We start from the raw sequence: 111,340 nt of genomic DNA, 5'->3' as shown, positions 1-111,340 counted from the left end.
TCGGGCTCGAAGCGTACGGTCACGCTACCGGTGTCACAAAGGCTCCAGCACCGCCCACTGCTCGTCCGTGAGATCTCCCCGCCCCATGAACTGTGATCATTCGCGACCCAAGATCCACTTTCGATACACGGCCTAGGTGCCTGCGGGTGGCAGCTGCGCGGGGCGCAGGTCGTCGCGTACGCGCAGGAAGCGGACGGGATGCCGGTAGCGGCCCTCGTCCACCGCGGTGTCCCCGGCGAACTCGACCACCACGTCGGGCACGACCGGCCGGTGGTCGATCACCTCGCGGGTGCCCCACCCGGCCAAGAAGCCGCGGTGCTGCCAGGGATGATCCGCGCCGCCCGGATACAGCAGGCCGCCGACCTCCCGCCGGGCCGTCGCCGACAAGGGCGCCGTTCGCGCGATGAACCGCAGACGGCCCGACTCGTCGTAGCGGCCCAGCAGGAGCGTCGACGGGGCGGCCACCCGGCCCGTCACCGAGGCGACGACCGCTTCCGCGCTGGCCCGGGCACGTACCTTGATCCAGCCCCGGCGGCCCGGCTGGTACTTCTGGGCCAGGCCTTTCACGACGACGCCCTCGATGCCGGCCGCACCCCATGCCGGGTCGAGCCAGTCCTCGGCGGTCGCCCGGTCGGTGGTGGCCGGGCACAGCACGAACGGCGCGGCCAGCACCTCCTCGGCGAACAGCTCCTCCAGCAGCACGCGCCGCGCTCGGTAGGGCTCGTTAAGGAGCGGGCCGTCGGCCGTGTCGAGGACGTCGAACACGATCAGGTGCTCCGGCGCGGTCCGGGCGGCCTGACGGGCAGCGGCGCCGCGACGACGGGCCCGGGCCTGAAGGCGGCCGAAGTCGAGACGGCCCTCCGTGGCGACGACCAGCTCGCCATCGAGGACCAAGGGTGCGTGCAGGGCCCGGCCGGCAGCCGTGATCTCAGGGAAAGCACTGCTGAGGTCGGCGCCGTTCCTGGACTGCAGGTACGCGCGACCGGGCCCCGCGAAGAGCACCGCGCGGTAGCCGTCGGGTTTCTGCTCGAAGGCCAGCCCGCCCGGCAGCGCCCGCTCGGGCGGGAGCCCGGGGCGGGCCTCGGCGAGCATCGGCTGGACGGGAGGAGACAGCACACTCCCGGTGTATGCCGGACGGGCGCCGGTCGCACCCCAGGGCTGTTGTCAGTGGGTGACGTACCCCACGCGCCGGTGCCGGAACCGGGCGGCGGTCACGTCACGGCCCGGCAGGTCCGCAGCCCGCCGCTTCCTCCGGCCTGATCACCGTCCGCGGAGGGCGGCGCCCCGGGAGACCAGACCCCGTGCCCGCTGCGGGAGACTGGCGGCCTCCAGGGCGCTGTATCTGCCGCTCGCCATGAGTTGGAACTTGACACCCTCTCGGCCTTCGGGGTGGTCGTAGCCGTCGGGGAGGTAGCGCCGGTAGTGCTCGCTGGCGCGTTCGAAGAACCGCGGGCGCTCGGAGCGGGAGAGACATCCCTCGAGGTTGAGCAGGAAGAGATAGTGGCGAATCATGCGGGTGAAGAGAGCGGGAGCCACCACGTCCAGGGCTCCGCGCTCGCCGAGCAGGCCGAAGCTCTCTTCGTACCGGCCGAAGACGTCGAAGTGGGTGCCGCCGGGTGAGCCTGCGGGGTGCTGGGTGTGCCGGCGGCGGATCTGCACGCAGTTCCATTTCAGGACGGCGATCCGGTCGGCGGCGAGCATGGCCCGGTGGACGACTGTGACCTCCTCGTGGAGACCGTCGGGGAAGGCGAGTTGCTGCCCGGTCCACAGCTCGCGGCGGACGAGACGGTCCCAGGAGTAGGCGGGAGCACCGAAGAACTCGGGCCGGTCGAGCGGGGCGAAGGGTTCACTTCCCTGCTGGGCCAGCAGGCCGGCCGCGGCACCGGGCCACGAGCGGCTGCGGTGGAGGCGGGTGTGCCCGAAGAGAAGAACATCCGGCTCGCCCGCCGCTCGCAGCCGGTCGGCCATCGCCTGCAGCGTTTCGCCCCGGACGATGTGATCGCTGTCCAGAAACAGCAGGTAGTCACCGGCGGCGCGCTCGGCCCCCGCGTTGCGTATCCGGCCGATGCCGGCGACACCCGTCAGCCGTACGACCGAGAGCCGCCCATCGCGCCGGGCATAGTCGTCCACCAAGTCCGCGGGGCAGTGGGCAGACTGGTCCAGGACCGCGACGACCTCCACGTCCTGGAAGGACTGGTCCAGGATCGATTTCAGGCAGACCCCAAGTTGTCCCTGGAGGTCGTGCGCGGCGACTATGACGCTGATCAGCGGGGATGCGAGCACGGTGACCGAACATAATTGGACAGCTGACGGTATGACAAGTCTCGTGAGCACCCAGTCCACAGCACCATGAAAAGTCCCGCGTATGCTCAACCGCCTTCGCATAGCGGGCGTCCGGTCATCGCTCCGCCGCACACACCTCGCCACTGCGGCTCGCGCCGCGTGTACGGACATCGCGGGGCCGGCGGCACCCGACGACTGTGGGGCACCACCGGCTACCGGAGGGGGCAGGGGCCGTCAGCCGTTGGGATCGAAGGGGATGCCCGACGGCATGGAATGCGCCAGCGCGTACTCGAAGTCGCCGTCCTTGATCTTGATGGTCGCCTCCCCGAAGTCGGCGCTCAGCAGCTTGTCGCGGTAACCGGCCGGGTAGCCGTTCCAGCCCACCAGCCGGGGGAAGAACCAGCCGCCGGTCACGTTCTCCGGAGGCTCGTCGTTGCTGTTGGCGAACCGGAAGTCGTGGGTGGACAGTCCGTCCTTGTGGTAGACGATCTTCGGGTGTGTGCCGTCGAAGCGGACGGTGGTGCGGTCGGCCACCTGGTAGCCGGAGTGCTGGGACACCGAGACGTACTGGACCTCGTTGTTGATGATCCACACCACGACGTGCTCCCAGTCGTGCCTGTGCCCAATGGCCGCCGGGCCGAGCGTCGCCTGGTCCTTCTCGAAGTAGCTGGCGTACATCACCGCGCACCAGCCGTTGTTGCACTTCTCGCGTGAGTAGGTGTTGACGTTGACCAGTTGGGCGTAGTCGTGGCAGTGCCCGTTGACGTCGCCGCCGAGCGGCAGGCCGGGGTTGATGGTGCCGTCGGCTCCGATGGCGGCGGTGGCGTAGCACCCGTCACCGTCGTAGTCGTAGGCGGGCGAGAAGGTCTGCTCCAGACCGTCGGCGTTCTGCGGCAGCAACTGCAGGACGTCGGCGTGGGCGCTCGCCGGGACGGCGACGACGAGCGTCATCGCGCCGAGGGCGCCGAGGAGGAACGTGCTCCAGGACTTGAGCCGTTTGGTGGACGAGCATGCACGGCTGGGCGTCGGCATGGTGGAGTTCCCCCCTTGGTCGAGGGGTGAGGGGGGCGGGCTCGCCGCCGTCCTGCGGGTGGCGGGCAGGAGGGCGGAGAGAACGGCTGCGGGGCGGGGTCGGGCCATGGCGGGCGTGGTTTTTCGCGAGGGGTTGCGCCCCGGGCGGGACTCACCTCGGGAGCGATGAGCGGGACACGCGGGGGTGTGGTCGACTCCTGAACCTCGGGCGTCCATTACTTTCGAGGCGCGGACCACTTTCGTCAAGACCTAAAGTAAGTAAGCTGATGCGCACACGAGTCAGCTACGCCACGTCACTGCAGGAAGCTGTCGATGGGTGCCGCGTGGTATTCCGTCGCGCCCGCGGTGGTGATGCCGCCGGCTGAACCGGGCAGCCGCAGAGCGCCGGCACCGCTCACGTACAGGTCGGCCGTTCCGTCACCGTCCGTGTCGCGCAGCCGTACCAGGCCACCGAACTGCTCGTCGGCCGTCAACGCACCCGGGACTCCTCGGGTGTTGCGGGCGAACCACTGTGAGCCGGCACCGGTCAGGCCGCCCGGCCGCCCCTTGAAGATGTGCACGCCGCCCGCGTAGTCGTGGTCATCGATCTCCTCGCCCGGCACGCCGACTGCGAGATCCGCGTAGCCGTCGCCGTTGACGTCACCCGCTGAAATGGATGAGCCGAATTCGTCCCGGTTCTCGGGAGATCCGGTGACGCCACTGGTCGACTGGGTGAGGCGGGTGCTCCGGGAGGGGCCGGCGGACGAGCCGTACCAGACGCTGACTCGGCCTTTGTGCTTCGAGTAGAGGGGTGTGCCGACGGCGATGTCGCCGTAGCCGTCCTTGTTGAAGTCGGCGATGACACCGTCGCCGCCGCGTTCGGAGCTGCCGCCGTTGCCGGATTCCGACTCCAGGCGGAGGCTCTTGCCCGGGGTGAGTGAGCTCGCGCCTCCCTTGATGAACCAGACGTCGGACGCGATGTATTCGGGGCTGACCACGTCACCGATGATCGCGAGGTCGGTTTTCTTGTCGCCGTTGACCTTGCCGGAGATCAGCGCGGTGGCGTAGAAGGACGACGTCTTGTCGAGCTTGGTCACGGTACCGGTGGTACCGGTGCGCTTGAAGGGGCCGCGGTAGACGTAGGTCATGGACTCGTTGATGACGGCCAGGTCCTGCTTGCCGTCCCCGTTGAAGTCGCCGGTCGCCAGGTCCTTGCCCATGTAGTTGTTGCGACCCGGGTTCTTGTTCGGCAGGGCCGTACCCGTGGACAGGCCGGAGGGGGACCCCCAAAGAATCGTCACGGCGCCCTGAAAATGGTTCTCGCCGGTCGCTGCCACCGCGAGGTCGCCGTAACCGTCGCCGTCGAAATCCGCGGCGGCCCGCACCTCGCCGAACATGTCGTCGGCCTCGTCGGATCCGGGCACGCCAGGGCTCGCCTGAGTGATGCGCTGCTGCTTGGGGCCGGGCCCGGTGGCAGTGCCGAAGACCACGGTGACACCGCCGCCCCCTCTTGCGCTGAAGCTCGAGTACGCGTAGTCGCGGTACCCGTCGCCGTTGAAGTCGTCGCCGTGCCGCGCGGGCGCGGCGCTCGCCGCCGCGGTGGGCAGAGCGAGGGGGATGAGGCCCGCTACCACGAAGGTGGCGAGCGTAGCCGTTGTGCGGACGGGCATGAGTGTCGGGGCTCCTTGTGATCGCGCAGGCAGGTGGCTCAATCGGCGGGCGAACGGGGCGCGTGGCCGCTGGTTCTCGGGGGCCCCACGTCGTTCACCGAAAGTCTCCCGAGTGATGCATGGGGTCCACCGAACAGGAGACCAGTAGTGGGGCCGAAAGGTTGCACGTTGACGCAGAAGAACCTTCGTTGAACAAGTCCCGGGATTGACCCGCAGACATGCCCAGCGAACTGAGCGGCTGCGGGCGGCCTTGGCCGAAGTGGGTCTTGCTTTGGCCGGCCGAGCCGGCGCCCGTCTTGCCGACGTCTTCGGCGTCTCCGTCAGCCGCAGTACGGTGCTTCGGCTGGTCGATGCGATGCCTGACCCTCAGCCGCCGGCCCCGCGGGTGGTGGGTATCGATGAGTACGCGATGCGCAAGGGCCGTATCTACGGGACCGTGCTGGTCGACGTTGAAACCCGCAGGCCCGTGGACCTCCTGCCCGACCGTGAGGCAGCCACTGTCGCCGCCTGGCTTGCTGAGTGTCCTGGGGTTGAGGTGGTCTGTCGTGATCGCGCCCCCTTCTTCGCCGAAGCCGCCAGCACCGGGGCTCCCACCGCGGTGCAGGTCGCAGACCGTTTCCATCTCTGGCGCAACCTCGGGGAGGCCGCCGAGCGATGCGTATCGCGCCATCGATCCAGCCTGCGAGCTCCATTCACGGTGCCCGGCTCCGAGAACGTCACCACGCCACCGGTGCCCGAAGCTGGCGCGTCCCCGTGGCCGACTGGACACCGTTTCGCCGACCGAACCCGCGAGAAACACGCCTTCATCCACGGAATGCTCGGCGAAGGTCACAGCCGTCGGGCGGTCGCCCGCGAACTCCGGATGACCTACCGAACCGTGCAGCGCCTGGCCGACGCGCCAAGCCCGGAAGACCTCTTCCAAGGCCAGTGGCAGAACCGCAGGACGAAGCTCGACGACTTCAAGCCGTACTTGCACGAGCGGTGGGCCGAGGGCTGCACGAACGCCTGGACCCTCTGGAAGGAGATTCAGAGCCACGGATACCCCGGCGGATACGGGGCAGTCCGTGCGTACCTTCGTCCCTTTCGGGACGCCGTGCCGAATGGTCGGCCGCCATCGCCCAGGACTGTGGCCGGGTGGATCCTGACCCACCCGGACGCCCTTGCGGAGAAGGAGCGACTGAAGCTGAAGTCCGTCCTGGCCCACTGCCCCGAGTTGGACGCTCTCGCCAGGCACGTCCGTTCCTTCGGGCAGATACTCACCCAGCTCCGGGGAGAACGGCTCCCCGAGTGGATCGCGGCGGTCCGGGCCGACGACCTGCCCAGCATGCACACCTTCATCAGCGGCCTCGAACGTGACCTCGCGGCCGTCACTGCCGGCCTGACCCTGCCCTGGAGCTCAGGCGTCGTGGAAGGCCATGTCAACCGCATCAAAATGATCAAGCGGCAGATGTACGGACGCGCTGGCTTCAAGCTCCTGCGCAAGCGAGTACTGCTCGCTTCGTGACCTTGGACCATGGGATCCCCGCATACTGACGACCATGACGTCAACGATCCCGCCCGAGCCGAAGCGCGCGTGCGTGACGGTGGCCGGGCGTCGCCTGTCCTTCCTCGACTTCGGCGGTCCGGGTCGTCCTCTACTCGCCCTGCACGGGCACTTCGGGGAAGGCCGCACCTTCGCGCCCCTGGCCTGGGAGCTGAGGAACTCCTGGCGGATCATCGCGCTCGACCAGCGGGGACACGGCCTCTCCGACAGGTCTCCCGATTTCTCCCGCACCGGCTACGTCGAGGACGCAGCGACGGTGCTGCAACATCTGGGGATCCACCAGGCGGCCGTACTCGGCCACTCCCTGGGCGGCGTCAACGCCTACCAGCTCGCGTCCCGGTTCCCCGGACTTGTGGACGCACTCATCGTCGAGGACATTGGCGCCGAGGTCGATGACGACTTGTCCTTCAGCCTGGCATGGCCGCACCGGGCACCGACCCGGGCCGAACTGTTGGAAGGATTCGGCACCTCGGCGCGATACCTCATAGGCGCCGTCCGTGAGTATCCCGATGGCTGGGGCCTTGCCTTCGACCCGAAGGATATGAATGCCCCGCAGCGAGAGCTCAATGGGGACCACTGGAACGACTGGATTTCCAGCGACTGCCCAGCCTTGCTTGTCCGCGGCAGCCGGAGCACAGTGCTCAGCGCGGAGCACGCGAAGGACATGGCGACGCGGCGCCCCCATACTCAGCTCATGGAGCTTCCCGCCGGACACACCGTCCACGAGACCGTCCCAGACGAGTTCGCCGCAGCTGTCAACGAGTTCCTCGGTTCGCTGTGAACCCTACCCGAATGAGACCTTCAGCCGGTAACCCACCGTAACGGACCACAAAACCTGAGCCAGAACCCCGACTATGCCACCGCTGCCGTCGAGATGCTCGAGGACATCGCCTCGCCGCTGGCACCCGATCTGTATGCGGCGGTCGACATGCCGTTCGCGGTTCTGGTCGGACAGCTCGCCACGGTGTACGCCAAGCGTTCCTGAGCTTGGTCGGACCAAGGGTGCCGACTGATCAGGCCAGCGAGATGCCGACCAGCCGTCCGAGCGTTAATGTCACACCGGCGGCGGCTGTCAGTACCACCAACTGACGCACCGCTCCTCGCACCACGCCGCGCTGCGAGGAGCGGGACAGCACGCCGCCGACGACCGCGGCCGCCAGCGCGGTCGCCACCGTCGAGCCCCACACGGCCGCCTCTCCCCGCCACAGGAACCAGGGCAGCAGCGGGACGGCGGCTCCGAGTGCGAACAGCACCAACGAGAAGGCAGCTGCGGTCGTCGGGCTGCCGGGTTCATCAGGATTGATGCCCAGCAGCACGCGGGAGGCCACCCGCAGCCGACCTTCCTGGTGGCCGAGGACATCGCTCGCCGCACGCGCGGCGGTCTCGCGCCGGTACCCGTTGCGGACGAACTCCTCCCGCAGGCGCCGTTCCACGCTGCTCGGGCTCTGGCTCAGAAGCTCACGTATCGCCGCCAGCACGCCACGGGTGAGCTCAACCTGGGTGAGGACCGATATCCACTCCCCGGCCGCCATGGAGAACGCGCCGGCGACCAGGCTGGCGAGGCCGGCGAGCTGGACGGCGTCGGGTGAGGCGCTCGCCCCCGCGAGTCCGAGTACCAGACACAGGTTGGTGACCAGCCCATCGTTCACGCCGAGCACCGCCGCCCGGGCGCCGCCCTGGCCGAGCTGGTGACTGCGCTGCGCCAGGCGGCGCTCAGTGGCCTCCGCGTCCTGGTCGTGTCGGGACTGTACGGCGGCGCGTCCTTCGAGGGCTGCATGGCGTCTCCGAGCGGGAGGGGGAAGTCGCGGAAGATAATAACTGATTTTGATAGTCAATTATCTTGACCGAATCCCCCTCTGTCTGGCGAGGCAGGCTCACCCCCGGGCTCTGGCCCCCACCTCGGGTGCCCGCACCCTTCAGGGCTGCCGGGTGGGTTGCGGGTGACTCCAGGGCCCTCTTGTGGCGTGATCTTGCCTGTCCCGCCGGGGTGGGAATAGACTGCCATTGGTCACTGTTATTGACTATCAAATTTCGTACGAAAGTGGTGGGCGGGTGACCGCCCCCTGACGCAGGAGACGCCCAATGACCGAGAACCTTCCGGGAGCCAGCCGCTTCCTCGAGCCGCTGACCCGCGACAACACCGCCCTCCTTCTCGTCGATCACCAGATCGGCTTGTTCACCGGAGTGCGCGACATCGACGTCGCCACGCTCAAGCACAATGTGGCCGCGCTGGCGAAGGCCGCGCAGGTGCTCGACATCCCCACCGTGGTCACCACCACCATGGCGGACGGCATGTGGGGCCCGCTCGTACCGGAGCTGGCCGAGGTCCTTCCCGCGGATCTGGAGGTGATCGACCGCGGCACCGTCAACGCCTGGGACGAGCCGCGCGTCCGTCAGGCCGTGGAGGCCACCGGCCGCAAGAAGCTGATCATCGCGGGCATCTCCATCGAGGTCTGCCTCGCCTTCCCGGCGATCTCCGCCACGGCCGCCGGCTACGACGCGTACGCGGCCATCGACGCCTCCGGCACCTTCAGCGAGACCAAGCGCACGGCGGGTCTGCTGCGGATGCAGCAGGCGGGTGTCATCGTCACCGACTACGCGACGACCATGGTCGAGATCCTCGCCGACAACTCCGACCCGAAGGCCTACGAGCTCTACGGGGCGCTGGACATGCCGTTCGCCACGCTGGTCGGTCAGCTGTCCGCCGCTTACTCCAAGAACGGCTGACCCGTCCAGCCGCCGAGCCGCTCCCGCGGGGCGCTGCCCCCGTAACCGCGCCGCGGGAGCTCCCCGGGTGCCGGGTCGTGTCCCCCGCACGCCCGGCACCCGGCCCCAGCCCCGCACCCACGTCACTCACCTCACTCGGTGCAGCGCACAGCGCAATCCGGCGCGTGAAGGAGAAGGAAGAAGGACCATGCCCGCCGTAACCGTCGAATCGACCCTCGCCCTGCCACGCATCCCGAGCCCGGGTGAAGCCGCCCGACAACGCCCTGTCCTCGCCGTGACCGACGCCCCCCAGGGCTTCGAAGGCGAAGGATTCCCGGTACGCCGGGCACTCGCGGGGATCGATCTGCGCCACCTCGACCCGTTCCTGATGATGGATCAGATGGGCGAGGTGGAGTACAGCCCCGGCGAGCCCAAAGGAACCCCGTGGCACCCCCACCGGGGGTTCGAGACCGTCACCTACATGATCGACGGCATCATGCAGCACCGCGATTCCAACGGAGGCGGCGGTGTCATCACCAATGGGGACACCCAGTGGATGACGGCCGGCTCCGGCATGCTGCACATCGAAACGCCCCCCGAACATCTGGTGATGAGCGGCGGCCTGTTCCACGGCTTCCAGCTGTGGGTCAACCTGCCCCGCGACCGCAAGATGTCCGCGCCCCGCTACCAGGACATCCGGGGTTCCCAGCTGGAGCTCCTCGCCAGTGACGACGGCGGCGCCCTGGTCCGGCTGATCGCCGGTGAGCTGGCGGGCAGGCACGGGCCGGGTGCGACGCACACGCCGATCACCCTGCTCCATGCCACTCTCAGCCCCGGTGCCCTGCTCACCCTGCCCTGGCGCCCGGACTTCAACGCCCTCGCCTACGTTCTGGCGGGCCGGGGCAGCGTCGGCGAGGAGCGGCGACCGGTGCACTCCGGTCAGCTCGCCGTCTTCGGCCCGGGCGACGTGATCGGCGTCGCGGCCGATGAGAAACAGGAGAGCAGGTCCCCGGGGCTTGACGTGGTGATCCTCGGCGGTCTGCCGATCCGTCAGCCGGTCGCCTGGAACGGCCCCTTCGTCATGAACACGCGCAGCGAACTCATGCAGGCGTTCGACGACTTCCAGTCCGGACGGTTCGGCCGGATCCCGGCCGCCTGATCCCGTGCCGGGATCGCTCAGGGTCTCTGATCCCGGCCGCCCCGCCCCCCGAGCCATCGCAGGAAACCGCCCATGAGCATCGACCGCCCCACCTCCGAGCAGAGGCATGCCCACCCCGTCACCGTGCTGGTCGAACGCCGCGTCCTACCCGGCAAGGGGGAGGAGTTCCAGTCGTGGGCACACGGCATCCTGGCCGAAGCCGCTGGATTCCCCGGATATCTCGGCGGCGGCGTCCTGCACCCGGCAGCCGCAGACGACCGCTGGCACCTTGTCTACCGGTTCGCCGACCAGGCCTCCCTGCACGCCTGGGAGAGCTCACCGCACAACGAACGCTGCCTCCACCATGGCAAAGAGCTGCACGAGCTGGTCCGCGTCCGGCATCTGTCTGGCATGGAGGACCTGTTCGCTCTGCCGGACCGAGCCGCGCCGCCCCGCTGGAAACTCACTCTCGTCGCAGCGGCCGCCGTGTATCCCCTCTCACTCCTCGCCGACGTTTTCCTCGTGCCGTACACAGGTGGCCTTCCGCCGGCCGTGCGCAACGCGCTGATCGCGCTCTTCTTCAGCGCCGCCATGACCTATGTCCTGCTGCCCGCGCTCTCCCGCGTCCTGCGCCGCTGGCTGAGCGGTCCGTCACCGTCATTCGCACCACACGCCGAGGACAGCCATGCGTGACCTCCAGTTCGGTTTCTCGCTCAACCCCACCACCGACATCGCGGGACACCGCGACCTGGTCCGCGCGGCCGAGGAGGAGGGACTGGACCTCGTCGGCGTCCAGGACCATCCCTACAGCCCCGAGCTCGTGGACACCTTCACCCTCATCGCCATGCTGCTGGAGGGCACCCAGCGGCTGCGCTTCTTCCCGGACGTGGCCAATCTGCCGCTGCGACATCCTTCGATGCTCGCCAAGACGGCCGCTTCGCTCGACCTGCTCTCCGCGGGCCGCTTCGAACTGGGTATCGGTGGCGGCGGCTACTGGTCCGCCATCACCCAGATGGGAATGACGCCCCGGCTCGGCCCGGCCGAGGCCCTGGCCCAACTGGAAGAGGCCGTCCAGGTCCTGAGGGCACTGTGGCGGTCCGCACCCGAGCCGGTCACGTTCGAGGGCCGCCGCTACACCATCCCCGGACTGCGCAGCGGGCCCGCTCCAGCCCATCCGATCGGCATCTGGATCGGCGCCCAGGGGCCCCGCTCCCTGGAGCTGACGGGTCGGCTGGCAGACGGATGGGCCGCGCCCATCCCCAGCTACCTTCCGTACGAGAAGTGGGCCGAGTCCAACGCGCTGATCGACGACGCGGCCCGCGCCTCCGGCAGGAACCCTCAAGGCGTGCTCCGGATCGCTCAACTCGTCGGCACCATCACCGACCGGCCCGGCGACGCCGCGGCCAGGGCGGGCAAGGCCCCTGTCCGCGCGACCGCGGAGGAGTGGGCCGCTCTACTGGCCCGCCTGGCGACCGAGCAGCCGTTCCGGAGCTTTTTCTTCTGGCCGGAGCAGGCCACGGTCGATCAGATCGGACGCTTCGCCCGCGAGGTGGTACCCGCCGTACGAGAAACGGTTCGTCAAAGCGCCGAACAGGAGAAGTCACCGTCATGACCTTGTGGAACGTCACCGCGCCGACCGTGCGCATAGTGGGCGACGAGGAAGTACGCGGCACCCAGACGTGGGTCGTCCGGGCGCCGCGCAGCGTCGAGGCGGTGCGGCAGGTGGCCGCCCGCGTTGCCGCTGAGGACGCCGTCCGGCACCGCCGGGGTGCCGCCATCGACTCCACCACCTTCACCACCACCCGCTGGAGGAGCCCCCACGGGGTGCTGGGGCCCACGGTTCACTGCATGCCGGCCCCGCAGTCCGGACACACTGGGCCCGATCAGGGCGCGGACACCTCCTCGTCCGCGCCCCTTCCGGCCGGGTGCGGGACTACTGCTGCCTGACCGCCTCGATCTCGAGTTCGATGTCGACGCTGTCCCCTATCAGCGGGCGCCCGCCGGGAAGGGCACATTGCCCGTGACGCCGAAGTCGGAGCGGCTGATCCGGGTGGACGCCCGGAATCCGGCTCGTGTGCCACCCCACGGGTCCTCGGCGATGCCGAGGAACACCAGGTTCAGAGTGACCGGGCGGGTCTCGCCCTTGACGGTCATGAACCCCTCGACGCTGTGTCGCCCGTCTTCCTGATCCCGTACGGTCGCGGACTCGAAGTGTGCCGTCGGGTGGGTGTCGGTGTCGAAGTAGTCGGCGCTGCGCAGGTGCTTGTCCCGCTCGGCATTGCGTGTGTCGACCGACGTGGTGTCGATGTCCGCCCGGACGCTGGACCGTGCCGGATCGTCCCCGACGCTGATGGTCCCGCCGAAGGACGCGTAGCTGCCACGCACACGGGCCATGAGGTGGCGCACGGTGAAGCTCACCTCGGAATGGGCCGGGTCTATCTGCCAGACGCCGGTGAGCTGGTCGGTCTCGGCGAGCGGCGCTGTGCTCATGGTGATCTCCTGAGTGTGTCGGGTCGCGGCTCGGCGAGCCACCCACTCAGTTTATGGTCACAATATTGACGGTCAGATATATGACTAATAAGTCTGGGTGGCCGCCCCGGGAACACCGAAGGAGTCGTCATGCCGAAGCAGATCAGAGCCGCCGTCGTACCCGAGCCGGGGGCCGACTTCGAGACCATGGACGTACTCCTCGATGACCCACGCGCCGGAGAGGTGCTGGTACGCGTCGAGGCGGTCGGCATCTGCCATGCCGACATCGCCGCCCGGGAGGGGAAGACCCCGTCCCCGCATCCGGCCGTACTGGGGCACGAGGGAGCCGGGGTGGTGGAGGCGGCCGGAGCGGGCGTCACCTCCCTGCTCCCCGGTGACAAGGTGGTGCTCACGTTCGCCTCCTGCGGCGTCTGCGCGAGCTGCCGCTCCGGTCTGCCCAGCCAGTGCGCGGACTTCCTGTCGCTCGACTTCGCCGCCGGCGCACGTTCGGACGGCAGCCCGACCCTGTGGCTCGGGGACACACCGCTGCACGCGCACTTCTTCGGGCAGTCGTCCTTCGCCACCCACGCGCTGGTCATCGAGCGGAATGCGGTGAAACTCCCCGACGAGGCGCCGCTGGCCACGCTCGCACCGCTCGGCTGCGGCATCCAGACCGGCGCGGGCGCGGTGCTGAACGTCCTTCGGCCGGCGCCCGGCGGTTCGGTCGCGGTGTTCGGGGCCGGTGCGGTGGGACTCGCAGCCGTCATGGCGGCCCGGCTCACCCAGGCCGCGCACGTCATCGCCGTCGACGTGCACCCCGGTCGGCTGGACCTGGCCGCCGAACTGGGGGCCACCGACACCATCGATGCCCGGACCACCGACCCGGTAGCGGCCATCCGGAAGCTCACCGGCGGTGGAGCTGGTTATGTGCTGGAGAGCAGTGGCAATGTACTGGTGTTCCGGCAGGCCATCGACGCCGCGGCCATCGGCGGCGTCATCGGCATCGTGGGTGCCCCTTTCGGGCGCGAGGCGGCAGTCGACGTCGCGGACATCGTCAACAGCAGCAAGCGGATCGTGGGAATCGTCGAGGGCGGGGGTGTGCCCCACGTGTTCATCCCGGCCGTTGCCGCACTGCACGCGGCCGGTCAGCTTCCCGTCGAGCGTTTGGTCACCACGTTCCCGTTCGACCGGATCAACGACGCCGCCCGGGCCGCTGCCTCGGGTGAGGCCGTCAAACCCGTCCTCCTTCTCTGACCCGCCGGCCGACCGCGCCGGCGACCGTACGCCCCCTGAGGATGATCATGACCACCGTAGAACTCACCCGCTTCCGGGTCCCGGCCGACCGGGCCCAGGAACTTCTCGACGCGCGGCCGGGGATGCTCGAGGCATTCCGCACGGACCGGCACGGATTCCTCGGCGCCCAGTTGGTGCGCATCGACGACGAGCAGTGGCTGGACGTCGTGTGGTGGGACACGGCCGAAGACCTGGACGCGTCCAAGGACAAGGGCGGCAACCTTCCCGCCATCCAGGCGTTCTTCGCACCGATCAGCGAGCTGCTCAGCTCGGAGCGGGGCGCGCTCCTCGACGCGACGGCCCAGCCGCGGTGACCGCCCGGAACGGGGCCGTCGTGGCCGCGCAGTACGGGTCCGGGCCGTCCCAGGCCGGCGACCTGTATCTTCCGCCCGGCGAACAAGCCCACCCCGTAGTGGTGCTCATCCACGGCGGGTTCTGGACCGCGATGCTCGACCGCAGCCAACTGGTACCGCTGGCACACGATCTGGTGGCCCGCGGCTATGCCGTCTGGAACATCGACTACCGGGGCATCGGAGAGAACGGCGGCGGATGGCCCGGAACGTTGGAGGACGCCGCCGCTGCCGTCGACACCCTGGCCGGTCTCGCGGCGGGGGACCTGCCCGGCGGGCAGGCCGCGGCCGACTTGGCCCGGGGCGGGCTGGACCTGGACCGTGTCGCGGCGATCGGGCACTCCGCAGGCGGCCAGCTCGCCCTGTGGCTCGCGTCCCGGCCCGGACTGCCTGGCGGAGCGCCGGGCAGCGGTGGCCGGGGCGTACCGCTCGCTGCCGCGGTGTCGCTGTCAGGAGTGCTGGATCTGCGGGCCGCGGATGCCGACGAGCTGGGGGCCCGCTTCGGCGACCCATCGGTACCGCCTCCGGCGAAGGCGCCCGCACCGGCCAGGCCGGAACTCGCGCCGGCCCTGGCGAGGCTGACGCCGCACGGAGCGACGGCCGCACTGCTCGGCGGCCGCGCGGACGACGTGCCCGACCGCTACGCGCTGGCCTCACCCCTCGAACGCCTGCCCCTCGGTGTACCTCAGCTTGTCGTCCACGGGAGCGGCGACACAGGGGTTCCCCCTGCTCAGGGCCGAACGTATGTCACTGCTGCCCGGGAACTGGGCGACCATGTGGAGTACGTCGAGGTCCCGGGTGCAGACCACTTCGACGTCATCGACCCCGACCACCCGTGCTGGCAGGCAGTGGTGCGTCGGCTGCCGGACATGCTCAAGACCGCGGAGGACTGAGCGCCGTGCGCGCAGCGTGGTACGAGTCGTCCGGTCCGGCGTCCGAGGTGTTGCGGGTCGGCGAAATGGAGGATCCGCAGCCCGGTCCCGGCGAGGTGCGGATCCGTGTGCATGCCTCGGATATCCATCACGGGGACGTGATCAAGAGGCAGGACTGGATCGGCTACGGCATGGCCTGGCCTCGGGTGATCCCGCACTCGGACGGCGCCGGGGTCGTCGACGCCGTGGGTCAGGGCGTTCCCGCCGCCCGGGTGGGGGAATGCGTGTGGTGCTATGACGCACAGTCGTACCGGCCTTTCGGTACGGCCGCCGACTATGTGACCGCGCCTGCCGAGAAGGCGGTGCACCTCCCCGACGACGCCTCCTTCGAGCAGGGGGCCTGTCTTGGGATCTCCGGGCTGACCGCGCACCGAGCCCTGTTCATGGACGGTCCGCTGCGGGACGCTGGGTGCTCATCACGGGTGCCACGGGTGCGGTCGGCCGCTCGGCGGTTGCCCTGGCCCGGCGCGGCGGGGCGCAGGTGATCGCCACCGTCCGGCGGCCGGGCCCGGTGCCCGGCGCGGACCATGGGCTCCTGGCGGACGGCATGCTGCCCGCCCGGGTGAAAGAGTTGACCACGGGTCGCGGGGTCGACCGGGTACTCGAGGTGGCGTTCGGGGCCCATGCAGACACCGATCTGGAGATGCTCGCCGTGGGTGGGGTGATCGCCGCCTACGCCACCGACGAGGCACGCCCGGCCATCCCCTTCTGGCAGCTGGGGTTCTCCAACGTCACCGTGCACTTCCTGAGTAGCGACGACTTCCCCGCAGAGGCCAAGAGGACCGCGGCCGCGGAGCTGAGCGCAGCGGCGGCCGCGGGCGATCTGGTCCACCCCATCGCTCACCGCTTCCCGCTGGAGGACATCGCCGCCGCTCATGAAGCCGCCGAGAGCGGTGGCGCCGGAGGGCGCGTCCTGATCGTTCCCGGCCTCTGAGGGTCAGGACCGCCAGCTCGAGCGAATGGGTTATAGTAAGGATCGTGACTGTCACTAGCTTGACTATTGGTCGGGTGTTGCGGCATCCCGTGCCGGAGGACTGGCGCCGCGGGCTTGCGGTGGTGGCGCACCCGGACGACCTGGAGTTCGGGGCCTCGTCGGCGATCGCCGGGTGGACCGCTGAAGGCACGACGGTGGTCGATCTGCTGGTCACCCGGGGTGAGGCCGGAATCGAGTCGATGCCTCCTGGGCGCACCGCGGCGGTGCGCTCGGCCGAGCAGATCGCTGCCGCCAGGCTCGTCGGGGTGGACCAGGTCGAGTTCCTGAACCACCCCGACGGCACGGTCGAATACGGCATCGCGTTGCGCCGCGACCTCGCCCGCGCCATCCGACGCCACCGCCCCGACGTGATCATCTCGCTCAACTTCCGGGAGTTCTTCGACAACGGTGCGCTCAACCACGCCGACCACCGCGCCGTGGGTTCGGCGCTGATCGACGCGGCCCGCGACGCGGCGAACCGGTGGGTGCTCCCCGAACTGCTCGACGAAGGACTCCAGCCGTGGTCCGGCGTTCGCTGTGCCATGTTCGGTTCGTCGCCGGAGGCCGAGCACTTCGTCGACGTCACGGCGCATCTCGACCGGGGAGTGGAGTCCTTGGCCGCGCACGAGGCGTACCTCGGCAACCTTGCGGGAGGCTTCGACCCCAAGCAGTTCCTGCGCCGTCAGGCCGCTGACGCTGGACGCCGCGCGGGAGTGCCGCTGGCGGTCGCCTTCAAAGTGGTCCCGCTATGAGTGATCAGCGGCCGGTGCCCTTGCGCGGCTCCCGCCTGCTGGCTGCGGCCTCGTCGAACTGGGCCAGCTGCTGGGCGGTGATCTCCTGGAAGGCGCCCTTGAACGCCGCGTACTTCCGTTCGCCAATGGCCTGCGCATGCCGCTTCTCGATGGCGGCCATGATCGCGTCCGACTTCTCCATCTGGTCCAAGCCCCTGCGGGTCGGGACGATCAGCTTGGCCCGCCGGTCCCGAGGGTCGGGCCGGCGTTCCACGTACTCCAGGGCCTCCAGTTCGTCGACCAGGTTGCCGATGACCTGTTTATGAGTGCCCGACTGCCGTGACAGGTCCGTCGCCCGGGTGCCTTCCTCGTCGAGAAAGCCCAGCACGGCGCCGTGCTGTGGCCGTAGCTCGGGGTGCCCCTGCTCGGCCAGCGTCTCGAAGAGTTCCTTCTGGATCGAGAAGAGCAGCCGCGTGGACAGAATCCCGAGATCCGGATCCTTGAGCTTCCGTTCACTGCGCCGCACCACAGCACACCCCTCGTCACCGTTATTGACTGTCACTATTTGTAATAGTACTGGGCACAGAGGGGCTGGTCAGGCCTGCCGTCGCGCGGACGGTGCGGTGAGTGATCTTCCGATGGCGCGAGTCCGATCACACCGGCCGGGGCCGCCCCTGTCCTTGCGCCGTGTGCCGGCCGTGAACCCCTGGTCGCACCGGTCGACGAACATCTTTCTGATCTCTCTTGGTAGTCACTGATTCTGACCGAAAATCCGTGGGTCCGGGGGCCGGTCCTGGAGTCACTGTGCGGAGGTGGCCGGAGTTCCGTCGTCAGGGCCTGCGGGAGGCAAACCCAGCTGCCGGGTGGTGGCCCGGCGCCGGAGATGAAGACGTCATGGTGGACTACGGCAGGCCGGTGGAGTTCGGGTACTCCACCGAACCCGGGCGGTATGAAGAGGTGCTGCGCTCGGTCCTGCTGGCCGAGCGGCTGGGGCTCGACCTCGTGGGTATCCAGGATCATCCGTATCAGGGAAGGTTCCTGGACACGTGGACGCTGCTCGGCAGTCTGGTCGCTCGGACCGAGCGGATCCGCTTCTTCCCTGATGTGTCGAACCTGCACCTGCGGCATCCCCCGCTGATCGCCAAGTCGGCCGCCACCCTGGATGTCATCAGCGGTGGCCGGTTCGAGCTCGGGCTGGGGGGCGGGTGGCGCGTGGGAGGCGGTGGAGGCGTACGGCGGCGAGCGGCGTACCGCTGGTGAGGCGGTAGCGGCGCTCGAAGAAGCGATCGCGGTCGTCAGGCTGCTCTGGAGCGGGCAGCGATCGGTGCGCTACGAGGGACGGTTCTATTCTCTGCGGGGCGCTCACCCGGGTCCGCTCCCCGCCCATGACATGGGCATCTGGCTCGGTGCCCTCGGGCCGCGTTCCCTCGAACTGACCGGACGGCTGGCGGACGGCTGGGTGCCCTCGTCACCCTTCCTGCCGCCGCCCCGGCTGCCGGAGGCTCATGCCCGGATCGACGACGCCGCCAGGTCGGCCGGCCGTCGACCGGAGGGCGTCCGCCGCTTGTACAACGTCAACGGCCTGATCACCGACGGTCCGGGCGAGGGCTTTCTCGTCGGGCCTGTCGAGCAGTGGGTGGAGGAGCTGACAGGCCTCGTCGTCGAAGACGGTATGGACACCTTTGTCTTCTTCCCCAGAGGTCCCGTAGACACCCAACTGCCGCGGTTCGCCGAAGAAGTGGTGCCCGCCGTCCGCGAGCGTGTCGCCCGCGAGCGAGGGGTTCGTCCCGCGGCTTCGAACTGACCAGCCCTTGCTCCTCCGGTACTAGACGCCGCACCCCGGACTGGAATATGATCAAGATAGTAATTATTATTACTATCAAAAGATTGACCAACACTGGGTTGTAAGGAGCCGCCATGAAGACCATCCGTAGGGCGACGACACCTGTCATCGGTGTGCTGGCGGGTGCTGTGGCTGCGGGCGTGCTGCTGGGTGGGAACGCCACCGCCACGGAGAGTGACACCACCAACGACAGGCTCGCCATCCGCGAGGTGATAGACCGTCACCAGATGTATATCGACCTCAAGGACGCCGACGCCTACGCGAACCTGTACACCAAGGACGCCAGCTACCGGAGCCCGTTCGGCTCTGCCGACGGCCGCAGCAAGATCAAGGCCATGTTCACCGACCTGGCCGAGAAGGGCTTCACCAAGGGCAAGCGGCACATGACCGGCCCCGCCATGATCGAGGTCAACGGCACGACCGCCACCGCCCGCTCCTGGTACTGGGTCGCGGAGACCGAGAAGGAACACGCCGTCTACGCCACCGGCACCTACACCGACAAGTTCCGCAAGGTGAACGGCCACTGGGAGATCGCCCAGCGCGTACAGACACTGGACCAACTCGCCCCCGCGAGCCAGTAACCCCCAGGCGGCCCGTTAGGCGGGTCGCCCGCCCTCCCGCTCACGGAGCCGCCGCCGTCACCGTGCCGAGTTCCCATCGGTGCGGTGACGTCGTGCCGGTCGCCCGCCCCCACACCAGAGGTCGTCATGTCCCAGGAAGACCGAACCACCGCCCTTACCTCCGCCGCGGCCGGGAACGGCCCCCCGGACACCGGCCCACCACCGGGCCGTGTGATCGCCGCACTCTCGGTGGCGGTACTGGCCTACGGGCTGCTCCAGACCCTCGTCGCTCCTGCTCTGCCCACGTTCCAGCGGGACTTCGAGGTGAGCGGCGACTGGGCCGCGTGGGTGTTCACCCTCTACCTGCTGTCCGGCGCCGTACTGACTCCCGTGCTCGCCCGCTTCGGTGACCGGCGCGGCAAGCGCCGCACCCTCCTCGCCTCACTCGCCGTCTTCGGCGCCGGCACCCTGCTGGCCGCCGTCGCCTGGAACTTCCCCCTCCTGCTGCTGGCTCGCACCGCGCAGGGAGCCGGCGCGGCCGCACTTCCCCTGTCATTCGGTATCGTCAGCGCCCTGCTTCCCCCGCAGCGGATCGGCCGAGGCCTCGGGATCGTGTCGGCGATGATCGGCGCGGGCACCGGGCTGGGCTTCGTCGTCGGCGGCCTCCTGGTCGACCATGCGTCATGGAGGTGGATGTTCGCCGTGCTCGCCGGCGTCATCGCGGTCGCCTTCCTGCTGGTCGCCCGGTGGATCCCCGACGACATGGCACGCCGAGACGAACCCCAGGACGTACTGGGCACCATCCTGCTCTCACTCGGCCTGGTGGCCCTGCTCCTCGCGATCACCCAAGGCTCGCACGCCGGATGGCTGTCCACCCCCGTGCTCGGCCTCTTCCTCGCCGCTGCCGTTCTCCTGGCTGCGCTGGCTGTGGCTGAGAAGCGCACGTCGCACCCGCTGCTCGAACCGCGCGTCTTCCTCGACCGGCCGATGCTGCTGACCCACTGCGCCGCGGCGCTCTTCTATGCCGCAGCCCTGATCTTCTTCCTCCTTGTGCCCATGCTCGCCCAACTACCGGCAGACGGGACCGAGGGAGCTGTGCAAGGGTTCGGCTTCACCGTCACCGCCGCCGGCCTGCTCATGCTTCCCTCCGCGCTCCTCCAAGTCCTGATGGCGCCGCTCGTACCGGCGCTGGAGCGGGCGTTCGGTCACCGAGCCCCCTTGCTCGGAGGGCTGCTGCTCGTCCTCGCAGGCAGCCTCGCGCTGGCACTCTGGCATGCCACCCCGCTGCAGGTGCTCGCCGATTCCGTACTGCTGGGAGGGGGCGCCGCCTTCAGCTTCGCGGCACTGCCGTCACTCGTGGTCCGTTTCGCCCCAGGCCATGCGATAGCCACCGCCAACGGCCTCAACACCGTCGTTCGCACAGTAGGCGGTGTCATCGGGACCCAGGCCGCCATCGCGATCCTCAGCGGGCACTCGGTCACCGGCTCGGCTCTGCCGAGCGAGGGTGCCTTCACCGTCGTGTTCGCGCTCGGCGCCGTCTTTGCGGCGGTCGGTGTGACAGTGGTCCTGCTCCTGCCTCGCACTGGCGCCACGCGTTGAAGGGTGCGGCGCCTCCGCAAAACAGCTGGCAAGAAGCCGTGGGAATCGGGACTCCCCACTCCCGTTGAGGGAGGCCAGCCCGCCCGGCAGCGTCCGCTCGGGCGGGAGCTCGGCGCGGGCCTCGGCGAGCATCGGCTGGATGGGAGGAGGCAGCACAGTCCCGGTGTATGCCGGACGGGCGCCGGTCGCACCCCAGGGCTGTTGATGCTCCTATTGCTTGTCAAGCGGCTTGAAGCCAGTTGCGGTAGGCGTGGGCGAGGGCGTCGTCGCGGCGGATCCCGCGTTCGAGGGTGGAGATGGTGGCCGGCCAGACTCCGAGGTGGCCTGCTGCGGCGGTGAGGGTGAGGTTCTTGGACTGACGCAAGGGCCTCAGGTCGGCGATGCCGGGAACGGCGATTGCGGTGGTCAGGCAGCGGAACATCTCCCGGGCGATGGCCCGTTTCAGGAGCCGGATGATCTCTCTCTTTGTCCGGCCGGCGGCGGTGTGCCGTGCCACGTACTCGCGGGTGCGGGAGTCGCTGGACATACGGACCAGGGCGATGCGGTAGAGGGCGGCGTTGGCCGCCCGGTCACCGCCGCGGGAGAGGCGGTGACGGTTGGTCCGACCGCTGGAGGCGGGGACCGGTGCGACTCCGCACAGAGCGGCGAAGGAAGCTTCGCCGCATGCGTTCGGGGTTGCCTCCGGCGGTGACCAGCAGCTGGGCCGCGGTGTCGGGACCGACTCCGTGGGCGGCTCGCAGGCCGGGGTTGTGGACGCTCACCACACTGTCCAGGGCCTTGACCAGGGCCTGGTGCTCGGCGGTCAGCTCTTTGACGCGCCGGGCGAGGCTCTTGAGCGCGGTGAGGACCGCAGTCTGGACCGCGTCACCGGTCGGCCGCAGCCGGGCCAGGGCGTCGGTGCGGTCCGTTCCTTTCAGCCGGCCGTACTTGGCCCGGACGGCCTCGGGAGCGGTGATGAGGATGCTGCCGATCTGGTTCAGGGCGGCGGTGCGGGCCTTGACGGCCGAGCGGGCGGCGTTGTGCAGCGCGCGTATGCCGGCGACGGTGTCGTCCTTGGGGGCGCTGGAGGCCCGGCCGGACAGGGCGGCGCGGGCGGCGGCGTAGCGTCGATGGGGTCGGACTTGCCGATGCGGCGGCGTTCGGCCCGGTCGGGCCGGTTGACCTCCACGACGTGCAGTCCCGCCGAGCGGGCGGCCCGGTTGAAGCCGGCTCCGTAGGAGGACGTTCCTTCCACGCCGATGGCGATCACGTGGCCGTGTGCGTTCAGGAAGGCCAGGGCCGCGGCGTATCCGGCGGCGGTGGTGGCGAACTCGGCATCGGCGAGGTGGCCGCCGTTGTCGCTGATGACCGCGACGTGGAGGGTGTCGGCATGGGAGTCGACCCCGCCGAACACTTCCTGGTCCGCTTCGTCTGGTGCCGCCGCCGATGTCATGCTGATGGTGCCTTCCTTGCCGGAGGTGGGCACCGGCCGGGTGGCGCAGACAGGACATTGAAGGGGCTTCTGACCAAGCTCCTATCAGGTCATGTTCCGCCCGGCCGGAGCCATGAGAACAGGCCCCGGCGGCCGGACAGACCAACGCGAAGACAACCCAGCAGGACGTCAGTCAGTGCCTGAGTCACGGCCACCGGAACCCGAGTATCACTATCAATGTCAGTGCCACCAGCGATGATGGCGTTATGACGATCACCATGCGCAGCTACAGCTTCACCTGGACCGACCCCGACGGCACCCCCCGCGCCTCCGCCGTCGCCTACGACAAGGTCTCCGCCGGCCGACGGCGGGACGAACTGGACAAGGCCGGGGCCACCGACATCGAAAGAGTCGACGTGAAGCCTGGCCAGCTGCCGGCCCCGCGCCGCTGAGCCCCGCAACGCTGCACGGACAGGGCAGGCCATGCTCAACGCGGCCGGGCGGGACGTGCTCGCTGACAGGCGTTCCTCGGGCGGCCGCGCCACAGGCAGATCGTGGGCGGACCAGCCGGCGGCGCCGGGGTGTCGTCGGCGTGCGGGCGCAGCTCGGCGAACCGGCGAGCTGGGCTGTGCGGGCGGCCTGCCTCGCAGTTGGTCTTCACGGCGTGGCCTTCCGGACGCAGGGATGAGACCACGGATCGTGCTGGCCGGCCACGCCTTACGTCGTGTCCTCCCCGCTCGATGCGCTCGGCGAGGGCGTGGGCTGTGTCCGAGTAGCGCGCGGCGGCAACGGCCTCGGGCGCGGTGTCGTGGTACCGGCTCATCGCCTCCGCGTGGTCCGCCGCGTACGACTCGAACAGCGCAGCCGACCATTCCAGGGGCAGCGTCTCAATCTCGATGTCGACGAGGGGCTGCTCGTAGCCCCCTCGGCGCATGGACAGCGCATGGGGTAGCACCGCATGATCATCTCCAGTTCGGGGGGGTAATCCTGGGCAGGCAGGTCGCTTACAGTCGAGGGCATGAGCACGATCCCGGACGCCGTCCAGGCCCGCCCGTGGCGCCCGGAGCACGGGGCACAGCCCAAGGCGGACCTGGCCGAGGAACGACCGCCTGGTCAAGGGTGATGTCGGGCAGGAAGTGGCGGCACTCGCCGGTCCTGGCGCGGCAGGACTGGGCTGACGGCACGTTCCGCTACCAGGTCGAGGTCGACCTGTACGGGGACACAAGGATCAGCATCCTCACGTACCAGTGGCCGCAGCCCGGGTTGCGGGTGGCTCGTGAAAGCGGCTCTGAGCCGTCCACGAGCGTCGACCAGGGCCGCCAGGGGGAGATGCCCCGGCACGGCCCTGCCAGGGGCTGACAGGGCCGCCGGATGGTCCGGCTACAGGTAGACGTCGATGAACTCAGCGGCGTAGGCAGTGCCGCGCTCATCGACCACCGGGCAGCCCAGCAGGACGACGCGCTCGCGGCAGCCGTCGACGAGGACAGTACCGACGGCGCCATCGGGCGCGGCCGCGCGGAAGCGGACGACGTCGTCCGTGAGCGCGCTGGAGTTGATCACTGGGCGAGCCATGTCCGGCCCCTCCCGGGCGGAGGCGAGCCCTCGTATGGGCCGCCCTGTACCCCCTAGCCGTTCTGGGGCCCGGTTGGACAGGGACGCCCGCGCCAGGAACTATCAGGCGGCTGCGTCGACGTCCGGGCGCTCCAGGGCGGCCGGGCCCGTCGCGGGGGCGGGAACAGCGCCCGGGGCGTGCTTGAGGGCCTGCCTGACGGCGACCATGTCCGCGCCGTGCTCCCGGCACTGCGTCCAGTGCCATCTGCTACCCCTCCAGCGGGCAGATGACCGCAGCGTTCGCCGCGGTCGCGAAGTATTACGGGGCCGGGGTGGATATCTGCCCGCCCCACCGCGGCAACCGCAAGGGCGTGGTGGAGAAGGCGAACCACTCGGCTGCGCAACGCTGGTGGCGCACGGTTGCCGACGGGCTGACCGTCGTCCAGGCCCAGTCCGGCGTCGACAAACTCGCCGTCCGGATGGACGAGCGGCGCCGCCGCATCGACGGCGTGGTCACCACCGTCGCCGAACTCGCTGCGAGCGAGCCTTTGCTGGACATCCCGGTGCGGCCCTTCCCTGCCGAGCTTGAGGTCGAGCGGACAGTCAGCCCGCAGAGTCTGGTGCAGTTCGACGGCAACTTCTACTCCGTGCCGCCGGGACTGCCCGGTGTCCAGGTCAAGGTGCTGCACCGCCTCGGCGAGGGCGACTTGCGGATCGCCACAGCGGGGCGGGCAGTGATCGCCCAGCACCGCCGGGCCCCGCGCGGCGCCGGGCAGACCGTCCGTGACGACGGCCACGTCATCGCGCTGGAACGAGCGGTGCGGCGTCGTTCTCCGACCGGGCCCCGTGCAAGAACAAGGTCCGCAAGCCGCTGTCGGAGGCCGCTCTGGCGGAGGCCGAGCGTCTGCGCGGGCAGACCGTGGCCGGCAATCCGGCCGAGCGGGTCGTGATCGACCTGTCCCACTATGCCGCCGTGGCCGACCGGCTGCGGAGTGTTCCCCCACCGACGAAGGAGGAGAACCCGGAGTGAGTACGTCGCCCATGCAGATCAGCGAAGCACGCCGCTTCCAGCAGCTGCGAGGCCACCTGTGTTACCTCAAACTCAACGATGCCGCCGAGGCGTTGAACCGGGTCCTGGACCAGGCCTGCACCGAACGGATGTCACTGACCGCGGCCCTGGAGCCCAAGGCCGCCCTCGAAGGCCGTGGAAGACCTGCATGAACTTCTTCGCCGGACCGAAACTCCTGGTCATCGACGAACTGGGCTACCTGCCCCTGCCCGAGGACGGGGCATCGGCCCTGTTCCAGGTGATCAACCAGCGGTATCTGAAATCCTCGACGATCTTGACGACGAACGTCGGGATCGCCGACTGGGCCGGCGCCTTCGGCGACGCCACGGTCGCCGCCGCGATGCTCGACCGGCTCCTGCACCGGGCCGCGGTCGCCGGCATCGACGGCCCCTCCTACCGGCTGCGCGGACACCAGAACCAGGCCGAGACCATCCGAGCCGGGGTGAACGCCCGTGTCTCCTGACAACGCCCCCGACACCACCGAGGTCACATCCGAGATGGCCCGCCGCTGCCCGGTCTGCGAGACCGTCTTCACCGTCGCCACCGCCACCAGCCGCCAGGTCTTCTGCTCACCCACCTGCAAAGAGACCAACCGCCAGAGCAAACCCGTCCAGCAGACCTGCCCGGCCTGCCAGACCGAATTCACCACCACGGCCGGCCAACGCCGGATCTACTGCTCGCACGAGTGCCGGATCACTCCCGCACCAGCGAGGACGCCCAGGAGAAACGCACCTGTCCCGTCTGCGAGGGCCCCTTCGAGGCCCTCAGGACTGTCCGCCAGATCTACTGTTCACCAGCCTGCCGCAAAGACGCCGAACGCAGACGCGACCAGGCCCGGGACGAAGACCGGGCACGTCGGCTCGGCGAGACACCAGCACCGTCCCCACTGCCAGAGTCGCCACCACAGCCCAAACCGTTCAGCCGAGCCTCATCACGCCAACCAACCCAGGAACGCGACCCGTTGGAGCCGACCGCGACCCGAAACTGTCCGCACTGCCAGCAGCCGGTCACCATCGTCGCGCTGCTGGCGACCCCGGAAGCCGCCCGCCCTTCTGTCCCCACGGCCATCCCCGACATCGTTCCGCTGCGAAGGACTCCATGACGCCCGCCGACCGTCACTGATCAACGGGCCCGCCGACCGTCACTGATCAACGGGCCCGCCGACCTGACGGTCGGCGGGCCCACACCGTCAGGCCATCAGCTGGTCCAGTTCACTGCCGATCGCAGCCCGCAGCGCATCGTGCTGCGGGCCGAGCTTGAACCGCTCGTCACTCCACCGCTCAGGCGGATACAGCCACACCGGCTTGCCCACCAGCTCGGACGGCTCCCACTCGAACCGCGGCCAGACATGGGCATGCAAGAACGGGTCTGTGTTGCCGAGGATCTCCAGGTTGACCCGGCGGAACTCGGGGTCCAGCCGCCGGCAGGCCCGCTCAACTGCTTCCCCGAGTCGGTCCATGTCGGACAGAAACGACAGCCGCTTCGCCTTGGGCAGGTCAGACAGCCGTTGAACACCCGGCTCGTCCGCGAGGAGAACTGAGTACCCGGGCAGGAACTGAACGTCGCCGATCACCGCGAAGCCGGACTCAAGTTGCCGCAACACAGTCGGATTCTCGCCCCGCAGAGCAGCCCCGATCCGGTCCATCCGCCAGTCACTGGTCATGGCCTGAGCCTATCCGTCGGTGATCAAGACCTGCTCTCCGCTCCCCACCCTCCCCAGTCACTTCAGGGACCAACCAAACGAGGAGAAGAGCGGCCCCGGCCGTTTTCAAGAATCGCCATCACGGCGGCGTACGTCTCGGGGTTGCGTCCTGAGAAGTGGTGTACGGACTCCCACCTGATCCGGGTGTTTGGCCCGGCGTCGGAGTGAGGGTCCGGATATGAGAACGGCCACCGGCTGATCTTCGAGATGTCGAAGCTCGAAGGAGATCAGCACGATGACCGCACCGGACAGTCTGCCCCCGCATGCCCTTGCCGAGGAGAACCTCGCCGCGGCGAGTCCCGATCTGCTCCGCGCGATAATCAAGTTGCTCGGCGCGAGCGCGGGTGGTGGCGAGACTCCTCCGCCTCAATGGCCACCTGCTCGCGCAGCCGCTCCTCGAGGACCCGGCGCCGCTCGCTCTCACTCAGGCCAGGGAGCTCCCCGTCGACCTGCGCTGCGATCTTCAACCGCCGGGCACGCCGGATGTGGAGCGCGTTGCCGCACATCTCGCACTCGCCGCAGGTGTCCAACGGAATCTCGTCATCGCACCGCCGGAGCGTGCACGGGTGACGCTGCACCAGGCCCCGCCGGATCAGATACGGGCGCTGGACCAGGCCTCACCGCCGGTCTCCGCCAGCCGGTCGGTGAGACGGCCGGCAGCAGCCGGGGCGCGCCACCCGGCAGCGCCCGCAGTCCCTCCAGGCGGGTCAGCTCCGCCTTCGCGGCCGCTTCGCGGTGAGTACGCCTACTACATGGACATCGCCTACTTCATGACAGGCCGGCCTCTGCCGCACGCGCCCAACGCCCAGTGGATCGACGGCGAACCAGTGCCCCGCCAACGATGGCGCGCCCTGGTCACCGCCCGCCGTCATCACCTCCGTATCCGCCGGTGACGCAATCTCATGGCACTGCGCAGCCCGTTCCTCCGCTACGACGCGGCACGACCGTCTGCGAAGTGGGTGCTGGTAGATGGAGAGTGAAGACGGTCCGGCCGGGCTCGCTGTCGACAGTTACGCCTCCGCCGTGTGCCGTTGCTACGGCCTGCACGATGGCGAGTCCCGGCCGGTTGAGCCGGTGGCGCGCGAGCGCGCGGAGTCGCCGCGTGCGAAGCGTTCGAAGATGTGCGGCAGCAGATTGGATGGGATGCCCGGCCCGTCGTCCTCGACGTCCACACACATCCATGGGCCGCTACGCCGCACGCGTGCGGTGACTGTCGTACCGGGCAGGGTATGGGTGCGGGCGTTGCCGAGCAGGTTCACCAGTACCTGCTGAAGCCTGGCGACGTCCGCCGAAACGAGGGCCGGTTCGTCGGGCAGGTCGAGTCGCCAGGTGTGGCTTGGGCCAGCTGCGCGGGCGTCGCTGACGGTGTCGATGACCAGAGGGACGAGGTCGATCTGCTCGCACTCCAGCGGTCGTCCGGTGTCGAGGCGCGCAAGAAGCAGCAAGTCTTCGACGAGGAGGGTCATGCGCCCGGCTTCGGATCCGATGCGGCCCAGCGCATGTAGTGTGTCCGGCCCAAGGGGCTCTTTTCCTCTATGGATGAGTTCGGCATACCCGCGGATGGAAGTTAGGGGGGTACGCAACTCGTGGCTGGCGTCCGCGACGAACTGCCTAACCCGCATCTCGCTCTGTTGACGCGCATGCAGGGCGTCGTGTACGTGGTTCAGCATCCGGTTCAGCGCGGCTCCGACCTGGCCGACCTCGGTGCGCGGGTCGCACTCTGACTCCGGGACCCTCACGTCGAGATTGACCTCGCCGGTGTGCAACGGGAGTTCCGAGGCTCTGGTGGCTGTGGCGGCGACCTTGCGCAGTGGGCGCAGGGCGACCCCGACGATGGTGGCACCGGCGAGTGAGGCCGCGATGAGACCGGCGATGGAGACACTGATCTCCCCACCCGCCGAGGACGGCGTCCGGACGGCCGCCGGACGGGCGATCACACACCGCCCGGAGGTCGTCAGGGCGCTCTACGCGCAGGTCACCGAGGCCACCGGCAAGGCGCCTGACCCTGTCCTGCTGGCTGCCTGGATTGGGGCTCCGGACCGCACCGGTGACATACCGCCGCTACCGCTCACGGGCACGGTGTGAGCCACCCGGGGACCGTCCGAGCGGAGCTGCACAGCGGCCCATCCACCAACTGGCCGCCGCAACCGCCGAGCAGAGTCCCGCACCAAAAGGGGTCGTCCGCGTGGACACGGCGGAATGCATCCAGCTCGATCGCTTCCATCGGTAGCATCAACGGCTTATCCGAGTCCGCTCCGCCGAGCACCTCCGTCTGAATCCGCCGCCTGTCACCCTGCATCAAAGGCCGCCCTTCATCTCAGCTCATGGGCCCTGACCCCGGATCTTGGACACCGGAGAGACTTGGATCTTGATGGTCCAAGAGAACGGAGTCCCTGTGGGGATGAAGCACTACCCCGCCGAGTTCAAGGCTGACGCGGTCGCGTTGTACCGCTCCCGTCCAGGAGCGACGATCAAATCTGTCGCCACCGACCTCGGAGTGAACACCGAGACGCTGCGGAACTGGATCCGGGCCGCTGACGGACGCCGGTCCGGTGCTCACTCCACACCTGCGGCGGCGCCGCGGCCTGACGGTGACGGGGTTCAGGCGGAGCTGGCCGCCGCGAGGAAGAGGATCCGCGAGCTGGAGGAGGAGCGGGACATCCTCCGTAAGGCAGCCCGGTATTTCGCGGGAGAGACGCGCTGGTGAACCGCCGCCAGTTCGTTGAGGATCACCAGCGCCGGTTCGGCGTCAAGCGGCTCTGCGACATCCTGGGCATCGCCCGCTCGAGCTTCTACTACTGGCGCCGCACCGCCCCGGACCGCGCGGCCCGGCAGGCCGCCGACGAGCGGCTCGCGGCCCGGATACGCAAGGTCCACCGCGACTCCGACGGCACCTACGGAGCCCCGAGAGTCACCGCCGAGCTCCGCGACGAGGGCGGTCGGGCGGTCAATCACAAGCGTGTCGCCCGGATCATGCGGGCCATCGGCCTTGAGGGTGTGCGCCTGCGGCGCCGGCACCGCACCACCGTCCCGGACCCGGCCGCGGCGAAGGCGCCGGACCTGATCGGCCGGGACTTCACCGCCGAGACTCCGAACACGAGGTACGTCGGCGACATCACCTACCTGAGCGTCGGCAGCGGGAGGTTCTGCTACCTCGCGACCGTCATCGATCTCTGTTCCCGACGTCTGGCCGGGTGGGCGATCGCCGACCACATGCGCACCGAGCTCGTCACCGACGCCCTGGCGGCGGCCGAGCGGACTCGCGGCAGCCTCGCCGGAGCCGTGATGCACACCGATCACGGGGCCCAGTACACGAGCCGGGCCTTCGCCGACGCCTGCCGCCGGGTCGGCGTCCGGCAGAGCATGAGCGCAGTCGGCAGAGCGCGGACAACGCCGCCGCGGAATCGTTCAACGCGACCTTCAAAAGAGAGACGTTGAAGGGGCGAAAGGGCTGGTCGAGCGAGCGTGAGGCCCGCCTCGACGCCTTCCGCTGGCTGCCCCGGGCGTCGTCGGGCAGATAGCCCGGCATGTGGTCGTGGTGGCGGGTGACGGTGGAGATCAGGGAGGATGGCATGCAGACGCGGCTTCGGTTGTGATCAACAGCTTCAGACACCTTGATCATCCGGAGCCGTGTCCCGTTTCACCAAACCCGTGAAACCGGCATCATCCCAAACTGTCACGACCGTGATGTCTCGTCACCCCAGAACGCTCGCGCCCTGCCCCCGGGTGTCACAGGCTTTCACCGCCACCTCATGAAACGCTTCTCGCGTGGCGAGGCACGTATCGCGCTGATACCATCGAAAAATACCGCACGGGCCGATTGCTTGGAGCCCGTTCCTCCCCGACTGACCTCGTCGCGGGGTTGATTATCGCCGAATGGACGTCACCCGAGTGCGGGCGGCTCGCTCATTGCATGTTAATGAACTTGAGCATTGGAGGCGCCATGGGATATGTGCGGACTGGTAGTCGATGGCGATGGCCGTATCGCGTCATTCCCTTCGCCATCAACGAGGACGATTTCGGGACACCTCCAAACAGTGATCACACGGCGATTAAAGACGCTGTGGCCGAATGGGAGAATAACACGGTTCTCACCTTTCGCCCACGCACCGATGAAACTTCCTATATCGAGTTCGTGCAGGGAGACGAGTCGACGACTTGCAGCAGCCGGGTGGGCATGCAAACGGGGCGACAGAAGGTATTTTGCGATCCATCCATGAACCCAGGATCGTTGGAGCACGAGATCGGCCACGCGGTGGGGCTATGGCACGAGCATCAGCGCGACGACCGCGACTCATTCGTCACGGTCTGGACTGACAACGTCATTGACAACAAGCGGTACAACTTCACCAAGATGGGCGAGCACGGCATCGAAGTCGGCGCCTATGACTACGGCTCGATCATGCACTATGGGCCTCGCGCTTTCTGTGTTGAATGGCGTTACGCAGTGCCGGTCCCCAGGCAGTTCAGCTTCACAAGGCCCGCTCTCACGGATTTCAATAATACCCTGCATATTGTCCACGGAGGCGCCATCCCTTCTCTGGGCGGCATCCTTCCGAGCCGCTTGTGGCATTCGCAGTGGACCGCCAGCGCTGGTTGGGACACTGATCTCATTCGGGGCCAACTGAGCGGCGCCAGGCCCGCTCTCGCTGCCTTCGACAATGCCCTGCACATGGTCCGCGTCAGCTCCAGTCCTCTTCTATCGAGCGATTTGTGGCATTCGCAGTGGACGGCCAGGAATGGCTGGACGACAGCCAAGCGCATCCCCGGCCAAGGAAGCCGGACCACGCCCGCTCTCGCAGCCTTCAACAATGCCCTGCACATGGTCTTCCGCGACCCGCGGTACACCCAGCTGTGGCATTCGCGGTGGACGGCCAGGAGCGGTTGGGAACCCGCCAAGCGCATCTCCGGTCAAGGAAGCCGGACCACGCCCGCTCTTGCGGCCTTCGACAATGCCCTGCACATGGTCCACCGCGGCCAGCAGTCATTCGACTTGTGGCATTCACAGTGGACCGCCAGCGGAGGTTGGACACGCGCCGTTCGCATCCCCGACCAAAAGAGTATGTTCGGACCAGCGTTGGGCGTACTCGGCCCAGAGCTGCATCTCGCATACAGCATTATTCCAAAAGTCTGGCATTCCCTCTTCGACGGGAGATCTTGGGGTCAGAAACACCGACGCGACAACAACCAGACGTGGACGGGGCCTGCGCTTGCCGCATTCAATGGAGGCCTGCATTCGGCTCACAGTGGAATTCCAGTCCGCGTGCCCGCGCCAGGCCCCGGCTCTTTTAAGCCCGGCCAGATCCTGCACACAGTGAGGGACACGACCCTGGAAACCATCACAACCGTCGACCCCGCGCAAGGAGCCGTGATAGGCCAGCGTAATGGACTGAGCCCCGGAGACATCGAGGCGGTGGCGTCTATGTATAGGGGTTTCTGAATCCCTTTCGGGCACCCCACATGATCGGTCGGGCCGACAGGAACTCGGCGACCCCCTCGAAAGCTGGGTGCTCGACCGCGACGGGGGATCCACGGTCCAGCACCCAGGCCGGCCGCGAGCACGGCACCACCTGCGCCCGCGCCCACGGCCTGGTCGGCACCATGAACCGACTCGCCGAAACCCTGGGCACCCCCACCCTTACCGACCTCGGCTACGAGAGCGCCGCAGAGGGCTTCCGCCACCCGGTGAAGAAGCCCAAGGGCGGTGAACTCGCCGAGCCCGACAAGGCGTTCAACGCCGTGATCCGGGGCGTCCACGCCGTCGCCGAGCGCGCCAACGCCCTGCTGAAGGTCACCTTCAAGGCCCTGCGCCGGGTCAGCCTCGACCCTGCGGTCATCACCCGGATCGCCCGCGCCGCCCTCGTCCTGCTCCAACTCGAACACGGCCGCACCGCCTGAAGGAAGATCACAAACGTCACGAGACATTACCGAGAAGGGTTCAGTCCGTCGTTGAACCAGCAACAACAAGATCCTGTGCTGTGAGACCGCCACCGTCGGGAGTCCAGGCTGCGTGGCGGTCAACGGTCAGTTCTCAACCCCGTCCACAACTTCGTCGCCTGGGCCGACGACTCCGGGCACACGGTGAGCCGGCCCGCGTCGGGGTCGTAGCCGACGGCCGCGACGTGCCTGGCCAGCTCCGGGGCGATGGCCTCCCGCCCTCGCGCAGAGAGGCGCCTGCGGCCAAGCCCGGCCATGAATGCCTCGGAGTGGTGGCCCGGGTCGTCCAGGGGCCGGAACCAGTGCATGGCATAGGTACGCACGTCGCTGTGGGAGAAGGGCTGTAGCTCGTAGTGCGGCACGTTCGGGCCCAGGGTGCCGAGTTCTGTTGCGGGCAGGGGGCGGGTCGCAACTACGAATCGGTGCCCCGTCCCGGCCGCGTTGGCGAGCGTCGTCAGTACAGCGTTGCGGGTATCGGCGTCGGGGATTTCGTCGAGGCCATCGACCAGAACCAGCCAGGGCACCTTGGCTTGTGGCGGGTCCCGGAAGAAGTCGGCTGTCAGTTCAACGAGGAGCCCGGCCTGTCGCAGGTTGGCGGTTATGGTTCTGGCGAGGACGGTGGGCAGCAGGTCTGTGCCGGTCAGGGCGGACGCGTTCACCATGACGGGGATGGTCTTGCCGGTCCTGTTGTCCAACCATTCGTCGGCGGAGTCGGCCAAGTGAGAGCGAAGCAGCGTGGACTTGCCGCCGCCGGGTCCGCCCAGCAGTAGGCATATTTCATGGTCTTCCCCGAAGACCTCGGTAGCGGGCACGACGGGGCCAGGCTGGTTCTCAGGGGTAGTGGCGTCGTCCGGGCTAGGGCTGTCCGGATTGTCCTTTGCCGGGCTACGGGCCTTCTGGCGCACGTAGACATCGGATAGCGCCGGCAGACCCGCAGGGCCCAGAACACCCGGATAGGGGTGCTGTCTTGCAGAGGCGCGCGCTGCCTTCAGGTACGCCGTCATCAACGGTGTGCTAGCTGCTGCAACGGCGCGGGGCTGGGTGGCTTTGGCCTGCTCCCAGAGGCTCTTCCACAGTCTCTCGGTGCTCCGCCACCGTGCTGCTGCCTCTCCACGGGAAGAGCCGGTGAGGGTGCCGGCCGAAGGGTAGCCAGACCACTCCAGAAGCACCCGGACCAGCGCCCACAGGAACACGAAGTCCTGCGCCGGGCTGCCCTTTTCGAACCAGCCACCCACCGTGGTAGGCCGGAGTCGCGCCAGCCCAGCCTGCTGGAGCCATACGTTTGCCTCGTCGATCGCCTCCGTGCGGCTTCTGCCCTCAAGCGCCGTCACTTCCAGTTCCCGCAGCGCCTTGCGCAGCGCATGCCGCCCCGCGCTGATCTCCCCTTCCTTGCTCACTGCGTTCCTCCCCGCTCCTTCCGGATCCGGCGGATCCGCCCTAAACGAGACTGGATATGTGCGTGCCCTGGCCCTTTGCCGACGTCGTCCGCTCGGTCCGGTACGACTTCGCCGTTTCCGAATGCTCTTGTGGGATGGCCCTCGTGCCGTTCGTCGGACGGCGGCACGGACGGAGGAACTGCTATGGACGCCATTGCCTGGGCGTTGGTACCCGTGCTCTGCATGCTGGTCGGGGCCACCGCGGCTGTGCTTATCGTCGTCATCGCGATGAAAGACACGGCCTCGCCGGACCGGGCGACAGTCCTCAGGGCTGTCGCAGACGTGATCCGCGCCGTGCGGGGCCGCAGGTGACAATCTGCCATCGGACCTGCAGCGCCAGCCGTGTCCGCGGCATCGGGCTTCACCGTCCAGCGCTCGAGGGCCGAAGTCCAGAGGAAGCACGTCGACCGCGGCGTTATCGGTCTCGGATACCGGAGTGGCAGGCTCGCCGTTTTGCAGGCCGGGAAGCGTCGCCACCCGCGGAGCAGGATCAGGTCCGTCCAGCCGTCTCCGATGTCGTCGTCGCTGAGATGCAGGGCGGGTCGGGGCACCACAGCTGGGGCATCCGGCCAGTCGACAGGAACCACCGGACGAAACCCGTACGCGAACTGGACGGCGGCGAACGCCTGCTCGTACATGTCCAGCTCCGCGTCGATCGGCAGCCGCACGCCGCTCCCCCTTCGTGATCGCTGCCGCCATCCTGTCTCAACGGCCCCCCCTAAAGGCACCTCATTGGCTACGATGCCCAGCCCACCAGCAAGCTCCGCACGGACCGCAGCAGCCCGCCGTCGCTGCCCTACGCCACGGATCCGCTGCTCTCGATAGCGTGCTTGAGCTTGCTGCGGGCTTATGCACGCTCCGGCCCGGCAACCTCGCCCCAGAAGGCATGCGTCACGATCGCCGCGGACAGCTCATGTTCCCGACCCCGAGACTGCCGTGGGTGGCCGGGCCGGTGTCTCGCCGGTCCGGCTCGCGGCCGTTTCCGGCGTCCGGCCCACGCCATCCTTCGATCCGGACACGGCCGCCACGCGAACACGCAGGTCGGCCTCAATCCTGCCACTCCGGCGTTCGGTAAAGCCGACTTCGACCACATGGTCCGCCTCGGCTGGGTCCGCTCACAACAGTCGATCGAGGGGCGTCAGGCGGCTTGCGTCCGCGAGCGGTGGCGGTCAGACGCCACCATGAGCGCGCAGTGATCACAGAACGAACGCCTACCGGCATCACCTGCCGACCGCGGGGATCACCGCTCTGGTGGGCTGTGTCCAAGCGCAGGGGTTGACGTGGCCCTGTGGCCCCGTCGTGTGGTGCTCGCCGCCTTTGGCGGGTACGGCAGCGTGCCTGACGCATGGCTCATTCCGGGCCGACGGCGCCGTGGCGGATGCGGGCGCTCTCCCCAACCCTCGGTCGTGCGCCGTGTGCCACGCTCGGGTTGTGGCTCAGGCAGTCGTCTCGACTCCTTTGGGCCATGTCCGAACCTTATGGCGCGGCACTGACAACCGGCGGGCCAGCTGGCGTCGCTGGGACCGAGCTTGTCAGTGGCGCCTCGCACGGTCCTCCCCATGGGTTTCACCTCGGCCTGGTCCATCAGCGCCCACGACGACGACTTCATCAGCGCTCTGGCTCCGCGGCTGCTCCTACTGATCGCTGCGGAGCGGGACGAGCCGCTCGCACGGGAACGCTGGGAGCGCTGGCGCCGGAGACCTCTGCCCGACTTCAGGACCTGGTGGAAGCCCTTCGATCAGTTCTCCCGAAGCGAAGCGGACGCGCTGGAGTCCTTCCTGCAGCTGACCACTTCCGGGAAGCACGTGCAGAAGCTGTACGACGGCCTGCCGCCCGACGGCTTCTCCCTGCTCTGACACCGAACCAACGGATCGTGGTCATGCTGTATGCGTCGTCCGAACAGAACCCTGACGGCACGGTCATGACCCGCGCGACGCAGTTGGCCGAGATCGCAGGCATGAAGCCGCCGGTCTTTTCCTGGACCAGACGCGAACTTGTCGAGGAGGGCTGGCTGGAGGAACGAGGCAGCATCGGCACCGTGAAGGTGTACCGGCTGAGCCCGAACAAGATAGGCGATGTCGGCGGCCGACACCTTCACGCAGTCGGCAGCTGAGCTGTTAGCTATAAGCTAACCTGCGCGTTTCACTTGGCAGGGCGTCTGGATCTTGATGAGAAAAGCGAAAGTGCCTTCTGAGCTGGGAAGATGAGGCTTGTCTAAGGTCTCTGTCATCGCAGCAGGAAGGCACTTTCTGCGTGAACACTACCGGGTCACACCCCAAGCTCGTCGTCACCTGCGACGGTCGCGGGGTGGTCAACCACGCCGGATCCCGCCTGCTGGCCGATCTCGCCGATGCCACCGGCCTGACCGGCGCCTTCACCGACGCACTGCGCCGACTTCGCCCCCGCGGCACCGGACACGACCCGGGCCGGATCGCGACCGATCTGGTAGTCATGCTCGCCGACGGCGGCGAGGCGATTGCGGATCTGGCTCTGCTGCGCGACCAGCGTGAGGTGTTCGGCCCGGTGGCGTCCAACCCGATCGCCTCGCGGCTACTGGCCGGCATCAACCCCATTGCTCTGGCGGCACTGCGCTCAGCCCGCGCTGCCGCTCGGGAAGTCACCTGGCTCCAAGCAGCCGCAACCCGGGGAGGGATACCGGCTTCGCGGGCCGGTGGGCGCGACCTGCCCGGCCTGATCCTGGACATCGACGCCACCCTGGTCACCTGCCACTCGCGTGCTTCCGAGCTCGATCCACAGGTCTTGAGCATGGCTCAAGTCCTAGCTATTTCCCCACTGCTGAAGGGGGGTTGGCGGCCAGGGCCGTTCATTGGCATGTCATCTGGGACCACATCGATTGGAAGGCAACCCGTGCATAACCATCAGCCTGTCGACTACCACTGCCCGTTCTGCTCCTTGTCGGCCGAACAGGCCCCTGACGTGGTCTATCGCACCGAGCGAGTCTTCGCGCTCGTCTCGCCTCGCTGGTGGCCGAACAACCCGGGGCACTTGCTGATCATCCCCATCGCTCACCACGAGAACCTCTACGACCTTCCAGCCTCCGAGGGACTCGCAGTCTTCGAGGCCACCCGTCTTCTCGCCCGCACTATGCGTCGGGTTTACGGATGCGACGGCGTCTCGACCCGACAACACAACGAGCCCTCCGGTGGTCAGGACGTGTGGCACTTTCACCAGCACCTGTTCCCTCGCTACCCGCACGACAACTTGTACGGCACGTCTGCGGAACCCGAATGGCTACCCTCTCACCAGCGACAAGAGTTTGCGACGAAGCCAAGGGCTGCACTCAACCAACACTGAAAGGTTTCCCAATGCTGTTGTCAAGCCGCTGCCGTGACAGACGGTGCGGCTTGGTAACACGTACCGTCACGGGCCATGAGCCACAGGACGTTGACGGGGTCTGTAAAGCGAGCGGCTCTGTCCCGTAATCGGTGGTAACGGCGGGTGACGGTCGTCGTTGGCATGGTGTGCGTGATATCAACGAGCTTGTGGGCGTGGTGTTTTCGGGGCTGTCCGCCCTGGTCGTCGAGGGTGTGACGGACGAGGGTAAGGTGATCCGGGTGTCGGCGCGGACACGGGACGATCCGGTGCCGTGCCCTGTGTGCGGGCAGCCGACGGGGCGGGTGCCGACCGGGCCTACTCCTCCCGCGCCATCCGCAGCCACCTTCGGCACCGGGGAATCCGGGCGGTGATCCCGCAGCCTTCCGACCAGATCGGCCACCGCCTGCGACGGGGCCGACAAGGCGGCCGCCCACCCGGCTGTGACCGCGAGGTCTACAAGCAGCGGAACACCGTCGAGCGGTGCATCAACCGGCTCAAGCAGTGGCGCGGCCTGGCCACACGAACCGACAAACTCGCCATCGCCTACCAGACCGCCCTCCACCTCGCCGGCATCCTCATCTGGACCCGACGCTGACCTAAGAGACAGAACCTAGCTGCTGTGAGAAGGCGCGTTGCGAGTAGAGCGTCGTCCACAGGTTGAACACCTGCGCCGATTCCGCAACTGGGCGCCCCGGTAAGCGGACTTCGACACGGATTCGACAGATACCCGCTCCCTGCCCGGGTCGATGCTGTGCGGAATTGCGCGAACCCCCCGACGGTGCCGGGCCCGGCAACCAGACGACGGCACCCCTGTGCGAACGTGCGGAGGCCGTCCGAGACCTCGAAGCTTGACGGCAAAGCGCGACGCCACGACCACGTGGGGCTGTCGGCCCCCGTGGGAAGGCCCATCACCCGTCGATGACGTGAGAGCGCGGGCCCGCCGCACCTGGCGTCCGCCCCGGCGGAGGGCAGGCGCCAAGCCGCCGACCTGGGATGCCCCACAGGCCCGTTGCTCCGTCCCTCACCCCGAATTCATGGGGCGGTCCGCCGCCGTCCCCCGGACGCGCGGTGGCCGACGACGCCGCCTGCTCGCGGCGCAACTGTGCCACGGCGCAAGAGCGACATGTGCGACCCCTTGAACGACGGCGGGGGAGGCCACAGGATCCAGTGATCTTTCGCTCTTCGCCGCGTCTCAGGAGTCTTCTTTGCCCAAGGTTCCCATCCCCCGGCCCGGGCCGATCGCCCTCGCCGTGGCGGCCGCGCTCACACTCGGCGTCATACCGGCGACTGCCGCTGTGTCCGCGTACGCCGCCGGCGAGGTGTCGCACAAGGACGCCGGACACCAAACCCCCGGCGGTGCCGGCACGCACACCGTCACCCTGATCACGGGTGACAAGGTCACCATCGGGACCGCCGCCGACGGCACCGTCGTGCGCTCCTTCCAGGCCGCGAGCGGAGCCACCACCGGCTTCCACCGCGTTGTCGTGGACGGCGCCACCTATGTCTACCCCGACGCCGCCCTGCCGTACGTGAGCGCCGGCAGACTCGACAAGCAGCTCTTCAACGTGACGCGGCTCATCACCGAGGGCTATGACGACGCGCACAGCTCCCGGCTGCCGCTGATCGTGCGCTACACCGGAGCTGCCGCCAAGGCCCGCACCCGGACGAAGATGGCCGGCTCGACCGACGTCCGCCGCCTGGACAGCATCCAGGGTGCGGCCCTCGCCCAGAACCACAAGCAGGCACCGGAGTTCTGGTCCTCGCTCACCGGGGGTTCCGGCGCGGCGGCCCGGTCCGCGAAGCCGTCCTTCGCGGGCGGCGTCGCCAACGTGTGGCTCGACGGTAAGGTAAAGGCCGACCTGGCCGACTCCACGGCCCAGATCGGCGCGCAGAAGGTATGGGCGGAGGGCGACACCGGCCAGGGCGTGAAGGTCGCGATGCTCGACAGCGGCGCGGACACCGAACACCCGGACCTGGTCGGGCAGGTGTCCGACAGCGCCAGCTTCGTCCCCGGCGAGGACGACATCGCCGACTACAACGGCCACGGCACGCACGTCGCCTCGACCATCGTCGGCACGGGCAGTGCCTCCGGCGGCAAGGAGCGGGGTGTCGCCTCCGGCGCCCGGCTGGCCGTCGGCAAGGTGCTCAACTCCGAGGGCAGCGGTCAGGAATCCTGGATCATCGCGGGCATGGAGTGGGCCGCCCGTGACCAGAAGGCCAGGATCATCAGCATGAGTCTGGGCGGCGGCGGTGACAAGACTGACCCGATGAGCCAGGCCGTCGACGAACTCAGCCACGACACGGGCGCGTTGTTCGTGATCGCGGCGGGCAACGGCGGCCCGCACTCCATCAGCAGCCCCGGTGCCGCGGACTCCGCGCTGACCGTCGGCGCCGTCGACTCCACCGACACGCTCGCCGACTTCTCCAGCCAGGGCCCGCGTGACGGCGACGGCGGGCTGAAGCCGGAGATCACCGCGCCCGGCGTCGACATCGTCGCGGCGCGCTCGCACTACAAGCGCGGCTCCGGCTACTACACCACGATGAGCGGCACGTCGATGGCGACACCGCACGTCGCCGGTGCCGCCGCGCTCCTCGCCTCCGAGCACCCCGACTGGACGGGCACCCAGCTCAAGAAGGCGCTGGTCAGCAGCGCCAAGGCAACCACGGCGTACACCCCGTACCAGGCGGGCGCCGGCCGGCTCGACGCGCTGGCGGCCGTGCACACCACGGTCTTCGCCACCACGACCGCCTACTCCGGCTTCCACACGTGGCCCCCGAAGCCCGGAGAGACTGACGTCCAGACGGTGACGTACACCAACGTCGGCGACGCCCAGGCCAGGCTCAACCTGGCGGTCGACGGCACCGTCCCAGCCGGGTTGTTCAGCCTCTCTGAGGACCATGTCACCGTGCCCGCGCACGGCACCGCCGCGGTCACGCTGACCGCGGCCCTGGACAAGCTGGCGGGCGACCAGTCGGTCAGCGCCATGATCACCGGTACGGACGGCGCCGGGACGGTCCGCGCCCGGACCCTGATCGGCGCGGCCCGCGAGGGCCAGCGGCAGAATCTGACCGTGGTCGCCAAGGACCGTTCGGGCAAGCCGCTGGAGGGCCGGGTCGTCCTGACCGCCGAGCACCTCTTCACGGTGATGGACCTCGACGCGTCCGGCACCGGCACGGCGCGGCTGCCCGTCGGCAGCTACAGCGGCTGGCTCACCGGTGACGTGCAGGGCGCCGAAGGCCCGCACTCACGCGGCATGGTGCTGCTCGCCTTCAACGACGTGAAGCTGGACCAGGACCGTACCGTCACCCTGGACGGCCGCAAGGCACGCCGGATCCTGGCGCGCGTGCCGCAGCAGACCACCGCCGTCGCGCCGCGCCTGGATGCCCACCGGTCCTTCACCGACAGCCTGGTGGAGACGTCGATGCTGCCGGACTCGTCGTACGACAGCATCTGGGCGCTCCCGACCGACAAGAAGGTCACCGACGGCGAGTTCGAGACCGGCGCCCGCTTCCGCCTCGAACAGCCTGCGCTGACTGTGAGCACGAAGTCGACGACCTTCAACGACCCGCTGGTCAAGCGCGCTGCCACGCCGCTGCCCGCCGGTACCCGGACCCTGACGGCGGTCTTCGCCGGTGACGGCACGGCCGAGGAGCTCGCGCGGCAGAACGTGCGCGGCAAGGCCGTCGTGGTGCGCGGCGCCGGCACGGCAGGGATCAAGGCCCAGGCGGAGGTCGCCGCGGCCGCCGGCGCGCGGCTGCTGCTGGTCGTCAACGACGGCGTCGGTCGCATGGAGCCCTGGGACGAGAACCCCTGGAGCCCGGAGAGCCCGGCCCCGGTGACGGTGGCGACGCTCAACGCCGACCAGGGCGCCGACCTGCTCGGCCGACTCCGGCACGGCACGGTCTCGCTGAAGGTCACCTCGCACCCCACGACCGACTACGTCTACGACGTCGTGCACCACTGGACGGGTGCCGTTCCGGCGGACCCGACCTGGCGTGAGGAGTCCCAGGACCTCGGCCGGGTGGACGTCTCCTTCCGGAACTACCGGCAGGGCAAGGCGATGGAGTTCCGCCCGGACGTCTGGCGCGGCTGGGCCGTCGGCAACCAGCTCACCGCGCCCGCCCAGGGCGAGCGCACCGACTGGGTCACCGCCGGCACCACGTGGCTGGACGACGCCTTCATCCAGGGCGAGACCGGGCAGCACTCGATGGAGCCGCTGACCTACCCGGCGCGCAAGACCGGCAAGGTCAGCTGGTTCGGGCCGATCCAGCGGCCCCGCATGGGGCCGATCAACTACCAGCCGGTGCGCTACCTCGACACCATGTACATCACCGCGCCCGGCTGGGGTGATTCGGGGTCCGGCCACGTCGGCGAGGCCGGCGCGAACTTCGACGTCAAGGACTGGATGTCGCTCTACCAGGGCGACCAGCAGCTCGACTGGGGCAACGCCGAGTACCTTCGGGTTCCCGGCCTCGGCGCCGAGCGCCTGCCCTACCGGCTGGTCCTCGACAACGACCGCGGCACCTGGGCCAACCCGTACTCGACGCACACGCTCACCGAGTGGGACTTCACCTCCGCGGTCACCGGCAGCGATGCGGCGGTGTCCCTGCCGCTCATCCAGCTCGACTACGGCGTGGACACCGACAAGTCCGGCCGTGCCGACCGGCACGCCGGCCTGACGGTGACCGCCTCGCACCTGCCAGGCACCACCACCACCATCGGGAAACCGACCGTCGAGGTGTCGTACGACGACGGTGCGACCTGGCAGCGGACCGACCTGAGCCGGCGCGACGAAGGATGGCGGACGAACCTGCGCGCGCCGCGGTCCGCCGACTTCGTCACCCTCCGGGTCGGCGCCCGGGACAGCGCGGGCAACACCGTCTCGCAGACGATCACCCGGGCCTTCGGCCTGCGCTGACGTCACCCCCCCCCGGGAGTCACCCGGGACAGAACCGCGTGGGTGGGACCGCAGCCGGCGGCCCCGCCCACGCGGCGTTCCCAGGTGTCAGAGGATCTAACGGCGACGGGCGGCCTCGGGGCACAGCACCGCATGGCCGCCGGGCGCCCGGCCCGGTAGCCGGTGGCCCGACGGCTCACGGCCGACAGCCGACGACGGGCGACGTGGCGGCCCGTGGCAGCCAGTAGCAGCCGGTGACCGACAGTACGGGCGGCACTCGGGGTGACGGCGACAGGCCGCCGCGGCCCGGCGCGAGACAGCCGACGGAGACGGGCCGACGCCCGGATGCAGCCGCGCGGTGGGGGCAACCCGGCCACGGCAGTCGCGGAGGATCTTTCACGTCTTCATGCGTGCGAAGGCATGCTCGACGCGGGCGCGGACGTTGCGGTGGGACGGGCCCGAGGTGGTCGATGATGCGGTCGGCGGCCGACTTCGGTATCCCGAACAGCAGCGCGAGCTGTCGCAGTGCCATGTTGGTCCGCCAGTACGCGATGACGAGCAGCACGCGGTCCTCCAGCGGCAGACCCCACGGCCGTCCCCTGCGTCACGGTAGGCGGTGAGGCGTCGAGGGTGGCAGCGGGGCTCGGTGTTCACATCTGCCGTGCCGACGTCAGGTCCGCGGTCTGCTGGAGGGACAGCAGGCCGGCGACGGCTTGGACGATGTCACTCATGTGCTCGCGGCGGCCGAGATGGCGAGCCAGGGCCCGCCAGTTCTTCAGTAGGTGTTTTTGATCCCTGGCCGTGAGGTGCGTGGGCCTGGATGATCTGAGTTGTGGGGGCTGGCGGGACGGCTCGGCGGTATTGCCGGGAGTGTGGTGATCCGCTGCCGCAGACGATGGCGGCGGAGGCGGTGTTCTGCTCGGGTCGGTGCAGGTCACGGCGGTGGCGGAGGCTTGAGCGGACCCGGCAGCGGGTGGCTGCGATGCAGCGGGGAGAGCAGGCGGAGTGCCCGGTTTGTGGCAGGTCGTGGACGGTAGGGGTGGAGCGGTCGAAGGCGGCGGTGTACTGCTCGGACCGTTGCCGGGTACGGGCCTGCCGTCAGCGGCGGGCGTCGCGGAACGGCGTTACGGAAACGTCGTAGCCGAACGCCTCGCGAACACCTTGAACACCCAGGTTTTGCAAGGTAGTTGGGGGTGATTGCCGAGCGCTTCGAGCGCCCCTGGCTCGCGCTCTGCCCCGGCGTGTCGCGCGCGCGTCACGGTGGATGGTGACCGGGGCCGGCGCCCCCTTTGACCGGTCACGTCGTGGTGATCGGGCCGGACCCGGGCGAGGGCGGTGGTCTTCATGACCGACGTGGCCGACCGGATCGGGAACGTCACCCGGCAGCGTTACGAACAGCTCGTCACTCAGGCGAAGGAACTGATCGCGCAGGTCGCGAGGGCGCAGTTCGCTTTGGGCGACATGGCGTTGGAGATCGAGCCGATGAGGTCGGTGGGCGGGTCGATGCCGAACGGCACGGACGACCTGTTCACCGTGACGGAGTCGTTGCAGCTGTTCGCGGACGACATCGGCGTCGAGCGCCGAACGGTGGAGGACTGGCGATACACCGCCAACCGGTGGCCCGAGGGGCGCCGCAAGGAGGGCGTCTCGTTTACCGTTCACCGCATCCTCGCGTCGGTCGCGGACGAGGACGAGCGGTGGGCGGCGATCGAGGACGCGCCGTTCAACCCGCGCACCGGGGCTCGGCAGTGGACGCCGGACGGCGCGAAACGGGTCGTCGGCCAGCGGGTCGACCGGCCGGTCACGGTGGACGAGAAGGTCCAGGCCGTGGCCGACCTGACCCGGGACGACGAGGTCGCAGCCCAGGTCGCCACCGACCTGCTGAAGCGGCCAGCGGTCACCGAGCACGTCACCCCGGCCGAAAAGGTTCGGGTCGTCACGGAGCTGACCAGGGACGACACCGTCGCCCAGCAGGTGACCACCGACCTGCTGCGCCGCCCGGCCGTGGCCCGCAAGACGATGCGGGACGACACCACCCGGATGCTCGTCAACCGCGCCCAGTTCGACAACTCCGCCGAGACCCGGGACCGGATCCGGGAACGCACCCCGGCCGTCCGCGCGATCGAGCACACCATCGAGTACCTCGACCTGGTCGGCTCCTGCCACGGCTTCGTGGCCACGCTCGGCCGCCTGGTCCCGCAGCTGCGCGGACAGGAGTTCACCGACGACGAGCGCGAGACCGTGCGCCGTCAGATCGGCCGGGTCCGCGCGGCAGCGGACTGGCTCGAAGGGGCGCTCGACAACGGCGAGTTCACGCTGGACGAGCAGCTGGTCCAGCTGCTCAAAGGTGAGTAGGCCATGCCGCGACGCCGGGAGGCCCGGCCGCTGGCCGAGCACTACGGCGACCTGGTCCGCGTCGCCCTGATGGAAGCACGCCCCGCCGGCCTGCACACCTACCAGCTCATGGCCGCCACCCGTCTGACGCGCTCGCAGGTCGGCCGCGGTATTCGGCACGTCCGGGACGTCGTGGCCGCGGAGAACCTGACGCCGATCACCTGGACCCGGCGGGACGGGTTCATGTTCTCCGACGACCCGGCGGACTGGATCGAGTACGACAAGCGGCAGTTCCGGCAGATCCTCGGCCGTCTGACCCGGGTGATCACGGGCACGCTCGATCCGCACCTGGCCCGCTACCCCGACGACGAATGGGCCCAGCTCGCCACCGCCCAGCTCACCGGCGTCCGCGCCACCCTCGCCCAGCTCGCCAAATAGCACACGTCCATTACCGATCACCCTGCCGAGCCCGCCATGCCCGCTGCCTCCCGTCGCCGCCGCTACCCATCCGACACCTCCGTCGCCGAATGGGCACTGCTGGAACCCCTGCTGCCCATCCCGGCCTGCCAGACCAGGACCGGCGGTCATCCGGAGAAGTGGCCGCGGCGGGAGATCGTCGACGGCATCCGCTACATCGTCGACAACGGCGCGAAGTGGAGGGCCCTGCCTGCGGATTTCCCTCCGTGGGAGACGGTTTACGGATTCTTCTGGCGGTGGAACCGGGCCGGGGTGGTCACCCACATCCGTGACCAGCTCCGCCGCAGGATCCGTACGGGAAAGGGCCGCTGCCCCCACCCGGTGACGCTGATCGTGGACTCCCAGTCAGTCAAGGGTGCCTCCACCGTCGGCCGGAACAGCCGGGGCTACGACGCCGCGAAGAAGATCAACGGCCGCAAGCGACATATCACCGTGGACACGCTCGGCCTGCCGGTGATGATCACGGTGACGCCCGCCGACGTCCAGGACCGCGACGCCGCCCGCGACGTGTTCTGGCGCCTGCGCCTCACCCAACCGCAGATCACCCAGGTCTGGGCCGACCGCGGCTATGCCGGCGACCTCGTGGACTGGGCGCGCGACCGCCTCTGGCTTACCCTGCGCATCGTCTCCCGGCCCAAAGGGGTCAAGGGCTTCGTCGTGTTGCCCCGCCGCTGGAAAGTCGAGCGCACGATCGGCTGGTGCATGAACGCCCGCCGCAACACACGCGACTACGAACGCCTGCCCCAGCACTCCGAAGCACACCTGAACTGGGCACTCATCACCATGATGACCCGGCGGCCTGACCCGCAAAAGCCCCCGCACCGGCTGGACGAAAAAGCGCACCGGAAGCGGGGAGCCGTCCTGCTGACCCGACCCACCTCTGTCAGAGCTGGGCGGCCGGTCTGATGCGTCAGTCCAAGGTTTGCGTCAATTCGCTCCGGCTCGGTGTGTGAACGATACGGCCGTACCCTCCGTTGACGATCGGCATGTAGGGCGGCACGTGGCCGCACTCGATGTCGGCGATGATCGGCACGTTGAGAGAACCAAGTGCGTCGAGGACGGCCTCGTGCTGGCTGAGGGAACGGTTGTCGGGTGCGCTGGTCCGGCCAACGAGAACCGCGTTCGCCCGATCGAAGAACCCAGCGAGCCTCATGCCATGGAGGTTCCGGCAGATGGTGAAAGCATCGTCGCCGGCTGCCTCCACATACACGAGGAGCCCATCCGGTGACTCGTTGCGAGCGAAGGCCGAGACGTCGAGGTAGGCCGTCCCTGCGAGATTGCACAGAGTTTCGATGCAGCCGCCGATCAGCCTTCCCTCGGCCTCCACGTCACCGATCCCGTCGAGCCGGGTCCAGGCGCCCACGGAGTCGAGCGTGTACTCGCGTATGTCGGGGAAGGCGGCGAAGTCGTCAAAGCCGGTGGCCCGATGGCGACCGGGCGGGGTCTGGGTGAACTGGTGCCCCCGGGGCGCTGCGACGATGTCGAGCCACGATCGCAGTCCTTCGGGCACTCGGTAGGGCGTGTCCATGAGGTTGTTGCCATGGACTGTCGCCGTCCCAGTGAGCAGAGTCATCGGCGTGATCAGGGTCGACATGTCGGAGAATCCGACGAGCCAGGTGGGCTCTGCCTCCCGCAGCCTGTCCCAGTCGAGCAGCGGTAGCAGGTCAATCGCGGTCTCTCCGCCCCACGGCGGCACGATGGCCTTGATGGTGGAGTCGGTCAGCATCGACATCAGTTCGCTCGCGCGGTCAGGGGCCGAAGCACTGACGTGCCCGGAGCCGTCCATGCACCGGCCGATGACGACCTCGTACCCGCGGTCCTGGACGTCACGAACGGCGACATTGAGCCGCTCACGCAATTCCTTCGCGACCCCGCTCGATGGAGAGGTAACACCAACACGGTCACCGGGACGCAGGGGGGACGGGTATCGCACAGCCATGCGCTGGATTTTGGCACAGCGCCATACCCGGAGGACACCGAGTTCTATGTGCTCCAAACGGCCCGGATGCCGGGTCACCAGGTTCAAAAACACCTAGTCAGGTGCGCGATGCCGTGCTCGACCCGGATACGTCGCGAGGAGTGCGCTTTGCGCTGTCGCTCGTGCATTTCCTCGTACCAGTCCGGAGCGTTCTGCTTGAACTTGCGGTGCGGTGGTGTGATCACCCGGCCGCCGGTCTGCGCACCCAGGCCCTGGTAGCCGGCATCGGCGAGGATCTCCATGGCGGGACCGTTGGCCAGGAGACCGACCAGCCCTAACTGGCGGGCGTGAGTGGGGTCCGCGCAGCTTCCGGGCCTGGTCGGGCTGCAGAACAGCATCCGGCCATCCGCGTCGGTGAGCACCATGGTCTTGACGGCGTTCTGCTTGCTCTTGCCGGAGATGAACTTGTCCCGGTCCTTGCGTCCGGCAGCCGGCCGCCGGACCCGGATCTCGGTGCCGTCGATGATCCCGGTCTTCCCGCTGGCACCGAGATGATCGACGACCTCGGTCAGAGTCCGTAGCCGCACGCCGGGGCTCACGGTGCGTCCTCGCTCGGCGAGCAGCGGCCGTACCTCGCCGATGGCGCGGGTGATGATGGAGCGGTCCACGTCGAACCAGCAGGCCAGCACGTCGTGCGTGGCCCCGTGCCGGAGGTGCACGAGGGCGGCCAGGAGCCGGTCGACGAACACGAGCCGGTGCTTCGCGCCGGCGCCCACCGCCCGCTTCCGCGGCCGGGACGCAAGCTTGTCCTGATGCCGTTCATGCCACAACGGGCCCAACTCAGCCACCAGTTCAGCGATCACATCGGCCGAGAGACCCGTGATTCTCCGGTTGCTTACGATCGCTGCGCGAGACGCCTTCCCCATCACACAACCATGATCGACGATCAGGAAACCGACGCCTCACCGCCTACCGTGCACGAGCTCGTTAGGCGCACTCACCTCTGGGGCTTACGGGCGTCCAGGCTGACGGACCCTGGGCGTTGACCGCCCGGATCTGGAAGCAATGCCTGACGCTTGGGTCGAGGTTAGGCCAAGTGAATGTCGTACGATCCGCATCCATGGGCAATGTCGTGTTATTGAGCGTGGTGTTGCGGATTTCGTACCCGCTTTCATTAGTGGCATTGTCAACCCACTGAACGACGACGGTTCGATTATTGCCGGGGTCCCTGGTCGCAACCACGTTGGACGGCTCCCTCGGGCGTCCGACGTCAGCGCCGACGGTATTTCGCACGAAGAACTTCGCGCCAGCATAGTCCAGCGAATTGAACTCGCTATTCACTACTTCGAGGTTCCACGATTTAGATTCACCTACAGTGACACCCTGCGTGATGGCTGACTTTTCACCGTCGAGGTCGTCGCTCAAGCATGTCGATCCTTCATAGAGGCGGATCGTCGGCGTAACCGCGACGTACTCAAAGCGAGTGAGCTCCAGTTGGACCGTCAGAAGGCCAAAACTATCCCGTACGCAAGCCCCGGTGGAAAGGGTCGCTCTTGTCCTATCGTGCGTAAGAGTGGCTCTCTTCTCGAAGTTGAACTCGCCGACCCTCTTTCCCGTGAAAAGTCCCGGCGAGTCGATCACCTTCATGTGGCCAGTCAAAACGACAACGTGAGTATTGGCCGCCGCCGCAGGCTCCGTCATGCTCACGAACGGAACAGGGATTATCAGAATCGCAGTCGCTATGGCAAGTCTTAGCTTCATTGCCGGACCTCCCGCATATTGGTGCCCGGCCCGAGAAGCACCGCAGTGGCCGACCGGGGCATTGACCGTTCCGTACCACCAGAATCGCACCGCAGCAATTCAGTCGCATCTTAGAGCTCGTAACACGATCTTGTGGATGTGTGCTGGCCAGCAGTGACCAGTACTACGGTTCCGCCGTTCGCGACGTGTGGGGAACCGGCCGTGTTCGTGGACGACGACTTGTGGGCGCTGATCGAGCCTCCGCTGTCACCTTGGCCGGAGAAGGCGCCCGGCCCGAAGCCAGTGGACGACCGGCTATGTCTGCAGGGCATCCTGTACGTGCTCTACAACGACATCAGCTGGCAACTGCTGCCGTCGGAGCTGGGGTTCGGCTCCGGACAGACCTACTGGCGCCGACTGGGCCGCTGGCACAGGGCCGGTGTCTTCGACCAGTTGCACCGTCTCCTGCTCGCCGAGCTGAACGCAGCCGACGAGCTGGACTGGTCCCGGGCATGCGTGGACGCCTCCCACATCCGTGCGAAAAAGTGCCCCTATGGCTTTCGTCAAGCGGTAGCGATCTTGGGTGGTTCGTAGAAGGTGCCGTCGCGGAGCATGGCGAAGAGGACGTCGATGCCACGGCGGGCGAGGCAGACGAGAGCCGCGACGTGGTGCTTTCCTTCGCGGCGTTTCTTGTCGTAGTAGGCGCGTGAGTGCGGCTGGGAGAGAGAGGCGAACGCGGCAAGGTAAAAGGCTCGCTTGAGCTGCTTGTTGCCACGCCGGGCCGGGCGCTCGCCGCGGAGAGAGGGGCCGGATCGGCGGGTGGCGGGTGCGAGTCCGGCGTAGGCGGCCAGGTGGCCTGCGATGGCGAAGCCGCTGCCATCACCGACGTCGATGAGGATGCGAGCTGCGGTCGTGACCCCGACGCCGGGCATGGAGGTCAGGACCCGTGAAAGAGGGTATGCCTCCAGCAGTTGTTCGATCCTGGCGGCGAGGAGCATGGTGCGGGCGGCATCGGCGATGATGGCCGCGTCGCGGGCGTCGGTCTTGGCCTCACCGGGATATAGGTCGGCGATCCGCCGCATGGTCAGCCCTGGCAGATAGGCGACATGGCAGCCGACGTCGCGGTCAACAGCCAGCGGCAGGGCCCCAATCGAGGCTGGCTGGTCCACCACGACCAGCACCGTTCCATGCCTGGCCTGCAGTTTCTCGAACAGCTCACGCAATCGCGGTTCACTGTTGGGCAGCGGCTTGTCGAGCAATTTCTTGCCCGGCGGAGTCAGGGCGGTGCCGTGATGCTCACCGTTGCCGACGTCCAGACCGAGGTAGACATCGATCTTGTCCTCGCCGTCCACGCACCCCTCCCCAGCAGATTCCTTCCCGGCCTCATCTCCCGGCACCAGCGTGCCGGCATCCACGTTACGAAGGCCTGCTTCACTCCGACGAGCTCGGTGAGCGGTCATGCCCCTGATCAGCGGTCTGTGGACGTTGTTCCAGCGGGTGGTGCCGCCGGCACCGGTTCGCCCGCAGGGTGGAGGGCATCGCCGGCGAGGGGACCGTGAGGTGCTGGCCGCGATCGTTTTCGTGGCCACGTCGGGCTGCACCTGGAATCAACTCCCGCCGGGCTTCGGTCTGTCCGGGGTGACCGCCTTCCGGCGGTTCACCGAGTGGACCGAGGCCAGGGTCTGGGCCAAGCTCCACCGCCTGGTCCTGGACGAACTCGGCGCCCGGGGCGAGCTTGACTGGCCGCGGTGCGCGATCGACTCCGTCAGCGTCCGGGCACTCAAAGGGGGCGGCTGACGGGACCGAATCCGACCGACCGTGGCAAAGCCGGATCGAAAATCCACCTCATCGTGGACCGCCAGGGCCTGCCCCTGTCGGTCGGCATCTCCGCCGCCAACCTCCACGACAGCCAGGCTCTCATCCCCCTTGTCCGCGGCATTCCGCCCATCCGCTCCCGTCGCGGCCCGCGACGTCGACGACCCGGCAAGCTGCATGGCGACAAGGGCTACGACTACCGCTACCTGCGGCAATGGCTCGCTTCCCGCGGCATCCGGCACCATCTCGCCCGTAAAGGTGTCGAGTCGTCCCAACGCCTGGACCGACACCGCTGGGTCGTGGAGCGGACCGTGTCCTGGCTGTCCGGCTGCCGACGCCTCCACCGCCGTTACGAGCGCACGCCGGAACACTTCCTCGCTTTCACCGCCGTCGCCGCGACCCTCATATGCCATCGCCGGCTTACCAAGTGAAATGGCGTCTAAGGAGGGTGGGCCGCCCCGCACAAGGCGACCCACCCCGGACACGTCCGGCTCATGGGCCGGCGTCATCGACCTCCGCCTGAGACCAGTCGGGGTGTCCTTCGCGGTAGTCACCGCCGTGACGCCGGTCGTCACCGCGGTGGTCACCACGGTGGCGCCGGTCGACGGACGGTCGCGCGGCCGTTCGAAGCCGATTACTCCGAGCGCGCAGCGTCTGCTCGGCGCCATGGTGGCGGGCGGTGACGACGGCGCCGGACAAGCGGCGGTCGATGGTGCAGGGTGCGATGAGCTTCCCCAGCGACCGGCCGGACTTCGGGAGCCGGGCGGGCGGTGCCAGCACCACCCCACGAAAGCGACCCGCGTCCCGGTACGGACGGCGGCCGACGGCAGGCCCTCCTCGGAGCAGAACCTGAGCCGTTCCAGTCGGCGGGGCGGCGCAGCCGGTGCGGGTGCGTACGGGGCGGTTGTTCTCGACGCGGGCGGTCGCCTCGTGGTCGAGCCGGGGCAGGCGGCCTCGGTCGCCTGTCGAACCGCGCGGGCGCGGCGGTGGCCGACGGATCTCGAGTCCGGCTGCACAATCTCACCGCCCGCTTCACATCGACTGCACTCTCAACTGGCCGACGAGCCCCGCCACAGCACCTCCCACCTTGTGCGGGATCACGGCTCCCTACCCGTCTCACTCTCCACGCGCGGACCATGGGTGAGCTAACCTGCCGGCATGCGCGGACAGTTCACCGGCTGGCCGGAGCAGGCCATGGACGTGTTGTGGCAGCTCCAGGGCGAACCGACCCACGCGACCCGCGAGCGCTGTCGCGCGGATCGCGAACGCCTGGTCCGGCAGCCGATGATCGCCCTGCTCAACGAGGTCGCGGACACCGACCCCCGATACGAGGACTTCTCCGTCTGGCACTACCGCACCGACTCCTGGTGGTGGCAGCACCAGAGCGCGGTGATCCGGCTCGGCCGCAAGATCGAGATCGGTCTCCGGTTCTCCCTGGACGGCCTGCGGGTCCAGGGTGCCTGGTGGTACCCCGATCCCGGCCAGGTGGACATGTTCCGCAAAGCCGTGGCCTCCGAGGGGAGCGGCCGCGAACTGGCCGCCATCGTCGAGGACGTGCGGAAGAAGGGCTACGACATCTCTGGGGACCTGATGAAACGCCCGCCACGCGGCTATCCGACGAACCACACCCGTACGAACCTGCTCCGCCACCGTTCGCTGATAGCCGCCCGTTCCCTCGGCTGCGAGGAGTGGCTGCACACCCCGGAGGCGGTCGACCGGGTCCTCTCGGCCGCCGCCGACCTGGACGCCCTGCTGATGTGGCTGGTCCGCCACGTGAAGCGCGCCGCCTGACATCACGAGGGCGCCGCGCCGCACAGGAGGAACCACACCCATGCCGCCAAACCTGGCGGGGACGCGCCGAGTGCCGAAACAACCGCAGACGAAGCAGCGTGAGGCACCGACACCCCCGCCTCATGAAGCCGCGGCGACGCCGATGCCGATGGCGATGAACAGCCAGCCGGTCGTCAGCTCCCAGCGGTGGCGGATCGTCGGGCGGGCGAGGAACGCCCGCAGCCGTGCGGCGACGGCGACGAGGGCGAACCAGTAGACGACGCCGATGAGGACGTCGAGGATGCCGAGGAAGAAGATGTGCCGCGCGGTCGAACCGCCGCCGTGCACGAACTGCGGCAGGATGCTGAGGAAGAAGAGCGCCGCCTTGGGGTTGAGCACGTTGGTGAGGAAGCCCTCGGTGAAGCCGGACCGCCACCGGGCGCGGGCCGGCTCGTCCGGGGCCGGGGTCCGCGGGGCGGTAAGCCCCTCCGGGCCGTCTGTCACCGCTGCCTCGGCGCGGCGCTCGCGGGCGCTGCGCCGGGCGGCCAGAACCGCCCGGATCCCGAGGTAGACCAGGTAGGCCGCGCCGAGCAGCTTGATGGCGTCGTAGACCACGGGAGAGCGGGCGGCGATCAGCGACAGCCCCGCGGCGGCGGCGAGCATGTGCACGCACAGCCCGGTCTGGGCGCCCAGTGCCGCGGCCCGTCCCTTGGCGGGGTGCTCGGCGGCCGAGCGGATCACCACCAGGAAGTCCGGGCCGGGGACCACGTAGGCCACCAGGACGACACCGAGGAAACCCGCCAGGTCGGCCGACATCCGCTCTCCCCTTCGCTTGCCCCGAGGCCGGTTCGCCACCGAGGGGTTTCGTCATGGGCCGGTCCTGACCTGCCGCGTCCGGCCCTGGTCCGCCGAGGTCCGCTCAGGCCGCGAGCGTGCGCCTGCCGACCACCGAGGCGACGGCTTCGTCGAGTATCCCAATGCCCTGTTCCAGGTGCTCGTCCGCCACGGTCAGCGGCGGCAGGACCTTGGCCACTTCGTCATCGGGTCCGGCCGTCTCCAGCAACAGCCCGCCCCGGTACGCGACGTCGCACACCTCGCGGGCCGCACCGGGGCGGTCGAAGGGCAGACCCCAGGCCAGACCGCGCCCGCGGGGGGCGGCCAGCCCGTGCCGCCGTGCGGTCTCGGTGAGGGCGCGGCGCACCCGTTCGCCCTGGGCGGTGGTCCGGTTCTCCAGAGCGCGGTCGGACCAGAACAGCTCCAGCGCGCGGGCCCCGGTGACGAACGCGGGGTTGTACCCGCGGAATGTGCCGTTGTGCTCGCCGGGCTTCCACACGTCGTACTCGGGGCGCATGAGCGTCAGGGCCATGGGCGTCCCGTACCCGCTGATGGACTTGGACAGGCAGACGAGGTCGGGAACGATTCCGGCCGTTTCGAAGGAGAAGAACGGCCCGGTGCGTCCGCAGCCCATCTGGATGTCGTCCACCACGAGGAGGGCGCCGTGCTCCCGGGCCCAGGCGGCCAGGGCCCGCAGCCAGACCGGGCGGGCGGGGTTGACGCCGCCCTCGCCCTGGACGGTCTCCACCAGCACCGCCGCGAGCGGCCCGTTCGCGGCGGCAGCGTCCAGTGACCGGACGAGCCGCGCCACCGACTTCTCCTCGTCGTCCGCGGGGTCGTCGAAGGGCACGGGGACGGTGTGCGGCAGCGGTACCCCGGCTCCGGCGCGCTTGGCCGGGTTGGCGGTGACGGCCAGGGCTCCGAGCGTCATGCCGTGGAAGCCGCGCTGGAAGTAGGCCACGGTGTGCCGGCCGGTGACCTTCCGGGCGAGTTTGAGTGCGGCTTCGACGGCGTTGGTGCCGCCGGGGCCGGGGAACTGGACGCGGTAGTCCAGGCCGCGGGGGCTGAGCACCAGATCGCGCAGGCGTTCCAGGAAGACGCGCTTGGCGGTGGTGTGCATGTCGAGTCCGTGGGTGACGCCGTCCCCGGAGAGGTAGTCCAGCAGCGCGGCCTTCAGTTCCGGCGGGTTGTGCCCGTAGTTGAGGGCGCCGGCGCCGGCGAAGAAGTCGATGAAGGACCGTCCGGACTCGTCGCGCAGAACGGCGCCGCGTCCGGTGGTGAACACGGTGGGCCAGGCCCTGCTGTAGCTGCGGACCTCTGATTCCATGGTGCCGATGACGCTCATGCTCGATTCCTGTCCTGGGTGCGTGCGGGTGGGGAGGGCGCGCGGCCGGGGTCAGCCGGCCACAGCGTGCTGGTGGCGCTGATAGAGCACCAGGGCCGGGGCGGTGGGGTCCTGCGCGGTCCACAGGACGCGGCCGATCAGCAGGGTGTGGTCGAGCACGGTGGGCGCCTGGTCGAGGCGGCAGACCACGGTCGCGGCGGTGGCCGCCAGGACGGGGCAGCCCTCCTCGTCCCGGTGGGGGACGCCGTCGAAACGTTCCGCCGCGGGCAGTCGGGCGAAACGGTGCATCAGGTCCCGTTGCTGCCAGCTGAGGATGTTGACCGCGAAGCCGCCGTGCGCGCGGGCGTGTCGTACGGTACGGCCGCTGGTGGCGAGCGAGACGAGCACCGAGGGCGGTTCGGTGGACAGGGAGAGCACCGCGTTGGCGGTGCAGCCGACCGGGCCGTCGGGTCCGGCGGTGGTGATGACCGCGACGCCGGTGGCGAGCTGTGCCATGGCGGAGCAGAACTCCTCACGGCCGGGCAGCGCGGTGGGGGTGGTGGGCGCGGTCACGTCACCGGGTTCCTTCCGGGAGGCGGGTGCGGCGCGCGCCGGTGGCGGGCCGGTCCGTGGGGATGGGGCGGGGCGGGCCGGACACGGCCGGGCGGGCCGTGTCCAGGGCGGCCTGGACGGCCTTGCGGTCGGTCTTGCCGTTGAGGTTGAGGGGCAGTTCGGGCAGGCGCAGGAGGGTGCGGGGCACCATGTAGGCGGGCAGCCGCTCGTGGAGGGCCGTGAGCAGGGGGGCCGGGTCGGGGGCGTCTCCGGTGTAGACGGCCTCCAGGACGGGGGTGGACCGTTCGGTGCGGGCCACGACCACGGCGTCGGCGACACCGGGGCACGAGCGCAGGGCCTCCTCCACCTCGCCCAGTTCGACGCGGTAGCCGCTGATCTTGACCTGGTTGTCGAGGCGGCCGAGGTGGACCAGGGCCTCGCCGTCGCGGACCACCCGGTCCCCGGTCCGGTACCAGTGGGCGCCGGTCAGCGGACCGCCCTCGTAGGGGGTGAGCCCCGTGTCGGGCTCGCCGGTGGCGAACCGTCCCGGGTCGTCCGCCGGGTCCAGATAGCCGGGGAACCGCTGCGGGCCGCGTACGAGGAGTTCGCCCTGGTCGGCGTGGCGCATCCGCTCGTCGACGACAAGGGTCTCGGCGCCGGGGTGGGCGGTGCCGATGGGCACGGTGCCGTTGGCGGTGTGCGGCCAGGCGGCGGGGTCGGCGGGCAGGCGGTAGCCGGTGCAGGTGACGGTCAGTTCGGTGGGGCCGTACAGATTCTCCAGACGGGCCGCGGGCGCGGCCTCGGCGAAGGCGCGGGCCTGCCGGACGGTGAGGGGTTCGCCGGCGAAGGCCGCGTAGCGCAGTGTCGGCATGGAGTCCGGCGGCAGCCGGCGCAGCCGGGCCGCGAGCGAGACGACCGACGGCACGGAGAACCAGTGGGTCAGCCGGTGCCGCCGGACGAATCCGGCCGGGTCCATCAGGTCGTCCGCGCTGGGCACGACGAGGGCCGCGCCGGTGCTCCAGGCCACGAACATGTCGAACACGGAGGGGTCGAAGGTGAGCCCGAAGGTCTGCGAGAGACGGCTGTCCGGCCCGGCACCGCTGCGTTCCACCGCGTGGTCGAGGTAGGCGTCGGTGTTGGCGTGCCGGATCACCACTCCCTTGGGCCGGCCCGTGGAGCCCGAGGTGAACAGGATGTAGGCGGTGTCGTGCGGGCCGGGGCCGGGCAGGCCGCGCAGGTCCGGTGCGTCGGCCGGGTCCGTCAGGGCGACCGGCAGGAGGGGCGCGGCCCGTCCCGCCGGCCGGGCGTCGCCGGTCGCGTCGGCCAGGACCAGTGTCGCGTCGGCCTGTCGTACGACGGTCTCGTTGCGGCCCGGTGGAGCCGCCGGGTTGAGCGGCACCACCGCGGCACCGAGCCGTTGCACCGCCAGGTAGGCCGCGTAGGTGACCGGTGTCCGTGCCGCCAGCAGGGCGATGCGGCGGGGCGGGGGCGCGTCGGCGGTGAGCCGGGCGGCCAGGGATTCGGCGTGGGCTCGCAGCCGGGCGTAGGTGAGCGTGGTGGTCCCGGCGACGAGCGCCGGGCGGTCCGGGTGGCGGGCGGCCGTACGGGCGAAACGGTCCCACAGGGTGAGCGTGGACGTCGGCACCGCGATCAGCTCCCCTGCCCGGCGTGTGACGAGACGTCGGTGAGTGCCGTGGGGACGCCGTAGCCGTGGGCGGCGTGCAGCGGCGAGGCCGCCGCCTCGAGTTCCGCGAGGTCGGCGAACGCGCCGGTGACCAGGGACGGCCGGGGGCGGCCCCGGCGGGCCGAGTTGGCGGCGAAGCGGAGCAGGCGGGGCAGTTCGCGCCACTTCGCGGTGGTGGCGTCGACGGCCCGGCGCTCCTCCGGGGACAGCGCCGCATCCGCGGCCCGGCCCTCCCCAGGGGACAGCACCCCGTCCGCGGCCCGGCGTACCCCTGGGGACAGTGCCGCGCCCGCCGCCAGCAGGTGTGCGTCGCGGAACATGTGGTGCTGCGCCGCCGCCCAGACGTCCTCCAGCACGCCCCGTTCGCCGTCGCCCCGCAGGTCCCCCAGCACCAGCCGCGCGGTCTCCTCCAGCGCGGCGGCCCCGGTCAGCCAGGGCCCGCCGGGCAGGTGTTCCCCGGTCGTCCCCGCTTCCTCGGCCAGCCACTGGTACGTCTCGTGCGCCGGGGTGGGCACGGGGAAGCCGAAGGCCAGGGCGTTGCGCGCGCGGTGCACCTCCGACAGGCCCCGGGGGAAGGCCAGCAGGGCCGTCAGCTCGGCCCCGGACAGCTCTCCGGCGAACGGCTCCTGGTGTCCGCCGCCACTGAACAGGGCGGTGAAACCGTCCACCACGTGCCATCCCCCGCCGGGCGTACGGCCGTCCACCAGGACCAGGTGAGGCGCGTGGGCGTCCGCCGGGCCGGACAGCCAGGGCAGCGCGCCGCTGTCGGCGACCACCAGCACCCGGCCGCGCCCGGCCAGTTCGGCGGCGATGCCGGTGAGGGCCGCCTCTGCGTCGGGGGCACCCCGGTACGCGAGCCGGCGCCCGCCGGGCAGGTTGTTCAGGGCGCGGTCGTGGTGCGAGAAGCGGCCGGTGGCCGGGTCGACCGCGAGCCGCACGGAGCGCGCGGTCAGATCGGCGCGGGCGGGGGCCCGCGCGGCCAGGTAGCCGGCGAGGTTCTCCGTGTAGCAGCTCAGTCCCCGGCTGGTGGGACGGGTGGCATCGGTACGCATCGGGTCCTCCGCGGGACGGGTGTGGTGGTCAGGACGTTCGGGGCGCGGGGTCGCGGCGGCCGCGGGGGGCGTCCGCCGGGTGCGCGGGGTGTGCCTGGGGCGGTCCGAAGGCGCAGGCCAGGGCGACCGGTTCGGTGCCGGCCGCGTCGTGCCAGGGCGGTCGTCGCCAGCGCAGTGCCCCCCAGGTGCCGGCCTGGCCGTCCGGGCCGGCGCGCACCCGCCAGGGCGCGCCGGACAGGCCGGTTCCGCGCGCCTTCACACAGGCCTCCTGGACGGTCCAGATCCGGGCGAAGGCCAGGGCGGCCCGCTCGGGCGGCAGGTTCGCCAGGCGTGCCGCCGTCCCGGACGTGCAGCAGCGGCGCAGCAGGGTGGCCGAGGGCGGCCGGGGCACCTGGGCGTCGACGCCGACGTCCAGTCCGGTGGCCACGGCGGCGGCCACGTACGGGCCGCTGTGCGAGATGCTCACCCCGGTGTCCGGGGAGCCGGGTAGCCGGGGACGGCCGGCCGGCTCGGGGACCACCGGGGCGCGGGCGTCCCCCTCGCCGGCCACCTCGACGAGCAGCAGCCGCAGCAGCGCCCGGCCGGCCAGGTGCTCGCGGGCCCGCCAGGCCGCCATGCCGGCGGCCGAGCGGTACTCCTCGGGGCGCAGCCGCCGTACGGCCGCGGGCGTCGCCAGCACGGCGTCCGCGGAGGCCAGGGCGACGAGGACGCCGGGAGCCGGTGTCCACAGGCGGGCCCCGGAGGCATCGGGGGGCGCGGACGCATCGGGGGGCCCGGCCGCCCGGGCGGCCGGCCGGCGCTGGGCGGGGGGCGCGGCGGCCGACGGCAGGGGGACGGTGTCAGGCAAGGGTGGTCTCCTGGTCCAGCAGGCTGAGCGAGCCGTTGGCCAGGTGCAGCCGGTCGTTGCCGTAGTTCAGCGAGGCGGACCGCAGGTCCCGCAGGGCTCGCTCCAAGCCGAGCGGCTGGTGGCGCAGATAGCCGTGGCGCAGCCCGACCAGCTCGATCAGCTCGTTCACGGCGGCCGGGCACTGCTCGGAGGCCGTCACCTTCAGGGCGTTGACGAGCAACTGCCAGGGGGCGCCACCGCGTTCCCGTTCGGGCAGTGAGACGTACACGTCGGCGGTGTGGCTGAGCATGGCCTGCACGGTGTCGATGCGCTGGCGGGCCCGGGACAGCCGGGTCAGCAGCAGCTCGCTCTTGAGGTCGCGACGGCGGCGTTCCTCGGGGCTGCGCAGCATGCGCAGGGTGCGGGAAAGGGCCCCGGCCGCGGTGCCCAGCCAGCAGGCGCTCCAGCCGAGGTGGGCCAGGGGCGCGAAGACGTCGACCATCACCCGGCGGAAGTCGCCGTGCCCGCCCACGACCTGGTCGTACGGCACCGCTCCGGTGAAGCGCATCGGCACGCTGTGCGTTCCGCGCATGCCCAGCGGGTCCCAACCGCCGAGGACCTGCACATCCAGTTGTTTCCGCTCGGCGTAGACCAGGGACACCCGGCTGTCGGAAGTGGCACCGGGCGCGAGGACGGTGATCAGGTAGGCGTCGGCGTGGGCGCCGCCGGTGACGATCGGCGCCATCCGGTCCAGTTCGACGAGGTCGCCGGCGCGCCGTGTGTCCGTGCCGGAGCTGAGCAGGTGGCCGCCCTTGCCGGCTTCGGTGGTCACCGACCCCAGGTACAGGTCGCCCCGGGCGACGCCGGGCAGGACCCGCCGGCGCAGTTCCTCGGAAGCGTGGTGGACCAGCGCCGCGACCTGCTGGCCGTGCATGGCGAACACCATGGCGGCCGACATGTCGTGGCGGGCGATCAGCTGGGATGCGGCCAGCAGGTCGGGCACCGTGCCGTCCAGGCCGCCGTAGCGGGCCGGGACCAGCAGCCCGAGGAATCCGGAGGTGCGCATCGCGGTCAGCGCGTCCAGCGGGAAGGCCGCCTTCTCGTCGCTCTCGGCGGCGTGCCGCTCGACCGCGCGCAGCACGGGCGTCAGCCGCTCGGCGAGTGCCGGGTCGAGCGCTTTCACCGGGCGTCCTGGAGGGAGCCGGAGCGGGCGCTCTGCACGGCGGCCCACAGGCTGCCGGCGGTCTCGAAGTTGGCGTCCGTGAGCTGGTCGTCGGGGAGGGTCACCCCGCAGTTGTCCTCCAGGTCGAAGACGAGATCGATGGCCTGCATGGAGTTCAGCCCCAGGTCGCGCAGCCGGTCCTCGGGCCGCAGCTCCTGCTCGGGGGCGAGGTAGCGCAGGTGGGGGCGGAGGGTGTCGACGAAAGCCTGTTCCATGGTGGGTCTCCTGAGGGATGGGGGGATGTGTGTGCGGGAGGGCGCGGTCCTCGGGTGGTCGCGCGGGGAGCCGGTCCCTGAGTCAGTGGCCGAGACGGACGAAGGTCAGTCGGCCGCTCGTCAGGCGCTGCGACGGACGAAGGTCAGGCGGTCGCTGTGCAGGAGCACGCCGTCCTCGGTGACGAGCTCCAGCGGGGCCGGATGGCCGAGGAAGAGCGCGAGGCTGGCGTGCAGGCCGTAGGCGCCGGTGTTCGGTACGGCCAGCAGGTCGCCGGGGGCGACGGCGGGCAGCGGGTACGAGCGCGCCCAGGTGTCGAGCGGGGTGCACAGCGGGCCGCAGATCATGGCGGGGCCGGGAGACTCGGCGGGGCCCGCCGGGCCCGGATCGCCGGTGCCGGGTGCCGGGGTGCCGTCCGCCCGGACCACGTCGGGGTGCAACGGGGGCACCCGGCGCAGTCCGGACATGCCGCCGAGGTGGTTGATGCCGGCGTCCAGCACCACGACGCGCTGTCCGTGGGAGTTCTTCACGTCCAGCACGCGGGTCAGCAGCCGCCCGCAAGTGGCCGTGAGGTAGCGGCCCGACTCGAAGGCCACTGAGGGCGCGTTCCGCCGCCAGCCGGGCAGGGCCGCATCCAGCTCGCGCGTCAGGCGGTCGGCGAGCCCCGGGTAGGCGGGCAGGTCCCCGGCGCGCGCGTAAGGGGCGGCGAAACCGCCACCGAGGTCGATGGTGCGCAGCGGCACCGGGAGAACCTCGCGCAGTGTGCGGGCCACGCCGATCGCCTCGCCGAAGGAGTCGGCGAGCGCCTCCTCGTCGCTGATGTTGGTGGCCAGGTAGAGGTGGAGGCCGTCGATGCGGGCGTGCTCTCCGCCCGTGTACCGCTCGGGGCGGGCGGCGATGTCGTCGGCGTCGGCGCCGAACGCCGACGGGCTCCCGGTCATCCGCAGTCCGGCTCCACGGCTGCCGCCGCCGGGGTTGACGCGCAGCAGGTAGGTGACGTGCGCTCCGTGCCGGGCGGCGGCCCGGTCCAGCTGGGTGATGCCGTGCTCGGAGTCCACGGCGAAGTCGCGGACCCCCGCGCCCAGCGCCTTGTCCAGGTCCTCGTCGCGTTTGCCGGGGCCGGTGTAGAGGATGTCGGGGGGCGGCACCCCGGCTTCCAGGGCGGCGTCCAGCTCGCCGGGCGAGCTGACCTCGGCCCGGCAGCCGAGGGCGTGCAGCGCGGACACCACGGCCGGGTGCGGGTTGGCCTTGAGCGAGTAGTACAGCTCGCTCGGCCCCGGCAGCCAGGTCCGCAGCCGGGCGTGGGCGGAGCGCACCGCGGTCAGGTCGTAGTGGTACGCCGGTGTCGTGGTGCGGGGCGAGACGGCGGCGTCGGACGGGTGTGAGACCGGGGCGTCCGCGCTCACGGGCCCGCCGTGCGGGGCGAGGTCAGTCACGGCCGGCCTCCGCGAGCCGCCCGGCCAGGACGGCCTTCGCGGTCTTGCCGTTGGCGTTGACGGGCAGCGCGTCGACCGCGTGGCAGATCCGCGGCACCTTGTAGTCCTCCAAGTGCTCGCGCAGCCGGTGCAGGACGGTGGTGGGGTCGGCCGTGCCGGTGACGACCAGGACCGCCTCGGGGCGGGTGCCGTCGGGCGGCAGGACGGCCGCGGTGTCCACGTCCGGCAGCCCGCGGGCGGCGGCCTCGACCTCGATGGCGCTCACCCGGAAGCCGTCCTGCTTGTAGATGTCGTCGCGCCGGCCGGCGAAGTACAGCCGACCGTCCTCGTCGGTCCAGCCGTAGTCGCCGGTGCGCAGTTCGGGGAAGAGCCCGTCGCGCCGGGGGAAGCGGGCGGCGGTGAGTTCGGGACGGCGCCAGTAGCCGGCCATCACGTTCGGTCCGCGCACAGTGATCTCGCCGACCTCGCCGGCCGGGAGCCGCTCCCCCGCCTCGTCCACCACGAAGACCTCGGTGCCGGTCAGCGGCAGCCCGCAGCTGCCGGGGCGGATCGCGTCCTCGTCCGGTTCGGAGATGGTGAGCCGCTTGCACTCGGTGAGCCCGAACATCAACTGCACGCGCAATCCGGGCAGTTCCTCACGCAGAGCGTGCGGGATGTCGGCGGGCAGCGCGGCACCGGTGTTGGTGAGCAGCCGCAGCGGCGGACGTTCCGCGTCACGTCGGCGGCGCAGCAGGCGCACCAGCGCGGCGGAGACCGGCGGTACCGCCGGCAGCACGGTCGCCCGGCTGCGCACCAGGTTGGCCAGGAGCGCGGGGCCGGACTCGGTGGCCGATCCGAGCCATACCTGGCTGCCCGCGAGCACGGAGAGGAAGACCTGGTACAGGCCGTAGTCGAAGGAGAGCGGCAGCGGGCAGTAGACGACGTCGTCGGCGCGGTACGCGAGCCGCTCGGCGATGGCGTGCACCGCGAACATCATCTGCTGGTGGGTGGAGACCACGGCCTTGGGCATCGCGGTGGTGCCAGAGGTGTAGATGAGGCACACCGGGTCGACGGGCAGCGGGGCGGCGGCGAGGCCGCTGCCGGGGAGGCCGGCGCGGGCATCGACGCCACCGCCGGTGGCGGAGTCACCTTGCGGTCCAAGGCCTCGCGGCACGTGACGATCGCCTCGACGGGCCCCAGCCGGGCCCGTGGTGCCGGTCGTCGGCCCGGTCGGCGACAGGTCGTCGATGTCCCCGGGAGCCGCCACGGCGACGCCCGCCTCGCGCACGGCGTCCCGGGTGGCGGGTGACGCGGCGACGGCGAGGGCCGGCTCGCAGTCGGCGAGCACATGGCGCAGGACGTCACCACGGACCTGCTCGTGCAGGACGGAGAAGACGACGCCGAGCCGGGAGGCCCCGAACAGCAGCGGCACCAGGACCGGACCGCTGTCGCTGGTCACCACCAGCCGGTCGCCGCGCCGCAGTCCACGGGCGCGCAGCGCCCCCGCGCAGCGGTGGGCGGCCCGGACCAGCTCCGCACGACTGAGGGTCACCTCGCCGCAGGTGACCGCCGGGGCGTCGGGGCCTGCACCGGAAAGGTCGAGCAGGTCGTGCAGCACGGTGGCGTACGGGCGGGTGTTCACGCGTGCGCCACCTCCGCCCCGGCCGTGGTGCGCAGCACAAGGCCGACCAGGCCCTCGACGCTGCGCAGGACGGCCGCGTCGAGGTCCTCGGGCGCGAACTCCACGCCGTAGGCGTCCTCCAGACGTTCCACCGTCTCCACCATCTGGAAGGAGGCGAAGCCGTCGATCCGGCTCAGGTCGTCGGTGGCGGCGACCGCCTCGGGGGCGGCGCCCAGGACGTCGGCGACGGTGTGCACCACCGTCCGACGCACTTGTGCGGGCGGGTGGGACATGGTCTCTCCAGGGTGCTCGGTGGCCGCGCGCACGGCGGACTCGGCATCCGCGCGCAGCAGTTCGGCGAGGGCGGGGTGGATCTGCGGGGGCACGGGACGGCCACGCTGCACGCGGCGCGCCGCCAGATAGCACTGGCCGGCCAGGGTGTCCCAGGCGGCGGCCCGGTCAGCGGCGGCGCTCGCGAGGGGGGATCCCGGCAGGCGGTGAGCGGCCCAGGCCGCGTGCAGCCGTCGTGACCGGCTCAGCAGCCAGGTCTCCAGCAGCAGGGCCGCGCACGCCTCCTCCTGGTCCGGGTGGTCTCGGAAGGCGGCGGCGTAACGCTCGGGGGCGTCACCGGCCAGCAGCCGCCGGCCGTCCTCGGCGTTGCGGGCCAGGGTGTCGGACACCGGCGGGCGGGCGGGCGGCGCGATGCGCACCGGCACCGGCAAGGCGGATGAGCCGTCGAACAGCGCGGCCGCCTGCGCGCGGTCGTAGGAGCACACCACCGGTTCCGCCCGGCCGTAGGGCGTCTCGTTGTCGTAGGCGTCCACCGCCTCGACGCGTGAGCCCCCGTCCACGGCCCGCAGCAGCACGCTGTGGTCCATGTGCTGGTGGCCGTGGTAAGGCAGCCACGGCATGCGGAACGCGTCGCCGACGACGTACAGCGGGCTGCCGTCCTCGGGCAGCAGGTCCAGCAGCGCCCGTCCGTCCGGCACGGGCCGCCCGGTCCGCAGGACCAGGCCGAGCAGGCCGCCCATCCGCTCGATCCGGTCGGCCGCGGGCTCCTCGATGGTGGGCAGGGATGGGTGGGCTCCGGCGCGCGGTGCGAAGTCCAGCCGGCCGCCGAGTTCGAGGTGGGTGCCCGGTCCGTGGTGCGCGTCGGCCAGGACGGCGGCGTTGACCTGGACGCAGTCCAGCGCCGTGGTGTCGATGCCCCGGATGGCCTCGACGAGTGGGTCGGCCACGGCGTCGGAGGCCTTCGTGCAGGGGCCCGCCGGCGCGCTCACGCGACCCGCTCCGGCGCCTCGGCCGCGGTCCGCACGATGTCCACCAGGTCGCCGACCGTGTAGACGCCGGCGAGCCGCTCGTCGGGGATGGTGAGGCCGAAGGTGTCCTCGATGTCTTCCAGGACGTGCACGATCGCCATCGAGTCCATCCGCAGGTCCTGCTCCAGCCGGGTGTCGGCGGTCAGCGCGGGCGGAGCGGCGGGGAGGTGTCCGGTGTGCGCGCGGATCAGGGGGGTCAGGGCGCGCAGGACGTCGTTCGTGGTCATCAGTGGAGGTCTCCTCCGCGTAGGACAGGGGAAAGGGGGTGGGCGGGTGGAGCGCGGGAGCGCCGTCGGCCGGGGTGCGGGCGACGGGGGGCCGCGCCGGCTCGAGCGAGGGACGGGGCGCACACCCGGGCGCTGGATGGGCGGGCGGGGCGGCACAGCTCGCGGGTGCCGGGAAGGACCCGGGTGACATGGCTCGGACGGCGGTGCGGGCCGCCTGGTGCGGGTACCGGGAAACGCTGCCCGAGTGCCCGTCGGTGACCGGACGACCGGTTACCGGCCGGTGGGTCTTCCCTTCGGCTCGTAGGGCAATTTACCGCGAGCCACTCAGGAGGCGGTGGTGCGGCGACGACGAGGACATGCGGAAAGAACGTCCTCGGCGTCGGGGATCCCGTACCGCGAAGTGCACTTCATATTGCTCTCGTTCCGTCGTCGTTCCCGCGAGGCGGGATCGTGCAGGGATATTGCGTGAGCCACGTACGACTAGCCAGTCTGCGTCGGTCCATGCGAACGAATCACGGAGTGTCTGAAAAGCGGCACCGGAGGGGCGTCTTCGCCTTACGACCGACTGGTGAAGATCATTGGCAAATACCCGCCGCATTCCCGGGACCTGCTGATCAAGCCCTTGATCACCCGAGTCGCACATTGCCGGGCCGCACCACGGAGCGCTGGCCGGGACGAGCCGAAGAGTGCCTCCCGCGGCGGAGATCAAGCCAGGAAGCCGGGGCTTCCCCAGGTGGCCTTGCGTCAACAAGCTGGGCTGTGCAAGTGTTTTCAGGGTTCTGGCGCGCCCCGCACCCACCACGCCGGAACGGATTACGCGCGGCCCCGCCGGAACACGTTCCCGCGGTTCCCCCATCGTCACTGGTCGTGCCCTGAGCGAAGTGTCGGCACAGTTCCGGAAAACACGGCGTATCTCCACGGAATACAGCATGTCTCCGCGGAGCACCGTGCGACGTCTCTGCGGAAGACCGTGCCAGGTCTCTACGGAAGACCGTGTGATGTCTCCGCCCCACACCGCACGAAAAGCCCCACCGAAGTCGCTCGCCGCCTGCCTGCCCTATTTCTTCCGAAGGCCCCTCGAATAACCGAAAGGACCTCATGAACGACTCCCTCACGCCGCACGTCACCCTGCGCGCCCCTCGTCCGGCAGACGCTCCGGCGGTCTGGCGACTGGTGCGCGACTCCGACATCCTCGACACGAACAGCCTGTACTACTACCACCTCTGGTTCCGCGACTTCGCCGGAACGTCCGTGGTCGCCGAGACCGGCGACGGCCGGATCATCGGCTTCGTCACCGCCTACATCCGCCCTTCGCGCCCCGACACTCTGATGGCCTGGCAGTCGGCTGTCGATCCCGGTCACCGCGCCCCGGGCCTGGCCGTGCGGATGATGCACGAGCTGGCCGAGCGGGCCGCCGGCCACGGCGTCACCTGCGTGGAGACCACGGTCAACCCCGGCAACCGCGCGGTCGCCCTGATGCTGCGCAGGTTCGCCCACGAACGCGGCCTCGACATCCACACCGAAGTCTTGTTCGCCGCCCAGGACTTCGCAGGTGAGGAGGAACGCGAGGCCCATCCCCCGGAGGTGCTGTACCGCATGACTCCCGCCGTACCGGCCCCGGTCCCGGCCCCCGCGTTCGCGGCGCACGCGCGATGAGCGACGCGCCCCTCCACGTCACGGTGGAGGACGGACTCGCCCTCGTCACCGTGGTCGGCAGCGGCACGGGGAACGCGCTCGGCGGCTCCTTCTGGGAGGAGCTGCGAGCCCTCATGGAAGGTGCCCGCCGACGCGACGACATCCGCGCCATCGCCCTCACGGGTGCGGGCGGGACGTTCTCCGTGGGCATGGACCTGCGCTGGTACGTCGTACGACTGCGGCGGGCCCAGCGCTCGGGGGACCCCTCCTTCATGGACGAGGACGTGCGCCTCCTCCAACGGGCGGTGAGCGCCGTCGCCGACTGCCCCAAACCGGTCGTCGCGCTCATCGAGGGCGAGTGCACCGGGGCCGCCCTCGAACTGGCCGGCGCCTGCGACATCCGCTACGCCACCCGCACCGCGCGGTTCGCCCTGCCGGAGGCCGAGCTGGGCGTCGTCGCCGACCTCGGCGGGCTGCAACGGCTGCCCCTGCTGATCAACCAAGGACATCTGCGGGAGCTGGCGTTCACCGGCCGCACCATCGACGCGGCCCGGGCGATGCGCATCGGCCTGGTCAACGACCTGTACCCGGACGCGGCTGCCCTGTCCCGGGCGGCCCGGGAACTGACCGACGACCTGCGCCGGCATCCCGCGCACGTCATGGAGGGCATCAAGCGCACCCTCGACCTCGTCCACCAGGACGGTACGCGACGCGGTCTCGACCACTGCGCCCGCTGGAACACCGTCCACACGGGACCCGACGGCCTGGGTCAGGCCATGACCGCCCGGCTGCGGCGCCCGACCGCGACCGACGACGGCACCCACGCCCGGAGCATGGCAGGGAGCGGTGAGGAAACCCACCTCCGGAGCATGACCGCGACCGACGACCAGACTGACCCACGGAGCACAGCCGCGACCGACGACCAGACCCACCCCCGGAGCACAGCCGCCACCGACGACCAGACCCACCCCCGGAGCACAGCCGCCACCGACGACCAGACCCACCCCCGGAGCACAGCCGCCACCGACGACCAGACCCACCCACGGAGCACGGCCGCCACCGACGACGGCACCCACCTCCAGAGCACGGCCGCCCCCTGAACCGCGGGGCCCGCCGGCCAGTCCGGCGCCCGGCGTCCTCGGCAGGGCTCACTACGGCACCGATCCTCGAGGAGTGAGACACATGAACGAATCCGTTGTGGCGCGGCCGCGGCCGCGCCCCGTCCTGGTCCGCGGACTGGCCCCGCGCTTCGCACTCATGATGTGCGATCCGCGCGTCGCCCCCGCCCAGCGCATGTCCTGCGTGGAGGACACGATCGAGGTGCACTACCCCGAGAGCTACATCAGCTGCCGCCTGCTGCGCCTGCCGGCCTGCGGTCTCCTGCGGTGCTCCTTCCGCGTCACCCACCTCGCCCCCGACGGTTCTCCCGAGGAGTCCCACCGTATGGACCTCGTGCTCGACGGCCCGACCGGGTCCGCCGCGCAGCGCGAAGCCGTCCTACACCGGATCTACGCCTTCCGGTGCGCGGCCACCGCCACCCGTCTCCGGCTCGCCACCCGCGTGGCTCGGCCCGACGACTCCCTGCACCGCCCGTCCGCCCGGGCCCACATGGTCGCGGCGTGAGCGAGGCCGCGGACCGATCCGCCCGCGGCCGGGAGGCGGCGGCGCAGCGCCGGTCCGGTCAGCCGAGCCCGCTGAAGGTGCCGTCGAGCTGGTCGGCCAGGACGGCCAGACCGCCGGCGTACCTAGACCGGTACCGCCCGCACATCTGCCCGGGAATACCGCAGGGCACGCACTGGGTATCCAGGCCTGCATCCGGCGCTCATGTCCGGGCATTCTTGTCCGCCGTGGGCCAAGCAGATGACGCCTGCGTCAGCCCCCTTGGCTATCGGGCGTCCCGACGCGAGCCTGTAGAAGCGCTGACGACCGCCCGGGTTCTCAGTTCGCGGCGCCGCCGGCGTAGTGCGCGTCGGCCAGAGCCTGCTGCACGAGATCAGGGCGGTTGCTGATGAACCCGTCGGCGCCACCGCGGGCGAACTCCACCGCGCTCTTGGGGTCGTCCACCGTCCAGATGAAGACCTTCAGCCGCTGCCCGTGCGGGCCCTTCAGGGCATGGGCCGCCTTGAAGTAGCGAGGAGTCACCTTCAGGTACTTCATGTTGATCTGGTCGGCCACCTTCGCATACCCCGCCAGGTCCTTCACCGCCGGTTCACGCGACAGCAGGGCAGTGCGCGCCTGGGGAGCACGAGCGCGCACGGTCTGCAGGGTGCCGGTGTTGAAGGCCTGGATGATCAGCCGGTCCGTCACCCGGTCGCCCTCGAGCCAGCCCAGCCGGCCGAGTTCCTTCACCGTGTCCTCGGCGAGCCGCGGATAGATCTCCGGCCACTTGATCTCAAGCACCAGCTTCTGGCCGTTGCTGTCCACGCGGCGCAGGTACTGCTGAAGGGTCGGTATCCTCTCCCCCGCCCACTGCCTGCCCTTCCAGCCGCCGGCGTCCAGCGTGGATATCTCCGCCCAGGCGAAGTCCCCTACCTTCCAAGGCGCACGCTCGGGGAACTTCTCCTCGACATCGGTGGTGCGGGACAAGGTCTTGTCGTGAATGACCACCAGTGTGCCGTCCTTGGTGCGCTGTACGTCGTTCTCCAGCCAGTCAATTCCCTGTGCTCGCGCCGTATCCATCGCGGCCAGGGTGTTCTCCGGGGCCGCGTGGGCACCGGCTCTGTGAGCCACACTCACCACACCCTCACGGCTGGTCGCGTCCGTCTCCGTGGACGTCACCAACAACACCGCAACCAGGCTCAGGCCCAGTCCTGCCACGCACAGGAAAACGCGCGCGAACATCCACTCTCCCCATGGGTCGATGACACAGACATTCACGGCGTAGTCGAGACGGCGCCGATAGTGCCAGGAAGAGGAGAGACTACCCACCACCCGCCGAGCCACCGACGGGTGGCCGGGACGATGGTTCGCACCGACAGCGGCAGCGCCGTCACACTCGACGGCAAGGTCAGGCACGCACGTGCGGCCGCATCGAAAGAGCGGGCCTGTGTCGAGACGGACGTAACAACGCCTGGCCCAACGACGGCCCGCGGACCACGTCCCTTGCCGACAACTGGCTGTCGCGTCGCCCTCACTCTGGAGCCCAGCGGGGTCCTGGCATCGACCCCGAGGGACGTCACGAATGGGCCACACCTGCACACAACCAGCACACTATGAGTCACAACTGGCGCTAGCGTTCGCGCCATTGGCACGTCCTGGGGGGACACATGAGCAACCCGTACACCACGCCGCAGCAGCCGCCCGTCAGAACCGCCCCGAAGTGGGCACGCAAGCGGTACGTACTGCCCACGATCGGCCTCGCCTTCTTCCTCGGCATCGGCGCAGGCGCCAGCGACCAGAACACCGGCAGCGATGCAAAGCCGGCAGCCGACAAGGTGCGGCCGACGGCCACGGTCACCGCAACTGCCACAGCCACGGAAACGGCGACGCCGGAACCCGCGCCGACAGTGACCGAGACCAAGACGGTCAAAGTGAAGGTGACCGTCACCGCCCACACGGCCGCGGCAAATTCTGGGAGCAGCGGCAGCTCGTCAGGCGGTTCGTCCGGAGGCGGCAGCTCCAGCTCCTCGGGGGGCTCCGTCGGAGCCGGGAACGGCGCCACCGCTCTCTGCAATGACGGCACGTACTCCTACGCCGCGCACCACCAGGGCGCATGCTCGCACCATGGAGGCGTAGCCGTCTTCTACAGGTAGTAAGGGCGGTACGCCGGGGCCGGCCAGTGGCAGTGGCTGCACCCGCTTTCCCCAGGTCAAGCAGGCGCCCAGCGTCGGGGCCGGCCTGGCCCTGCGGACGTGAAGGCATCTCGTCCGCCTGTGCGAAACCGAGCGCGCGGCTGTTGAAAGGCCGGCCGGGTCGCCGCCGAGACCGGCTTTGGCGGCCGCACCCGCCGCTGCTTCTACGACCTCGCTGGGCCGCCCTGCCCAGCACGGGGCTAGGCCGTTTCCTTCGGATGATCTGATCGTTGGTTGATGTGTGTCGTTGACTGACGCCCCGTGGGCGAGGATCGAGCCGTTGCTGCCGGATCGGACTCCGAAGTGGGAGGGCGGTGGCGTGATCACCGGCAGGTGATTGACGCGATCGCGTTCAAGTACCGCACCGGGACGCCGTGGATGGACCTGCCCGAACACTTCGGCTCATGGAAAGGCGCCCACGATCGCCTGCGGAGGTGGGCCGCCGGCGGCACCTGGGAGAAGGTCTTCACCGCCCTGCTCGCCCAGGCAGACTCCGAAGGCGACCTCGACTGGGTCGTAGCGGTCGACTCCACCGTCGTCCGAGCCCACCAGCACGCCGCCGGGGCCCGTCAAAAGGGGCCCCGGCCGGCGAGCCGACCGACCATGCCCCCGGACGGTCCCGCGGCGGACTGACCACCAAGATCCACCTCGCCGCGGACAGCCACTGCCAGCCGCTGGCCTTCGTGCTCACGCCCGGCCAGGCCGGCGACGCACCCGCCTTCACCCAGGTCATGTCCCGGTTACGGGTGCCGCGGCCGATCGGCCGTCCCAGGACCACGCCGGAACGGTGGCCTTCCTCGTGTTCTGCTTCTTCTTGCCCGAGATGAACGCGCGCCGCCCGCCACGGCCGGCCGGTGGCCTGCGGACCTGGATCCCGGTGGCGTCCAAGCGGAGCTCGATGCCCTCGGCCCGGGCGTAGGCGAACACATCCACCGTCGCGTCCAGCTCGGCGGCGGGGCCGACGGCGGATACGGCGCCGGTGCTCTCGTCGACGAGCACGGCGCCGTCGGCGGTCACCCGGTCCGCGGGGCCCTGCGATGACACGGTCGGCGGTGGTCAGTAACGTGTTCACTGGGGTGGCGGTCTCCTCTCGTGCCTGCTGCTTCCCGGCGAAGCGTTCCGCGAGCCCTCCTACGGGAACTGCTTCTCCTCGCGGCCGATGTCGTCGATCGGGCCGAGGATCGTCCAGCCGGGCCCGAGGGGGCGGGTGGAGCGGAAGCCGTGGGCGTCCGCGTACTCCTCGGCCTCCTCCGCGGTGTCCTCGGGGGCGCGCATGATCGTGTAGCGCGGGGGGTCCTCGTGGTAGAAGCGGTAGAACGTGCGGCCCTCGTCCTTGCGCTGGTAGAGGATCACGCTGACGCCCCAGAGGGCGTCGTACACCTTCTGGTCGCGCGGGGGCGTCGTCGTGCACGTGTCGGAGGGGCGGCCGGGCTCGCGGACGCAGGTCCGGTACCGGCTCCAGTCGATGCGTTCGGCACGGGGGTGTTCCGCGATCAGCTTCCGCATCCGGGCGTCGGCCCGGGCGAAGGCGTCCTCGCGGCGGTCGTACTCCTGCTGCAGCCGGTTGAAGCGCTGCTCGTCGAAGCCGCTGCCGAAGTGGGCCTCCAGGCCCGCGAGGACGGCGGCCCGCCAGGCCAGGTACCCGGCCGTCACGACGAGCAGCGTGACGACCAGGACCCGGCCCGGCGAGCGCCTGTGGGGCATCAGGTCGGCGAGGTCAGAACGTGCCGCTGATGGGGATCTCGATGTCCGCCTGCGCGATCGGCGGGGGGTACTTCCCGTCGAACCGGTCATAGTGCTGGAGCGTAAACCAGTCGATGAAGCCGTACTCCGTGATCTCGTCGTCCGGGTCCAGACCGAAGTGGTCGTAGGAGTGGAAGACGAGCTTGCCGGAGAAGGAGTTGCCCTCGACCTTGTAGTCCTTCAGCGCGATCGTGTGGCCGTGGAACTGGTGGATCGCGATGGACAGGGCGCGCTGGTTGGCGTCCCAGAGCGAGAAGTCGTACACCGGGTACTTCACGTCCTGGCGGAGGAACTCCTGGAAGAGGAAGTTCTTGGAGAGGTCCTCCTGGACCTTGAGCTGATCGGTGCGGCCCTGGTTGTCGATGAGGGACTGCTTGATGATCTGGACGGCCTTGTCGGTGTACGTCTTCTCCTGCGGTGAGGCGCCGACAGCGCGGGAGAGGGCCGTGCCGGAGCCGCGGTAGAGGTAGCGGCCGGGGTCGAAGTTGTCGTCGACGGTGACCGTGCCCGCGCTCTGGCCGCCGCGGCCGTAGCGGAAGGCGTTGCGGAGGTCGTCGACGGACTGGGCATAGTCGGCGTCGGCGCCGACCTTGCCGAAGTTCATGATGTCGTTGAACTCGGCCCACATCAAGAACTCGGGCGTGATGCGGGCGACCCAGAACTCCCAGCCCAGGTCGGTGAGTTCGTCGAAGTTGTAGTCGTTGAAGGTGAGGTCGTCGGCGACGCGCGGGTCGGCCGGGACGGGCGGGTGCTGGGGGTCGGGGGCCTTGCGGCGGCCCTCGCGGAAGGACGACTGGTGGATCAGCATGTCGGTCGGGGGCGGGTCACCCGGGTCTCCGCCGTCGCCGGGGCCGTCGGAGAGGATTCGCTTGCCAGGGGCCTTGGGGCCTGCCTTGTCGAAGGCGTGGCTGTCGAGGACGACGTACTTGGCGGAGCCGTCGGCGGTGGCCGTGATCGTGCTGCCGCTGCGCTGCTGGCCCGACTGCTTGACGAGGTGGCGGGCCTTCTCGTCGTAGCGGTAGAGGGCCGGTGCGGTGCCCTGCGTACGGTCGGGGTCGAGGCGGAAGGTGAGCCTTGCGGCGCCGTCCGCGGGGGCGGAGACCTGGAAGCCGTTGCCGAGGTAGCCCGGAGTGGACTGCGGGAACTCCCGCTGCTCGGCAGGGAGCCTGGTGACCTGGAAGCCGCCGACCTGCTTGGCGCGCAGGCCCTTGAGCGTGGCCTCGGCGGCGGTGGCGCCGCCGTCCGCGCGGCGGGTCACGTCGAAGGCGGAGTTCTTAACGCGGGGGGAGGTGTTGAGCCTCGTCTCCTCGCCGTCCTGGACGCCGTCGCCGTCGGTGTCGGCCTTGGTGGGCTCCGTGCGGAGCTTCAGCTCGCGGGCGTCCGCGAGGCCGTCCTGGTCGGTGTCGGCGCGGGTGGGCGTGGTACGGAGCTTGAGCTCGCGGGCGGCCGTGAGGCCGTCCTTGTCGGGGTCCTCGGCGCCGTCCTTGGTGCCGTCGCCGTCGGTGTCGGCCTTGAGCGGGCTGCTGAAGCGGTAGCCGAGCTCGGCGAAGTCGGAGAGGCCGTCGCCGTCGGTGTCCTCGGACTTGGGGTCGAGCTTGGCGCGCACCTCCAGGTCGTCGGGGAGGCGGTCGCCGTCGGTGTCCTCCGTCGGCGAGATGCCGTGCTTGGCGAAGGACGCCCAGGTCGGGGTATCGGCCTCGGCGCCGGGCTCGGCGCGGTACCAGACGGTCTCGGTCCTGCCCGGCTGGAGGGTGTTCGTGGGGCCGACGCCCTGGAGCGTCGTGCGCGCGTCCTGGGGGGCGGCGAGCTTCGCGGCGGAGGTGTCCGTGATGCGGTCAGAGAGCTCGAAGGTCAGCGACCATTTGGAGACGGGGTGATCGGAGACGTTCTCGAGCTGGAGCCGGGCGACGTACGAGTCCTCCGTCGCTCTGCCGCGGAGGGCGGCCGGGACCTGGCTCCACGCCGCGTCGCCGGGGGCGACCTGGCGGTAGGAGACGTCGACCGTGTTGTCGCGGTAGAGCGTCTCCCCGTCGGTGGCCGCGCCGTCGCCGGGGGTTCCCGCGGCGGCGGGCACGGCCGTGCCGAGGAGAAGGAGTAAGGCCGCGCCGAGGGGCACGGCGGCGCTTCTGTTCATGGGGCCTCCCATGTCTGAAGCCATGTCCGAAGACATGCCTGTTGTCTCGAAGTTGCCGTTGTGTCACGGCAGTTCGGAATCCGGGAAGCTAGCATGCGTGGGGGATGGTTCCCAAGGTGTGGTGGAGGCGAAATTGAGACGTTTGGGAGCTTGGTAAGCCCTGTTCGGCCCCGGAGTCCCAGCTCGGACACCAGGGAACAAGTAACCCACCGGTAGCTTTCAGGGCTTCGTGACCGCGGTTTTCTTCGGCTGGCGAGGCACGGTCCTGGTCTTGTCGAGGTGCCCGTACACCGTCGACCGCGGCACGCCGAACATGTCGGCGATCTGCTGGACCGTGTTTTCCCGCTCCCCGTAGAGCCGTTGGGCGAGCGCGGCCTGGTCCTCGGTGAGCTTCGGCCGACGTCCGCCAACCCGGCCCCGGGCGCGGGCGCGTAGAGCCCGCTGACGAGGCAAAACGGTCACGTCACCGAACCGGAATCAAGATCATCCCGCTAACGCTAATTCCCGTTCCGATGCTCCCGAGGGCCACGTCCGCGTCGGCCAGGTTGGCGCCGATCCACATGTCCGCGCCGGTCAGAACGTCGGTGGGCGCTGCGTAGGGGTCGGAGTCACGGTAGCCAGGCGGGAGTTCGATGCCGGACAGTGGGTGTGTCGCAGGTCGAGGAGAAGGACTTGTCGCGGGTGGCGTCGCGCTGGACGAGGACAGTCAGGGCGGCGTGCACGTCGGCCGGCACCTCTCCGCCCTTCTTACAACGGCTAACACAATCAGTTCAGTTGCCGGTGGTGATCAGGCAGCAGGCGAGTCTGAGGAACGCTTCGTGGATGTCTGCTCGTCGTTCCCAGCGCACACGCAACCGGCGGAAGCCGTGGAGCCAGGCAAAGGTCCGCTCGACCACCCATCGGTAGACGCCGAGGCCGGAGCCGTGCTCGGTGCCGCGCCGTGGGTCCGATGATCTTCTTGGCCGGGTCGGCGCCTTGGCTGGTCAGGTGCTCATTCACCCCAGGCTTCGGTGTCGCTCTTACTCTGACCGTATCGGGCGAGGGCTTCTTTCAGCGCGGTCCGCTGCTGGTCTGTCATCGGCCCGAGGACACAGACTGGAACCATCCCGTTGCGGAGGAGTACATCCTGTCCGTACGGCCACCCTGGCGGGCGGAGTTGGTTACGAGACTTACTGCCTTTCGCGAACTTCACATGGAGACCGGCGCTACATCGATAGGTGCTACTGACGACTTCTTCGATGGCGAACGTCTGCACCTGGTTCCACAGGTATTCATGCTTGGTCAGACCCTTGGTGGTTCTGATGCCCAGCGGCCCAACCCTCAAAGACCAGGCGGACTTGTCAGGGATGTTCGTGAGAAGGCCCAGGAGCATGAACATTCCGAAGAGGATGAGGAATAACCCCGCTATCCCCAAGCCCTCGGCGTGGGGAGCCCGCGCGATCCCCTTGGCCACCAAGATGAAACCGCCCACCATCGCCACAGGCAACAGGATCGCAAAGGTGATGATCCGGGCACGTAGCGGCCGAGTGTCGCTGTAGGCGGACTTGGGCTCCTTTCCTGTCCACGAGATGGAGAACGGACCGTCCGCCCCGGGCGGCTGCTGCGTGGCGCCTGTGCGCGGCGGCTGCACAACCGTGGTCGGCAGGTCCGACGTTCCCTCATTCGTCGGGTCAAAGGCCGCCTGCAGTTGCCGGAGACGTTCATGGACCTGCTGGGCCGACTGGGGGCGTCGGTCAGGATCGCGTTGCAGAAGCTCGGCAACGAGCGCCGTCAGCTGAGTGGGTAGGTCGGGGCGGAGTGAATCAAGTCGTGGCGCTTCTTCGTCGAGTTTGCGCCGCATGACCGCGATGCCGTTGTGTCCGGTGAACGGCGGTCGACGAGCGAGCATGGCAAAGAGCACGCCGCCGAGGGCATACAGGTCGGAGCGTTCGTCGCCGCGCTCGGTGAGGAACTGTTCCGGCGCACCGTACTCCACGGTGCCTGCCGGAGTCAGCTGGGAGGAGCGTGCCACGGTGAACGTGGCCTGGACGAACCCCGCAATCCCGAAGTCCACGACCTTCACCCGGCCGTCCGGGGTGAGCATCACGTTCTGCGGCTTGATGTCGTAATGGATGACGTGGGCCTGGTGCGCGGCTGCCAGAGCCGTACAGATCCCGCCGGCGATTTCCAGGGCCCGGGCCAGGGGTATGGGCTGCTCGGTATAGATGTGCTCGCTGAGCGTCGCACCCTCAACCTTCTCCATGACCAGGAACAGCATGTCCTCGTGGACCCCCCGGTCGTGCAGGGCAACCACGTTCGGATGGTTGATCTGCGCGGCAGCCACCGCCTCGCGCTCAAACCGCTGGGGCAGTTCCGGGTGACCGGCCCCGTCGAGGTCGAGCAGTTTGATCGCGACGTCACGGTGGAGAGTGCGGTCCCGTGCGGCCCATACTTCGCCCATACCACCCCGGCCCAGCCGCTTGAGCAGCTCGTAACGGCCCGCGATCAGTTCCCCGAGCTCCACGCCCACCTCCGTTGGCTCTGGCATGCCAATTTCAGAGTACGGTCGGCGGCTTCAGTAACACTGGCGAACGGGCATCCCGCCGCAGCTCCGTTCGCGTCTTTTCCGGTCCCGTAGACGAAACGAACAGGTCGTTCATCCCGCCCTCGAGGAACTGACGTCGGTCGTCCACGCCTTCATGGTGCCTACCTCGCTTTGCCCGCTTCAGGCGGCTGTGCCGAAACAGGCAGAGGCCAGGTGGTCCTGCTCGCGCAGCGGGGTGAAGTCGACGTCCAGCTTCGGGTCGTACGCCTCTGGCTGGATGCCGAGCGGGGGGTAAGTCCGATCGTCGGCACGCGCAGCGGGCCGCTTAGCATCCGTGCCGTGGTCCAGCTATCCGATGAGTTGATCAAGCTGGAACGATCCGCTGAGGAAGAACGCGCCAAGCTCGCCGGCCTGACCGGTGAGGAGGGCCTGGTCCAGGTGCATGACGGCAGCGTCGTGGTGGACGCGCATGGTGGTGGAGTCGACGCTGACCAGGGTCAGGTCCACGATGCCCCGCTGTGCTGCTGCCCCAATCAAGGCCCCCCCCACCAGGCCCTTGAAGACGCCGGCGTCGCGCCACTGCCGGAAGCGGTTGTGCACGGTCCACCAGGCGCCGAACTCCTGCGGCATCTCCCCGCCACTGCCCGCCGGTCCTGAACCGCCAGATCACGCCTTCGAACCGCCGTCGCAACCGGTACGGCCCGATGAACTCCCACTTTCGTCGCTCAGTTGCATGGGCGTCATGGAGGACGCTCTACCGGTCCAGGCAAGCCCGAGAAGATCAGCGGCGGCAATCCGCAGCCTCATCGACACCTGGCCGCTCACCCCGGTGTACAGCCACGGAAAGTACATGGACATATTCACCGCCAACAGCCTCGCCCTCGTGTTCTCGCCGTAAGTGACAAGCACGGGGACATCCGGCTGCCGCACCGCTGCCTCAGGCCCCGGGCCCGGCGTCACCGCCCAGGGCCCGGGGAGCCAAGGGGTCACTCCGCGACGTCAACGACGATCTTGCCCGCGGCCGTTCCGTTCTCCACCGCCTCGTGGGCCTCGTGGACCGTACGAAGGGTGAAATGCCGGGGATCGACCATGGGCATGAGCGCCCCGGCATCAGCGAGGGCGGCCACCTCCCGCAGAATCTCCCCGTGGTGTTCCCGGCCTCGGCCGGTCAGCATGGGCAGCAGCGTGAAGACTCCCGAGTAGGTGGCCCCGCGGAACGACAGCGGCGCAATGCTGTGGGTGCCCCAGCCCAGGGCGCTCACCACATGACCGGTGTAGGTACGCACCGCGGTGAAGGAGGCGTCCAGCGTTTCGCCGCCGACGGTGTCGAAGACGATGTCGAAGCCCTCACCGCCGGTGTGCTGGGCGACGTAGTCCTCGACCGGGGTGGTTGTGTAGTCGATTGGCGTCGCTCCGAGGCGGGCGATGGTCTCCAGGCTGCGGGCCGATCCGGTGGCGAAGACCTCGGCTCCTCGCGCCCGGGCGATCTGAATGGCCACATGCCCGATGCCGCCCGCCCCGCCGTGGACGAGGACCCGCTGGCCGGACCTCACCTGTGCCCGGTCCACCAGTCCCTCCCACGCCGTGATGGAGATCAGCGGCAGTGCCGCCGCTTGCCGCAGGCTCAGGGAAGCCGGCTTGTGCGCGAGCAGCTGGGCGTCGACGGCCGCGTATTCGGCGAGCGACCCCTGCAGGTCGCCAACGCCGCCAGTGAGCCCGTACACCTCGTCGCCCGGGGCGAAGCCGGTGACCTCGGGGCCGACGGCCTCGACCACACCGGCCATGTCCAGTCCGAGGACGGCGGGGAGCCGGCTGCGTGCGTGGGCGGCCTTGCCGGCCCGGATCTTGGTGTCCAGCGGGTTCACGCCACTGGCCGCTACCCGTACCAGCACCTGTCCCGGCCCCGCGACAGGGGTCGTGCGCTCGCTCAGGGTCAGTGGGCTGCCGAACTGCTCCAGTACGACCGCGCGCATGGTGGCGGCAACCGCGGGGCGGGAGGAGGTCATAAGATTTCCTTTCGAACAGACAGGTCTGTCTTCTTTTGATCTGACGATCCCTCATGCGCCCCGAGAGGGAGACATGAGGGCCTGAAAGGGTCAGGTGGTGGCAGGAGCCGGGCAGGAACGCGTGACCGCGAGCCGTGCCGCCTCCTTGGCGGCGGCGGGCATGGCCGGGTCCTGCTCGAGCCTGCCGGCCGCCAGGGTCCCGTCGACCAGCAGGGTGAGCTGCAGCGCCAGCTGGTCGGGGTCGTCGGCCCCGGCCGCCTCGGCCAGGTCGCGCACCCACGCACGCACCGCTCGCTTGTGCTCGACGGTCACGGCGTGCGGGAGGCTTCCCTGCTCACTCTCGGCGGCGGCATTGATGAACGGACAGCCGTGAAATCCGTGCCGCTCGTAGGATGCGGAGACCGCGTCGAACAGACCCACCAGCTGATCGCGGGGATTGTCGCCGGCAGCCAGCGCGGCGGCGCGTAGTTTGCCGCGCCAGGAGACGTCGGCGCGCCGCAGATAGGCAGCGGCCAGTTCATCCTTGGACGGGAAGTGCACATACAGGGTGGACTTGGCGACGCCTGATTCGGCGATGATGCGGTCGACACCCACGCCGCGCAGCCCATGGGCGGAGAACAGCTCTTCCGCCGTCGTAAGGATGCGCTCTCGCGCCGGGAGATGCTTGGCCGTGGCAGGCATGGCAGACACCGACCTCTCCTGGATCCCTCGGATTCGTCACCCGAACTCTAACAGACAGGTCTGTCCGATCAGGCGGCAGAACGACGCGGGCACCTGGTTTGCGCCGCTACGGCAACCGATGGCCGGTGCGCATGCACGAGGTCAGCCGGCCAGTGCTGCCCCAGCCTCGCCCGCCGTAAGAGCCGCTGGCGCGGACCCTGCATCGAAGGCCCAGCCGATGCTCCGATCCGTGTGACGGAAACTGCCTAACACCTGAACATCTGAGTCGACTCCGGTCGACTCACGTCCACGCGCCACGGTGTAGCGTCAGCCGGCCCCCTGCCGCCGCCGCTTGCGGTAGTTGGCCACCTTGTGTCGGTTCCCGCACTCGGCCATGCCGCACCAGCGCCGGTTGGCGGACCGCGACAGGTCCACGAAGAGGCGGGTGCAGTCCTCGTTGAGGCATTCCCGCAGGCGAGCGAAGTCGGCACCGCTCAGCAGGTCCAGGGCATCCCGGGCCACCGCGCCGAGCACCTCGTCGACGCCTCCGGTACGGGTCAGATGACCGGCCTCCTCGAGTTGGTGCCTCGGCAGCGGCAGACGGGCCGCCTCGTTCACCTCGGCGAGCGCTTCCCGGACCGCGCTGTCCGCGGCCGGTGCCAGGGGCCATGCGCGGATCAGCGCGTACACAGCTTCCCTGAGACGGCACGTCCTCGACAGGGCGCGGGGGTCCAGTGGACCGGGCGCGTCGAGCAGTCCGGCCTGGTGGACCAGCGTCGCAGGTCGTCCGGACAGCACAGCAGTTCGATGCGCCGACTTCGTCGCCAGAGCAGGGTGCCCGCGAGGTCGAGGGAGAGCCGCCCGCTGACGAACACGAAGTCATCCACGGATCCATGCTGCCAGGTGACGTCCGGCACCTTCGTCACCCCTCCCGGCCGCCCAGCGCGGCTGTGACTCGGGCCAGGATCTCGTCCAGCACCTGCTGCGAGGTGCCGAAGTTCACCCGGAGGAACTCGTCGGCCTCCGGGCCGAAGGAGGAACCGCCGTCGAGCAGGACCCGGCCGTCTCGGAGCACCTTCTCCACCGGCGGTTGGCCCAGGCCGAGCGGCCGGGTGTCCAGCCATGCCAGGTAGGTGGCCTCGGGCAGGTGGTGGCGGACCTGCGGGAGCCGGTCGCGCAGCACCTCGTGGACGCGCCGGCGATTGCGGTCCAGTACGGTCAGGAGATCGCGCTGCCAGGCGTCGCCGTGCTCCCACGCTGCCAGGGTGGCGACGACACCGAGCGGTGAGACGGTGCCGTACAGGTCGGGCGGCTGCGCGTCGCGCAGCGCGAGGAGGCGGTCCGGGCCGTAGTGCGTCACGGCACAGCGGATGGCGGCCAGGTTGAACGCCTTCGTGGCGGAGGTCAGGGTCACCGTGCGGCGGGCGGCGTCGTCGGACAGGCTCGCGAAAGGGATGTGCCGGTGGGGGGCGTAGGTCAGCTCGGCGTGGATCTCGTCGCTGTGACGAGCAGGTCGTGTCGTCGCGCGATCGCCGCGATCTCGCCGAGTTCGTGCCGCGTCAGCGCCCGGCCGGTGGGGTTGTGCGGGTTGACCAGGACGAGCGCCTTGCAGGCGGACCGCTTCACCGAGGTGTCCAGGGCGGCGAAGTCCATGCGCCAGCCGTCACCGCCGTCCGCATCGGAACGGGCACGATCCGCCGGTTCATCGTCCGCAACGTCGCCAGGAACGGCGGGTAGTTGGGCGTCTGCACCGCCACCGCGTCGCCGTCCGACGTGGCGAGGTGGAGGACGAGTTGCAGGCATTGGATGAGGTCGGTCTGCTCGCGCACGCGGTGCCCCGACGCGGCCCATCCGAACCGCTCGGCCATCCGCTTGGCGAAGGCCATACGCAGCGGACTGCCGTCCGGCCAGTCCCGGTAACCGAGATCGCACCGGTCGACGGCCTCACGCAGCGCGGCCACCACCGGCGGCGGGGTGGGAAAGTCCATGTCGGCCACCCACGCCGGCAGGACGTCCCGCTCCGGGCGGTGCCACTTCACGCTGCCGCGAGCGCGCAGCCAGTCGAGGCCGAGATCGTCGAAGCCGGGAACGTCCCGACCCCGGTACGGCGTTCACGCGGACTCCCCCGCTCGCAGGAGATCCCGGGTGATCTGCACCTGCCCGTGGTGTTGGGCCAGTTCCTCCAGTACGTGGAGCTGGACGCCCTGCACGCTCAAGGGACGCTCCGGGCCCTCGAACTCGGCCGGAGGCGCGTTGCGCGGCGGATCGGACGGCAGCGTCCCGTCGAGGTCCGCCTCCAGGCGCGCGAAGAGCGCGTCGGCCTCCCTCCGCAGGCGCTGTGCGTCCCCCTTCGCCGTGAACTCGGCCGGCCGGTCGCGGTCGACGTGACGTCCCTCGACCACATGGCCCAGCCAGTAGTCGGCCACACCCACGCAGTGGTACGCGATGGCGTAGGGGCAGTTGGCGCCGGGCAGAGGCGGCGCCGTGTTGCCGATCGACGGTCGGTCTTGCCTATCACACGAAAACCATGCAGGCGGGCCACAGATCAGAGGAAAAGAGTAACCATCTTGAGCAGTGTCATCAGGATGACGAGCCTGCCGGGGTGACCGACGGCAGCGCGCCCCGGCACCACCGGGTCGGCGGCCAGGACGGCTTGGGGGAGCCTGGCGGGCGGCGCCGCCCGCAGCAGCGGCGGCACGCGTGCGGGTGCTCCCGATCACCGGCGTCACCCTAGCCGGGCACCTGCACCTGTCCGGCTTGACCGCGGGCTTGGCTTTCAAGCACGCGGTGCTGTGTGGAAGGAGCAGCGCCGAGGCGCTCCGTCGCAGCGGATAAGGAGGGCGAACCGGTGTCGTCGGCTGCTCACCACTCGGCCCGGAGCGCGCCCCTGAAGCTTTCGCGGCTCTTCTGTGAACCGGCAGCCCGCCTGTCACTCGAATGCCCGTTTCGGAGTGCCCTTAGGGGAGGGCACTCCGACGATCGGAAGCCGGAGACGACAAGGAAGGCGGGCAGATGAGCGCATCCCAGTCCAGGGCCCATGGCGGTTTCATACGCAGCCTGGGCCTGCTTGCGGCCTGTATGGCGACATGCGGCGCGGCGGTGTCACCAGCCTTCGCCGACGGCACTGCACCGCGGACCGGTGACAAGCCCACCATTGTTCTCGTGCACGGCGCGTTCGCCGACGCATCCGCCTGGACCGGGGTGGTCGAGCGCTTGCGGGCCGCCGGGTATCCGGTCATGGCTCCGGCCAACCCGCTGAGAGGGCTGCAGTACGACGGTGCCTACACCGCGAGCGTACTGCGCAGCATCAAGGGCCCCGTTGTGCTGGTCGGTCACTCCTACGGTGGTGCGGTCATCAACGAGGCGGCTCTCAGCAGCCCGAACGTGAAAGCGCTGGTATTCGCGGCCGGTTTCATTCCGGCGAAGGGCGAGAGCGCCAGCGAACTCGCAGCCAAATACCCCGGCAGTACCCTGGGGCAGACACTGACACAAGTACCCTTCCCGCTCGCTGGCGGCGGTACCGGAACGGACCTGTACATCAAGCAGGAACTGTTCCACAAGCAGTTTGCCGCCGACGTCGCCCCGACGAAGGCCGCGGTCATGGCGGCCACCCAACGTCCCGTGGCCGCTCAAGCCCTTGAAGACAGAGCAAGCGGAGAGGCGTGGCAGGACATTCCCTCGTTCGACCTGATCGCAAGCGACGACAAGAACATCCCGGCCGCGGCGCAGCGTTGGATGGCGAAGAGGGCCAACGCCGTCTCAGTCGAGGTACCGTCATCGCACGCGGTTCCTGTTTCGCACCCCGAGGCCATGGCCCGGCTCATAGAGCGTGCGGCAGGCCTGCGCTCGGTGACCTCTCCCAGCCTCGCGGCCACCGGCGACCGTATCTGGATCATGGTCGGTGTGGCCGCAGGTGCCGCAACGCTGGGTGCAGGTCTCGTCACGGCGATCCGTCGGCGCGGGAACACCGGGCCCGCACAGGAACCCGGCACCCACCCGACGTGACGGCCGGGCCGGCCTGCCCACCACCCGCCCCGGAAAGCGAAAGGGTCGCCGACTCCGTCGACGGACCTCACGAAAGATCCAGGTCAGGTGCATCCGACCGGTGGTCTTCATATGGCCGGTGGTGAACGCTCTTGGGTCCCGTCGGCTCGGTCGCAGGCTGGGTCCGAGTTCCGCGCCTTCGGGCTTATCCCTCAGGCAGGATCGTCACGTTCTCCTCGAGTAGGCCGTCGACCAGGGCGGCATACCGTTCGGGCCCCCAGAGGGGAGACGTCTCCCCCTCGACGGGCGCGTCCCCGTACCTGATGAAGAAGCGCTCGTGTCCACCCGGGGTGTACATGAACAGGAAAGTCACGTCCTTGTCACCCACGTTCTTGAATCGGTGACGCGTATCCCGTGGAACGAAGACGAAGTCACCGCTGCTCACGGTGAATATCCTTTCACCGAGGAGGAATTCCAGCTCACCGTCCAGGACGTAGAAGGCCTCGTCCTCGTTGCCGTGGGCGTGCGCGACCGGCCCGCCACCCGGCGGGACGACGGCCTTGGCGAATCCCAGGACACCGTTGGTGTCGTCAGCAGTCACCTTGATCGTGTAGGTGTCGCCGGCGAGCCAGCGAGCGGTGCCCTCGCCCCGGCGGACGTGGACCCCCTCCTCGCGCGTCCAACGCGGGTCGCTCTTGTCGGGAACAGGGAAGGGAAAACTCATGTGCTCTCCTTGATGTCGTCGCAAGATGCTGCTGTGATGCGATGGCATGCTGCGGCCGAGGCATCGATTCGGGTCGTTCCCGTGAGGGTGTCGGGCGCAGCGCTGTGTACGAAGGGCCGGGGTCCTAGCCGAAGAAGTCCTTGAGCACCGTCGCCACCGACAGGCTCAGCCCCCGAAGTACCGGCGGATCACCGTCTGCACTCGCATGCGATGAACACGCGGTGGAGCTGTGGAGGAAGGAGACGTGTCCGCGGGCAAACGCCTCGCGGCGGCGTGTTGGGACTTGGACGTCGCGAGGACGCGGCCGGCTCTGCGTGAGGCCGCCCTGCGCGTGTACTCGGGGACGGCGTGGACACCTCCGTCATCAGGGGGGCAGATCCCACCACAGGGACCTCGGTCGCGGCCCAGTGCTGCTACGGACCCGGCGAGCCGAGCCGCTATCCACCGGCTCCGCACCCTTCTGCTGTTGAGAGGGGCACGCACGTACTCGTCCTGGCGCGACTGGTGTGACCTGCGCGTGCAGGCCCATATCCAGCTCGGCGCCTTGTCGTGGTGATCGGGACACCCTCCACACCCACCCGCCGCGTAGGTCACGTGGTTGGTCGGTGCCTGTCAGTCGTCGGGGAATCCGCCCTCAAGAGGGCCGAGCCTCAGGCGCTGGAGGTCCATCCGGTGGATCAGCCAGCGGTTGTTCACCTTGCGGTATTCCTCCTTGTAGTGTCCCCAGCCGTGGATGCCCTTGGGTGCCTCGCCGGGGTGACTGGGGAAGGTCACGATGTCCTCCATGCCCCAGATACCGCGGGCTGTCCGAGGGCCGGTGATCTCGATTTCCGGCATGCTCACGCTGTGCACGCTCGTCGAATCGCCCAGCCATTCCCGGGCGAGGGAGATAAAGTCCTCGACTGACTCGTCGTCGCCGCCGAGGGTAGAGCGGGCGTCATCGGTGAACAGGTCCCGCAGCCCTTGCCAGTTGCGCGTGTCGACGAAACGGCAGTAGCGCGCCTTGAGCTTCTTGATCTCTTCGATGTCTGACAGTGTCTGGTATTCGGACATGGCGCTCTCCGGGTGTGTTCCTATGTGTGGGCTTTAGCAGGGTTGGTCCCGTCGACTCGAGGGCCTCTCCTTGCCGCGAGACATCAGCGGCGATTCCGGGTCAGACCATGAGGCTCACTCGCTCGTTCACCCCCAGTAGTGTCTTGCCGTAGACCTCCAGGCCGACGGCAGGGATCAGCCCGGCGTGTCGTGCTGCGGTGTTCGCGTCGCGCCAAATGCGCTGCAAGGGGGTTGTCTCGGCGAACGCGGAGGCGCCGTGGGCGTCCAACAGGATGCCTATGGCCTCGAGGATCTGGCGAGCCGCATAGCCCGCCTGAGCTCTGAGGTGGGCGCGCGCTGGGTAGTCCAACGGACCGGCAGCGGCCGCCTGGTCGACCTGCGAGGTCGCGCGGTGTGTGTGCAGCCGGGCTGTCTCGATCTTCATCGCCGCCTCGGCCACCTGCAGTTGGATGCCCACCGAGTCCGCCTGCCGGCCGTGGACGGTGAACGACAGCGGCTTGGAGGCGGCCGCCTGCACCACCGCGTCCAGAGCCGCTTTGCCCAGTCCGAGCAGCGGACCGAGCAGACACAACAGCAACATCGGGCCGAACGAGGCGCCGTACAGCGCCTCCTCGCGGTTCGTACGGGGGTAGACCCCCTCGGACGCCGTCGGGACCGACAGGACTCGGTGCTCGGGAACGAACACGGACTTTCCCACAAGGGTGTTGCTGGCGGTACCCCGCATCCCGGCTGTGTGCCAGGTGTCCTCCATGACCAGTTCCGACGCGGGAATCAGCACCAGAGCCTGGTCCGCGACCGCACCGTTCTCGTCCTTCAGGAGTGCGCCGACTGCCGCCCAGGTTGCGTAGGGAGCACCCGAGTTGTACGACCAGCGGCCGGTGACCCGCCAGCCGCCCGGCACCCGCTCTCCGACACCCGTTGGCGCCGCCACGCCGGTCACCCGCGCATCGGGGTCGGCACCGAACACCTCCTCCTGCGCTTGGTCCGGGAAGAGACAAGCCAGCCAGTTCGTCACAGAAATGATCATTGCGACCCAGGCCGCCGAGCCATCGGCTGCACCGAGCACCTCCGAGACGCCGGTCAGAGTGCCCAGGTCAGCTTCCTGACCGCCGTACCGCTTCGGTGTCAACAACCGGAAGATGCCGGCGTCGGACAGTGCCCGGACGACCTCGGCCGGTACAGCGCGGTCGCTGTCACCGCGAGCGGCGTGCTCCCGCAGCAGCGGCTGCAAAGCGGCCGCTGCTGCGACCGGATCGACTCTGAGGCCGGCGTCGACCGGCCCGCTGGGCACACCGTTCGTGGACATGGGGCTATGCATGCTCGTCTTCTCCGTTGTGGTCATGGGACGTGTGCTCGAAGCTGACGTGTCGGCGGGTGACAGGGTTCGCCGACCCGTCTTATGCCGATGCGCAATTCATTAGCGATCGTTCGATATATATCCGGCGGTTGGCGGGTCCGCAGCCTCCATAGCATCGGGGTGATGCGGCGAACTGGCGCGACTCAGCCGAGGGTCTGCGCGGTCTTCTGCCGTGATGCGTTCCCAATGGCGTGCAGGAGCTGGTGGCGGGTGTGGGCGTAAGCGAAGTCGGGAACCGTGCGGGTTCCCTCGCGCAGGTCCCGTCCCAGATGGGTGTAGAGCGCGGCAACGTTTTTGGCCGGACCGATGAGGCCCGCAGGGATGTCGGCCGAGTACTCGGCGGGCACTTCGAGCGTGGAGACTGTCGCATCCTCGCCGAAGCCGGCCTGGAGGGTGAGGTCGGTCACCTGGACGTTGCCCCAGGGGGCGGTCAGGACGATGTCACCGTCCGTGCCGTTGATCTCCCAGCGGAAGTTGTCGCCGCGCGAGGCACCACCGCGGTAGAAGACCGAGGCGGCGGCGCCGTTCTCAAGCGTACCGATGAGGGAGATCTGGTCCGGGGCGGTCACCGGGATGACGGTGTCGCCATCGTCGGTCACGGTCACCTCCGTGCGGCCGCGCACGAGATTGGCCGACAGGTGCTCGAACTCCCCGAGGGTGACGTTGAGCGCGTCGATGGCGTGCAGGGCGGCGCCGGACAGGGGGGTCGCGCCCTGGGTGTCGTCGTACCAGTAGGTGTGCGCTTTGGTGGTCTGCCCGTTCCAGACCATTCCGGAGCCGACCAGGGTGGTGCCGATGACCCGGCCGATTCGGCCGTCCTCGATCAGGCGCCGCGCGTAGCGCAACTCGGGATGGTAACGCCCTTGGAGGCCGATGACGGTGCGCACTCCGGCGGCCTCCGCGCGCCGGGTCAGCTCGGTGGCCTCGGCCAGGTTCAGGGCGAGCGGCCACTCGGAGTAGACGGTTTTCCCGGCGTCGATCGCCGCCGAGACCAGCTCCCGGTGGTGCGGAACCTTGACCGCCACCACGACGACGTCGACCCCCGGGTGGGCCAGCAGCGCGGCATGGTTGTCGAAGGCCGCCTCGACGCCGAACTCCCGCACGGCCGCCTCCGCGGACTCGCGGCGCGAGGTGCTGACGGCCCGGAGCTCGAAGTCCGGTAGCGCCCGCAGAGCCGGGATGTGGCTGATGGAGGCCCAGCCACCCGGACTGCCACCAATGATTCCGACACCAATGGTGCTCATGTTGTCACTCCTGTGAGAGCGGCCCTGTGCGGGCCGAGGGTTGTGGTCGACGATTACTTCTGTGCGGCGGACGGCGTCCAGTTGGGGACGGGGTCCTCCCGGAACCGGGACAGCACGGTGCTGGAGATGTACCAGTGACCGTTGATGCGCTGATAGGTGTCGTGGTACTGACCGTAACCGTGGAAGCCGTTTTTGTAGCTCGAGCCCGGCGGGAAACTCACGTAGTCCTCCATCGCCCAGATCGCTGACGCACGGTTTCCGCGCACCTCGATCTCGGGCAGGAAACCCTGGTGGGCAGTGGGCGCGTCACCCAGGAGCGCCGCCGTCTTCTCGGCGAGTTCCTTGCCGCTGCTGTACTTCGCGCCCACGTCGATGGTGGGGTGGGCGGTGAAGAGGGCGGCCAGCTTGGACCACTGCTTGCTGTCGAGGTAGCGGAAGTAGCGTGCCTTCACCTGGCGGATGTCCTCGACGTCAGCCAGCTGCTGCAGTGTGGCCGCGTCGCGTGCCGCAGCGGTTTGGGCCGGATGATGCGCCGCGGACGCGGACGGGGAGGCCCAGGCCGCCGCGCCCGCACCCCCGCCGACCAGCAGTGCGGCTACCGCGGCTGCGCCGACCATACGTGAACGCCATGCTGAGGGCGTGCGGGATTCGTGCGTGTCCATGCTGATTCCTTTCGACGCCGCCCCAGTACGTGGGCGACGGGCACTGAGGGTCTGGGCCCTTGGGCGACCGGCCTGGCACTCGACCGTGGGAATGCCTTGCTACCGGTGTGTCGCGATCAGGCGCTGCCATCTCAGTGAACCTTATGTGGAACGATATGACAAGAAAGCGCTCTGTCTATCTGTATCGAACGCCCCGGCGGTCACATCTTGGACCTCGCGATCGAGCGCGACACTGGACGCACGGAGGCGGCGGTGTGGTGCGGAGGTGCGCCGGCCCAGCCAGAGCCGCTGTGGGAGGTGCTGTGACGGCGGAGAAGCCGTTCGCCCATAGGCCGACGAACCTGCCTGCTCGACGCCGGTCGCTCAGCTGAAGGGGCGCCTCGCCTGCAGTGGCCCGACCATGCGTCCTTCGCCTGGGCGGACCACTGCGGGCACAAGGAGGCCTGGCCGATAGCCGTGGCCTTCCTTCAATGTCACAGGACGCCCACCGGTGGACCTGTGCGGGGCGCCTTCGACGGTGTACGGCGGAACCGACCGCCGGGGCGCAGCGGCGTCACTGCGGACCGGCGCCCTGTCCGGCTGGTGGATGCCTCTCCTCCGTTCCTCGAGTACCGCCGGCGAAGGTAGGTGGAGGGGGTCAGAATTCCAGGACGAGGCGGCCACGGATGCCGCCGGCCTCCATCAGGCGGTGAGCCTCTGCTGCCTGTTCGGCAGGGAAGGTACGAGCTACGCGGAGAGAAAGCGCTCCTGATTCGGCCTGTTGACGCAGCCGGTCGAGTCGGCTGCGGTCGCCTAGGTAGTCTGGGACGAAGGCCGTGCGCAAGCGCAGGGACCGGCGCCCCATCTCGTCGGGGCTAAGGGCGCGGGATCCTTCGCCGAGGACGGTGACGATGACGCCATCGTCGTGTACGGCGGGCGCCACCACCGCCGATCCGATGACGGCAGCGTCGATCAGCCCCGCAACGCCTCGCGGCACCGCTCGCAGGATGTGCTGAGCAACATCGGCCCCCCGGGGTACGACGACGTCGGCACCGAACGAGCGCACGAGTTCCTCATCGGCCGGCGAGGCGTCCGCGACGACGGTGAGTCCGTCCGCTGTGGCCAACTGGGTCACGTAACCGCCCACGGCTCCCGGCGCGCCGGTGACCGCGAGTATCTGCCCCGGTGAGAGCCCGGCCAGGTCGAGAGCGAGCCGCGCCGTCAGCCCGTTCATGGGCAAGGTGGCCGCTTCGGCATGGGTCACCCCCCGTGGCGCGCGGGCCACCTGGTCCGCGGGCAGGGCAACATATTGCGCGTAGGCGCCGCCCGTGAGAGTGGTCGGGTTGACCATCGCCATCACGCGGTCTCCCAGGCGCAAGTCGGTGTCGGTGCCGCTGCCGATCTCGTCCACCACCCCGGCTGCCTCCATGCCGGGGACGTACGGGGGTGCGGGGGACGTACGGCCCAGTGCCCCGTTACGCAAGTAGCGGTCACCAGGGTTCACCGTGGCAGCGTGCACCCGGATGCGCACCTGCCCGGGGCCGGAATGAGGCTCGGGCACCTCGAAGACGCGCAAGGCTTCCGGCCCTCCGAATTCAGATACTCCTACTGTTTTCATGCTTCCTCTTGATGTTGATCGAAGTTGGATCGTCGTAGCAGGGAGGTAGCCGGCCGGGGTCCGTCTGGAGGGTGAGGTCCCCGGCAAGGTGAGGACTGAGACGGCGGCCCCGTTCTTCAACAGTGCCGATGGCTGAGATCCGCGTTGGGGTGTCGTGGCGATGATGGTGTTGCCGTCGTTGATAACTGTCGCCCCGCACTTCGCATCCAGTCAGGGCTGTCAGGTCGGGGATGCGGGCGATGGAGGCCCTGGCTCGCGCCGATGACGCCGGCACCGATGCTGCTCATCGCTCCTGCAAGACGGACCTTGTGAGGGCGTGGGCAGGGGGCCGCGTCGCGGCCACGCAGGAGGGTGACGGGCACATGTCGGACCCGACCCGAAGGGCGAGGCTTGTGGTGGCGGCTGCTACTTCGCCGTCATGGAGGAAGTCGGCACTCACCGAGCATCCCGGCCGGTGGGCTCGACCCAGTGAAGCGCATATGGAACGGAGCGTCAAAAAAGGCGGGTCCCGAACACAAGAACAGGCGGCGCGTGGATCAACACGCAGAAGGCGGTCTCCTGCAGAACACCGGGTCCGGTCAGCCGGGCATCTCCTGGCCGCCGCTCGCGAAGTGCGGTGTATGACGGGACACCGGAGGCCAAGGCGGCGTCGGCCTCGCGCGTCTCGCATCCACCGGAGCAGCCGCCGCTCGACCACTTACGGCCAGCACTCATAATTATTTGGCGATCGCTCGCTACAGAGGTACGGTGGGCGTATGGCACGCTCTCGTGAGTTCGACACCGAAGCCGCCGTCACCGCAGCGATGGAGGCGTTCCGGCAAACCGGATACGGCGGCACGTCCGTGCGGGACCTGGCCGAGGCCATGGATATCGGCAGTGGTTCGCTCTACGCGGCCTTCGGCAGCAAGGAGGGTCTCTACCTGGCCGCACTGGACTTGTACCGGCGGCGCTATGCGTTGCCGTTCATCGAGATGCTGCGCGCCGGCGGTGACGTGCGGGAGACGGTCCGTGCGGCTTTCGAAGCGGTGATAGACGAGATCACCTGTGGCCCCGGTCAGGCATCCTGCCTGATCGTAGGGGCGGCCATGGAGCGTGCACACAGCGATGCGAAGGTGGCCGAGCGGCTCCGCACGACGACGCAATTGCTTGAACTGACACTCTTCGAAGTGATCGCCGAGGCGCAGGGACGTGGCGAGATAGCGGCCGACCGGAGCGCCGCGGATCTCGCAGGATTCCTGGTCATGACCTTCCAGGGGCTACGGGTCATGGGTGCCATCAATGCGGATCGCAGCGCGCTGACGCGGGCTGCAGAGGTCGCCCTGAACTGCCTTCGTTGAGTGTGCGGCGCCGGAACCACCCGGCCGGGACCGGCGCCGCATGTCATGGAGGCGTTTTTTTGCCCACATAATTTAACGATCGTTCGAGTTTGAATCCAGGGCGGGGGGTTCGCTGCCGTCACCGACGAGGTCGGCTTGCTGACGGGTACAGCGGCCGCATTGGTGACCTAACCGCAGCTGCACCACCCAGAGTGACGACTTCCGCTGGGAGATCGACGGCACCGAGGACGACGTTGTTCTCTCGGCGGATCTGGAGCGACGTACGGGTCGCCGACCAGGCCCACGGCATGACCTGAAACGACGCCCGCCTCGCCCGACATCCGGCCGACGACATGCGCACGGTGCGCGACGCCCTCTCCTCCGCACCGCCTGATCGATGCCAAAAAACGCGCCCCCGCTCACCGGCACGGCGCTTCCGCTGACGCAGCGCGACCGGAGAACCCGGCCGACGAACGACACCTCAAAGGAATGCAAGTCATGTCCCAAGACGTCCACCATCCCGACCCCCGACGCTGGTTGGCCCTGCTGTTCATTGCCATCGCCCAGTTGATGGTCTTCCTCGACGGGGCGATCATGAACATCGCCCTGCCGTCCGCTCAGCACGACCTCCACTTCACCGACGGCGGCCGACAGTGGGTCATCACCGCATACGGCTTGGCCTTCGGAGGTCTGCTCATTTTGGGCGGACGGCTGGGCGATCTCTGGGGGCGCAAGAGGGTGTTCGTGATCGGATTGGTCGGCTTCGCCCTGGCCTCGGGCGCCTCGGCGGTGCGGCGCAGAATCTGCCAACGCTCCTCACTGCCCGTGCCCTTCAAGGCGTGTTCGGCGCGCTCCTCGCTCCTGCCGCCCTGGCGCTGATCTCCCTGGCCTTCACCGACGCCAGGGAGCGCGCCAAGGCTTTCGGCGTCTACGGCGCCATAGCCACCGCGGGCGGCGCCTTGGGCCTGCTGCTCGGCGGGTTTTTCACCGAGTACGCCGACTGGCGCTGGGGGTTCTACATCAACCTCCCCATCGCGGCCATCGGGATCATCGGTGTCCTGACCGTGGTGCGTGACCCCGGCGCGCACACGGATCGCGGTCGGCTGGACATGCCGGGGGCCATTCTGGCCAGCGGCGGCGCAGTCGCCGTGGTGTTCGGCTTCGCCAAGGCGGAGAGCGACGGCTGGGGCGCGGGCGTGACCATTGGCATGTTCGTCCTGTCCGCCGTCCTGCTGGTGGCCTTCGTCCTGCTTGAGGCCAAGGTGACGTCACCACTGCTGCCGCTGCGCGTCCTCACAGAACGCAACCGCGCCGGCTCCTATCTCTCCCTGGCGTTGTCGGTCATGTCCATGCTCGGCATGTTCCTTTTCCTCAGCTACTACTTCCAGTTGGTGAAGGGATACACACCAGTGCAGAGCGGAGCGGCTTTCGTTCCGATGGCCGCCGCGCAGGCCATCGGCTCCACACAGATCGGTGCCCGCCTCGCGCACCGGGTCCGCCCCGGCCTGCTGATGGCTGCCGGATACGCGGTGTCTGGTATCGGTGTGCTGATGCTCGCGCTGCTTGACGTCGGTTCCTCGTTCGGGTACATCGCAGCGGCCGAGATAGTGGTGGGCGCCGGTATCGGCACGGCGTTCATGCCCGCCTTCAGTCTGGGCGCTCATGGTGTAGAACCCCGCGACGTCGGGGTCGCCTCCGCCATGACCAACACCTCGCAGCAGATGGGCGGCTCCATCGGCACCGCGCTGCTCAACACCATCGCCGCAAGCGCCACCACCGGGTACGTCGCCTCCCATCACGGCACCGCCTCCCTCCCTGGCCTGTCGCTGGTCCACGGCTACTCCGTTGCCTACTGGTGGGGCACCGGATTCCTCGTCGCGGCGGCACTAGTCGCGTTCCTCGCCGTCAACGCAGGCAAGCCGCAGCACCAGTCGGTCGTCGCGGCCAAGAGCGCGGAGACTTCGGAACTCCAGTCAGCGGAGTGACCACGACAGAGCCGGCCGGCGCGGCTCGACCGCACCTGGCCGGCCCTGCCGGACCGTGGCACACAGTGGTCGGCTAGAGGGCTCGTGATGTCGGCGGACAAGCAGATGCGGACCGGATGAACGCCCACCTCCGGCCACCCCACGCGGCACCACGTTCGATGCCTCGGAAGCCGTAGCGCGTGATATCGCGCGCGGTCGAACTACTCGACGACCTGGAACAGGGCGCCCCGCGAGCGGGCACCACCGCGCGCAAGCGATCGCGATCACCGGGGCCGGTCCGGACGTCGTGGTCGTGAGTTCGTCGAATCCCTGGGCTTCAACAGCTGCACGTAGAGCCCGCTCGACAGCTGCCGGGCAGCGAGGTCACACGTTGGCGCTGGCCGCAGTGAACGCCGGCCGATCCGTGTGCAGCTTCGATGATGGTGAGCGTAGCGACATCCGCCTCATGCAGGGCACTGTCTAGTCACTCTTGAATGCCTTTCGCAGGGCGCGAATGGCCTGCTCCATGGCGGCAGTGGTGGCGTTGGTCGGTCGTACGGGGTTGAGCATCATGAAGTCGTGGATGATGCCGTTGTAGCGGACGCTGGTCGTCGGAACGCCGGCCTGGGTCAGCTTGCGTGCATAAGCTTCGCCTTCGTCACGTAGCACGTCGTTCTCGTCGACGATCACGAGGGCCGGCGGGAGTCCGGCAAGTTCCTCCGGCGTGGCGCGCAGCGGCGACGCCGTGATTTCGCTGCGGTGTGCGCCGTTGCCGGGGATGTAAGCGTCCCAGAACCATTCCATGGCCTTCGCCGTGAGGAAGGGGCCGTTGGCGAACTCCCGGTAGCTGTCGGTGTCCTGTGCAGCGTCCGTGACCGGGTAGTACATCGACTGATGGACGAAGCTCACGTCGCCCCGCTGTTTGGCCATGATCGCGACGGCGGCCGTCATGTTTCCTCCGACCGAGTCACCGGCGACTGCCATACGGCTCACATCGAGTCCTTCGTCCGCCCCGTTCCTCGTGACCCACTGCGCGGTCGCGTAGGCCTGCTCGATCGCCACCGGGTAGCGGGCCTCCGGGGAGCGGTCGTACTCGACGAAGGCCACCGCCGCCTTCGCACCATCGCACAGCTCGCGGATGAGCCTGTCGTGTGTACCCGAGTTGCCCAGGATCCATCCACCTCCGTGGATGTAGATGATCACCGGCAGAGGGCCCTCGGCACCCAGCGGCTTGAGCAGGCGGACCCGGACATCGCCCACCTCTGCCGGCACGGTGATCCACTTGTCCTCGCCGACCTCGACCTTGTCGACCGGGGCAGCCTGGATGTCGTCGAGTACCTTACGGGCGCCCTCCGGACCGAGTTCGTACAGGTAGGGCGGGTTCGCTGTCGCGTCCGCGATTTCCTGAGCCTCCGGCTCAAGGATGTGCTCTCCCATTTCCGACCCCTATCAGCGGCGGAGTTCCATACTCACTTGCAGCCGATTCTCCAGCCAGGTGAGAGATACGGCATGTGGTGGACGCCGGCCTTCGACGGGGACAGCCCCGCCCACTACCGGTGAACCCTGGTCCCGCTGCTCAGTCGGCCGGGCGGGCCTCCGCCGTGGAAGATTCAGGTCCTGGCCCGGGCGACCAGGCGGGCGGCTTGGACCAGACCGGACGCGCCGGCCTCACCGCGTGCCAGGACTTCGTCGGGACGTGCGCCGCGCTCGCGTACGGCATGCGCGAAGTGCTGCATGTCCTTGCGCATCAGCGGGTGGAGGTGTTCGGCGAGGTCGGGGGTGATGTCGGTGCCGAGAGCGCGGAGTGCCGCGCTGCCACCGCTGCTGGCGCCTATGGTCTCGATCAGTGTGGGTAGGTCGAGACCGATCTGTTCGGCCAGGGCGAGAACGTCTTCGGCGTTCTTCATGTTGGTGATGGTCAGTGCGTTGTTGAACAGCTTGGTGAGCTGTCCGCTCCCGACCGGGCCCATCAGCCGCACGGTGTCGCTGAAAGCCTCGAACACCGGGCGTGCGGCGCGGAAGGTGTCTGAGTGCCCGCCGACGAATGTGGTCAAGGTGCGGGCGCGGGCGCCCGGACCGCCGCCGCTGACGGGTGCGTCAAGATAGACCGCGCCCGCTTCGGCGATGTGCGCGCCGATCCGCTCGGCCTCGGCGGGGTCGCCTGTCCCGTGGTTGACGATAATCGTGCCGGGAGCGGTGTTCCCCAGGAGTCGCTGGTCGTCGAGCAGGCTCCAGATGTCCGTGTCGTCGCGCAGGCAGAGCCCGATCAGTTCCGCGGAGGCCGCCAGGTCGGCCACCGTATCGTGCACCACGTGCGGCACAGCCGCCACGGCGGACAACGACGCCGGTCGGCGCGCCCATACATGCAGCTCGAAGCCCTGCTCGCCGATCGCCTCGGCCATGGGCCCGCCTTGGTCACCGAGCCCGATGAAACCGACTCTTCTGATGTTGCTCATGTGCCTGCTTCCTTGGGGATCTCCGTCGTAGCTCATGACCGCGGTCAGCGCAGGATGGTGGTGCCGAGGTCCCACAGGCGCTCGGCGTTCGCGGCATCGAGTGCGTAGGCCGCCACTCCGGGCACGCCCAGTCGGGTGGGCCGTGAGGTAACCTGCGGGGCTTCGTTGACGTCCTCGAAGTAGCGTCCGCCGACGCCTTCGGCCAGCGGGGAGGCGGCGAGGAAGACGGAGGTGGCCGCACCCTGCTCAATGGTCTTCCGGTAGGGCTCAGGTGTCTTCAGGCCGCCGGTGTGCCGCTGCAGATTGGTGGCGATCGCCCCGGGATGCAGCGCGTTCGCCCTGATGCCCTCGCTCGACCAACGACGGTCCGCCTCGACGGCGAGGAGCACTTCGGCGGTCTTGGACTGTCCGTAGGCGCCGAGCGCGTCGTAGGGGCGGAAGCGGTAGTCGAGGTCGTCGAAGACAACCGGGGAGAACAGGTGCCCGCTGGAGGAAACGGTCACCATGCGCGCACCGCCGGCGTCGGCGAGTGCGCTGTGCAGGCCCAGGGCCAGGGCGAAGTGTCCCAGGTAGTTGGTGGCGAACTGCTGCTCGTGGCCGCCGGTGCCCCGCTCCAGTTCGGGGAGCATCATGATCCCGGCGTTGTTGACCAGGATGTGCAGGGGGCCGGCCCAGGCAGCGGTGAACACGTTCACGGAGTCCAGGTCCGCCACGTCCACCCGGGCGACGTGGATGGCGTCGTTGCCGGTCTTGGTCCGCAGATCGGCTGCAACCTGTTCTCCGGCGTCGGGGCGCCGGACTGCGAGGGTGATCTCTGCGCCGGCGGACGCCAGTGCCCGGGCGGTTTCCACGCCGATGCCCGATGTGGCGCCAGTGATCACGGCGCGCTTGCCGGAGAGGTCGACGCCGTCGATCACCTCCGAAGTGGTCGAGTGGCGGTCGAAGGGAGTGCGGAAGAGTTCGGACATGGGCGTTCCTCGGTCGGAATGTAAGTGCGGGCATACGGCCGAACCGGTATGTGACCAGTACGACGAGCGTCCCAAGGGCACTGCGTCGGCCTGCCCCCGGCGGGGCGGGATGCCGCTCACCGTCTGTCCCTGTCGGTTGCGGCCGTACTTCTGCCACTGTGCGCAACCTGTAGCGGGCCGACCAGGACCGCCTGAGACTGGGACTGGCAGGGCCACCCGGACGGGCAGGCGCATGCCTACGCTGGAACGCATGACAGCCAACGGTGATCCGGGAGCCCTGGCCAAGTACCTGCGCGCCCGCCGGGAACTCGTCCAGCCCGCCACGGTAGGCATCCCCGACACCGGCAACCGGCGCGTCCCGGGCCTGCGCAGGGAGGAGGTCGCCTTCCTCGCCGGTGTCAGCTCCGACTATTACGTTCGGCTGGAGCAAGGCCGTGACCGGCACCCCTCCGAGCAGGTCCTGGTCAGCATCGCCAACGCACTGCGACTGGACGAGGAGGCCACCGCCTACCTCGTCCAGCTGGCCACCTCTCCCAGCACCCGCCGTCGGCGTTCCCGCCGCCCCGAGAAAGTCGGCGACGGCATCCGCATCCTGATCAACACCTGGCCGCTGACCCCGGCGTACGTCCACGACACGTACATGGATGTTCTCGCCGCCAACCCCCTGGCCGTCGCCCTCTCACCGTTCAACGCGCCCGGCCGCAACAGCATTCTCGACGCCTTCCTGGAACCAGGACTGCGCGCGCTGCATGCCGACTGGGAGGAGATGACCGCCCGGATCGTGCCCTACCTGCGGTCCGTCGTCGGCCCGGACGTCGACGATCCGCGACTCGTCGAGATCGTGGGTGAGCTCTCCGTACGCAGTGATCGCTTCCGCAAGCTGTGGGCACGTCAGGACGTCAAGCACAAGGCCACCGGGACCAGCTCGCTGCAACATCCCCAGGTCGGTCCCTTGGAGCTGCACTACGAGAAATTGCTCATCCCCGGCACCCACGGACAGACCCTCGTCACCTACCACGCCCGCCCCGGCAGCGACTCCGAAGATCGACTGCGCCTGCTCGCCTCACTGGACGACTCCGCCCGCACGTCCGGGGACGCCGTGCGCATCGCCACGGACAGCTAAGTGGGTGGTACATCCGCGGGAACTGGCAGGTGCACGCCGATGGCGGTGACCGTTTCAGGACGTCGTGGGGCTTGCGGCTGACGCAGCCGGTCAGGGCACGTCCAGGCAGTCCTGCGCGGCGGCGGCCTGCGCGAGGCCATGTGCGCGGTGGCCACGACCGGCCGGGCGCGGTGCGCGCCGCCGCATGCTGCCGGCGGTACGGCCCGGCGGCGTCGAGTGCTCGCGCCTTCTTTTCGTTGCTAGCCGGAGGCTACGTCGACGACGGAACGCGCCCGGCACCCCTGGGCCCCGAGCGGCGCATGCTCCACTGCGCGAGCGGCTGCAGGGCGTCCACCAGTGCCTGGCCGTCCGGGGACAGCCGATAGCGGACTTGTACGGGCGTAGTGGGAATGATGGTGCGCTCGATGAGGCCTGCGGCCTCGAGTTCCTTCAGGCGCTGGGAGAGCAGCCGGTCGGAGATGCCGTCGATCACCGCCCGGTACTCGCCGAAGCGCCGGGCTCCACGGTCGGCGGCCTGCAGTACAGAACCCGTCCAGCGGCGTCCGATCAGTTCGAGGGTCCCCTCGAAGCTCGGGCAGGTGTCGTCATGAATGGAGTCCACTTACAAAAGATTAGCACCTTACCCGCCGTTTTGGCGGTGGGGCGGTCCGGCGCACCGTAGATGCATGACCGACTACGGACGCCCACTCGCCTTCGGAGTGAGCCTCGACCCCTCCGCCGGGACCTGGGCGCAGACCCGGCGCCTCGCGCGGACGGCGGAGGAGTCCGGGCTGGACTACCTCGCCGTCCAGGACCATCCCTACCAGCCCGGCCACCTCGACACGTGGACACTGATCACGCATCTGTCCGCGGTCACCGACCGTATCTCCTTCCTCACCGACGTCGCCGACCTGCAGTTGCGCCCGCCGGTGATGCTCGCCAAGGCCGCCGCGTCGCTGGGCGTCATCACCGACGGACGGATCCAGCTCGGGGTCGGCGGGGGCGGCATCCCCGATGCCATCGCCTCGATGGGCGGACCGGCGCGACGCGGACAGGACATGGTGGCATTCGCCCAGGAGTCCCTGGGGCTCCTGCGCGCGGCCCTGTCCGGGGGCGTCGTACGACTGCACAGCCAGTACCACGCCGTCGGCGGTTACCGCGCCGGACCGGTGCCCCCGAAGCCCGTCGAGCTCTGGCTCGGCGCCCAGAAGCCGCGGATGCTCGCCGTCGCCGGCCGGCTGGCCGACGGCTGGATCTCTCCGCTGAACATCTACGTCCCGCCGCAGGAGGTGCCCTCGCGTCAGCGGATCATCGACGAGGCGGTCGCCGACGCAGGCCGCGACCCGAGGACGCTCCGGCGCGTCTACAACGTGATCGGCGTGATCGGCGACCACATGGACGGACCAGGGCTCGTCGGCGATGTGCGGCGGTGGGCAGACACCCTCGCCGAGTGGGCCGTGGAACTCGGCTTCGACACCTTCGTCTTCTGGCCCGCCGCTGACCCCCAGCAGCAGCTCACGCTCTTCGCCGGCGAGGTCGTGCCCGCGGTGCGCGAGCGCGTCGGCGCCCTCCGGAGGGGGCGATGAACGGCACCCCCTCCACCGTGCCGGTCGAGCTCGCCGGCAAGCTGGTCACGCCCGACGATCGCCGCTACCCCCTGCTCCGCTCCACCTACACGGCCGTGGGCCACCCAGCCGCCGTCGCCCTGCCCGAGTCCGCGGGCGATGTCGCGGCGGCGCTGCGGTTCGCGCGGGAGACGGGGCTTCGGGTGGCCGTCCGCAGCGGCGGGCACGGCCTGTCCGGCAGCGGCACCAACAACGGCGGGCTCGTCATCGACCTGAGCGCGCTGCACCGAGTCGACGTCCTCGACCACGGCTCCCGACTGGTCCGCGTCGAGGCGGGCGCCCGCTGGGCCCAGGTCGCCCAGGCACTCGCCCCCCACAGGCTCGCCATCAGTTCCGGCGACCACGGCAACGTCGGTGTCGGAGGCATCGCCACCGGGGGTGGCGTCGGATGGCTCGTACGACAGTACGGGCTCACCATCGACCGCATCCGCGCCGTCGAGGTCGTCCTGCCCGACGGATCGGCCGTGCGCGCCGATGCCGAGGCCGAGCCCGACCTGCTATGGGTGATGCGCGGCGCCGGTGCGGGTGCCGGGATCGCGGTGGCATTCGAAATCGAGGCCATGGAGCTTCGTGACGTCGGTTATGCACAGCTGGTCGCGGCGGTGGACCCGGCCGGGGAGACGCTGCGGCGCTGGGAGTCCGTCATGGCGCGGGCGCCGCGCGAGCTGTCGACGGCGGTGATGCTGTCCTCGCAGGGCGCCGCCACCACCGCGTTCATCACCGCCGTCGTGGCATCGGACAGCCCGTCCGTCATCCGCGACGCCATCGAACCGCTGCTCAGCATCGGTGACATCATGGCCCAGCAGGCCCATGTCGTCCCCTACACAGAGCTGGTCCCACCGCTCCACTTGCACCCCAACGCCGGGCAGATGCCCTCCAGCACGACCAACGGCCTGCTCACCGACATGACCCCGGACGCTGCCCGCGCCCTGGTCGCGGCGTCCGCCGCCCCCGACCCGGTCCTGGTCCAGTTGCGTGCGCTCGGCGGCGCGGTTCACGACCCGGCCCCCTCTGCGATGGCGTTCACACACCGCCACCAGAACACCCTCGTCACCGCCTCGGCGTTCCCGCCGGACGAACGCGCCACGCTGACCGCCGCCTGGGCGCCCCTCGCCCCACACACCGACGGCGCCTACGTGAACTTCGAGAGCAATCCTGACAAGACGACGTTCGCACGCGCCTACCCCGAACCAGCCGGCACCCGCGTCACCGACCTGTGGAAGCGCTACGACCCCGACGGCGTCCTGCGCCCCTGGCCGCCGGCCTGACCGCCGCCGGCCCCATCGAACTCACCGACCACGAGCCCTACGGCACCCGCACAGGCGCCCAGCCCGTCATGTCACCCCCTATTGGAGATAATCCATGGCGACATTGCTGCACATCGACTCCTCCGTGTTCCCGGACGGCGCTTCCGCCTCCCGCGCCGTCACGGAGACCTTCCGCAAAACCTGGCAAGAGCAGCACCCGGAGACCACGGTGATCTACCGCGACCTCTCCGTCACCCCCGTCCCGCACATCACCGCCGCCTCACACACCGCGGGCTTCGCCGATCCGAACGCCCACACGCCCGAGCAAGCCGCCGCCTTCGCTGAACGCCTCCAGCTGATCGAGGAACTGGAGCGTGCAGACGCGGTGCTGATCGGCGCGCCGATGTACAACTACTCGATCCCGTCGACCCTCAAGGCGTGGCTGGACAACGTGATCCTCTACGGCCGCACCTCGGGCGAGAGCCCCTCCGCCAAGGGCACCCCGGTCACCGTCGTCGCCAGCCGCGGCGGCTCCTACGCGCCCGGCACCCCGAAGGAGCACTACGAGTACGTGCAGAACTACCTGACGGCGACCCTCGCCGAAATGCTCGCCCTCGACCTCGACTTCATCGTCCCGGAACTCACCATGGCCCCGCACAACCCGGCCATGGCGGAACTGGTGCCCCTCTTCGAAAGCTCCCGTGACCGCGCCCTTCAGGACGCGGCCATCAAGGCCAAGGCCCTCGCCGAACGCCTCGCCGCGTAAACACGAGAGGGCCGATCGCTTCGCGGACAGCGGCGCCGAAGTCACGCGGCCGCCCACGGTGACGATGACGGTAATCACGGCGGCAAACACCCCAGCCCCCATGAGGGCGACGGCTCGACCACCCCGAGGCAGCCACCCTGCCCGTGGCAGCCCTGACCACCTGGAACGCCCTCTACGGAGACCACTCGATCACCGCTAACAGCACCGTTCTGATCATCGGCAGCGGCGGCGTCGCGCTCTCCGCCCTGCACTTCGCTCGGGCCGCCGGCGCCCAGGTCTACGCGACCGTGCGCAACAACGCCGCGGATGAGCCCTCGTCCGCCTCGGCGCTGCGGGCTACGTCAACAGCAAGACCGAACACGGGGCGATGCGATCTTCGCGCTGTCCGGAGGCGTGGACAAGGTAGTCGACAGCGTCGGCGTGTCCTCTCGGTGCCACCAGCTGTGCTGCCCCGGTCGGCCGCCGGATTCGCGCAGCAAGTGGTAGGGGCCGGCGCCGGTCATGCGAGGCGGATCCCTCGCGATCGCCCCGGCTCGCGGACGATCGCGCGTTTCGCCTCAAGCTCGCCCAGCTGGTAGTGCACGGAGGCCCGGCCCCGCATGCCGACGGCCGCGCCGAGCTGCTGCATCGTCGATGCTTGTCCGTGGTCGGCGATGTGCTGGCGGATGTAACGCAGCATGCGCTCTTGGGTGTTGTGACCGAGCACGGTAGTTGGCTCCGCTGGCCAAGTACCGCGCTCAGCTCGGGCCCCTCGCAACTGTGCGCGTGCAGAGTGCCGGCCTTGGTGCCTGCAGCAGGAGGTTGCGGGCGCCTTGGTCAGCTGCCGCAGGCGCATCTCGCAGCGGCCTTGGCCTCGGTCGGGGTCTGGGTCGGGTCGACGGCCTGCTCGTCGGGGGTGCAGCAGGCGGTCGTGCCGCAGCAGGCGCCCGGAGCGGTGCTGGTCTTCTCCAGGGTGTCGGCGTCGGCCTTGACCACGTACACCTCCCAGGGCTCCTTGCCCGGACCGGTCACCCACGTCTTGTCCTGCAGCGCGTAGCAGCAGGAGGTGTCGTTCTCCTCGAAGGTGGCCAGGCCGGCGTCCTTGAGGCGGGTGGTGGCAGCGGTGACCTGCTCGGTGGTCTCGACCTCGACGCCGAGGTGGTCGAGGCGGGTGTCCTCGCCGGATTAACCACAGTTCGTCCGACACGATCCACGGCCGCGACTGACGCTTCCCCACGACCCGACCAACGAGCACACCGGCCGATGGTTACTTGATCAACAAGTTCTGTTAGGGCCTCTTAGACACGGGTCGGCCCCCAACAGCGTGCGCCCTGTGCCCGGCTTACGGCCCCTCCCCACCACGCCGCCCGGCACCATGCGCCTGGAGCGGCCCGGCCGCTCAGGGCCCGGGGTGGGAGGTGGCGGCCTTCAGCTTCCAGCCACTGCCCGGGGGTTCCGGGTCGGTCGGGCTCTGGCGGTGGGCCCCGAGGCTGTCCTCCGGACGGTCGCAGCCGAGCCGTCCCAGCCCTCCGTATGAGGGCTGGGACGGTTCGGCTACGGCTTGGGCAGGACGCCCGGGAACCCTGGAGGGTCCGCTGCGCGCCGCGCCGGTCAACACGGCATGCACCTGGACCGCCGGCAGGGTGGGACCGTCCTCAGGAGTCGGAGTCGCTCGGCCCGGTCCCAGCGTCGGGGGCGGACGACTCAGGCGCGGTCTTCGGGTGCGACGTATTCGAAGGTGGGGGCGGCGGCCAGTCCGTCGTCGTCCCGCATGGCCATCAGGCTCTGTGCCTGTCCCTTGATCGCGTACATCGTGCCGACCGACATTCCCAGCATCGCCGGGTTGCCGTTGAAGGCCTGCTCGAGCTGCTGCAGCATCTTGCAGTACGTCTGGTTGAACGCTTCCTGCGCGGTGCGGATCGCGCTGCCCTCGGGGTGGTCCTCCAGCCGCGGGTTAGGGCGCAAGGGGAGGACGCCGGCGCGGTCCACGGTCACGATCTCCCCGGTGGGGCCGGACTTGGGCGTGTCACCGGGCTGGTAACGCCGTCCCATCGCGAGTTCCTGGAAACGGTAGTAGTGGGAGACCGCCTTGGTCTTCGGGTGGAACAGGTCCATGTCGCCGTCCCAGACGTCGGCACGGGCCGCGCCTTCACCCTGCTCGACGATCTCCTCAAGCGCCGCGAGCGCCGAACCGAGGTCGGTGACAGGGTTGAGGTGCCCTGCCGTGTGGGCGAACGGGCCGCCGGAGACCTGACGGGCGGGGTCACCGGTGAAGACCTGGTCCTCACCCAGCTCGGCGCACAGGCGCCGCAGCCCCTTCTCGACGGCGTCGTAGAACTGCCCGATCGTCTCGTAGTTGTCGCCCTCGGCCGGATCTCCCGGGTGCGCCGGCTGTTCGATGCGGAGGAACATCTCGAGAGCCTCCGGCCCGAACGGCAGAAGGGACAGTTCGATGGACGGGTCGGCGTGCGGCATGGGCCGCGGGTGTGGGGGCAGCAGGTGCGGCGCATCCAGGCGGGGCTGTCCGCCGACCGCGTTGAGGAGGTTCGCAGCCAGGGCGAGGTGAATCATCTCCTCGACGAAGACACCTCCGATGAGCTGTGCGGCCTCCGCGTTCCGTTCGGCGTCGAGGGAGTACAGGGCCGTGAGGTAGGGCGGCAGCGTGGCATGTTCGAGTTCGATGGCCCACTGCAAGTGCCTGCGCAGGTCGTCCAGCGTGGCGATGCCTGTCGCCGAGGCGGTGTCGTACTCGTGGGACTGGGTGTGAGACATGGAGGAGACGCTCATTCCGGTTGTCGTAGGCGCAAGGGGACGCACCTGCGGCAACTGACGTCGAAACGCCGAAGTGGCTGCCCGGATGACGAGGCTGTTCGTTCGCCGCCGAAAGCGCAGGCGCATACCCTGGAGTCACCTCACTGACAGGGCAGGCCACGTCTCTGTGACACGGTCATGCGCCATCACCTTCACAGGCTCTGGACGCGCCCGCATCCGTCGACGCACGGTGTGAGATAGTGTTTCGACCGCCGGGCCGGCGAGCGGCCGCCTTGACGCAGCGCCCGAGCTCCTGCCCTGGCAGGACGCACGTCGGCTTCCCCGGCCCTGTTTTCCGTGTTCCCCGCTTCCGGAGGCACAGTGCTCACCCTCGGCTCGCTCTCGGCAGGCACGCCGCCCTGGTCCATCTCCGAGACCGCCGAGTGGGGCGACTACGTCACCGGTCCGCGCATCATCACCGACGCCACCAAGGCCGAGATGAAGAAGGTCCTCGCGGAGATCCAGGACGGCTCCTTCGCCCGGAACTGGATGGACGAGTACCACGGCGGCCTGAAGAAGTACAACGAGTACAAGAAGCAGGACTCCGAGCACCTGCTGGAGACCACCGGCAAGCAGCTGCGCAAGCTGATGAGCTGGGTCAACGAAGAGGCGTAAGGGCATACGGAGCGGCACCCGGCCGGGTCGGCGATCGCAGCCGCACACCGCCGTTCCGGCGTAGGCGGCGTGGGGCGCCGACGAACAGCTCTCGCCCCAGAAGCCTGTTCACGGCGTGGACTCCGCTCAGGTCCGCAGGGACGGCAGGTGGGTGGCATCGGACGCGGGGCTGGGCGCCGTCCCGGCCGCGCGTGTCATCGCGGTCGATTGAGGAAAGCATGCGCCGCACCGACCGGGCCCTCGTCGTCGAGCAAGGGGCGCGAGGCACCTCCTACGGCGCCTGGCTGGGCGACGAGATCTCCAGGCGCCTGTTCGACTGCCTCGACGCGCCCGGCAAGCGACTTGAGGCCTCGCCCAGCAGGAGCACGGTCCGGGAACCGGCCGCCATCGCCCGGACCGACGAAGTGCTGGCCGCGCTGTAGGCCGTCTAGGACGCCTCAGGGAGAGGCATGACAGAACTGATGCGTGTCCCGGAGGTTGCCGCGGGTGCACCTCATGTGGCCATGGGTGAGTGGCTGGTGAGCGAGGGCAAGGGGCTCACCGCCGGTGCCCCCCTGTCACCGGCCACGCGGCCCTCCCACCAGGCCGGCCACCTCGTCCCCTGAACTGAGACGTCGTGCGGCCGGCAACGGGAGGAGCCGGCCCGCACGCCCCGTCGCCGGGGCACACGACGGGCGTACGGCCCCTCCCCTCGCGCAGGGCGCGGCGACGGTCGCCCCGCCGCAGCGTGTGCGCCCGCGCAGTCCTGTCCTCGCAGGTACCGCGGATCCTCAGTCCGGCCCCGCGGTCGGGGAAGCAGCGGAGGGCGCAGCGACCGGCGGGTCGGGCAAGTCTTCCAGGAAGTCCGCGGTCGGCGTGAAGAACAGGGAGCCCGTGACCGGGGTGGAGAAGTCCAGGATGCGGTCGTAGGACGCTGACGCCGTGCCCAGGAACATGCGCTCCAGCATCGTCTCCGTGACTTCCGGAGTGCGCGCGTAGCCGATGAAACAGGTGCCGAACTCCCCACGGCCCACGGATCCGAAGGGCATGTTGTCACGGAGGATCTCGCGCTCGTTGCCGTCCGCGTCGGTGACCGTCGTCAGAGCAACGTGTGAGTCCGCCGGCTTGGCGTCGTCCGCCAGTTCCACGTCGGACAGCTTCCGGCGGCAGGTACTTCTGCACGACGACATAGCTGCCGCCTGTGAACCGGGGGACTCCTCGCCGACGAGCACGGCCGCGCGCGCCGCCGGGCCCGTCGGATTCTGCGTGCCGTCGGCAAAGCCGAGCAGGTCACGTTCGTCGAAGTACGTGAAACCGTGCACCTCGTCTCGGACCGTGACCGCTCCGGGCAGTCGGTTCATGACTCCCGTGGCGAGCGCGAAGCACAGGTCCAGCCGCGAAGCGCGGATGTGGAACAGCAGGTCGCCGGGGGTGGCCACGGCCCGGTGCACCGGACCGTTGAGTTCCCGGAAAGGATGCAGCCTGGCTGGACATGGTCCGGCGAACAGCCGGTCCCAGGCGCGCGAACCGATATCGGTGACACAGCTCAGGCTGCCGTCGGGCTGGGCACGGAACCCCACGGCCCGCTCCAGTGAGCCGAGATCCGACAGCAGTTGGAGACAGAACCATCTGATCTCAGCGCCAGTAGTCCCTGAGACGATCGGTGCGGGACCAGCGGCGCTTCTGCGCCCCGGAAGGCCGCAGTCCAGCCTCTGAGACACGTCAGACGGCGTTGGTCCCGTGCGATTCGAGTACTTCATTCTCAGCAGCAGCCTTCGTCGGACGATCCGGGACGGGGCCTTTCGGCGCCGTCCGGGGACTGACCGCTTCCAGGTCTCTCGGCGCTCTCCCGCCCGGGTCGACTGGCGCACCATTCGCGGTAGCTCGTCCGCGCGACGAAGGCGTCCGCACCCGGCAAAAGGTCCGTGGACCGAAGACGCGCACCGAAGAAGGGGCTGCGGATGTCCGTGAGGACATGACGATGCTCGGCGTGCACGGTGGTCAGTGCGGCACGCACGAACGCGTCCAGCCTGAAACTCTCAGGGCCGGCGATCTCACGGACGCCCATCAGGGGTCGGGACACGGCGGTATGCGCAAGCAGGGTGGCAACGTCGGTCGCGGACACCGGGCGCACTTCGACCGGTGGCACCCAGACGATCCAGTCCTCGGTGCCCGCAGTCGCTATGTCCTCCACCGACTCGAACATCTGCGTGGAACGCACGATGGAATACGAAATGCCGGACCGCTGAATCATGGTTTCGTGCGCCTGAAGGGCGCGGAAGGCACCCTCACTTCTTATACGGTCCACACCTACCACGGACAGGGAAACATGGTGTTCGACACCGGCGGCCGTCTCGGCCTGGAGGAGGGCGCTGGTGGAACGTCGCCATGACGCGACGAGGGCCTCCTCGTCCATGACGAGGCCGTCATCATCGGTGACGATCCCGGTGTTCAGGGACGGCTGACGAGAGAGGTCGATCACTACCGAACAATGGCGCAGGGACTCGGCGATCTCTTCTCGTGCGAGCGAGTCAAGACCGCCGGGTGCCGAGATCAGGTCGACCTCGTGTCCGTGATCCCTGACCCAGAGAGCGGTCTCGGCGCCAAAGAGCCCGCCGTCGTCGAACACAACGACCTTCATCCGGGAACTCCCCCTAGGGACGGAACCGCGTGACGGTGCTCAACTGGACTCTTCCGGGGTGGGCGCGTGGATCCCCGCGAGCAGACCGGTGGACTGACCCACCTCGATGAGGTAGCCGTCGGGGTCACGGAAGTAGCAGCGCAGCTCGGATCCGCGGTCAATGGGCTCGGTGAGGAAGTCGGCACCGTTCGCGACGGCATGCGCGTGGAAGGCAGCGATGTCGGCCACTCGCACATTGAGGAAACCGGAAACACGCTCATCACTTCGTGGTGCCTCTAGTGTGACCCCTGGCTTGTCGGGGGTGGGACCGCCACCGGGGTTCATGATGATCCAGGTGTTGGCGACCTTGACGATCGCCGGATTCTCCTCCATCACGACCTCGCCGCCGAAGACATCGGCGTAGAAACAGCGGGACACCGCGACATCGCGCACCGTCAGGAAGTGCGTGAGAAGGAGGCCCTGCTGCGGTGCGGGGAGATCCCCGTGAGGTGTCATCGTCCGTCATCCCTTCATGGGCCCGGGTTGCTGGAGGTGTGACCGGACAGGCACCTGGTCTGTGACATCGGCGGGCGTCCGTGACGAAGGTCTGAGGAACAGAACGCCCCCCGTGCACGGAGAGGCGGGTCCGCGGCGCCGGCCTCCGCCGGCCGGCGCCGCGGCATCCCAGGGGTGACCAGGTCACCGCCCGGGTGTGTGGAGCCTCAGTGTCGGACGATCTGGGGGGCGACGTCTTCGGTGAAAGCCTCACCGCCGGAGCGGGTGACCTTGCTGTTCTTGACGGGGTCCACGCCGCAGAACGCAGCCTCCAGGGTGCCGCCGAGGGCGGTGTTGACGGTGCCGTTGTTGGAGGTGTTCGCCATCGACGTCATGCTGCGCGTACCGTCGGCCGTCGTGAAGGCGTACGTGTAGTAGCCCTGAACGGTGCCGGTGTGACCGTAGACCGTCACGCCGCAGGAAAGCTTCCTGCCTCGCAGGCCGAGCCCGTAGGACTGGGTGCCGTCCGCGTTCACCGGGACCATGCTCATCATCTCCTGCAACTGCGGCTGGGGGACGAGCCTGCCGGTGACGACCGCGGTGAAGAACCGGTTCAGATCCGCCGAGTTCGAGATCACGGCTCCGGCGGACTGAGCCCAGGAGACGGTCTGCTCGGTCGAGTCCACCAGCGGCAGCGCGGGGTCGTCGTCCCGGACGTAGCCCCGCGCGTAGGAGCCCGTGATGGTCGTCCGCGGATGCACGTAGGAGGTGTTCTTCAGGCCGAGCGGCTGGAAGATCCGTTGGTCGTACTGCGTGGCCATCGGCACACCGGTGACGTGCTCGATCATCTGGCCCAGCACCACGAAGTTGGTGTTGGAGTAACTGTAGGCGGCCCCCGGCTGGTTGGTGGGCTGGTGCGCGGTCGACAGGTCGATCAGTTCCTGGAACGTGAACACCTTGTTCCGGACAGCCTCGAAGCCCGGGACGGTGTGATAGAACATGTCGTTCGTGTAATCCCACAGGCCACTGCGGTGGCTCAGCAGGTGCCGTACGGTGATGCGGTCGTCCGGCAGCGGCTTGGGGAGGTAGTCGTTCGCCGACGCGTCCAGGTCGATGCGGCCCTCGGCGACGAGTTGCATCAGCACCACGGTGGTGAAGCTCTTGCTGACGCTGCCGACGCGGAACCTGCGGTCGGCGTCCATCACGGTGCCGGCGGCGGTGTCCGCCTTCCCCACGGAGATCCGGTAGCTGGAGGCACCGGAGTCGATGCGGGTGAGCGCGCCTGGCGCCCCGTAAGCCATCGCCTGCTTCTGCACGGCGAGCACGCCCGTGACCGATGGGCTGGGAAGGCTGGTGGTGGCGGCACCGGCGGGTGTCACGGCCAAAGCGGCCAGTACGACGGTACCTGCGAGCACGACGCTCGCGTTTTTGATGCGCATCCGATTCCTTCTGACGTGATCGGGTGATAACGCTGAAAGCGACCTGCGGGCCGTAGGACGGTCCCTGACGACAGCCGTCGCTGATCCTCGCTCCGGAGGACAGTCATGGGCTGGAGAGCGCTGGCCAAGACCATAACGCACACGGTGGGCACAGTGGCATGACGGTGCCCCTGCCGGCCTCGGCGGTGGGCGGGGCTCTGGGGGCCGTACCGGCCAGCGATCCGCACGCCGCCAACCCCAAGGGCACTCCCAGCACCAGAACAGACCCGGGAGCGGCAGAGCGCCTGGTGCGCGGCCGTAGAGGGTACCGCCTCGTCCTGGACCTTCCGCCGGGAACCTCACCCCGTACGGCACTACACTCACCGAGCACCCGTCAGAACCCGCGACGCGAGAAGGCCGTGTTCATGATGCATGCAGCAAGGGCGATCGGCACGCCAGACGATGGCCGGACGCACATCCGGGAGACTGCCCGGGACCCCGGGCCGATGGCGTCGGTGTTCGCCAACTTCCGCCAGTACCTCATGGGTTGGGATGCGGACAGCCACCCAGGGTCCGATGTCGATCAGTTCCGCAGCGGGCTCGCCACCCCGCAGTTCAACGGCGTGGTGCGCGTGCGGTCCACGTCCGCGATCGGGCCGGCCGTGGCGGGCGTCCGCCGGGACCTGGCGGGTCTTCCCTGGTGGTGGTGGGTCGGGCCCGACAGCCCCGGGGACACCGCTGACGCCCTGCGGCGCCACGGTGGACAGGAGCTCGCGGTCCTGCCGGTGCTGGCGAGGCCGCTCGGCCACCCGGCCGAGACGCCCGATACGAGCGGTCAGGACGGTGCACGCGCCGGCCTGCGGGTGGAGACGGTGCGGGACGGCGAACAGCTGGCGGACCTGGTCCGGACGTACCGGACGTCGATGGGTATCGCGCCCGGCCTGGAGCCGGAGATGGTACGCATCGAGTCGCAACGCGAGGACAACGCGGACATCGTCCGGCTGGCCGCGGTACGGGACGGCCGGGTGGTCGGGTCGACGGTGGTGATCAACGCCCACGGGGTGGCCGGGATCTTCCTCGTGCACGTGGCCGAAGCGCATCGTCGGCGGGGCATCGGTGCGGCCTTGACGGTCGCCGCGCTCCGGACGGCGCAGGACAGAGGGATGCACACCGCCGCGCTCGTGGCGAGCCCTGCGGGCGAGCCGCTGTACCGGCGCTTCGGCTTCACGACGCTTTCCGAGTACAGCCTGTTCGCCTTCCCGGCGTGAACCGTCCCGCCCGCGGTGGTGACGCCGGAGGTGCCGGACGACAACGGCCCCACCTGTCACTTCATCGGCGCCACAGCGCTGCCGCACACGGGTGGAAGACGGGCGGGCGCGTCCATGTCACAGATTCACTCGGCGCCTGGTCATGGTGGGAGAACCCCGTCAACACAGTGTTGGCCGATGGTGTGAATCCAGCGAACCGTGTCGAGGACTCCAGTGAACGCATCACGTCACCGCACGCTGCTGGCCGCTCGCAGACGTCCCGCACGCATAGCGGCCGCCATGTGGCCGGCCTGCGCCGCCCTGACCCTGGTCGCCCTCGGCATCTCGCTCCCGCGTGACGGCGCCGTCACGGGTGACAGCCGTGTCGGTGCCGGGCGCACCTGCCGTTCCGTCCTCCTCGCCGACCAGGAGCTGTCCTGCGGCACGTACGGCTTCGGTGATCTGCGTTACGTGTGCCCCGCGCCCGACGCGCCGCGGCGCTGTTCGAAGACCATGCGGGTGGAGATACGCAACACCGGGCCGTCCACCGTGTACGTCACCGTCATCCACGGGCCGCGTCCGGGCGAGCGCCTGCAGGACCCGGAACGAGAGATCGCCCCTGGTCACACGGCTGACTTGCGCCCTGGGAAGGGAGACCTGCTGTTCGATCTCACCCTGCGTGGCGCCGGCCCCGTCAAGGCCGTGACGATCGTCTCCGTGCGCTGACGGCCGCCCGCATCCCTAGGTCCTGTCGTCAAACTCCCGTCTGCCGCGCGACGCCATGCACGCACTCTCGCCGCACCGGGCCCCGACCCAAGTACATCCAGTACGAGG

102 protein-coding genes and 15 pseudogenes are annotated in these 111,340 nt (G+C 69.4%); 54 read left to right on the top strand and 63 right to left on the bottom strand.

Going from position 1 to position 111,340, the window contains the following annotated elements; translation table 11 throughout:
• Window positions 1-132 precede the first annotated feature (132 nt).
• From AB0L21_RS23660 to AB0L21_RS23645, 4 genes are all read right to left on the bottom strand, one after another.
• On the bottom strand, window positions 133-1,116 hold the full coding sequence (locus tag AB0L21_RS23660) for an ATP-dependent DNA ligase (RefSeq protein WP_365786192.1): 984 nt from the start codon (window positions 1,114-1,116) through the stop codon (window positions 133-135).
• 144 nt (window positions 1,117-1,260) lie between these two features.
• The gene (locus AB0L21_RS23655) at window positions 1,261-2,283 is read right to left on the bottom strand and encodes a glycosyltransferase family 2 protein (protein WP_365786190.1); all 1,023 of its coding nucleotides are present in this window, start codon (window positions 2,281-2,283) and stop codon (window positions 1,261-1,263) included.
• A gap of 234 nt (window positions 2,284-2,517) precedes the next feature.
• Window positions 2,518-3,315 (bottom strand): NPP1 family protein, encoded by a 798-nt coding sequence (locus AB0L21_RS23650; RefSeq protein WP_365786188.1) that lies wholly within the window; start codon window positions 3,313-3,315, stop codon window positions 2,518-2,520.
• A gap of 293 nt (window positions 3,316-3,608) precedes the next feature.
• Window positions 3,609-4,964, bottom strand: a complete 1,356-nt coding sequence (locus AB0L21_RS23645; protein WP_365786186.1) for an FG-GAP-like repeat-containing protein — start codon at window positions 4,962-4,964, stop codon at window positions 3,609-3,611.
• Between the two features lie 259 nt (window positions 4,965-5,223).
• Here AB0L21_RS23645 and AB0L21_RS23640 point away from each other — a divergent pair, with 259 nt between their 5' ends.
• Together AB0L21_RS23640 and AB0L21_RS23635 are read left to right on the top strand one after the other, a co-directional pair.
• Window positions 5,224-6,468 (top strand): transposase, encoded by a 1,245-nt coding sequence (locus AB0L21_RS23640; protein WP_365786225.1) that lies wholly within the window; start codon window positions 5,224-5,226, stop codon window positions 6,466-6,468.
• 34 nt (window positions 6,469-6,502) lie between these two features.
• Window positions 6,503-7,288 carry an alpha/beta hydrolase gene (locus AB0L21_RS23635; RefSeq protein WP_365710498.1) on the top strand — a complete coding sequence of 262 codons (786 nt, stop codon included), beginning with the start codon at window positions 6,503-6,505 and terminating at the stop codon, window positions 7,286-7,288.
• Window positions 7,289-7,520: 232 nt separating this feature from the next.
• On the opposite strand, the gene AB0L21_RS23630 is transcribed toward AB0L21_RS23635, so the two are convergent.
• Window positions 7,521-8,165 (bottom strand): VIT1/CCC1 transporter family protein, encoded by a 645-nt coding sequence (locus AB0L21_RS23630; protein ID WP_365710496.1) that lies wholly within the window; start codon window positions 8,163-8,165, stop codon window positions 7,521-7,523.
• Between the two features lie 424 nt (window positions 8,166-8,589).
• On the opposite strand from AB0L21_RS23630, the gene AB0L21_RS23625 reads away from it, so the two are divergent.
• From AB0L21_RS23625 to AB0L21_RS23605, 5 genes are all read left to right on the top strand, one after another.
• Window positions 8,590-9,234 carry an isochorismatase family protein gene (locus AB0L21_RS23625; RefSeq protein WP_365710494.1) on the top strand — a complete coding sequence of 215 codons (645 nt, stop codon included), beginning with the start codon at window positions 8,590-8,592 and terminating at the stop codon, window positions 9,232-9,234.
• Between the two features lie 187 nt (window positions 9,235-9,421).
• Window positions 9,422-10,372 (top strand): pirin family protein, encoded by a 951-nt coding sequence (locus tag AB0L21_RS23620; RefSeq protein WP_365786184.1) that lies wholly within the window; start codon window positions 9,422-9,424, stop codon window positions 10,370-10,372.
• 72 nt (window positions 10,373-10,444) lie between these two features.
• A complete protein-coding gene (locus AB0L21_RS23615; RefSeq protein ID WP_365710490.1) occupies window positions 10,445-11,044 on the top strand; it encodes an antibiotic biosynthesis monooxygenase in 600 nt (199 codons plus the stop codon).
• Window positions 11,037-11,963: an LLM class flavin-dependent oxidoreductase gene (locus AB0L21_RS23610; protein WP_365710488.1), complete on the top strand. Its 927-nt coding sequence runs from the start codon at window positions 11,037-11,039 to the stop codon at window positions 11,961-11,963. Before AB0L21_RS23615 ends, AB0L21_RS23610 begins: the two co-directional genes overlap by 8 nt.
• Window positions 11,960-12,298: a hypothetical protein gene (locus tag AB0L21_RS23605; RefSeq protein WP_365786182.1), complete on the top strand. Its 339-nt coding sequence runs from the start codon at window positions 11,960-11,962 to the stop codon at window positions 12,296-12,298. Before AB0L21_RS23610 ends, AB0L21_RS23605 begins: the two co-directional genes overlap by 4 nt.
• Before the next feature lie 39 nt (window positions 12,299-12,337).
• Here the strand turns inward: AB0L21_RS23605 and AB0L21_RS23600 are convergent, their stop codons facing one another.
• Window positions 12,338-12,841 carry a YceI family protein gene (locus AB0L21_RS23600; RefSeq protein ID WP_365786180.1) on the bottom strand — a complete coding sequence of 168 codons (504 nt, stop codon included), beginning with the start codon at window positions 12,839-12,841 and terminating at the stop codon, window positions 12,338-12,340.
• A 129-nt stretch (window positions 12,842-12,970) separates the two neighbouring features.
• Here AB0L21_RS23600 and AB0L21_RS23595 point away from each other — a divergent pair, with 129 nt between their 5' ends.
• The 6 genes from AB0L21_RS23595 (at window position 12,971) to AB0L21_RS23570 (ending at window position 17,120) form a co-directional block, all read left to right on the top strand.
• On the top strand, window positions 12,971-14,074 hold the full coding sequence (locus tag AB0L21_RS23595; RefSeq protein ID WP_365786178.1) for an NAD(P)-dependent alcohol dehydrogenase: 1,104 nt from the start codon (window positions 12,971-12,973) through the stop codon (window positions 14,072-14,074).
• Between the two features lie 47 nt (window positions 14,075-14,121).
• The gene (locus AB0L21_RS23590) at window positions 14,122-14,427 is read left to right on the top strand and encodes an antibiotic biosynthesis monooxygenase (RefSeq protein WP_365710482.1); all 306 of its coding nucleotides are present in this window, start codon (window positions 14,122-14,124) and stop codon (window positions 14,425-14,427) included.
• A 20-nt stretch (window positions 14,428-14,447) separates the two neighbouring features.
• Complete coding sequence (locus AB0L21_RS23585; RefSeq protein WP_365710480.1) at window positions 14,448-15,356, top strand: alpha/beta hydrolase; 909 nt, start codon at window positions 14,448-14,450, stop codon at window positions 15,354-15,356.
• 137 nt (window positions 15,357-15,493) lie between these two features.
• On the top strand, window positions 15,494-15,880 hold the full coding sequence (locus AB0L21_RS23580) for a hypothetical protein (protein ID WP_365786176.1): 387 nt from the start codon (window positions 15,494-15,496) through the stop codon (window positions 15,878-15,880).
• On the top strand, window positions 15,877-16,329 hold the full coding sequence (locus tag AB0L21_RS23575) for a zinc-binding dehydrogenase (protein WP_365786174.1): 453 nt from the start codon (window positions 15,877-15,879) through the stop codon (window positions 16,327-16,329). The genes AB0L21_RS23580 and AB0L21_RS23575 overlap by 4 nt, the downstream gene beginning before the upstream one ends.
• Before the next feature lie 44 nt (window positions 16,330-16,373).
• The gene (locus tag AB0L21_RS23570; RefSeq protein WP_365786172.1) at window positions 16,374-17,120 is read left to right on the top strand and encodes a PIG-L deacetylase family protein; all 747 of its coding nucleotides are present in this window, start codon (window positions 16,374-16,376) and stop codon (window positions 17,118-17,120) included.
• A gap of 4 nt (window positions 17,121-17,124) precedes the next feature.
• Here the strand turns inward: AB0L21_RS23570 and AB0L21_RS23565 are convergent, their stop codons facing one another.
• Entirely contained in the window at window positions 17,125-17,661 is a 537-nt protein-coding gene (locus tag AB0L21_RS23565; protein ID WP_365786170.1) for a helix-turn-helix domain-containing protein, read from the bottom strand.
• 332 nt (window positions 17,662-17,993) lie between these two features.
• Here AB0L21_RS23565 and AB0L21_RS23560 point away from each other — a divergent pair, with 332 nt between their 5' ends.
• The 4 genes from AB0L21_RS23560 to AB0L21_RS23545 all read left to right on the top strand — a co-directional run bounded on the left by AB0L21_RS23560 (window position 17,994) and on the right by AB0L21_RS23545 (window position 21,101).
• On the top strand, window positions 17,994-18,359 hold the full coding sequence (locus tag AB0L21_RS23560) for an LLM class flavin-dependent oxidoreductase (RefSeq protein WP_365786168.1): 366 nt from the start codon (window positions 17,994-17,996) through the stop codon (window positions 18,357-18,359).
• Window positions 18,322-18,903, top strand: a complete 582-nt coding sequence (locus AB0L21_RS23555; protein WP_365786166.1) for an LLM class flavin-dependent oxidoreductase — start codon at window positions 18,322-18,324, stop codon at window positions 18,901-18,903. Before AB0L21_RS23560 ends, AB0L21_RS23555 begins: the two co-directional genes overlap by 38 nt.
• Before the next feature lie 113 nt (window positions 18,904-19,016).
• Window positions 19,017-19,523 carry a nuclear transport factor 2 family protein gene (locus AB0L21_RS23550; RefSeq protein ID WP_365710468.1) on the top strand — a complete coding sequence of 169 codons (507 nt, stop codon included), beginning with the start codon at window positions 19,017-19,019 and terminating at the stop codon, window positions 19,521-19,523.
• A 126-nt stretch (window positions 19,524-19,649) separates the two neighbouring features.
• Complete coding sequence (locus AB0L21_RS23545; protein ID WP_365710466.1) at window positions 19,650-21,101, top strand: MFS transporter; 1,452 nt, start codon at window positions 19,650-19,652, stop codon at window positions 21,099-21,101.
• Between the two features lie 220 nt (window positions 21,102-21,321).
• Here the strand turns inward: AB0L21_RS23545 and AB0L21_RS23540 are convergent.
• Both AB0L21_RS23540 and AB0L21_RS23535 read right to left on the bottom strand, forming a co-directional pair.
• Window positions 21,322-21,744 (bottom strand): annotated as a pseudogene (locus AB0L21_RS23540) (transposase); the annotation flags it as partial.
• Between the two features lie 333 nt (window positions 21,745-22,077).
• Window positions 22,078-22,533, bottom strand: a complete 456-nt coding sequence (locus AB0L21_RS23535; RefSeq protein WP_365710462.1) for a transposase — start codon at window positions 22,531-22,533, stop codon at window positions 22,078-22,080.
• A 245-nt stretch (window positions 22,534-22,778) separates the two neighbouring features.
• On the opposite strand from AB0L21_RS23535, the gene AB0L21_RS23530 reads away from it, so the two are divergent.
• A complete protein-coding gene (locus tag AB0L21_RS23530) occupies window positions 22,779-22,964 on the top strand; it encodes a hypothetical protein (RefSeq protein ID WP_365786164.1) in 186 nt (61 codons plus the stop codon).
• Between the two features lie 35 nt (window positions 22,965-22,999).
• Here AB0L21_RS23530 and AB0L21_RS23525 read toward each other — a convergent pair whose 3' ends face one another.
• Window positions 23,000-23,467: a hypothetical protein gene (locus tag AB0L21_RS23525; RefSeq protein WP_365786163.1), complete on the bottom strand. Its 468-nt coding sequence runs from the start codon at window positions 23,465-23,467 to the stop codon at window positions 23,000-23,002.
• A 425-nt stretch (window positions 23,468-23,892) separates the two neighbouring features.
• Window positions 23,893-24,084, bottom strand: coding sequence for a hypothetical protein (locus AB0L21_RS23520; RefSeq protein WP_365710458.1), 192 nt, complete (start codon window positions 24,082-24,084; stop codon window positions 23,893-23,895).
• 266 nt (window positions 24,085-24,350) lie between these two features.
• On the opposite strand from AB0L21_RS23520, the gene AB0L21_RS23515 reads away from it, so the two are divergent.
• The 3 genes from AB0L21_RS23515 (at window position 24,351) to AB0L21_RS23505 (ending at window position 25,595) form a co-directional block, all read left to right on the top strand.
• Complete coding sequence (locus AB0L21_RS23515; protein ID WP_365710456.1) at window positions 24,351-25,013, top strand: hypothetical protein; 663 nt, start codon at window positions 24,351-24,353, stop codon at window positions 25,011-25,013.
• Between the two features lie 76 nt (window positions 25,014-25,089).
• The gene (locus AB0L21_RS23510; protein ID WP_365786161.1) at window positions 25,090-25,284 is read left to right on the top strand and encodes a hypothetical protein; all 195 of its coding nucleotides are present in this window, start codon (window positions 25,090-25,092) and stop codon (window positions 25,282-25,284) included.
• Complete coding sequence (locus AB0L21_RS23505; RefSeq protein ID WP_365710452.1) at window positions 25,281-25,595, top strand: ATP-binding protein; 315 nt, start codon at window positions 25,281-25,283, stop codon at window positions 25,593-25,595. Before AB0L21_RS23510 ends, AB0L21_RS23505 begins: the two co-directional genes overlap by 4 nt.
• A 726-nt stretch (window positions 25,596-26,321) precedes the next feature.
• On the opposite strand, the gene AB0L21_RS23500 is transcribed toward AB0L21_RS23505, so the two are convergent.
• Both AB0L21_RS23500 and AB0L21_RS23495 read right to left on the bottom strand, forming a co-directional pair.
• Window positions 26,322-26,795: a diadenosine tetraphosphate hydrolase gene (locus tag AB0L21_RS23500; RefSeq protein WP_365710450.1), complete on the bottom strand. Its 474-nt coding sequence runs from the start codon at window positions 26,793-26,795 to the stop codon at window positions 26,322-26,324.
• Window positions 26,796-27,734: 939 nt separating this feature from the next.
• Window positions 27,735-28,723 (bottom strand): annotated as a pseudogene (locus AB0L21_RS23495) (HAMP domain-containing sensor histidine kinase); the annotation flags it as partial.
• A gap of 506 nt (window positions 28,724-29,229) precedes the next feature.
• Here AB0L21_RS23495 and AB0L21_RS23490 point away from each other — a divergent pair.
• The 3 genes and pseudogenes from AB0L21_RS23490 to AB0L21_RS23480 form a co-directional block, all read left to right on the top strand.
• Window positions 29,230-30,352, top strand: a pseudogene (locus AB0L21_RS23490) (IS3 family transposase); the annotation flags it as partial.
• 425 nt (window positions 30,353-30,777) lie between these two features.
• Entirely contained in the window at window positions 30,778-32,274 is a 1,497-nt protein-coding gene (locus AB0L21_RS23485; RefSeq protein WP_365786159.1) for a M12 family metallopeptidase, read from the top strand.
• 104 nt (window positions 32,275-32,378) lie between these two features.
• Window positions 32,379-32,732 (top strand): annotated as a pseudogene (locus tag AB0L21_RS23480) (transposase family protein); the annotation flags it as partial.
• Between the two features lie 119 nt (window positions 32,733-32,851).
• Here the strand turns inward: AB0L21_RS23480 and AB0L21_RS23475 are convergent.
• Window positions 32,852-34,168 (bottom strand): NACHT domain-containing protein, encoded by a 1,317-nt coding sequence (locus AB0L21_RS23475; RefSeq protein ID WP_365786157.1) that lies wholly within the window; start codon window positions 34,166-34,168, stop codon window positions 32,852-32,854.
• A gap of 183 nt (window positions 34,169-34,351) precedes the next feature.
• Here AB0L21_RS23475 and AB0L21_RS23470 point away from each other — a divergent pair, with 183 nt between their 5' ends.
• The 7 genes and pseudogenes from AB0L21_RS23470 to AB0L21_RS23440 all read left to right on the top strand — a co-directional run bounded on the left by AB0L21_RS23470 (window position 34,352) and on the right by AB0L21_RS23440 (window position 42,462).
• The gene (locus AB0L21_RS23470; protein WP_365710442.1) at window positions 34,352-34,519 is read left to right on the top strand and encodes a hypothetical protein; all 168 of its coding nucleotides are present in this window, start codon (window positions 34,352-34,354) and stop codon (window positions 34,517-34,519) included.
• A 1,247-nt stretch (window positions 34,520-35,766) separates the two neighbouring features.
• Entirely contained in the window at window positions 35,767-36,063 is a 297-nt protein-coding gene (locus tag AB0L21_RS23465; RefSeq protein ID WP_365786155.1) for a hypothetical protein, read from the top strand.
• A gap of 23 nt (window positions 36,064-36,086) precedes the next feature.
• A complete protein-coding gene (locus AB0L21_RS23460; RefSeq protein WP_365786222.1) occupies window positions 36,087-36,320 on the top strand; it encodes a helix-turn-helix transcriptional regulator in 234 nt (77 codons plus the stop codon).
• A gap of 110 nt (window positions 36,321-36,430) precedes the next feature.
• Window positions 36,431-36,937, top strand: a pseudogene (locus tag AB0L21_RS23455) (transposase); the annotation flags it as partial.
• Window positions 36,938-36,973: 36 nt separating this feature from the next.
• Entirely contained in the window at window positions 36,974-37,522 is a 549-nt protein-coding gene (locus AB0L21_RS23450) for an HIT family protein (protein WP_365786220.1), read from the top strand.
• A 325-nt stretch (window positions 37,523-37,847) separates the two neighbouring features.
• Window positions 37,848-38,138: pseudogene (locus tag AB0L21_RS23445) on the top strand (transposase); the annotation flags it as partial.
• 610 nt (window positions 38,139-38,748) lie between these two features.
• Window positions 38,749-42,462, top strand: coding sequence for a S8 family serine peptidase (locus AB0L21_RS23440; RefSeq protein ID WP_365786153.1), 3,714 nt, complete (start codon window positions 38,749-38,751; stop codon window positions 42,460-42,462).
• A 400-nt stretch (window positions 42,463-42,862) separates the two neighbouring features.
• Here the strand turns inward: AB0L21_RS23440 and AB0L21_RS23435 are convergent.
• Window positions 42,863-43,045: pseudogene (locus AB0L21_RS23435) on the bottom strand (transposase family protein); the annotation flags it as partial.
• 740 nt (window positions 43,046-43,785) lie between these two features.
• On the opposite strand from AB0L21_RS23435, the gene AB0L21_RS23430 reads away from it, so the two are divergent.
• The 3 genes and pseudogenes from AB0L21_RS23430 to AB0L21_RS23420 all read left to right on the top strand — a co-directional run bounded on the left by AB0L21_RS23430 (window position 43,786) and on the right by AB0L21_RS23420 (window position 46,120).
• On the top strand, window positions 43,786-44,796 hold the full coding sequence (locus AB0L21_RS23430) for a DUF6192 family protein (protein WP_365786151.1): 1,011 nt from the start codon (window positions 43,786-43,788) through the stop codon (window positions 44,794-44,796).
• A 3-nt stretch (window positions 44,797-44,799) separates the two neighbouring features.
• Window positions 44,800-45,213, top strand: a complete 414-nt coding sequence (locus AB0L21_RS23425; RefSeq protein ID WP_031088252.1) for a hypothetical protein — start codon at window positions 44,800-44,802, stop codon at window positions 45,211-45,213.
• A gap of 36 nt (window positions 45,214-45,249) precedes the next feature.
• Window positions 45,250-46,120, top strand: a pseudogene (locus tag AB0L21_RS23420) (IS5 family transposase).
• Window positions 46,121-46,162: 42 nt separating this feature from the next.
• Here AB0L21_RS23420 and AB0L21_RS23415 read toward each other — a convergent pair.
• The 3 genes from AB0L21_RS23415 to AB0L21_RS23405 form a co-directional block, all read right to left on the bottom strand.
• Window positions 46,163-47,191, bottom strand: a complete 1,029-nt coding sequence (locus AB0L21_RS23415) for a S66 peptidase family protein (RefSeq protein WP_365786149.1) — start codon at window positions 47,189-47,191, stop codon at window positions 46,163-46,165.
• 83 nt (window positions 47,192-47,274) lie between these two features.
• Complete coding sequence (locus AB0L21_RS23410; protein WP_365786147.1) at window positions 47,275-48,033, bottom strand: transposase family protein; 759 nt, start codon at window positions 48,031-48,033, stop codon at window positions 47,275-47,277.
• Window positions 48,034-48,157: 124 nt separating this feature from the next.
• Window positions 48,158-48,931 (bottom strand): fibronectin type III domain-containing protein, encoded by a 774-nt coding sequence (locus AB0L21_RS23405; protein ID WP_365786145.1) that lies wholly within the window; start codon window positions 48,929-48,931, stop codon window positions 48,158-48,160.
• A 201-nt stretch (window positions 48,932-49,132) separates the two neighbouring features.
• On the opposite strand from AB0L21_RS23405, the gene AB0L21_RS23400 reads away from it, so the two are divergent.
• On the top strand, window positions 49,133-49,504 hold the full coding sequence (locus AB0L21_RS23400) for a transposase (RefSeq protein WP_365786143.1): 372 nt from the start codon (window positions 49,133-49,135) through the stop codon (window positions 49,502-49,504).
• On the opposite strand, the gene AB0L21_RS23395 is transcribed toward AB0L21_RS23400, so the two are convergent.
• On the bottom strand, window positions 49,474-50,262 hold the full coding sequence (locus tag AB0L21_RS23395) for a transposase (RefSeq protein ID WP_365786141.1): 789 nt from the start codon (window positions 50,260-50,262) through the stop codon (window positions 49,474-49,476). The genes AB0L21_RS23400 and AB0L21_RS23395 overlap by 31 nt on opposite strands.
• 106 nt (window positions 50,263-50,368) lie before the next feature.
• Between AB0L21_RS23395 and AB0L21_RS23390 the strand changes: the two genes are divergently transcribed.
• Window positions 50,369-51,156 (top strand): IS5 family transposase gene (locus tag AB0L21_RS23390; RefSeq protein WP_365786139.1). Its coding sequence is split into 2 segments (ribosomal slippage): window positions 50,369-50,705 and window positions 50,705-51,156, totalling 789 coding nucleotides; the frame shifts between segments, so codons are not numbered across the junction.
• A gap of 727 nt (window positions 51,157-51,883) precedes the next feature.
• A complete protein-coding gene (locus AB0L21_RS23385) occupies window positions 51,884-52,516 on the top strand; it encodes a DUF2461 family protein (protein ID WP_365786137.1) in 633 nt (210 codons plus the stop codon).
• A gap of 120 nt (window positions 52,517-52,636) precedes the next feature.
• Here AB0L21_RS23385 and AB0L21_RS23380 read toward each other — a convergent pair whose 3' ends face one another.
• The 12 genes from AB0L21_RS23380 to AB0L21_RS23325 form a co-directional block, all read right to left on the bottom strand.
• Window positions 52,637-53,311: a LysE family translocator gene (locus tag AB0L21_RS23380; protein ID WP_365786135.1), complete on the bottom strand. Its 675-nt coding sequence runs from the start codon at window positions 53,309-53,311 to the stop codon at window positions 52,637-52,639.
• A gap of 103 nt (window positions 53,312-53,414) precedes the next feature.
• Entirely contained in the window at window positions 53,415-54,674 is a 1,260-nt protein-coding gene (locus tag AB0L21_RS23375; protein WP_365786133.1) for an aspartate aminotransferase family protein, read from the bottom strand.
• A 51-nt stretch (window positions 54,675-54,725) separates the two neighbouring features.
• Entirely contained in the window at window positions 54,726-55,226 is a 501-nt protein-coding gene (locus tag AB0L21_RS23370; RefSeq protein ID WP_365710903.1) for a flavin reductase family protein, read from the bottom strand.
• Between the two features lies 1 nt (window position 55,227).
• A complete protein-coding gene (locus AB0L21_RS23365; RefSeq protein ID WP_365786131.1) occupies window positions 55,228-56,850 on the bottom strand; it encodes an amino acid adenylation domain-containing protein in 1,623 nt (540 codons plus the stop codon).
• A 5-nt stretch (window positions 56,851-56,855) separates the two neighbouring features.
• Complete coding sequence (locus AB0L21_RS23360) at window positions 56,856-57,941, bottom strand: hypothetical protein (RefSeq protein ID WP_365786129.1); 1,086 nt, start codon at window positions 57,939-57,941, stop codon at window positions 56,856-56,858.
• A gap of 28 nt (window positions 57,942-57,969) precedes the next feature.
• Window positions 57,970-58,788: a 4'-phosphopantetheinyl transferase superfamily protein gene (locus tag AB0L21_RS23355; protein WP_365786127.1), complete on the bottom strand. Its 819-nt coding sequence runs from the start codon at window positions 58,786-58,788 to the stop codon at window positions 57,970-57,972.
• Window positions 58,781-59,950 (bottom strand): acyl-CoA dehydrogenase family protein, encoded by a 1,170-nt coding sequence (locus AB0L21_RS23350; protein ID WP_365710790.1) that lies wholly within the window; start codon window positions 59,948-59,950, stop codon window positions 58,781-58,783. Before AB0L21_RS23350 ends, AB0L21_RS23355 begins: the two co-directional genes overlap by 8 nt.
• Window positions 59,947-60,204, bottom strand: coding sequence for an acyl carrier protein (locus AB0L21_RS23345; protein WP_365710788.1), 258 nt, complete (start codon window positions 60,202-60,204; stop codon window positions 59,947-59,949). The genes AB0L21_RS23350 and AB0L21_RS23345 overlap by 4 nt, the downstream gene beginning before the upstream one ends.
• Before the next feature lie 120 nt (window positions 60,205-60,324).
• A complete protein-coding gene (locus tag AB0L21_RS23340; protein ID WP_365710786.1) occupies window positions 60,325-61,638 on the bottom strand; it encodes a type III PLP-dependent enzyme in 1,314 nt (437 codons plus the stop codon).
• The gene (locus tag AB0L21_RS23335) at window positions 61,631-63,259 is read right to left on the bottom strand and encodes a class I adenylate-forming enzyme family protein (protein ID WP_365786125.1); all 1,629 of its coding nucleotides are present in this window, start codon (window positions 63,257-63,259) and stop codon (window positions 61,631-61,633) included. The genes AB0L21_RS23340 and AB0L21_RS23335 overlap by 8 nt, the downstream gene beginning before the upstream one ends.
• Window positions 63,256-64,518: an acyl carrier protein gene (locus tag AB0L21_RS23330; protein WP_365786123.1), complete on the bottom strand. Its 1,263-nt coding sequence runs from the start codon at window positions 64,516-64,518 to the stop codon at window positions 63,256-63,258. Before AB0L21_RS23330 ends, AB0L21_RS23335 begins: the two co-directional genes overlap by 4 nt.
• A complete protein-coding gene (locus tag AB0L21_RS23325; RefSeq protein ID WP_365710780.1) occupies window positions 64,515-64,784 on the bottom strand; it encodes a phosphopantetheine-binding protein in 270 nt (89 codons plus the stop codon). Before AB0L21_RS23325 ends, AB0L21_RS23330 begins: the two co-directional genes overlap by 4 nt.
• A 1,098-nt stretch (window positions 64,785-65,882) precedes the next feature.
• Here AB0L21_RS23325 and ectA point away from each other — a divergent pair.
• From ectA to AB0L21_RS23310, 3 genes are all read left to right on the top strand, one after another.
• Window positions 65,883-66,440: a diaminobutyrate acetyltransferase gene (gene ectA / locus AB0L21_RS23320; protein ID WP_365710778.1), complete on the top strand. Its 558-nt coding sequence runs from the start codon at window positions 65,883-65,885 to the stop codon at window positions 66,438-66,440.
• A complete protein-coding gene (locus AB0L21_RS23315) occupies window positions 66,437-67,519 on the top strand; it encodes an enoyl-CoA hydratase-related protein (protein WP_365786121.1) in 1,083 nt (360 codons plus the stop codon). Before ectA ends, AB0L21_RS23315 begins: the two co-directional genes overlap by 4 nt.
• Window positions 67,520-67,601: 82 nt before the next feature.
• Window positions 67,602-68,042, top strand: coding sequence for a hypothetical protein (locus AB0L21_RS23310; RefSeq protein WP_365786119.1), 441 nt, complete (start codon window positions 67,602-67,604; stop codon window positions 68,040-68,042).
• A gap of 315 nt (window positions 68,043-68,357) precedes the next feature.
• Here AB0L21_RS23310 and AB0L21_RS23305 read toward each other — a convergent pair whose 3' ends face one another.
• Window positions 68,358-69,434: a glycerophosphodiester phosphodiesterase family protein gene (locus tag AB0L21_RS23305; protein ID WP_365786117.1), complete on the bottom strand. Its 1,077-nt coding sequence runs from the start codon at window positions 69,432-69,434 to the stop codon at window positions 68,358-68,360.
• Between the two features lie 251 nt (window positions 69,435-69,685).
• On the opposite strand from AB0L21_RS23305, the gene AB0L21_RS23300 reads away from it, so the two are divergent.
• Together AB0L21_RS23300 and AB0L21_RS23295 are read left to right on the top strand one after the other, a co-directional pair.
• Window positions 69,686-70,171 carry a DUF3761 domain-containing protein gene (locus AB0L21_RS23300; protein ID WP_365786115.1) on the top strand — a complete coding sequence of 162 codons (486 nt, stop codon included), beginning with the start codon at window positions 69,686-69,688 and terminating at the stop codon, window positions 70,169-70,171.
• A gap of 280 nt (window positions 70,172-70,451) precedes the next feature.
• A pseudogene (locus AB0L21_RS23295) lies at window positions 70,452-70,995 on the top strand (IS5 family transposase); the annotation flags it as partial.
• Here the strand turns inward: AB0L21_RS23295 and AB0L21_RS23290 are convergent.
• The 14 genes and pseudogenes from AB0L21_RS23290 to AB0L21_RS23225 form a co-directional block, all read right to left on the bottom strand.
• Window positions 70,967-71,140: pseudogene (locus tag AB0L21_RS23290) on the bottom strand (IS5/IS1182 family transposase); the annotation flags it as partial. The pseudogenes AB0L21_RS23295 and AB0L21_RS23290 overlap by 29 nt on opposite strands.
• Before the next feature lie 201 nt (window positions 71,141-71,341).
• The gene (locus tag AB0L21_RS23285; protein ID WP_365710768.1) at window positions 71,342-71,914 is read right to left on the bottom strand and encodes a hypothetical protein; all 573 of its coding nucleotides are present in this window, start codon (window positions 71,912-71,914) and stop codon (window positions 71,342-71,344) included.
• Window positions 71,915-71,927: 13 nt separating this feature from the next.
• Window positions 71,928-74,087 carry a DUF3289 family protein gene (locus AB0L21_RS23280; RefSeq protein ID WP_365710766.1) on the bottom strand — a complete coding sequence of 720 codons (2,160 nt, stop codon included), beginning with the start codon at window positions 74,085-74,087 and terminating at the stop codon, window positions 71,928-71,930.
• Between the two features lie 219 nt (window positions 74,088-74,306).
• Window positions 74,307-74,549, bottom strand: coding sequence for a helix-turn-helix domain-containing protein (locus AB0L21_RS23275; RefSeq protein WP_365786113.1), 243 nt, complete (start codon window positions 74,547-74,549; stop codon window positions 74,307-74,309).
• A gap of 308 nt (window positions 74,550-74,857) precedes the next feature.
• Window positions 74,858-75,028, bottom strand: a pseudogene (locus AB0L21_RS23270) (transposase); the annotation flags it as partial.
• Window positions 75,029-75,078: 50 nt separating this feature from the next.
• A complete protein-coding gene (locus AB0L21_RS23265) occupies window positions 75,079-76,590 on the bottom strand; it encodes a protein kinase (protein WP_365786111.1) in 1,512 nt (503 codons plus the stop codon).
• Window positions 76,591-77,031: 441 nt separating this feature from the next.
• A pseudogene (locus AB0L21_RS23260) lies at window positions 77,032-77,305 on the bottom strand (transposase); the annotation flags it as partial.
• A gap of 292 nt (window positions 77,306-77,597) precedes the next feature.
• On the bottom strand, window positions 77,598-78,617 hold the full coding sequence (locus AB0L21_RS23255; RefSeq protein ID WP_365786109.1) for a zinc-dependent alcohol dehydrogenase family protein: 1,020 nt from the start codon (window positions 78,615-78,617) through the stop codon (window positions 77,598-77,600).
• Window positions 78,618-78,707: 90 nt separating this feature from the next.
• Window positions 78,708-79,298 carry a TetR/AcrR family transcriptional regulator gene (locus AB0L21_RS23250; protein ID WP_365710748.1) on the bottom strand — a complete coding sequence of 197 codons (591 nt, stop codon included), beginning with the start codon at window positions 79,296-79,298 and terminating at the stop codon, window positions 78,708-78,710.
• Window positions 79,299-79,604: 306 nt separating this feature from the next.
• Entirely contained in the window at window positions 79,605-80,075 is a 471-nt protein-coding gene (locus AB0L21_RS23245) for a CGNR zinc finger domain-containing protein (RefSeq protein ID WP_365786107.1), read from the bottom strand.
• Window positions 80,076-80,199: 124 nt separating this feature from the next.
• Window positions 80,200-80,718, bottom strand: coding sequence for an aminotransferase class I/II-fold pyridoxal phosphate-dependent enzyme (locus AB0L21_RS23240; protein WP_365786218.1), 519 nt, complete (start codon window positions 80,716-80,718; stop codon window positions 80,200-80,202).
• A 35-nt stretch (window positions 80,719-80,753) separates the two neighbouring features.
• A complete protein-coding gene (locus AB0L21_RS23235) occupies window positions 80,754-80,930 on the bottom strand; it encodes an aminotransferase class I/II-fold pyridoxal phosphate-dependent enzyme (protein ID WP_365786105.1) in 177 nt (58 codons plus the stop codon).
• The gene (locus AB0L21_RS23230; RefSeq protein WP_365786103.1) at window positions 80,900-81,265 is read right to left on the bottom strand and encodes a hypothetical protein; all 366 of its coding nucleotides are present in this window, start codon (window positions 81,263-81,265) and stop codon (window positions 80,900-80,902) included. Before AB0L21_RS23230 ends, AB0L21_RS23235 begins: the two co-directional genes overlap by 31 nt.
• Before the next feature lie 123 nt (window positions 81,266-81,388).
• Window positions 81,389-81,997: a DinB family protein gene (locus tag AB0L21_RS23225; RefSeq protein ID WP_365786101.1), complete on the bottom strand. Its 609-nt coding sequence runs from the start codon at window positions 81,995-81,997 to the stop codon at window positions 81,389-81,391.
• A 358-nt stretch (window positions 81,998-82,355) separates the two neighbouring features.
• On the opposite strand from AB0L21_RS23225, the gene AB0L21_RS23220 reads away from it, so the two are divergent.
• On the top strand, window positions 82,356-83,282 hold the full coding sequence (locus AB0L21_RS23220) for an alpha/beta hydrolase (protein ID WP_365709274.1): 927 nt from the start codon (window positions 82,356-82,358) through the stop codon (window positions 83,280-83,282).
• Between the two features lie 184 nt (window positions 83,283-83,466).
• On the opposite strand, the gene AB0L21_RS23215 is transcribed toward AB0L21_RS23220, so the two are convergent.
• From AB0L21_RS23215 to AB0L21_RS23190, 6 genes are all read right to left on the bottom strand, one after another.
• Window positions 83,467-83,985 (bottom strand): cupin domain-containing protein, encoded by a 519-nt coding sequence (locus tag AB0L21_RS23215; RefSeq protein ID WP_365786099.1) that lies wholly within the window; start codon window positions 83,983-83,985, stop codon window positions 83,467-83,469.
• A gap of 612 nt (window positions 83,986-84,597) precedes the next feature.
• Window positions 84,598-85,038: a nuclear transport factor 2 family protein gene (locus AB0L21_RS23210; RefSeq protein ID WP_365786097.1), complete on the bottom strand. Its 441-nt coding sequence runs from the start codon at window positions 85,036-85,038 to the stop codon at window positions 84,598-84,600.
• Window positions 85,039-85,138: 100 nt separating this feature from the next.
• Window positions 85,139-86,344, bottom strand: coding sequence for an acyl-CoA dehydrogenase family protein (locus AB0L21_RS23205; protein ID WP_365786095.1), 1,206 nt, complete (start codon window positions 86,342-86,344; stop codon window positions 85,139-85,141).
• Between the two features lie 194 nt (window positions 86,345-86,538).
• Window positions 86,539-87,639 carry a Gfo/Idh/MocA family oxidoreductase gene (locus AB0L21_RS23200; RefSeq protein WP_365786092.1) on the bottom strand — a complete coding sequence of 367 codons (1,101 nt, stop codon included), beginning with the start codon at window positions 87,637-87,639 and terminating at the stop codon, window positions 86,539-86,541.
• 53 nt (window positions 87,640-87,692) lie between these two features.
• Window positions 87,693-88,301 carry a nuclear transport factor 2 family protein gene (locus AB0L21_RS23195; RefSeq protein ID WP_365786090.1) on the bottom strand — a complete coding sequence of 203 codons (609 nt, stop codon included), beginning with the start codon at window positions 88,299-88,301 and terminating at the stop codon, window positions 87,693-87,695.
• A 637-nt stretch (window positions 88,302-88,938) separates the two neighbouring features.
• Window positions 88,939-89,898 carry an NADP-dependent oxidoreductase gene (locus AB0L21_RS23190; RefSeq protein ID WP_365786088.1) on the bottom strand — a complete coding sequence of 320 codons (960 nt, stop codon included), beginning with the start codon at window positions 89,896-89,898 and terminating at the stop codon, window positions 88,939-88,941.
• Window positions 89,899-90,653: 755 nt separating this feature from the next.
• Between AB0L21_RS23190 and AB0L21_RS23185 the strand changes: the two genes are divergently transcribed.
• Window positions 90,654-91,235 carry a helix-turn-helix domain-containing protein gene (locus AB0L21_RS23185; protein ID WP_364868444.1) on the top strand — a complete coding sequence of 194 codons (582 nt, stop codon included), beginning with the start codon at window positions 90,654-90,656 and terminating at the stop codon, window positions 91,233-91,235.
• A 477-nt stretch (window positions 91,236-91,712) separates the two neighbouring features.
• Window positions 91,713-93,199: pseudogene (locus AB0L21_RS23180) on the top strand (MFS transporter).
• 459 nt (window positions 93,200-93,658) lie between these two features.
• Here the strand turns inward: AB0L21_RS23180 and AB0L21_RS23175 are convergent.
• The 3 genes from AB0L21_RS23175 to AB0L21_RS23165 form a co-directional block, all read right to left on the bottom strand.
• Complete coding sequence (locus tag AB0L21_RS23175; protein WP_365709198.1) at window positions 93,659-94,615, bottom strand: alpha/beta hydrolase; 957 nt, start codon at window positions 94,613-94,615, stop codon at window positions 93,659-93,661.
• Window positions 94,616-94,788: 173 nt separating this feature from the next.
• Window positions 94,789-95,634, bottom strand: coding sequence for an NAD(P)-dependent oxidoreductase (locus AB0L21_RS23170; protein WP_365786087.1), 846 nt, complete (start codon window positions 95,632-95,634; stop codon window positions 94,789-94,791).
• A 44-nt stretch (window positions 95,635-95,678) separates the two neighbouring features.
• A complete protein-coding gene (locus AB0L21_RS23165; protein WP_365786085.1) occupies window positions 95,679-96,602 on the bottom strand; it encodes an SDR family NAD(P)-dependent oxidoreductase in 924 nt (307 codons plus the stop codon).
• A gap of 250 nt (window positions 96,603-96,852) precedes the next feature.
• Here AB0L21_RS23165 and AB0L21_RS23160 point away from each other — a divergent pair, with 250 nt between their 5' ends.
• A complete protein-coding gene (locus AB0L21_RS23160) occupies window positions 96,853-97,725 on the top strand; it encodes a helix-turn-helix transcriptional regulator (RefSeq protein WP_365786084.1) in 873 nt (290 codons plus the stop codon).
• A gap of 250 nt (window positions 97,726-97,975) precedes the next feature.
• On the opposite strand, the gene AB0L21_RS23155 is transcribed toward AB0L21_RS23160, so the two are convergent.
• A complete protein-coding gene (locus tag AB0L21_RS23155) occupies window positions 97,976-98,326 on the bottom strand; it encodes a helix-turn-helix domain-containing protein (RefSeq protein WP_365786083.1) in 351 nt (116 codons plus the stop codon).
• A 64-nt stretch (window positions 98,327-98,390) separates the two neighbouring features.
• Here AB0L21_RS23155 and AB0L21_RS23150 point away from each other — a divergent pair, with 64 nt between their 5' ends.
• The 3 genes from AB0L21_RS23150 to AB0L21_RS23140 all read left to right on the top strand — a co-directional run bounded on the left by AB0L21_RS23150 (window position 98,391) and on the right by AB0L21_RS23140 (window position 101,342).
• Entirely contained in the window at window positions 98,391-99,290 is a 900-nt protein-coding gene (locus AB0L21_RS23150) for an LLM class flavin-dependent oxidoreductase (RefSeq protein ID WP_365786081.1), read from the top strand.
• Window positions 99,287-100,597, top strand: coding sequence for an FAD-dependent oxidoreductase (locus tag AB0L21_RS23145; RefSeq protein WP_365786079.1), 1,311 nt, complete (start codon window positions 99,287-99,289; stop codon window positions 100,595-100,597). Before AB0L21_RS23150 ends, AB0L21_RS23145 begins: the two co-directional genes overlap by 4 nt.
• A 94-nt stretch (window positions 100,598-100,691) precedes the next feature.
• Window positions 100,692-101,342 carry an NAD(P)H-dependent oxidoreductase gene (locus tag AB0L21_RS23140; protein ID WP_365786076.1) on the top strand — a complete coding sequence of 217 codons (651 nt, stop codon included), beginning with the start codon at window positions 100,692-100,694 and terminating at the stop codon, window positions 101,340-101,342.
• A gap of 499 nt (window positions 101,343-101,841) precedes the next feature.
• Here the strand turns inward: AB0L21_RS23140 and AB0L21_RS23135 are convergent, their stop codons facing one another.
• The 3 genes and pseudogenes from AB0L21_RS23135 to AB0L21_RS23125 all read right to left on the bottom strand — a co-directional run bounded on the left by AB0L21_RS23135 (window position 101,842) and on the right by AB0L21_RS23125 (window position 104,093).
• Window positions 101,842-102,021 carry a hypothetical protein gene (locus tag AB0L21_RS23135; protein WP_365786073.1) on the bottom strand — a complete coding sequence of 60 codons (180 nt, stop codon included), beginning with the start codon at window positions 102,019-102,021 and terminating at the stop codon, window positions 101,842-101,844.
• Between the two features lie 137 nt (window positions 102,022-102,158).
• Window positions 102,159-102,503: pseudogene (locus AB0L21_RS23130) on the bottom strand (glyoxalase/bleomycin resistance/dioxygenase family protein); the annotation flags it as partial.
• Between the two features lie 522 nt (window positions 102,504-103,025).
• Complete coding sequence (locus tag AB0L21_RS23125) at window positions 103,026-104,093, bottom strand: ferritin-like protein (RefSeq protein ID WP_365786072.1); 1,068 nt, start codon at window positions 104,091-104,093, stop codon at window positions 103,026-103,028.
• A gap of 399 nt (window positions 104,094-104,492) precedes the next feature.
• Between AB0L21_RS23125 and AB0L21_RS23120 the strand changes: the two are divergent.
• The 3 genes and pseudogenes from AB0L21_RS23120 to AB0L21_RS23110 all read left to right on the top strand — a co-directional run.
• Window positions 104,493-104,747, top strand: a pseudogene (locus tag AB0L21_RS23120) (ketol-acid reductoisomerase); the annotation flags it as partial.
• A gap of 218 nt (window positions 104,748-104,965) precedes the next feature.
• The gene (locus tag AB0L21_RS23115; protein WP_365786070.1) at window positions 104,966-105,169 is read left to right on the top strand and encodes a hypothetical protein; all 204 of its coding nucleotides are present in this window, start codon (window positions 104,966-104,968) and stop codon (window positions 105,167-105,169) included.
• Between the two features lie 27 nt (window positions 105,170-105,196).
• Window positions 105,197-105,352, top strand: coding sequence for a hypothetical protein (locus AB0L21_RS23110; protein ID WP_365786069.1), 156 nt, complete (start codon window positions 105,197-105,199; stop codon window positions 105,350-105,352).
• A gap of 165 nt (window positions 105,353-105,517) precedes the next feature.
• Here AB0L21_RS23110 and AB0L21_RS23105 read toward each other — a convergent pair whose 3' ends face one another.
• The 4 genes from AB0L21_RS23105 to AB0L21_RS23090 all read right to left on the bottom strand — a co-directional run bounded on the left by AB0L21_RS23105 (window position 105,518) and on the right by AB0L21_RS23090 (window position 109,280).
• A complete protein-coding gene (locus AB0L21_RS23105) occupies window positions 105,518-106,486 on the bottom strand; it encodes a Dyp-type peroxidase (protein WP_365786067.1) in 969 nt (322 codons plus the stop codon).
• Window positions 106,487-106,488: 2 nt separating this feature from the next.
• Complete coding sequence (locus tag AB0L21_RS23100; RefSeq protein WP_365786065.1) at window positions 106,489-107,367, bottom strand: hypothetical protein; 879 nt, start codon at window positions 107,365-107,367, stop codon at window positions 106,489-106,491.
• Between the two features lie 39 nt (window positions 107,368-107,406).
• Window positions 107,407-107,862 (bottom strand): VOC family protein, encoded by a 456-nt coding sequence (locus AB0L21_RS23095; protein WP_365786063.1) that lies wholly within the window; start codon window positions 107,860-107,862, stop codon window positions 107,407-107,409.
• Between the two features lie 206 nt (window positions 107,863-108,068).
• Complete coding sequence (locus AB0L21_RS23090; RefSeq protein ID WP_365709224.1) at window positions 108,069-109,280, bottom strand: serine hydrolase domain-containing protein; 1,212 nt, start codon at window positions 109,278-109,280, stop codon at window positions 108,069-108,071.
• Between the two features lie 485 nt (window positions 109,281-109,765).
• On the opposite strand from AB0L21_RS23090, the gene AB0L21_RS23085 reads away from it, so the two are divergent.
• Window positions 109,766-110,527 (top strand): GNAT family N-acetyltransferase, encoded by a 762-nt coding sequence (locus tag AB0L21_RS23085; RefSeq protein ID WP_365786061.1) that lies wholly within the window; start codon window positions 109,766-109,768, stop codon window positions 110,525-110,527.
• Between the two features lie 213 nt (window positions 110,528-110,740).
• Entirely contained in the window at window positions 110,741-111,232 is a 492-nt protein-coding gene (locus AB0L21_RS23080; protein ID WP_365709228.1) for a hypothetical protein, read from the top strand.
• Window positions 111,233-111,340: the final 108 nt, after the last annotated feature.

This window comes from Streptomyces sp. NPDC052721 (assembly GCF_040678315.1).
Classification (GTDB): domain Bacteria; phylum Actinomycetota; class Actinomycetes; order Streptomycetales; family Streptomycetaceae; genus Streptomyces.
This window is presented reverse-complemented; position numbering and strand designations above follow the sequence as displayed.

Excerpts from the sequence above, each read along its gene's own strand:
- AB0L21_RS23650 (WP_365786188.1), bottom strand. The coding sequence starts at position 3,315 with ATGCCGACGCCCAGCCGTGCATGCTCGTCCACCAAACGGCTCAAGTCC.
- AB0L21_RS23645 (WP_365786186.1), bottom strand. The coding sequence starts at position 4,964 with ATGCCCGTCCGCACAACGGCTACGCTCGCCACCTTCGTGGTAGCGGGC.
- AB0L21_RS23635 (WP_365710498.1), top strand. The coding sequence starts at position 6,503 with ATGACGTCAACGATCCCGCCCGAGCCGAAGCGCGCGTGCGTGACGGTG.
- AB0L21_RS23625 (WP_365710494.1), top strand. The coding sequence starts at position 8,590 with ATGACCGAGAACCTTCCGGGAGCCAGCCGCTTCCTCGAGCCGCTGACC.
- AB0L21_RS23620 (WP_365786184.1), top strand. The coding sequence starts at position 9,422 with ATGCCCGCCGTAACCGTCGAATCGACCCTCGCCCTGCCACGCATCCCG.
- AB0L21_RS23615 (WP_365710490.1), top strand. The coding sequence starts at position 10,445 with ATGAGCATCGACCGCCCCACCTCCGAGCAGAGGCATGCCCACCCCGTC.
- AB0L21_RS23610 (WP_365710488.1), top strand. The coding sequence starts at position 11,037 with ATGCGTGACCTCCAGTTCGGTTTCTCGCTCAACCCCACCACCGACATC.
- AB0L21_RS23605 (WP_365786182.1), top strand. The coding sequence starts at position 11,960 with ATGACCTTGTGGAACGTCACCGCGCCGACCGTGCGCATAGTGGGCGAC.
- AB0L21_RS23600 (WP_365786180.1), bottom strand. The coding sequence starts at position 12,841 with ATGAGCACAGCGCCGCTCGCCGAGACCGACCAGCTCACCGGCGTCTGG.
- AB0L21_RS23595 (WP_365786178.1), top strand. The coding sequence starts at position 12,971 with ATGCCGAAGCAGATCAGAGCCGCCGTCGTACCCGAGCCGGGGGCCGAC.
- AB0L21_RS23590 (WP_365710482.1), top strand. The coding sequence starts at position 14,122 with ATGACCACCGTAGAACTCACCCGCTTCCGGGTCCCGGCCGACCGGGCC.
- AB0L21_RS23560 (WP_365786168.1), top strand. The coding sequence starts at position 17,994 with ATGGTGGACTACGGCAGGCCGGTGGAGTTCGGGTACTCCACCGAACCC.
- AB0L21_RS23550 (WP_365710468.1), top strand. The coding sequence starts at position 19,017 with ATGAAGACCATCCGTAGGGCGACGACACCTGTCATCGGTGTGCTGGCG.
- AB0L21_RS23545 (WP_365710466.1), top strand. The coding sequence starts at position 19,650 with ATGTCCCAGGAAGACCGAACCACCGCCCTTACCTCCGCCGCGGCCGGG.
- AB0L21_RS23535 (WP_365710462.1), bottom strand. The coding sequence starts at position 22,533 with ATGACATCGGCGGCGGCACCAGACGAAGCGGACCAGGAAGTGTTCGGC.
- AB0L21_RS23530 (WP_365786164.1), top strand. The coding sequence starts at position 22,779 with ATGACGATCACCATGCGCAGCTACAGCTTCACCTGGACCGACCCCGAC.
- AB0L21_RS23520 (WP_365710458.1), bottom strand. The coding sequence starts at position 24,084 with ATGGCTCGCCCAGTGATCAACTCCAGCGCGCTCACGGACGACGTCGTC.
- AB0L21_RS23515 (WP_365710456.1), top strand. The coding sequence starts at position 24,351 with ATGACCGCAGCGTTCGCCGCGGTCGCGAAGTATTACGGGGCCGGGGTG.
- AB0L21_RS23505 (WP_365710452.1), top strand. The coding sequence starts at position 25,281 with ATGAACTTCTTCGCCGGACCGAAACTCCTGGTCATCGACGAACTGGGC.
- AB0L21_RS23500 (WP_365710450.1), bottom strand. The coding sequence starts at position 26,795 with ATGACCAGTGACTGGCGGATGGACCGGATCGGGGCTGCTCTGCGGGGC.
- AB0L21_RS23485 (WP_365786159.1), top strand. The coding sequence starts at position 30,778 with ATGGGATATGTGCGGACTGGTAGTCGATGGCGATGGCCGTATCGCGTC.
- AB0L21_RS23470 (WP_365710442.1), top strand. The coding sequence starts at position 34,352 with ATGGACGCCATTGCCTGGGCGTTGGTACCCGTGCTCTGCATGCTGGTC.
- AB0L21_RS23465 (WP_365786155.1), top strand. The coding sequence starts at position 35,767 with ATGGGTTTCACCTCGGCCTGGTCCATCAGCGCCCACGACGACGACTTC.
- AB0L21_RS23460 (WP_365786222.1), top strand. The coding sequence starts at position 36,087 with ATGCTGTATGCGTCGTCCGAACAGAACCCTGACGGCACGGTCATGACC.
- AB0L21_RS23450 (WP_365786220.1), top strand. The coding sequence starts at position 36,974 with ATGGCTCAAGTCCTAGCTATTTCCCCACTGCTGAAGGGGGGTTGGCGG.
- AB0L21_RS23430 (WP_365786151.1), top strand. The coding sequence starts at position 43,786 with ATGACCGACGTGGCCGACCGGATCGGGAACGTCACCCGGCAGCGTTAC.
- AB0L21_RS23425 (WP_031088252.1), top strand. The coding sequence starts at position 44,800 with ATGCCGCGACGCCGGGAGGCCCGGCCGCTGGCCGAGCACTACGGCGAC.
- AB0L21_RS23415 (WP_365786149.1), bottom strand. The coding sequence starts at position 47,191 with ATGGCTGTGCGATACCCGTCCCCCCTGCGTCCCGGTGACCGTGTTGGT.
- AB0L21_RS23405 (WP_365786145.1), bottom strand. The coding sequence starts at position 48,931 with ATGAAGCTAAGACTTGCCATAGCGACTGCGATTCTGATAATCCCTGTT.
- AB0L21_RS23385 (WP_365786137.1), top strand. The coding sequence starts at position 51,884 with ATGCGCGGACAGTTCACCGGCTGGCCGGAGCAGGCCATGGACGTGTTG.
- AB0L21_RS23380 (WP_365786135.1), bottom strand. The coding sequence starts at position 53,311 with ATGTCGGCCGACCTGGCGGGTTTCCTCGGTGTCGTCCTGGTGGCCTAC.
- AB0L21_RS23375 (WP_365786133.1), bottom strand. The coding sequence starts at position 54,674 with ATGAGCGTCATCGGCACCATGGAATCAGAGGTCCGCAGCTACAGCAGG.
- AB0L21_RS23360 (WP_365786129.1), bottom strand. The coding sequence starts at position 57,941 with ATGCGTACCGATGCCACCCGTCCCACCAGCCGGGGACTGAGCTGCTAC.
- AB0L21_RS23345 (WP_365710788.1), bottom strand. The coding sequence starts at position 60,204 with ATGGAACAGGCTTTCGTCGACACCCTCCGCCCCCACCTGCGCTACCTC.
- AB0L21_RS23325 (WP_365710780.1), bottom strand. The coding sequence starts at position 64,784 with ATGACCACGAACGACGTCCTGCGCGCCCTGACCCCCCTGATCCGCGCG.
- ectA (WP_365710778.1), top strand. The coding sequence starts at position 65,883 with ATGAACGACTCCCTCACGCCGCACGTCACCCTGCGCGCCCCTCGTCCG.
- AB0L21_RS23315 (WP_365786121.1), top strand. The coding sequence starts at position 66,437 with ATGAGCGACGCGCCCCTCCACGTCACGGTGGAGGACGGACTCGCCCTC.
- AB0L21_RS23310 (WP_365786119.1), top strand. The coding sequence starts at position 67,602 with ATGAACGAATCCGTTGTGGCGCGGCCGCGGCCGCGCCCCGTCCTGGTC.
- AB0L21_RS23300 (WP_365786115.1), top strand. The coding sequence starts at position 69,686 with ATGAGCAACCCGTACACCACGCCGCAGCAGCCGCCCGTCAGAACCGCC.
- AB0L21_RS23285 (WP_365710768.1), bottom strand. The coding sequence starts at position 71,914 with ATGCCCCACAGGCGCTCGCCGGGCCGGGTCCTGGTCGTCACGCTGCTC.
- AB0L21_RS23280 (WP_365710766.1), bottom strand. The coding sequence starts at position 74,087 with ATGAACAGAAGCGCCGCCGTGCCCCTCGGCGCGGCCTTACTCCTTCTC.
- AB0L21_RS23255 (WP_365786109.1), bottom strand. The coding sequence starts at position 78,617 with ATGACCTCCTCCCGCCCCGCGGTTGCCGCCACCATGCGCGCGGTCGTA.
- AB0L21_RS23250 (WP_365710748.1), bottom strand. The coding sequence starts at position 79,298 with ATGCCTGCCACGGCCAAGCATCTCCCGGCGCGAGAGCGCATCCTTACG.
- AB0L21_RS23235 (WP_365786105.1), bottom strand. The coding sequence starts at position 80,930 with ATGGACTTCGCCGCCCTGGACACCTCGGTGAAGCGGTCCGCCTGCAAG.
- AB0L21_RS23230 (WP_365786103.1), bottom strand. The coding sequence starts at position 81,265 with ATGGACTTTCCCACCCCGCCGCCGGTGGTGGCCGCGCTGCGTGAGGCC.
- AB0L21_RS23220 (WP_365709274.1), top strand. The coding sequence starts at position 82,356 with ATGGCGACATGCGGCGCGGCGGTGTCACCAGCCTTCGCCGACGGCACT.
- AB0L21_RS23215 (WP_365786099.1), bottom strand. The coding sequence starts at position 83,985 with ATGAGTTTTCCCTTCCCTGTTCCCGACAAGAGCGACCCGCGTTGGACG.
- AB0L21_RS23210 (WP_365786097.1), bottom strand. The coding sequence starts at position 85,038 with ATGTCCGAATACCAGACACTGTCAGACATCGAAGAGATCAAGAAGCTC.
- AB0L21_RS23205 (WP_365786095.1), bottom strand. The coding sequence starts at position 86,344 with ATGTCCACGAACGGTGTGCCCAGCGGGCCGGTCGACGCCGGCCTCAGA.
- AB0L21_RS23200 (WP_365786092.1), bottom strand. The coding sequence starts at position 87,639 with ATGAGCACCATTGGTGTCGGAATCATTGGTGGCAGTCCGGGTGGCTGG.
- AB0L21_RS23195 (WP_365786090.1), bottom strand. The coding sequence starts at position 88,301 with ATGGACACGCACGAATCCCGCACGCCCTCAGCATGGCGTTCACGTATG.
- AB0L21_RS23190 (WP_365786088.1), bottom strand. The coding sequence starts at position 89,898 with ATGAAAACAGTAGGAGTATCTGAATTCGGAGGGCCGGAAGCCTTGCGC.
- AB0L21_RS23185 (WP_364868444.1), top strand. The coding sequence starts at position 90,654 with ATGGCACGCTCTCGTGAGTTCGACACCGAAGCCGCCGTCACCGCAGCG.
- AB0L21_RS23175 (WP_365709198.1), bottom strand. The coding sequence starts at position 94,615 with ATGGGAGAGCACATCCTTGAGCCGGAGGCTCAGGAAATCGCGGACGCG.
- AB0L21_RS23170 (WP_365786087.1), bottom strand. The coding sequence starts at position 95,634 with ATGAGCAACATCAGAAGAGTCGGTTTCATCGGGCTCGGTGACCAAGGC.
- AB0L21_RS23165 (WP_365786085.1), bottom strand. The coding sequence starts at position 96,602 with ATGTCCGAACTCTTCCGCACTCCCTTCGACCGCCACTCGACCACTTCG.
- AB0L21_RS23160 (WP_365786084.1), top strand. The coding sequence starts at position 96,853 with ATGACAGCCAACGGTGATCCGGGAGCCCTGGCCAAGTACCTGCGCGCC.
- AB0L21_RS23150 (WP_365786081.1), top strand. The coding sequence starts at position 98,391 with ATGACCGACTACGGACGCCCACTCGCCTTCGGAGTGAGCCTCGACCCC.
- AB0L21_RS23145 (WP_365786079.1), top strand. The coding sequence starts at position 99,287 with ATGAACGGCACCCCCTCCACCGTGCCGGTCGAGCTCGCCGGCAAGCTG.
- AB0L21_RS23140 (WP_365786076.1), top strand. The coding sequence starts at position 100,692 with ATGGCGACATTGCTGCACATCGACTCCTCCGTGTTCCCGGACGGCGCT.
- AB0L21_RS23135 (WP_365786073.1), bottom strand. The coding sequence starts at position 102,021 with ATGCTGCGTTACATCCGCCAGCACATCGCCGACCACGGACAAGCATCG.
- AB0L21_RS23125 (WP_365786072.1), bottom strand. The coding sequence starts at position 104,093 with ATGTCTCACACCCAGTCCCACGAGTACGACACCGCCTCGGCGACAGGC.
- AB0L21_RS23115 (WP_365786070.1), top strand. The coding sequence starts at position 104,966 with ATGCGCCGCACCGACCGGGCCCTCGTCGTCGAGCAAGGGGCGCGAGGC.
- AB0L21_RS23110 (WP_365786069.1), top strand. The coding sequence starts at position 105,197 with ATGACAGAACTGATGCGTGTCCCGGAGGTTGCCGCGGGTGCACCTCAT.
- AB0L21_RS23105 (WP_365786067.1), bottom strand. The coding sequence starts at position 106,486 with ATGAAGTACTCGAATCGCACGGGACCAACGCCGTCTGACGTGTCTCAG.
- AB0L21_RS23100 (WP_365786065.1), bottom strand. The coding sequence starts at position 107,367 with ATGAAGGTCGTTGTGTTCGACGACGGCGGGCTCTTTGGCGCCGAGACC.
- AB0L21_RS23095 (WP_365786063.1), bottom strand. The coding sequence starts at position 107,862 with ATGACACCTCACGGGGATCTCCCCGCACCGCAGCAGGGCCTCCTTCTC.
- AB0L21_RS23090 (WP_365709224.1), bottom strand. The coding sequence starts at position 109,280 with ATGCGCATCAAAAACGCGAGCGTCGTGCTCGCAGGTACCGTCGTACTG.
- AB0L21_RS23085 (WP_365786061.1), top strand. The coding sequence starts at position 109,766 with ATGGCGTCGGTGTTCGCCAACTTCCGCCAGTACCTCATGGGTTGGGAT.